The following is a 115,343-nucleotide window of genomic DNA, read 5'->3' as shown; positions in this document are numbered from 1 at the left end:
TCCTGACCGGTCTGCTTGATCTTGCTTTTGCGCTGCACCAGGTCCGACACGGAAAACGACATGCTCATTTTCTCGTTAAGCGCGAAGGCTACCCCTACGCCCAGTTGAAAGCTGTCGCCCAGGCTGATTTTACCGGGGACTTTCTGATTGACGTTGGGGCTGATATCGCCGAACGACTCCTCGAAGTTATGGGTATACGACAGCGAACCGAACAGCACCGCCGGATCGAAGGTTTTCACCAGGGAAATGCCTGGCGTCACCGACCACACACCGTTACCCGTCGGCAGGCTTTCCGGCACGGCAAGGTTATTGTTATTGGCTTGCTCTATCAGCTTGATGCCATAGGGCTCCTCGCCAGTGGGGGCCTTGACGCGCACCGATACCACGGCGTCCGGCAGGTTGGCAGTCTCATCAAGGAATTTGTAGGCGACACCAAAGTTGACGTCACCGATGGTTGGGTTTCGAGTGACGGAGGCTTCCGACATTGCGTTGGCGTCGCCGTTGACACCTCCCGACTGATACGTCGATTCGCGGTAAACCACCGGCACGTTCAGGTCGAACTGCCAGCGGTTGTCCAGGTTGTAGCGCCCGGTCAGGTCCAGCGTCCAACTGTCGGATTTGATTCGGTCCAGGTTGATATTCCCGAGGAAGATCGAGTCCAGCGCCAAAAAGCCGTTGAGGGATAACTGCCGGGCGTCGTAGCGGGCATAGGTGACGCCGGTTTCAAAGCTGAATTTGCCGTTGCCGAAAAAGCCGCTGGCCTCGTTATAGAGGTTGCTGACACTTTGTGCCGGGGCCGAATCGTCCTTGAGGCTTTGCCCGTAGGAACTGCCGCCGCCCGCGCCACCCGACGCCGCAGCTGCGCCCACTCCAGGCGTATGACCTGCGACGGTAGTGCCGCCTTTCTGAAAGTCGGCCGGAGATTTTGCCAAGCGTTTAGGGGCGGGCGTTGCAGGTTGGTCTTCTACTTGTCGTACACGTTGCTCCAGCACGGCCAGTGCTTTTTGCTGCACTTCATAGCGTTGCTTGAGCTCTAAAAGTTGCTGCTTCAAGGTTTCGATGTCGGCGTCCGGCGCGGCATACAGCATGGATGCCGGCAATAGCGTACTCAAACAAATCACGGTACGTAACGATATCGATCGATGCATGAAATAAGCCGTCCCTTTCTAATGCGTAAGTGCCGTGGCTCAGCGTAGTTCAATAACCGGAAGGGCGGAGGCCTTTGAGTTGATCGAGGTTAAGGTTCTGGTTGATGTTGTTTAAACCGTTGTTGCCCAGCACCACGTTGAGTTGGGTCATATTGTTTACAAAGTTGCTGTTGCCCTGAATAACCGTGCCTTGCAGGACGTTGCCACCGCCAATTTGCTGCACCACATTGCCCTGGTTGTTATTGGCCTGAAGTGCCATTTGCAGCCCGCCGTTATTCGCCGTTACCGTTACTTGCCCTGCAGCGGTGCCACCGCTGATGGGCTGGCCTGCCATCAGCGCTTGGCCTGACTGTACGTAGTTGGCGGGGGCCAAACCGTTTTGGGTGACGTTGATGTCCACGCCGTTGCTGGCGGTGTTGCCGTCGCCTGCTGCGCGTACGCTTTGCGTCACGCCCTGTCCCGTTCCGAGGCCGGAGCCTCCGATTACCGTGCCGGTGCCTTGAGGTTGCTTGACGATGCCGTTGCCATCATTGCCGGTGACTTGCACATAAAACTGAGGGGTGACGGTGGACGCGTTGACTTGCATATTGGCGCTGCCAGTAACGGTTGCACCGGCGGCGTTGGTCCAGGTGCTGCTCATGACGATACCAAAACTGATAATCCGTCCCGGCATCACATAGCGTCCGCGCAGCTCGGCCATTTCCGAGTCCTTGAGTTCGATCGGCTTGAACGCCGAGGAAGCATAAGCAGGTGCAGTGGCTGCCAGGCACATGACCGTCAGCCAACGGAGAGTGTTCATCGTTTGCTCCTGGAGCGTCCTGCTCCTTATTGCGCCTCTAAAAGAAGTCGCTCTGGATAAAACCGAAGTCCATCAGTTCACTGTCGCGTACCGGGCTGAACCCGTTCAGTTGGCTCCTGGCGGTCAGCGGGGTGGGCGGGGTCAGCAGGGCGTTGGTCTTGTCATAACCCTCGCCGATGACGGCGAATACGATGCCATTCCAACCCTTGACGAAATCGTCCTTGGCGTAGCGCTTGTTGCCCAGCACGGGGTCGCCGATATAGGCCCAGTCTTTGTCGGCTCGCTGCAACACCACGAAGTGCTTGTAGCCGCGAATGTCCAACAACACCACGACCGGTACTTTTACGGTGATGAGTACCTCAGGTGTAATCCGGTAGCCCTTGGCGCGCATATGGATGCTTTCCAGGTAGCGCTTCATGTCGAGCATGGAGAAACCCTGGGTGCGCACCAGATTCTGGTCGGCGTTGACCAGCATGCCCTTGATGACGTGGTCTTCATCCACATCCATCCAATAGGCTTGGCGCAGGATGGTCGCCAGTGCGGCGGCGCCACAGCTGAAATCGGTTTTCTGTTCCACCAGGTTGGCGAACTTGCGTTCACGGATGCTCTCGACTTTCTTGTAGACCACCGCGCCATTGGGCATGACCACTGCCATTTGCGCTGCCCAGGTCGGGCCGGTGAGTGCTAGCAGCAGAAGGAGGGCTCCGAGGCGCATGATCGTATGACCTGTTGGACGCTGGAATAAAAAGGGCCCTGTTGCCAGGGCCCGATCTGGATCAGAAGCGAGTGACTGCTACGTTGTTCTGACCTTGGTTGCCGCTGCCCGACAGAACGTTGGAGTTCGATATCCCAGAACTGAAGTTCATCGAGTTGTTCACGCTGGCATTGTTGACCACGGGTTTGGTGCTCCAGCCGTGGCCGCTGCTCAGGTTGAGGGTCAGGTTGCCCGACACGTCCTGCACGCCGGTGACGGTTGCGGCGCCGCTGCTGCCATTGCCGGAGGCCAGTGCAACACTGCTGCTGCCTTGGTTGGAGGTGCCTGCTTCGGAGTTCAGTTGAATGATGCCCGAAGCATGGTTGCCGCTGTCGTTCAGAGAGGCATTGTTTTTAGTGGCGCTGTTGAGCACCTTGTTGCCGGTGTTCGACTGTGCGGCGCCGGCACTGGCGAACACGAAGTCTGCATCGCCGGAAACGATGGCCACATCGTTTTTGCCTTGGTTGTTGTCGCCGCTCAGCACGTTGCCGTTGGCCACGCCACTGATGTTGTTGTAGGAATCATTGGCTGACGCGTTGTTTTTGGTTTTTTCATTGGTGACCACGTTGCCGTGGTTGGTTTGACCATCCAGCGTGGTCGCGGAAGCGGTGGTAGGCGCTGGCTGTGGATGATGGTTGGGTTGACCCGCTTGAGCAGCAACAGCCATGAGCGCAGCGAGAGCGAAAGCCAGTGGTTTGAGAGCCATTGTAGTTTTCATGGTGTATCTCCTTGCTTCTAATTAGTTGGTTAAGTGTTGGTGCGGTCCAGCGATCGACTCAGCTCCATCAGTTGAGTCGTAAGTTCAGGGTGTTAGCCACTCGGTTCCCCACCCCGGCGCTCTGGTTGACCTGAACCACTCCACGGCTGCCGGTGAAGGCCTGGTCGCTGGTAACGACCTGGCGGCTGCCAGTGGTAGGGGTCAACCCTGAGTCGGTTGCAAGCGCAACGGTCTGTTGCGACATGACGCTGTCGTCGATGCTCTGCGGGCCAGCATTCACGCTGATGCGCACGGCATTGATCATCTGGTTCTGGGCCCCGGCGGACTGGTTGACACTCAGTGCACCGTTGCCATTGCTGAAAGAGTTGCCCTGGATCGCAGCGTTGGCGTTCAGGGAGCGGTCGGCCGCAGCGCCGCTGATTTTTTGTGTGACGGAAATGTTTGCCAGGGCGTTGTGGCCCACTGCAATGGCGAGGTTGTTGCTCAACTGTTGCTGGTCGCCGGCTGCCTGGTTGGTCGAGACCACACCGTCGTATTGCTTGCCGGAGTTCGTGATGGTTGCGTTGTTGTTGCTGTCGGCCATCGCCGCTGTGCAACTGAGCGCCGCAAGGAGCATCCAGGAGCCGTTCATTTCATTGCCCCCCCGACCATGCCACTGATGTTGTTCAAGGGGGCGAGACCGCTGGATATCGCACCATTGACCGTGCCGGAGATGCCGCCGCCATTGGTGTGGCCGGCCGCGCTGCCGGCACCCAGGCCTGTACTGCTACCGAATGTGTTCAGGCCAGTAATGTCGCCATTGGGCATGATGCTGCGCGTCAGGCTTGAGCCAGTGCTGATACCCGCGATGTCGTTGTCGCTGAGTTCATTGCTGGCAGCGTGCAGGACTTGGGCTGATGGGTTGGCATTCACGGTGTTGGGGTAGGGGTCTTTACCGCGTGAGCGACCGATTGCATAAGGTTGAACCTGCCGCTGGATCACAATCACACCGTCACCGTCCGCCAAAGCCGGAAGGCTTGCGCTGGCACTCAGTACACAGCTGATCAGCAGGAGGCTCAGTGAGCTCGGATTATGTGTGTCCACGGCAGTGTTCCTTATTCTTCGCGCTGACCCTAAACAGCGCTGGAAGGGAAAGAGCAGAACGCGTGCCGCTTTTTATTTGTTGTTGATATTCAGCGAGTTGTAATTAAACCGAGACCCTGTGATGGCTGTGGTGTTTCACCGTTGAGACAGTGCCCGCGCGGCCCTCTATGCGCAGCCCCACGTCAAGGCTGTCTCAGCGGTGTAACAGTCGGCATGACAAAACGATGAATCCGCTCGGGGCGGGCGATTCAGGGGAGGGAGGTGTTTCAAAAATGGACACTGTCGCCGCGAGCAGGCCCGCAGGTGCAGGCACAAGGCTTAGCCCTTGGGTGCTTTACGCGGGATGGCATTGAGTACGGGGTTGCCATCCTGGTTCTGCGTCAGATAAACCGGCAAAACCTTGGGCAGGGAGGGGACGAGGTTGTTGACTTCATTGATGTTGTAGATGCCGCCGATGCGAATGGCTCCGGTACTGGCGTCTGCCAGCATCACCGGTTTGTTCAGGTAGCGGTTGATCAGCGGCAACGCGTCGGTCAACGCCAGGTTGTCGAGCACCAGCTTGCCCTGGCGCCATGCCAGGCCTGCGTCATTGGGGTTGATGGTGGCGACCTGCGGGGCGGCGTCACCGTGGTGATAGCTGGCTTGCATGCCTGGGCTCAGTGCGACGCTGGCGTGGGCCTGGTCGCTGGAAATCTGCACCGAGCCTTCAAGCAACATCACCCGCACCTGGTCCTCATACTTCCAGACGTTGAACTGGGTGCCTGTGACCCGCACCTGTCCCTCGCCAGCCCGCACGATAAACGGGTGCTTGCTGTCATGGGCAACGTTGAAAAATGCCTCGCCCTTTTTCAAGGTGACCCGGCGTTGGTCCTTGTAGTTGCTGAACACCAACTCGGTGCCCAGGTTCAACTCGACCTGGCTGCCATCGCCGAGCGTAACCTTGCGTTGGTCATTGGTGGCTTCGAAATGTTCATAGGCGCTGGGCAACCAACCCGCTTCCCAGCCGGTGAAGGCGGCAAGCGGCAAGGCGCCAAGGCAGACAGCGGCGGCCACCGCGTAAGTGCGCAAGCGGCGGCGCGGCGTGAGCGGCAGCACAACCGGCGCCGGTTCGTGACGCGGCAGGTGATCGGCGACCTCCCAGATTTCCAGCATGGCCGCGTATTCGAAGGCGTGCAGTGGATGCGCATCGTGCCATTGCGCAAAAGCCTGACGCTCGCCCGCCGTGCAATCACTGGCATGCAGTCGCATGCACCAATGCGCGGCGGCGTCGGTGATGGCGTCATATTCGGCTTCTGAAAGGGGCTTGTCGCTCATGGGCTCATCCTGATTTCGCCCATTCTAACCTCTGGAGGCAGACGGCGAGAACCGCCGTCATGGCGATTGCATATCAATTGGAACTTATTCTCGTTTGTAAATATCAGAAAATACAGGACACGAGTCCGTCATCCCCCCAATGGAGATCGAAAATGCTCAAGAAAACCGTAGTCGCCCTGTGTGCAACCACCGCGCTGCTGAGTGCCGGCGCAGCCCTTGCCGATAAGCCAGGTGCCGGCTGGATTACCATCGAAAAAGCCATTGAGACCGCCAAGACCAAGGCCGCGTATGTCGAGGTCTATAGCGCCGAAGCCGATGACAAGGGCTACTGGGAAGTCAAAGGGCGCAAATCCGATGGCACCGTCTATGAAGCACGCATCGACGGCATGTCGGGCAACATTCTGCGTGACCAGAAAGACTGACGTGACCTGCGGGGGCTGCTCAGGCCCCCGGATCCAGAAGACGGCCCAGATGAGTCATCAGATAGGTGACTGAGTCGGCGTTGGCCAGGATGGTGTCAATGCGTTTGTCGGGGTTGGTCATGAACACCTGCCGGGCGTCGTCGAGGTTCTTCGCACCCGTGGCGTTAAGGACTATGCGTTTGACGTGACGGGTATCCGTTTCATCCCCATAGTCTTCCCATGAAGCCGTGACATCATCCCAGGTCTTGAACAGCATGGTTGCCGGCGTCAACGTGGACAGTGCAGTCCGGCGTATATCCTCCAGGTCGGTCTTCAACTCTCGAGCACCGGGTCTGGCCGTATTCATCAGGTCAGGGAACGGTCGCATACTGTCAAGGTAGGCGATGTCGGCAGTCTTGGCCTTCAAGTGTGTCAACTCGTGTATCAGTACGCTGGCTCTGGCGTGGGCCGAGATATCGAAGGGTGAGTTCAGGCGATTCTGGTAAGCATCCAAATGCGGATCAAAGAACCGATCGAGCAGATACAGCTTACGGTCCTTGTCCCCGTCGAGCACAAAGGCGTAACTCACGGTCGGGTTCAAGCGGCTGGTCCCGCTGACAAAACGCTTGGAATCGGGGCCGGTCAAGCTCGGGTCGCTCAACTCCTCCAGCATCCCGTCGACTATCTTCTCGATCCTCTGCAACTGATCAGGGGTCAGGCTGATGACACCGAACATTTCACCCAAAAAGAGACCTACCCGGCTATTGGGGTCGAGCGATCTGGAAAACTGGGTGATGTTGCGCTTGCACGTGACGGCGTAGTAAGTCGCCACGTTCAACGCCTCATTGATGACTTGAGCTTTCCAGCTGGACAGCGCCGCAATGTCCCGGATGCCGGTCGCCTGGATATTGATGGCCTCCCGTTCGCCGCCGCGTGTTCTTATGCGCGACAGGACCTTGCCGAAGCGTGGGTTATGGTGGCTGAGGTCCAGCACCCACTGCCCCTTGGCATTGCGGCCAACATAGGGGCCGCGCTGATCAGTGTTTGCCAGGCGCCAGCGTTGGGTGGTTTTCTTGACTGAATACACTTTGCCGTCCAGCGGGACATAGTTTTTCAACGTCTTCTTGTCGCTATAAACATGGGTGACGCTGCTTTTTTCAAGGTCCTTCAAGGCGATATCGTGATCCTCGAAAGGCTGCAGCCGAGTGCGTGAGGGGGCGGTGATGTCCAGCGTCGCCAGGCGGGTGGCGGTCGGCAGGGTTTCGTCTGTCAGGTCGGCCTCGGGCACCTCCTTTCCCGTGGGGGGCAGTTGTGCGGTGCCCTCAAGCTCACTGCGCAGAGAGGCCATTTGCGCCACGCCTCTGACAAAGTCCTTTAATGCGGCCCTCCATTGGTGCAATTGCAGGGCTTCGGCTGAACGCTTGAACAGCGTATAGCTGCGCCAGACCACCAGTGGGTACGCGAGTTTGCCCGCCATGAATTGCACAGCCGGGGGGATTTCTTTGCCCAACAGGCCGGTCACTCTGTCCCATAGCCCCTTGGCGCCTTTCTCGAACTGGCAGGCAAGCATCTTGAGCAGGATCTGCGTGTTGTCAGCGAAAAGGGAGTGAAGGGCGTTCGAGCTTATCGCGGTCGAGGCGAGGCGAAGGTCGGAGGGGCGATGATGGTTGTTTTGCAGCAAGTTGCGGTAAGTGGCCTGATGTGGGTGCGCCAGATACATGATGACCCCGTCCTGAAGTTCCCCCGGCCTCTCCAGTTCATCCAGCAACGCTCGCTCGTTCGCATATTCCTTGAACACATGGTTTTCGCTGTAGGGCGCATAAAGTACCAGGGGGGCCGCGCCTGCCGTTTCATCACCTATCAGGTACATGCCCAGTACCTTGACGGGGGTAGCGCCTTCGGTCGCCATCAACTCCAGCGGCCGAATCATGGCCGATGCACCTGGGAGCGACGCACGCGCCAGGGCGTCTGGCATGTCGAAAATTTGTTGAACGCTGCTCAGGGCTTGCGTGGAAAGTCGCTCTTGCAGCTTTTGCTCGTGGGCGTATTGCAACGATTGCCAAGGTAATTGCCGGCAAAACAAACGTCGGCGTTTGCGGCCTTCCTCGGTTTGACTGTTCAACCGGCTTTGCAGCAGCGTCTGGTAGGCGGTTTTCAGATCCAGCTGCCGGACCATCTGAATCACCGCAGTTGCGTCCAACGTGTCCGGCAACGGGGCGGCGGTGCGTGAGCGTGGGCGAATGCTTTGGGCATCCAGGTCAGGCCAGTGCCGCAGGGCAAAGTCGGTCAGGCTGTAGGTATGGATGTCGAGGGCCTGGTGAAGGGGGATCAAAATGTTGTCGGGGTTGAGGGGCTGGCCGGGAAAGCGTGCCGTGAGCAGTTTCTGCAGTTCTGTGAGGGTGTACGCACGCAAGGGCGTGATCCCGTGCAAGTAGTCTTCTTCTTCGGGGGCGCTGTTGTGGTACTGCTCGAGAAGCTCCGCCTGATGGATTTGGTCTCGTGTCGGCGCCATTCCCAGCCAGACCGGCAGGGCCTGCTGGTTGATCATACCGTCGGCCACCGCGATTGCCCGTGCAAGGTTGGTGGGCGGCGCCTCCTCCAGGACCCTGTCCAGGCCGTCCTGGAACGCGCGGGCGGGCAATTTCAGGGTGAGCAGGTGGTCAACCCCGTCCATGACATAGTCGCTGTAGGTTTTCAGGCGATTATCCAGCACGTTATCGTCAACGCGTTGCAGGGGACCCAATCGATAAACCTGATGGGGCACTCGCTGGGAAATGGGCAGGTTTTCCAGCAGGCTCAAGCGCCTGATCGGGTGCTCAAGACGCTCTGTTGTCGCCTCGCGAAAGGCTTGAATCGAGGCAAAGGCCTCATGCCCGCGCCGTGGCGTCCAGAGCACCACCTGGCCGGAGAAATCCGGATCGATACCGCCGCGTTCAGTCAGTAAAAACGTATTGGCAAGCGGCACGGATTTAACCGGCGAGCCGACATCCAGCGTCAAGGCGTAGGCATCCGGCAAAAAACCGTTGAGGCCATGTCGCGTCAAGCGCACAAGGCTGTCGGCCCTGAGTACGGTGTCGAGTATTTTCTGGCTGCGAGAGGGCAGGGTTTTACCCAATAGCCTCAGTTCGGCCTCGCTGCGTAACCCTAGCAGCAGCGAGTGGGCGTGTTTGTTGCTGAGGCTGCTGAGAAACAGGCGTGGGAGTTCGCGCATCTCGTGGCTGGCAAACACCTTCAAGCCTTCATCAATCACCTTGTTGAACGTGCTTACGGTGATGCTGGGCAACCGCAAGGCGACACGCGGGTCTAGCTTCTCGTAAAGACCGATCCCTGCGACGTTGGGAACGGGCCCGGTTTTAATGCTCAGACGCTCGATAAAGTGTTCAACCATGCTCAGGGAGGCGACTGGCGGGCGCACTTCACGTTCTTTGGCCTGCGTGTCGTAGGTGTTGATAAAGACTTCATCTGCCTTGAGATCCAGACGCTGTGACTGCAGTTGCGCGTCCAGGGCGTGGGCGACCATGCTGCGTAATGTCGGATGACTTTTGCGCTCGATGGCCAATGTATTCTCGGCGGCCTTCAGGCGCTGAAGGTGCAGCTTGGCGCGCTCGGCCTTTACCGTAGAGGGGCGGCCATTACCGCTGGTGGCGGGGTGGACGGTCCAACGCCCACCGGTGTCCAGCGGCGCGAGGCGATCATCCAGCATGGTGCGTACATCCAGCGCGTAATCGAGCAGGGCGCTCACGTCTACCTGGCCATCGCTGCGCCGGTAGAGTTCCAGTGCGTGGTTCATATTGCTGATTTGCTTTTGCGCGATGTCTTCGATCATTCCGGGAAAAATGCTGCCCATCACCGGCCGGGTCGCGATGTTTATCTGGTCCAGGCCGATAAAAACGTTGCGCTCATCCAGTGACAGGAAATTGAGTAGCTCGTCTTCGTGCCCTGCGGCCTTGAGCATGCTCAATAACGTCTCTTTCAGGTCATCCAGGTCTTTGACCACCTGTAATCCACGAGACTGCGTGTAAAGGTAAGCGTTGTTCTCGTGGATCATCAGGGTGCTGGCCAGCTCCACGTAGTGCTGGTAAGGCGCGTACACACGTACTTTTTCAACACTCAGGCGAGTGGCGTAGGCGCTGCGAGCGGCCTGATCACTCAGGAACATTGCCTGGAGCATGTGACTTTCGTCGGCGCTGATGAGGTTGTTTTGGCGCTTGAGCAGGGTATCGACGCGAAACTTATCCGCCATGACCTGTGCGAAAAAATCCAGGCGTGAGGCGCCGTTGTCTGTGTCTTCGTTCCAGAAGGTCTGCAGCAGGCTGTCCAGCAGCTTTGACAGCATGCTGGAGGTCTGTTCGATCAAGGTCTCCCACTGTTGGCGATCTTGTTCCAACTGGCGCTGGTTGAAGGCGGTTGTGACATGTTTCGGGTTCAAGAACTCGCGGCTTTGCTCTTTTGGCCAGGCATGTCCTACATAAAACTGCAGGAGTGCTTCGCTTAATGGCAGGGAATCCACCCTGCGTCGATTGGCGTCCCCGAGGTTTTGTATAAAACAGTTCACCCGCGTATCACGTTGATCCAGGCCCGGGAAATAAGACCGCGCCATGATGCCGAGCAGTGTGTCGAGCATGCTGGGCAACGTGGGAATGTTTTGCAGTTGCCCAAGCATGGCTTGCACGTTCGCCTGTTGGCAAACCTGCAGGGTTTGCTCCTGGTCTTCCATGACAGCGCCTTCGACGATCAGGGTGGTCAACGTGATGGGCGTGCCAACGGGCAATGCGTTGCGCTGGGCGATCGACAGGAACCTGATCAAGTCCACGCGCTGCTGCGCATCCGCCAACTGCGCGCTGACCGCGGCGAGTAGCGAGGCATGATCGTCTGAGACCTGAATGCCCGCATAAGGTGTGTAAAGCAGGGCCTTGCCACCGTCCGGGCTGGGGCTCATCACCAAAGCCCCAGCCATTGGAATCGCAGGCTGGCCGCTAACGTGGATCATCAGCTTTTCGACGCGCATGGGATGGTCGCGCAGTTGCGCATCCTGCCGGGCGGCATCGGTGGCGTAGTACAGCGTATGCAGCCAATCCAGGTCTTTGACTGTCAGCCCCAGCGCACGCTCGCGCTCGCTGGGTGTTTTTCTGCTGACGGGCAGCAGGAACTCGTCGAAAAAATACGCAGGGGTCGCGCGGATCATGGTCTGCCTCCAATGTGCATAGGAGTTGGCAGCGTAAATAGGCGCAGGCGGCGAGCAGGGGTAAATAATCAGCCCCGGTGCAAGTTGACAGCAGGCCGCGTGCGTGGTGTTTAATCAACGGCCTGAATGTTCATTCGTTGCCCCTTCCAATCATAAAAACGGAGCTTCAAATGTCTGCGCAGTCTCCGACAGTTGCCACGGCATCAACCTCAATCGGCTTCTCTGAGCTGGTGGCATTGCTACAACAGATTTTTATCAGGCATGGCACATCCCCGCAGGTGGCTGCCATCCTGGCGCACAACTGCGCCAGCGCCGAACGCGATGGTGCCCACAGTCATGGCATCTTCCGGATTCCGGGGTATCTCAGCACGCTGGCCAGCGGCTGGGTTGACGGCAAAGCCGTGCCGGTGGTCACGGACGTCGCGTCCGGTTGCGTGCGGGTAGACGCCTGCAACGGCTTCGCCCAACCGGCGTTGGCGGCGGCCCGTTCACAGCTGGTAGCCAAGGCCCGCAGCGCCGGCATTGCGTTGCTGGCTATTCACAACTCCCATCATTTCGCCGCGTTGTGGCCGGATGTCGAACCCTTCGCCGAAGAAGGGCTGGTGGCGCTGAGCGTGGTCAACAGCATGACCTGCGTAGTGCCGCATGGCGCCGATCGGCCCCTGTTCGGCACCAATCCCATTGCGTTTGCCGCACCCCGGGCAGACGGCGCGCCCATTGTGTTTGACCTGGCCACCAGCGCCATCGCCCACGGTGACGTGCAGATTGCCGCACGCAAGGGCGAGCGCCTTGAGCCCGGTATGGGCGTCGACAGCCTGGGCCAGCCGACCCAGGACCCCAAGGCGATTCTTGAGGGCGGGGCGTTGTTGCCGTTTGGCGGCCACAAAGGCTCGGCGCTGTCGATGATGGTCGAGTTGTTGGCAGCGGCGCTCACCGGGGGCAACTTCTCATTTGAATTCAATTGGTCGGATCACCCGGGCGCGCGCACGCCGTGGACCGGACAGCTACTGATTCTGATCGACCCAAGCAAAACCGCCGGGCAACACTTTGCCGAGCGCAGCCAGGAGTTGGTGCGGCAGATGCATGCGGCGGGGTTGCGGCGGTTGCCGGGGGATCGGCGTCATCGCACACGGGCGAAGTCGCAGGAGGCAGGTATTGTGATTGAGGCGAAGGACCTTCGGCAATTGCAGGAATTGGCCGAGGGTTAAAAGGGGCCGCTGCCTCAGGCAGCAGCCCCCGTTGCTCAGTTGCGGCGACCGAGCAGCAGGCCGACCACCAGGCCAAAGCCTGCGGAAATCGCCACGGTCTGCCATGGATGACCACCGATGTAGGTTTCGGTGGCATCGACGACAGGCTTGCTGCGCTCGCGCACGTTGGACACCGAGTCCAGCGCTTGCTTGAGCTTGATGGCAACCTGCTCGCGCAAGGTTTCGCCTTCTTCGCCTATCAGGGACGCGCTGCTTTTAAGCAGTTTGTCCGATTCTTCGATCAGCGCCGTCAGTTCACTGAAAGCTTGATCCTTGATTTGGTCTTCGACAGCTTGGGCGGCAGTTTTGCGGGCCATTGTGTGACTCCTTGCAGGTAAATGTGACAGTGAACAATGGAGTATCGGGTTGCGGCAAAAGTTGCAGTTTTTTTGCCCATAGCGTGTGCTCGAGCAAAATCCGAATCTGGAAGTTTCGACCTACAGTGTAAGATGTCACCTATTTGTGCAGCAGGTAATTCAACATGAGCTTCAATCTGGCCAACAAAACCCTCGCCGAACGCGCCGAGCTGGAAGATGAAAAGTCCCGCCTCTACGACCTGTGGCAAACCAACCTGGGCAAGGCCAAAGGTGAAGCGGCACGCTTGTTCGGCGAGCGCGCCAAGCGCAAGGGCAAGTGGGCTGAGTGGGTACGTGCGGAACTGGACGGCATGTCGCCGCCGGAGTTTTCCAACATGGTACGCAGCGAAGTCAACAAGCTGATGGCTGCGGCTAAGTAAAGCACGCCACAATCGCCTCACGTACTTTAAGCAACACCGGATCAAGCTGGGCCTGGGTGCGCCAGCCCAGTTCCACCGGGTAGCGCGGTAACGCCAGCGGGCAGGGCAACACGCGCAAGCCGGTCATCTGCGCAATGGCCTCGGCGGCATGCCCGGGAATCGTCGCCAGCGCCTGGCTGCCCTTGAGCAAGTACGGCAGCGCGGCAAAATGGCTGGTGGATGCGCACACCTGGCGGCTCAGCCCTTGCGCCGCCAAACCTTCGTCGGTAATCCCGATAAACCCTCCCGACGACACCAGCACATGCTCGCGCGTGACGAATTCTTCCAGGCTGATGCCGTGCTGGCCTGGCGTCAGGCTTTGCGGGTCTATCAGGCAGCGGTAATCACCGTCTCCCAGCACGTGCCGGCTCAGCCGGCGCTCGGCAAAGCCACCGGCGGTAATCGCCAGGTCCAGGGTGCGGTCGAGCAGGGCGGCGGCGACGATTTGGCTATGGGTCTGGCGGAAAATCACCCGCAGTTTCGGCGCGCGTTGCGCTATTTCCTCCATTAGCCGGCGGCCGTGGGCGATTTCGAAGTCATCGGACAAACCCAGCACCACCGACCGTCCCTGGTAGTCGGGATGAGTCGGATGGGTCATCGCCAGGCTCTGCCGACAGCGGTCCAGTGCCTCGCTGATGACCGGCTTCAACTGATTGGCCCGCAGGGTCGGCGCCAAGCCACGGCCAGTGCGCACGAACAGCTGGTCGCCATACATTTCGCGTAAGCGCCGCAAACCGGCACTGATTGCCGACTGGGTGACGCCCAGGCGCAATGCCGCGCGGCTGGCGCTGGACTCGTCGTGCAGGGCTTCGAAGGTTTTCAGCAGGTTAAGGTCAACCTGCGCGATATTCATTTGGCTCATATCATTCAGCACTGAAGTGGGCTTTATTCATGATCCTGGCTGGCCGGAGAATGGGCAACCCCCCTTGTTCGGAGTGTTCGTCATGCCTATTTCTACCGTGGCCGCATTGCAAATCGGCGCCCTGCCGGGTGGCAAGGCGCAAACCCTGGCACAAATCCTGACCTATGAGGACGAAATACTGCGCAGTGGCGCGCAATTGGTGGTGATGCCGGAGGCCTTGCTCGGCGGCTATCCCAAGGGCGAAAGCTTCGGCACGCAGTTGGGTTATCGCCTGCCGGAAGGCCGCGAAGCGTTTGCGCGGTATTTTGCCAATGCCATCGACGTGCCGGGCATCGAGACCGAGGCCCTGGCCGGGTTGTCGGCACGTACCGGCGCGAGCCTGGTACTCGGTGTGATTGAGCGCAGTGGCAGCACGCTGTATTGCACCGTGCTGTATTTCGAGCCGTCGGGCGGCCTGGTCGCCAAGCACCGCAAGTTGATGCCCACCGGCACCGAACGGCTGATCTGGGGCAAGGGCGATGGCTCGACCTTGCCGGTGATCGACGCAGCGGTAGGCCGCATCGGCGGCGCAGTGTGCTGGGAAAACATGATGCCGTTACTGCGCACAGCGATGTACGCCAAGGGCGTGGAGGTGTGGTGCGCGCCGACCGTGGATGAGCGCGAGATGTGGCAGGTGAGCATGCGCCATATTGCCCATGAGGGTCGCTGCTTTGTGGTGAGCGCCTGTCAGGTGCAGGCTTCTCCCGAGGCGCTGGGGGTGAAGGTTGCCAACTGGCCATCAGACCGCGCGTTGATCGCCGGCGGCAGCGTGATTGTCGGGCCGATGGGCGACATCCTGGCCGGGCCGCTGGTGGGAGAGGCGGGGTTATTGATCGCGCAGATCGACACCGATGACCTGGTGCGGGCGCGGTATGACTATGACGTAGTGGGGCATTACGCGCGGCCGGATGTTTTTGAGCTGGTGGTGGATGAACGTGCCAAACCGGGTGTGCGCTACATCACTGACTAAAACCCGCTGGAACAATGTGGGCGCTGGCTTGCCTGCGATAGCGGTATGTCAGTCAACACCTCTGCTGCTGACCCGGCGCCATCGCAGGCAAGCCAGCGCCCACATTAATTTTCAGCGCTTGTGCAATTGTGATTCAAGCCATTCCTCGCGGGTCATTTCCCACAGCTCGCGTGGGAAAGTCCCTTCTACAAACTCCCCGTTATCCGTGCGGATCAACCGCATCCCCGTGCGCTCGGAAATCCGCCGTGACCCCAGGTTAGGCGCAGCCTTAGGCACGCGCAGCAGCGGGCGTTTGAGCGTGCCGAACCAGTATTCGGTCACCGCCGCACTGGCTTCGCTCATCAAGCCCTGGCCTTGCCACTGCGGGCCCAGCCAGAAACCTCGGTTGTTGTCCTGTTCGTCCATCAGGCTGATATTGCCGATCAGTTGCTCGGGCGCGCTGTTGAGGCGGATCGACCAGTGCCACTCCTCGCCACGGGCCATGGCGGGCAGGGCGTTCTGTTGCAGATAAGTGCGTGCGCCGTCAGCCGGGTAGGGCCAGGGCACCAGGGCATTGAGGTAGCGCACCACTTCCCAATGCGGGAATTGCTGCTGGATACCGTCCGCGTCGTCCAGGGTGAGCGGGCGCAGGATCAGTCGTTCAGTGAGCAATATCGGTTGCATGGCAGTTACCAGGTCGCCGTGTTCGGCAGGTCCAACGTACCGCGCTCCACGAAGCGCATGGTGCCGAATAGCCCACCGGCCAGTTTGCCACGCAGTACGTACGGCAAGTTGTTCAAGCTCTGGGTCTGGCTCAGCCCCAGCGTTTGACGCAACACCGAAAACGCCGAAACGCTGACCGGCACCATCAGCACGGTCTCGGAAAAGCGTGCAATGGTACCGGCTTGATCACTCACCCCCGACGCCAGCGGCCGACCATTCACGTCCAGGTCCAGGGCTACGCCGCTGTAGTCGATCGCCGTTTCATTGGGGTTTTGCACCCGCAGCTTCACGGCGAAGCGTACTTCCAGGTCCTGGCTTTGCAGCGGCTCGATGCCGACCACCGTAATGTTGACCGGGTCGCGGTTGGGGAACAGCGCGCAGGCGCTCAAGGTAAGCAGCAGCAGCGATAGAACCATGAGCTTGCGCATTAAAGATGCTCCTATTTCGTGACGTCCGGATCCTGCATGACCTTGAGGGTAGAGGACTCCGGATCAAATTCATCCTCTTCCAGCTCTAAGAACTCTTCCGGCAGGAAAATGTTCAGCACAATTGCACAGAACGCACCCACGGTGATGGGCGACTCGAAGATGTTGTGCAGCGCCTTGGGCAAGTCGCGCAAGACTTCCGGCACGGCCGCGACACCCAGGCCCATGCCCAGGGAAATCGCCACAATCAGCACATTGCGCCGATGCAGCCCGGCTTCGGCAAGAATCTTGATCCCGGCCACGGCCACGGTGCCGAACATGATCAGGGTGGCGCCGCCGAGTACCGGTTTGGGCATCAGTTGCAGCACGGCTCCGATCATCGGGAACAGCCCCAGCAGCACCAGCAGGCCGGCGATAAAGTACGCCACGTAGCGACTGGCCACGCCGGTCAGCTGAATCACGCCATTGTTTTGGGCGAAGGTCACCATCGGCAGGCTGTTGAACGTCGCGGCCATCGCTGAATTGAGGCCGTCGGCCAGCAGGCCCGACTTGATACGCTTGATGTACAGCGGGCCTTTGACCGGTTGCTGGGAAATCATCGAGTTGGCCGTCAAGTCACCGGCGGCTTCCAATGGCGAAATCAGGAAGATCACAGCCACCGGTATAAACGCCACCCAGTCGAACGAGAACCCGTACTTGAACGGCACCGGCACGCTGATCAACGGCACCTGCGGCAGCGCCGCCATGTCGACGCGGCCCATCCACCAGGCCACCACGAAGCCCAGGGTCAGGCCGATTACGATCGAACCCAGGCGCAGGAACGGATTACTGAAGCGGTTGAGCACCACAATGGTCAGCAGCACCAGCGCCGCCAGCCCCATGTTGCTCGCCGCGCCCAGATCACTGGAACCGAAGCCCCCCGCCATGTCGGTGACCGCCACCTTGATCAGTGACAAGCCCATCAAGGTGATAATGGTGCCTGTCACTACCGGGGTTATCAGCTTGCGCAGCTTGCCGATGAACTGGCTGAGCACCACTTCGATAAAGGCTGCGAAAAAGCAGATGCCGAAGATCGTCGAGAGGATCTCATCCGTGCCGCCGCCTCGGGCCTTGACCATGAACCCGGCACTTAAAATAACGCTGATAAACGAAAAACTGGTGCCCTGCAGGCACAGCAGGCCGGAACCGATCGGACCGAACGTGCGCGCTTGCACAAAGGTCCCGAGCCCGGACACGAACAGCGCCATGCTCACCAGGTACGGCACTTCGCTTTCCAGGCCAAGCACGCCGCCGACGATCAACGTGGGGGTGATGATGCCGACGAAACTCGCGAGCACATGTTGCAGTGCTGCAAAAATCGCTGCGGTGAAGTGCGGGCGGTCTTCCAGGCCGTAGATCAGGTCGGATTTATAGCGGGGGCGAGGGGTTTGAGCGTCAGACAAAATACAGGCCCGGTAGGGAAAGGGGCGCGCAGGATGCCAGAAAGTACGTGTTGTCAGAAGTGTGTAAAAAAATTTCGAAATATTCTGCATAAATTTCACACGTCTGCCGATAGCGTAGGTAAGCCCACCTATCCTAATTACAAGAGTGGTGCCCAAAGATCAGGTCGCCGCGTTGACGCTGACTGATCGTGTCGCGGCAGGGATGCGTGCAAACACTACTTCTCGAGAGCAGCCCTATGTCCCTTCGTAATCTGAATATTGCCCCTCGCGCTTTTCTCGGTTTTGCGTTCATTGCGTTGCTGGTAGTAATCCTTGGTGTGTTTGCCGTCACCCGCATGACGACGATCCGCCAGGCATCCTTGGACATGGGGGCCAACCAACTACCGAGTGTGAAATACCTCGGTAACCTGACAGAAAACGTCCTGCGCCTGCGCATTCTGTCCTTTCGGGTTCTGATCAACCGCGAACCTGCTGCGCTCGAAGAAGCCAAGACGCGCATTGGCGTACTCATGGATAAGGTCAAGCAGGCTCAGAGCGCTTATTCGGTGATGCCGGCGGGTACCGAGGAGGCGGCCCTGTATAAAACCTTCGCCGCGACCCTTGAGAATTACTTCGCGGCCCAGGCAGAGATGCTGTCGCTGTCCCAGCAAAACAAAGTCGAGGAGATGCGTACCCTCATCAATACGCGTATCAAGGACGGCACCGACTTGATGGGTGAGCAACTCAACAAGCTGATTGCGATCAATAGCGCCGATGCCGACCAGGCCGGGCGTAATGCTGAGGCCAGTTATCAGCAAGGCGTTACCGGGATCATCATCGTTTCCGTGGTGGCGGCATTGTTGACCGTGCTGCTGGCCTGGCTGCTGACGCGCAGCATTGTTACGCCGCTGCGCAAAGCGATGGAGGTGGCGCAAACTATTGCCGGTGGCAACTTGACCAAAGTTATAGAGGACGATGGCAAGGATGAGCCGGCACGCCTGCTTAGTACCCTGTCGGCCATGCAAACCAACCTGCGCCAAACCATCCAGCACATTGCCGGTTCCGCCACCCAGCTTGCGTCAGCAGCGGAAGAACTGAGCGCGGTCACCGAGGAAGCCTCCAAAGGCCTGCAACAGCAGAACAACGAAATCGACCAGGCCGCCACCGCCGTCAACGAAATGACCGCTGCCGTGGAAGAGGTGGCGCGCAACGCGGTGTCCACCTCCGAAGCCTCCAGCCAATCCAACCAGGCGGCGCGTGAAGGGCGTGACCGTGTGGTGGAAACCGTCGGCGCGATTCAAACCATGACTCAGGATGTACAAAACACGTCGGTCATGATCGAAGGCCTGGCGACTCAGGGCCGCGACATTGGCAAGGTCCTCGACGTGATACGCGCAATTGCCGAACAGACCAACCTGCTCGCGCTCAACGCAGCGATTGAAGCGGCCCGCGCCGGTGAAGCCGGCCGTGGGTTCGCGGTGGTGGCCGATGAAGTCCGCGCCTTGGCTCATCGCACCGCGCAGTCGACCCAGGAAATCGAAAAAATGGTCGCCGGTATCCAGAGCGGCACCGGTGAAGCGGTGCAGTCGATGCAGCAGAGCAACCAGCGCACCCAGGCCACCCTGGAAATGGCCCGCGCCGCCGGTGTGGCCCTGGAGCAGATCACCCAATCCATCAGCCTGATCAATGAGCGCAACCTGGTGATCGCCAGCGCGTCGGAAGAGCAGGCGCAGGTGTCCCGTGAAGTGGACCGCAACCTGGTGAACATCCGCGACCTGGCGACTCAGTCGGCGGCGGGCGCCAACCAGACCAGCGCGGCCAGCCATGAGCTGTCGCGCCTGGCGGTGGATTTGAACGGGATGGTCGCGCGTTTCGTCATCTGATCCGAAAGCGTGGGGGAGCGCGCCGCTCCCCGCATTTACACCTCGTTCACGTTGACCCAACGCGCTTCCCGCGCGGCCAGGCGAATCGCCGTTGCCAGCCGCTCGACCTCCCACGCGTGGTCAAAGTCGGTACCATCGACGCCCTGGCCTGCCAGCGCCATGATCAATTCGTGTACTTCCAGCGTCTTCAACTCGTTGTAGCCCAACTGATGCCCGGCCGCCGGGCTGAACGCGGCATAGCCGGGCAGGGCAGGACCGGCCAGCAAACGCTGGAACCCGTCCTGGCCGACACGGCATACACGCAGCTCATTCAAGCGTTCCTGATCGAACGCAAGGGTGCCTTTCGTACCGCTGATTTCGAAGCTCAGGTGGTTCTTGTAGCCATGCTTGAGCCAACTGCTGCTCACGGTGCCACGGGCGCCGCTGGCAAAGCGCAGCAGCGCATGCACCTGGTCATCCACGGCAATCGCGCGGTGCGTCTGGCTACCGGCGGTGGCGGGGCGCTGGGCATGGACGGTTTGGGTATCGGCGCACACGCTGAGCACATCGCCCACCAGGTAGCGCGCCATCGACAGCAGATGGCTACCGAGGTCCGCCAGCGCACCACCGGCATGTTCCACTTCACAACGCCACGACCAGGGCGAAGCCGGGTCGGCCATGAAGTCTTCGCTGAACTCGCCCTGGAAGCTGATGATCTCGCCCAGCTCGCCATTGGCGATCATCTGCCGTGCCAGGCTGATCATCGGGTTGTGCTGATAGTTGTAGCCGACACGCGTGACCACGCCGGCAGCACGCGCGGCGCGGCGCATGGCGTCGGCCTGCTCCAGGCTGACGGCCAGCGGCTTTTCGCAATACACCGCCTTGCCCGCCGCAATGGCGGCCATGGCCATGGGGTAGTGCAGATGATTGGGGGTGGTGATGGCCACCACTTCAACCGTGGGGTCGTCGATCAGCGCCTGCCAATCGCCGTGGGCCTGGGCAAACCCCCACGCCGTGGCGCAACGCCGAGCGCGCTCGGTGTCGGCATCGGCCAGGGCGGCCAGCTTGAGGCGTACCGGCAGTTCGAATACCGCCCGCGCATTGTTGAACGCTAACGCATGGGCGCGCCCCATGAAGCCCGTGCCGATCAGGCCGATTCCGAGTTCACGCATAGCCGTGGTCCTTTGAATTATTGTTTTCAAGAGCGCCATTAATGGAATAAAAATTCTCTAAATTCAATAGGTGGAATAAATATTCATTAATCAGCCTGGGTAATGCAGTCATATTCAGGCCGCGGCCAAACGCCGCCAGTTAACAAAAGATAACGTAGCGCCGATTGTCAGACGATTCGAAAGCCCGATAGGATGGCCCTGCTTCCTCCAGGCGCTCTAGAGTGCAGGTTTCAGAGCCCGGGAAGGCGAGACCACCTAACAATAATAAATGGGGAGAAAGGTCTATGAGTGAGCCTGTCATGGGTTGGGCTGTTTGCTGCCCGCGCGCCGCACGCAAGGTTGCGATGCTGGCCACAGCGCTCTCGCTGTTTGGGGTGTTATCGACACCCGTGTTCGCCGCCGGCGATACCAGTGCACAGCCGGTATTTGCGATTGAATCCCCCAAGGCCGCCAAAGGCCTGATGATCGATGTGGTCCACGCCGGCAAGCGTCTGGTGGCGGTCGGTGATCGCGGGCACATCCTCTATTCCGATGACCAGGGCAGCACCTGGACCCAAGCCAAAGTCCCTACCCGGCAACTGCTCACGGCGGTGTATTTCGTCGACGATAGACACGGTTGGGCGGTCGGCCATGATGCGCAGATTCTGGCAAGCGCCGACGGCGGCGCCACCTGGGCCCAGCAATACCAGGACCTCAAGCGCGAAGCCCCGTTGCTCGACGTGTGGTTCAAGGATGCCGAACACGGTATCGCCGTGGGCGCCTACGGTGCGTTGATTGAAACCACGGATGGCGGCAAACGCTGGGAAGACGTCAGCGACCGTCTCGACAACGAAGACCAGTTCCACCTCAACGCCATCGCCCACATCGAGGATGCCGGGCTGTTTATTGTCGGCGAGCAGGGCAGCATGTTCCGCTCCAGCGACGACGGCCAGACCTGGGAGAAGCTCGAAGGCCCCTACGCGGGGTCGCTGTTCGGTGTGATCAGCACCGCCCAACCGCAAACCCTGTTGGTCTATGGCCTGCGCGGCAACCTGTATCGCTCCACGGATTTCGGCACCACCTGGGAGCAGGTCCAATTGAATGCGGCGCGTGGCGCCCTGGAGTTCGGTTTGTCGGGGGCGAGTTTGCTCGATGATGGCTCGCTGGTCGTGGTCGGCAACGGCGGCAGTGTGGTGGTCAGTCACGACGACGGCCAGACCTTCAGCGTATTCAACCGCCCGGACCGCATTTCATTGTCGGCGGTCACTGCGGCAGGCAATGGCAACTTGATTCTGGTCGGGCAGGGCGGTGTACGCGTTGCGACGCCGGCCGGCGCTGAACTCGAAAAACAATAAGAAGGCGGGTAAAGAATGAGCAGTCATCACAACGATAAAGCGACCTTGCTTGAGCGCCTGATCTTCAACAATCGCCCGGCAGTCATCGTCATCTGCCTGCTGGTGAGTATTTTCCTGTTCTGGCAGGCGACGCTGATTCGTCCGTCCACCAGCTTTGAAAAGATGATCCCCCTCAAGCATCCCTTCATCGAAAAGATGATGGAACACCGCAATGACCTGGCCAACCTGGGCAACACCGTGCGCATCTCGGTGGAGGCCAAGGATGGCGACATTTTCACCAAGGAGTACATGGAGACCCTGCGCCAGATCAACGACGAGGTGTTCTACATCTCGGGCGTCGACCGCTCGGGCCTCAAGTCGCTGTGGAGCCCCAGCGTACGCTGGACCGAAGTCACCGAAGAAGGCTTTGCCGGCGGTGAAGTGATCCCGCAAAGCTACAACGGCTCGCCGCAAAGCCTCGACCAGTTGCGCAACAATGTGCTCAAGTCCGGCCAGGTCGGGCGCCTGGTGGCCAACGACTTCAAGTCGAGCATCGTCGACATTCCGTTGCTGGAGTCCTACCCGGACCCGCAGGATCAGGGCAAATTGCTGGCCCTGGACTACCGCAAGTTCTCCCATGAACTCGAAGACAAGATCCGCGACAAGTTTGAAGCGCAAAACCCCAACGTCAAAATCCACATCGTCGGCTTTGCCAAGAAGGTCGGCGACCTGATTGATGGCCTGGTCATGGTGGTGATGTTCTTTGGTATCGCGTTCGTCATCACCCTGATTCTGCTGCTGTGGTTCACCAACTGCCTGCGCAGCACCGTCGCGGTATTGAGCACGACATTGGTGGCGGTGGTCTGGCAACTCGGGCTGATGCACTTTTTCGGTTTCGGCCTCGATCCGTATTCGATGCTGGTGCCGTTCCTGATTTTCGCCATCGGTATTTCCCATGGCGTGCAGAAGATCAACGGTATTGCGCTGCAATCCAGTGAGGCTGACAACGCGCTGACCGCGGCGCGACGCACGTTCCGGCAACTGTTCCTGCCGGGGATGATCGCGATTCTCGCCGACGCCGTGGGCTTTATCACGCTGCTGATCATCGATATCGGCGTAATCCGCGAGCTGGCCATCGGCGCCTCCATCGGCGTGGCGGTGATCGTGTTCACCAACCTGATCCTGCTGCCGGTGGCGATCTCCTACGTCGGCATCAGCCAGCGCGCCATCGCCAAGAGTAAAAAGGACGCGCACCGCGAACACCCGTTCTGGCGCCTGCTGTCCAAATTCGCCAGCCCCAAGGTCGCGCCGGTGTCTGTTTTGCTCGCGCTGATCGCCTTCGGTGGCGGCCTCTGGTACAGCCAGAACCTCAAGATTGGCGATCTGGACCAGGGCGCACCGGAACTGCGCCCGGACTCGCGCTACAACAAGGACAACAATTTCATCATCAGCAACTACTCCACCAGTTCCGACGTGCTGGTGGTGATGGTCAAAACCCGTGCTGAAGGCTGTTCGCGCTATGAAGCCATGGCGCCCATCGACCAACTGATGTGGAAGATGCAGAACACCGAGGGCGTGCAGTCGGCGATCTCACTGGTGACCGTGTCCAAGCAAATGATCAAGGGGATGAACGAGGGCAACCTCAAATGGGAAACCTTGTCGCGCAACCCTGACGTACTGAACAACTCTATTGCCCGTGCCGATGGCCTGTACAACAACAATTGCTCGCTGGCGCCGGTGCTGGTGTTCCTCAACGACCACAAGGCCGAAACCCTCGACCGTGCGGTACATGCCGTGCAGGACTTCGCCAAGGAGAACAACAAGGACGGCCTGGAATTTATCCTCGCCGCCGGTAACGCCGGGATCGAAGCCGCCACCAACGAGGTCATCAAGGAGTCGGAGCTGACCATTCTGATCCTGGTCTACCTGTGCGTGGCCACCATGTGCATGATCACCTTCCGCTCGTGGGCCGCCACCCTGTGCATCGTGTTGCCGCTGGTACTGACCTCGGTGCTGGGCAACGCGCTGATGGCGTTCATGGGCATCGGCGTCAAGGTCGCGACCTTGCCGGTGGTGGCGCTGGGTGTGGGGATTGGCGTGGATTACGGCATCTACATCTACAGCCGTCTGGAAAGCTTCCTGCGTGCCGGCTTGCCGTTGCAAGAGGCTTACTACCAAACGCTCAAGTCCACCGGCAAAGCCGTGCTGTTCACCGGCCTGTGCCTGGCAATCGGCGTGTGCACCTGGATCTTCTCGGCCATCAAGTTCCAGGCCGACATGGGCTTGATGCTCACCTTCATGCTGCTGTGGAACATGTTCGGCGCGCTGTGGCTGTTGCCGGCGCTCGCGCGGTTCCTGATCAAGCCCGAGAAACTGGCGGGGCAGAAGGGCAATTCGTTGTTTGCCCACTGATCCATCGCTGCTGCCAAAACGCCGTGGCTTGTGCCACGGCGTTTTGCATTGCGCGGCCTTAGGCCGATGCAACAAATTGACCTATCATGACGTCTTTCCTTTTGATGATTGATGGTTATGACTGCCGACACCGCTACCTTGCTCGACGCTTTTAAAGACTGCCAGATGGTCGAAATCGACGGGCTGCACACGTTCGATTTCAGCCTGGACGACCAAAAATTGCTGATCATTTGCATGGACGGTCGTGCCGAGAAACGCTGGAGTTTCAGCCTGGAGCAAGTCAAGGCGGCGGTTTTTGATCAAACCCTGCAAAGCTGGACCCTTACCGGTGACTCGGGCGAGCATCGCCTGGTCTGCATGAGCGGCGTCACCGGCAACAATAACGACGAGGATGAAGCGGATGATGATGCGTAAATTCTGGCCCCTGCTGATGGCGGGCAGTGTGGGTGCGATGTCGGTGCAAGCCGCGCCGGTCGACACGTATGAACTGCTGGTGGGCAGCTACACGGCCGGCACCAGCGAAGGAATCTACCGCCTGCAGTTTGATAGCCGTACGGGGCAGTTCAGTGGCAAGCCGGTGCTGGCGGCCAAGGCTGCCAACCCCTCGTGGCTGACGGTTTCCAAAGACCAGAAGCACCTGTTTGTGGTCAACGAGAACGGCCCGGGCCAGAAAGACCCGGTCGGGCGCGTCAGCAGCTACAGCATTGACCCGCAGAGCCATCAGCTCACCCTGATCAACCAGGTGCAGAGCCTGGGCAACGAGCCGACCCATTCCAGCCTGGCTGCTGACGGGCGCTACCTGTTCGTCGCCAACTATTCAGTGCTGGAAGACCCGGGCGGTAGCCTGGCGGTGCTGCCGGTCGATGCCAATGGCAAGCTGTCGGCGCCGGTGCAGTTGAGCGCGCACCCGGCGAGCCGCGTCAACCCTGAGCGCCAGGCCTCCAACCATGTGCATTCGGTGGTGTCGTCGCCGGATGGCAAGTACGTGTATGTCCAGGACTTGGGGGCAGACAAGATTTTTGTTTACCACTATGACCCAAAGGCCAACCATGAACTGCCACTCACTGCGGCTAACCCGGCCTCCGTGCCATTGCCACCGGGCAGCGGCCCACGCCACTTGCTGTTCAGCGCCGATGGCAAGCATGCCTGGCTGACCACCGAGATGAGCGCTCAGGTGGCGGTGTTCGATTACAAGGACGGCACGCTCAGCCAAACCCAACTGGTGGATTTCGCTGCCGGGCAGCCGGTGTCCGACAAGGCGGGCGCAGCACTGCACGCCTCAAGTGACGGCAAATTCCTTTACGTCAGCAACCGCGGCACAGCCAACCAGATGCTGGTATTCAGCATCGACCCGGCTACCGCGCACCTCAAGGAACTGCAGCGCCGTCCCGTCGAAGGTGATCACCCTCGCGAGTTCAGCCTGGACCCGAGCGGCAAGTTCCTGCTGATCGCCAACCAGAAAAGCAATGAAATCGTGGTGGTCGAACGTGACCCCAAGACCGGCCTGCTGGGTAAAACCGTGCAGAAATTGCCGATCGATGCACCCAGCGACCTCAAGTTCCTGGTGCGTCAATAAGCCACAGGCCCCGCAGTGCGGGGCCTGACTCTGTGTATTAATTCTATTAATAGCGGCTACTGTTTCAAAGCATTTCTAAGGTTTAGCCCTCGGGCGTAAGTTTGGTTCCAAGGCCCTCCCCGGCCACTCAATCAAACGAACACAAGGGTTACCGACATGAACTTCAATCTCTTCTCGATTATCGCCGCTTCCGCTGTTTCCGCCACCGTGGCATTGCCTGCCGCTGCCAGCGTGGAAGTCTCCGGCAAAAAATCCAGCACCAGCGCCTACACCCAGAAATACCTGCAACAGAGCGCCAACTTCTATGCCGCACTGGATCACAAGATTCAACACTGAGCTTGAGCTGAGCGACGGTCAAATGTGGGAGCTGGCTTGCCTGCGATGAAATCAACTCGGTGTATCAGTTGGACCGAGTTGTCGGCATCGCAGGCAAGCCAGCTCCCACATTTGATTGTGTTGGGCTCAGGGTTTTGCCATCACCGCAATAAACAGCGGCGATTCCACAAAGCGTTGTAGCCAGGCTTGTAACTGGCGATATGGCGTCCCGGCAAACCACTCGCGATCCACATGGGCAAACTGGCGCACAAACGGCGCCAGTGCCACATCGGCCAGGCTCAAATGCTCGGCCAGCAAATAGTCATTTCCCGCCAACAAACCTTCCAGCGTCTGCAAAAACACCTCGCCCTCGGCCCGGTAATGTTCCATCGGCTGCTCCGGGTAGCGTTCGGCGTACTTGTATCGATTCAAGTGATGTTTGAAGACCTGATCGTTCTCGGTAATCAGGTCCAGCACCCTCGGGTCGCCTTGGAGCAACCAGTCATCCGGATCATGCTGCGCCAACGCCCATTGCATGATTTCCAGGCTTTCCTCGATCACCCGGCCACCCACGCTGAGCACCGGCACCGTGCCCTTGGGTGACAGCGCGAGCATCTCGGCCGGCTTGGCCTTGAGGCTTACCTCGATGATCTGCACAGGCACGCCCGAGTAGCGCAACGCGAGGCGCGCCCGCATCGCATACGGGCAGCGCCGAAACGAATACAGCAGCGCTTCGCTCACTTGACCTCCAGGGTGCTCAAGCCATTGCCCTGGCGCTTGACCTGGATCTGCACCGGGATGCGCTCGTGCATTTCCTGCACGTGAGAGATCACCGCCACCTTGCGGCCTTGTGCCTGCAGGCCGTCCAAGGCGTCCATCGCCAATTGCAGCGATTCCGGGTCGAGGCTGCCAAAGCCTTCGTCGATAAACAGCGACTCGATTTTCAACGTACTCGACGCCATCGAAGCCAGGCCCAACGCCAGCGCCAGTGACACCAGGAATGTTTCGCCACCGGACAACGAATGCACCGAGCGCAATTCGTCGCCCATCTCCGTATCCATCACCAGCAACCCGAGCATGCTGCCGCCACGCTTGAGACGGTAGCGGCGCACCAGCTGGCGCAGTTGCACGTTGGCGTGGTGCACCAACAGGTCGAGGTTGTAGGCCTGGGCGATCTTGCGGAAGGTGTCGCCGGTGGCCGAGCCGATCAGCGCATTCAGGCGTGCCCAGCGCTGCCACTCGTCATACGCCTTGGCGATATGCTCGGCCAACACGTGGTTGGCGTCCTGGCGGCGCTGGTCTTCGGACTGGCGCGCACGCAGTTCCGCGCAGGTTTTCTCACCTTCGGCCAATTGCTGATTGAGCGCAGCCAGGGCGGCGTCCAGTTGTTCGGCTGCCAGGTTGCCGTTGTGCAACGCTTGGTGTTCAGCCAGGCGTTGTTCGCGTTCCTGCAGCAGCACCTTGGCTTGTTCGACGGCTTTTTCGCTGTGCTGCAACTGCTGGCGCAATGCGCTGACGTGGCTGTCATCAAAGGCCAGCAAGCGCGTGAGCCCTTCGTCATGCAGGTCGGGGTGCAAGGCACGCCATTCGCTCAGGCGTTCGCCCAGGGTGTGCTGCTCGGCGGCCAAAGCCTGTTGGCGATCCTGCTGCGCCTTGAGGTCGGCGGCCAATTGAATCAGCGCGTTGCGGATCTCTTGCAGCTGTTGGTTGGCATCGGTCTCGCTTTGGCGTGACTGGGCCACCGCCTGGTCCAGTTGCTGTTGCCACTGTTCGGCACTGCTGTGCTCGCCGAGCAGTGCGCTGAGTGTTGCCTGCGCGGTCTGTTGCCGTGCAGACAGCTCGGTGACCTGCTGGAGCAAGGCGTCCAGTTGCTGCTGGCGATGCTGCTGATGGGTGTGTTCTTTCTCGATGGCCTGCTGGCGCTCATGCTGCTCGGCCAGTTCATCGCGCTGGTGGCCCAGTTGCTCAAGGCGTTGGCTGACGTGCTGGTCCAACTGCATAAACGTCGCCGCCGGTTCACGGCGCAGACCTTCGAGGGTTTCGGCGGGCAGCAGGCTGGCGAAGGCATGGAGTTCTTCGTCGAGGCGCTCGCGGTCGTTGGACAGTTCGCGCTGCTGGTCCACCAGCAACTGGCGGGCTTGCTGGCTTGCGTCCTGGGCGGCTTGCAGTTGTTGCTGCAAGCGCCCGGCATTTTGCTGAAGGTTGAGCAGGGCGCCCTGGCGTTGTTCGTCCTGGCTGATGCTTTGCGTCAGTTGCGCCAGTTGCTGGGCCAGCCAGGTGCTGCGTTTGGCGGCGTCCTGATTGAACAACGAGGCGGCCAATGGGTGCGCTTGCAGGCTGGGTGTCAGGCCTTGTTGCTGGGTCGCCAGTTGCTCCTGCTGCTGCAGGAACTCCTTTTGCTGGGCGATCAAACCGCCGACTTCGCCACGCAGCTCGGTGAGTTTTTCCTTGAGCGTGTCGACCGCTTTCTGCGCCGTCGCTTCTTCGTTTTCATCATGACGGCCAAGGCTTTGCAGCAACGCTTCGGGCTGGTGGTACGGATGCTCATGGCTGCCGCACACCGGGCACGGTTGGTCGTCCTGCAACTGCTCGCGCAATTCCTCGACGCTGGCACTGCGAGCCAGGCGCTGGCGTTCCAGCAGTTGCTTGGTCACCGTCAGGGTTTGTTCGGCCACCGTCAGTTCGGCCTTGGTTTGCAAGCCGGTTTGGTTCAGTTGCTCGCGTTGCTGCTGGGCGTCCGCGAGCTTTTGCGTTAATGCAGCAGCCTGTTGGTCCAGCTGTTGCTGGCTGTCCCACAGGCGCGTGAGGTCTTCGAAGGCGCGCTGTTGCTTGCGGTTGTCTTGCAGCAGGCTGGCGAGTAATTGAATCTGCTCGGCGACCGCGTGCGGCTCGGCACCGGCTTCCTGATACAGCAGGTCCAGCGCGTCGCGTTGTTGGGCGAACTTGTCGGCTGCGGCGGTGGCGCACTGTTCGAGTTGCGGCAGCTCGCTCTGGCCCTTGTTGAGGCGGTTGCCGATCAGCATCAGCTGTTGCAGACGGTCGCGGTAGGCGCTCCAGGCGTCGCTCAGCGGTGCCAGAGTGGCACTGCGTTCCAGCTCGGCCGCCAGGCGTTGCAGGCGTTCGGTGACTTGGGTTTGCTTCTCCAGCAACCCGGTGAGCAAGGCCTGGCCTTCTTGGCAGGCGCTTTCTTGTTGCTGTTTGTCGTCGCTGCGCTTGGTCAGGTCTTGGGTCAGGTGGGCGAGGGTGCTCTGTGCTTCGAACGCCTGACGCAACAAGGGCACGGCGTCGGCCTGCTGTTTCAGGGCGTCAGCCAAGGCTGCCTGGGCGGCGGACTGCTGCTGTTGCGCCTGCTCCTGACGCGCCTGCAGCGTGGTTTGCTGCGCGAGGTGCTGCTGAATCTGCGCGGCGAGCGGTGCAAGTAACGTAGCGAGTTCAGCCTGGCGCGCAAACTGATGGCGTTGCGGTGCCAATTGCTCCAGTCGGCTCAGGTCTTGGCGCTGCTGGCCCTGGCCTGCCCAATCCGCCTGCGCCCGTTGCAGTTGCTCTGTTGCATGGTGCTGGCGCTCCTGCCACTCACGCAGCTCCTTGAGCCAGGTGTGCTGCAGCTCTAACTGCTTGAGTTGGGCCTGTTGGGTCTTGAGCTGTTGCTGAGCCTCGGCCAACTGTTGATCGAGTTCGGCGCGGGCTTCGGCGGGCAACGGCACCACGCCGGTGGCCTGGTCTTGCAGCTGTTTATGCGCGTCCTTGGCGTCTTTGGCCTTGTCGAAGGCGCGACGGCCCAACTGGGTGTAGAGCGCGGTGTCGGTGAGCTTTTCCAGCAGCTCGCTGCGCTCGTTATCGTTGGCCTTGAGGAAGGCACTGAATTCGCTTTGCGCCAGCAACACCGCGCGGGTGAACTGTTCGAAATTCAGGCCCAGGGCCAGTTCCAGCTGGGTTTTATATTCAGTCTTCTGGCTGGCCAGCAGTTGGTCGCTGTCCAGGTCGATCAGGCTTTGTCGGCTGTTCTGCAACTTGCCGCTGGCCTTGTCACGGGCGCGGTTGGCTTCCCAGCGCGCACGGTAGCGACGGCCGCTGACGCCGACAAAATCCACCTCGGCATAGCCACCGCCGGTGCCGCGACGCAGCAGGGTGCGCGGGTCGCCGATGGAAATGTCGCTGTCGGCATCCGGCATTTTCGCCTGGCCGGTATCGCCCAGGCGCGGCACCGCGCCAAACAGCGCCAGGCACAAGGCATCCAGCAAGGTACTTTTGCCCGCTCCGGTCGGCCCGGTGATGGCGAACAACCCGGCGCTGGCCAAGGGCTCGGCGGTAAAGTCGATTTCAAACGGGCCTGCCAGGGAGGCGAGGTTTTTCAGGCGGATGGCGAGGATCTTCATGGCTGTTCGCCCTCCTGTTGCACTTCCTGGAGCAGCACGGCGAAGTCCTTCAAGGTCTGTTCATCCACTTCACTGCCATAGCTGTCCTGCCACGCGCGGCTGAACAGCTCCTGGGGCGTGAGCTGGTCGAGTTCGATCAGGCGCTCGTCGTCAGTCTCGTCACTGCCGCGTTTGCCGGCATATTCGGCGGCAATGCGCACCAGGCGCACGGCCTTGCCTTGCAGGGCGGTTTCGATTTGCTGGCGCAGGTCCGGTTGCGGCTCATCGAGGCGCACGCGCACTTCCAGCCATGGGTGGCGCTGGGTTTCGGCGAGCAGGTCGATGTCGGGCAGATCCGCCAACTGCTTGAGGATATCTGCCAGCGGCGCGGCTTCCAGGCGTTGCAGGTTGACCGAACGCGGAATCAGGCGCGGCTCGACACTCACCAGGCATTGGCCCTGAAAGGTCACATCGAGAATTTGGTGCTTGTAGCCGATTTCGGAAAACGACAAGGGGATCGGCGAGCCACTGTAGCGAATCCTGTCCTCGCCATTTACCCGCTGCGGCTTGTGCAAATGGCCGAGGGCCACATAACTCACGCTGGCATCGAACAGGCTGGCGGGTAGCGCCTCGGCATTGCCGATGATCAGGCTGCGCTCGGAGTCTTCCGACACCGAACCACCCGCCATGTGCGCGTGGCTGATGGCAATCAGCGCCTGGCCTTTTTTGCGTTTGGCATTGGCGGCGGTGATCAGCCATTCATGTACCTGGCCGATGCCGCGCAGGTAGTCGTCGCCCAAGTGCGCGCCGGTGACTTCCGCCGGGCGCAAAAATGGCAGCGCCAGGCACCAGGCGGCGATCTTGCCTTTGGCGTCAGGCAGCGGGATCAGCAACCGGTCGGCATCCAGTTGGCCATCATCCAGCCACAGCACCCGCCCCAGGGCATGGGTGCGCAAACGGCGCATCAACGGCGCCGGCAACTCGATACGCGAGCCGGAGTCGTGGTTGCCGGCGATCATCACAATCGTGAGTGTCGGGTTTTGTTCGTGGGCGCTGATGATGAAGTCATACAGACGCTCCTGGGCCTTGAGCGGCGGGTTGACCGTGTCGAAGATGTCCCCGGCGATCAGCAACACATCCGGCTGCTCGGCTTTTAATTGACCCAGCAGCCACTCGAGAAAACAGGCGTGTTCGAAGTCGCGTTCCTGGCCATGCAGGTTTTGGCCAAGGTGCCAGTCGGAGGTGTGGAACAGACGCAAGGCGAACTCCGTGGAGAAGATGAAAAGGAGGGGAGTTTACCTGTAAAAGCCCACACCGTGCCCGCGGCTGACCCAGATCAACTGTGGGAGCTGGCTTGCCTGCGATGGCATCACCTCGGTGTGACAGAAAGACCGAGGTGTCTGTATCGCAGGCAAGCCAGCTCCAACAGGGGTCATGCGGCGTGCAGGCAGTCCAGCGCGCGGTCGGCGAGGGTTTTGGCGCTGTCGATCAGGTGCTCGGTGGCACCGGCGATGTGGCGTTGATCGCCGCTCAACCCTTGGCTGGAAACGGCTGCGGTGGCGGCTGCACAGCGCAGCAAGTCGCAGATTTGGGCGAGGGCGTCTTCGAAGCTGAGGTCGTGGTGCACGGTGAAGGACGGCGGTGAGTCGGGTTGTAGGTAGTGGCTCAGGGCGCGTTCGAAGATTTCGCGGTCGGGGGTGAAGCGGGGTGGGTCTGGGACGATTTTATGCATGAATGAATCTCCTGAAAGATCTGGAGCCATTCTCTTGCCGATCTCACTCGTCAAAAGGTGGCAGCTATGTGCGGGGTGAGATTGCCGGTCAGGTACACCCGGTCAGACCGAAGTCTGCCCGCACACAGCCGCCATAGAGCATGTTGCTCGCGGTTGTGGCACTTGGTACCTAATCACATCACAGGATCTCACCCCTGATCGCTGATATGCAGCGACGGAGCGAAGGCTAGCCAGTGGAGTGAGCAGGCGCAAGGCCGAAGGATTGTCTAGGAAACTTCCCGCAAATTAAAGGGATATGGATTGCTGGCCTTTAACAATGCATGTCGATCAGGCGTTTAGGTAGATATGAGTACATATCCGTTGCTGCGGTAACGGCTGCTTAGGGTTCCGCCCTTACGGCGGGTCACTTTTTTACAAAGCGCCTAAAAAAGTAACCAAAAAACGCTTTGCCCCACCACTCGGTGCCTCGCTTAGGCTCGGCATGCCCGCACTCCGGCTTGAATCCGTGGGCCGCCGCAATGGGCCATCCCTGGCCCAGTGCGGCTAACCCGGCGTCCTGCCGGGTTACCCACGGATTCAAGCCTGCGTTCGGCCAGCGTGGTTAACGGGGCCTCTCAGATCAAGATCAACAGCAGAGCACGGCGGCCTGGTAGCCGACCTGAGTGGTTGAAGCAAAAGCAGAGCAGAAGCAGTGCAACACAGCATCCACCTGATGTAATGAGATCCAAATGTGGGAGCGGGCTTGCTCGCGAAAGCGGTGGGTCAGTCAGCACATTTGTAACTGAACCACCGCATTCGCGAGCAAGCCCGCTCCCACAATTTGACCGAGTTTATCTGCCAGGCCGTGGCGCTGCGCTTTTCTGTGGGGGCTGGCTTGCCTGCGATGCAGACACCTCGGTACATCAGGCATAAGCCGTTGATGCCATCGCGAGCAAGCTCGCTCCCACAATTTGACCGAGTTTAGCTGCCAGGCCGAGGCGCTGCGCTTTTCTGTGGGAGCTGGCTTGCCTGCGATGCAGACACCTCGGTACATCAGGCATAAGCCGTTGATGCCATCGCGAGCAAGCTCGCTCCCACAGTTTGACTGAGTTTAGCTGTCAGGCCGTGGCGCTGCGCTTTTCTGTGGGAGCTGGCTTGCCTGCGATGCAGACACCTCGGTACATCAGGCATAAGCCGTTGATGCCATCGCGAGCAAGCTCGCTCCCACAGTTTGACTGAGTTTAGCTGTCAGGCCCTGGCGCTGCGCTTTTCTGTGGGAGCTGGCTTGCCTGCGATGCAGACACCTCGGTACATCAGGCATAAGCAGTTGATGCCATCGCGGGCAAGCCCGGCTCCCACAGTTTGACCGAGTTTAGCTGCCAGGCGCGGCGCTGCGCTTTTCTGTGGGAGCTGGCTTGCCTGCGATGCAGGCACCTCGGTACATCAGGTATAAGCAGTTGATGCCATCGCGGGCAAGCCCGGCTCCCACAGTTTGACCGAGTTTATCTGCCAGGCCGTGGCGCTGCGCTTTTCTGTGGGAGCTGGCTTGCCTGCGATGGCATCACCTCGGAACATCTGAAACAGCGAGGTGCCTGCATCGCGGGCAAGCCCGGCTCCCACACAAGCCAGTTCCCACATAGGTTTTGTGGGGTGAGGCAGCCCGGGATTTACTTGGGATACAGCGGCGGCAGGCTGGTGGTATCCGTCGCCGGGTCTTGTTCGCGTTCAGCCGTAGGAATGGCTTTTATCGCGCGCCACAAGTCTTCGCCCAGCCAATATTGGCCGCTTTCGCTGTACAGCGCGCCGTTCAGCCCATCCAGCGCATCCGACAACGGCACAAACCGCGCGGCCATATCCGCCAGGGTTTCCGGCTGTTGCCGCGCCCAGGCGTCCAGTGCCTGGCGCGTGGCCTGCGGGTCGTTGGCCTGGGTGGCGCGCTTGAGGTCGTCGAGCAGGCTGCGCGGGCTTGGGCCGGTTTGCGCGGCACGTTGCACGGCCGGTTGCCGACGCGCACGCCACCACAGGCCGAAGCCCAGCAGCGTGGTGCACACAAAGATCAGTGTGCTCAGTTGCCACAGCCACAGGCGGTCATCGTCTGGCGCAGTAATTACCGTCGGCGTGGCGGGGGTGTCCACCACCAGGCTCGGGTTGGTCGCCACTTGCAAGGTGCGCGCGGGCAGGCTGGTGCGTTCGAGGTGGTCTTCGTGGGTGTTCCACCACACCACTTCCACGGCCGGCAGTTCGACAGCGCCGGCGCGGGTCAGCACCAGCGCTTCGCGGTCTTCGCGGCTGCCTGTCAGGCCGTGGTCGTTGCTCTGGTTGGCGAGCACCGGTTGGTCGGGGTAGCGGCGCAGGCCGTTGATGTCGGTGCTGGGCAGCGCCGGCAGTTGCGCGCTGGAAAGGCCCTCGGCCTTGACTGTGAGGCTGCGGGTCAAGGAGTCGCCGACCTGCACGTGATCAGGCGCGGGGTTCCAGGCTTCGCTCAGGTTCAGGCTGCGCGCAGGCAACCAGGGCGCATCGGCGGGGTAGAATTCCGGCTTGGGTTTGACCGTCAACGGCAACTCGGCCGAGCTGACGTGAATCAACTTGCCCGGTTTGGTGCCTTGCAGCGTGTTCTCTTGGGGCGGGCGCGATTCCACCAGGGTCGCACTGAAGGTCTGCGCCGGAATCATCAATGCGCCGCTGTGCTGCGGGTAGATCGCGTAGCGGGTTTCGATCACGCCATGGCGAATGCTGTTGATGACTTTCTCGTAGGTGCGCGACTCACCCAACTGCTCGATGCGTGCATCCGGAATCTGCAACGGCGTGAGGCTGCTGTCGTCATACAGCGACACCGAATGATAAACGCGCACGGTCAACAGGGCCTGGGCCTGGACGTACACGCTGGTTTGGTCGAGGCTGGTTTCGATGAACACCGGGGCCAGTTCGGCGCTGGTGTTCTGGCTGGCCGTTTCGACCACTTGCAGGCTGATCGGCTGGGTCTTGAGCTCACCGACTTGCAGCGGCGGAATCACCACGGTGCCGTTTTCCTTGGGCAGCAGGGTGATGATCCAGCGCGTGGTGGCGTGGTTATCGCCGCCCAGGGTGGTGAGCTGGTTGATCTGGCGGGTGCCGCTGACTTCGAACTGTGCGTCGAGGGGCGACAGGTCGGGTTTGCCGAATTGGGTGACGTCGCTGGACTCCACCGTCAGTTCCACCGTTTCCCCGGAATTGACGCGGCTGCGGTCGACGCTGGCGACGAGGTTTTCCGCCTGGGCGTGGCCTGCCGACAACGCAAGCAGGAGCAGAAGGGTGGTGCGGCGGCTCATCGAGTCTTGTCCTGATGTTGTTGCTGTTCGTACCAGAATTTGCGGCGCAGCAGTTCGCCGGGGTTGTCCGGGATCTCCTGCAGCCATTGCTCCAGGGCCTGGCGATGTTCGCCGTCAATGCTGGCATCGGCAGGGCGCAAGGGCGGGGTGGTGGTTTGCTCATCCCCTAACTCGCTGCCCGGTACGTCGTTGCCGCCGGCTTTTGGCGCAGTGCCTGATTGGCTCTCGCCGGTGCCGGTCTCACCCTGGCCCTGGGGTGATTGCTCGCCACCTGTGGCACTTTGCCCGGTATTGCCCGGTTGCGCAGTTTGGCCGGGCTGGGTGGTTTCGTCATCTTCGTTTTTTGCCGGCTTGGTCGGTTCGGGCTGTGCTTGTTGCTGCATCACGCTTTCCACCAAGGCTTTGTTTTTGAGCGCTGGTTGCAGGTCGGGCTGGGCCTCCAGCGCCTGTTCGTAGGCGTCGATGGCCGCTTCCAGTTCGCCGGATTTGGCCAGGGCGTTACCACGATTGTAGTGGGAGTAGGCGTCATTGCCTTGGGCAAAACGCTTGATAGCCTCGGCATAGTTACCGGCCTCGTACAGCGCCACGCCTTGCCATTGCGGGTCCTCGAAGCGCTCGGCCGCTTCGGCGGGGCGCTTGTGCTTGAGCAGGTACTGGCCCTGCTGGTCGGGGCGCAGCCACAGGTCCTGAAGTTCAAAGGCGTAACTTGGTTGCGGCGCCCCGAGTAACAGCAAAGGCAAACAAAACAGCCAGCCACGGCGCCCGGCGCAGGCAGCGAGGAGCAACAGCGGCAGGAGCAGCCAGTAACCCTGGTCGGCCCAGGCGTCGAGGTGCAACAGTTGGCCATCGTTGCGCAGGGTTTGCGGGCCGTCGAGCAGGTTGAGTTGACGCAGGTCTTTGTCGTCCAGGCGTGCGGCGCGGTAACGGCCGCCCATTTCACTGGCGAAGGCCTTGAGGGTCGGGCTGTCGAGGCGCGGCACCAGGATCGCGCCTTGGTCGTCCTTGAGGAACTCGCCGCTTTCCTGGGTCACCGGTGTGCCTTCACGGCTGCCGATGCCGAGGATCGACAGCGTTGGCGCCTGCCCACCTTGCAGCTGCAGCCGAATGCCTTGGCGTTCCTGTTTCGACAGCGACGAGCCCACCAGCAGCAGGCGCCCCTGACCGAGGCCGCCCTGTTTAAGCAAACCCAGCGCCTTGGCCACTGCCAGGTCGGCGCGATGGCCGGGCTCGGGCATGATCGAAGGGCGCAGGGCCTCGAGCAGGTTACGGCTGGTGGCCAGGTCATCCGACAGCGGCACCAGGGTGTGGGCGCTACCGGCATACACGACGATTGCGGTCGGCGCATTGTCGCGTGCTTGCAGCAAGTCATACAGCTTGCGCCGCGCTTGCTCCAGGCGATTGGGTGGGCTGTCGGTGGCGAGCATTTCCGGGGTCAATTCCAGCAGCACCACGACCGGGTCGGAGGGTTTCTGGCTGGACTGTTCAACCCTTTGCCAGCTGGGACCCAACAAGGCCAACACGGCCAGTAGCCAGCCGACACCCAGCAGCACCCACGGCGATTTGCTTTCGCGACCGTTGCCACCACTGAGCAACACCGCATGAAAGGCCGGTGGCAGGATCATCTGCCAGCGCCCGGCGCGTTTTTGCCGATGCCAAAGCTGCCACAGCAGCCAGCCGAGCAGCGGCAACAACAACTGCCACCAGGGACGGAACCAGTGCGGCCACAGGTCGATCATCGACGCCTCCGCAAACGCAGGCGTTTGAGGCGTTGGCGCCATTCGGGGTGCTGTTGCAGGAAAATGCCCTTGGTCGAGAGTTTATTGAGTAAGCGTTGCAGCGCGTTGTTGGGCCAGCGTTCCTGGACCACCAGCAACATGCTCAGGATCAACGCCAGGGCCAATGGCGCACTGTAAAGCGCCTGGGCCGGGCGGGCTTGTGTCGGTTGTTGCGCAACAGGCTCAAGCTGGTCGAGGGTGTCCTTGATCTTTTGCAGCTCGTTGCCGTCGCGGGCGCGGAAGTAGCGGCCACCGGTCGCGTCGGCAATCGCCTTCAACGCGGGTTCGTCGAGGTCGAGGCTCGGGTTGACGCCGAGGATGCCCAGGGAGCCGGTTTGCTCGGGGTCGGCGCCAATGCCGATGGGGTAGATTTTCACGCCTTCTTCAGCGGCCAGGCGTGCGGCGGTCAACGGGTCGATTTGCCCGGCGTTGTTGGCGCCATCGGTGACCAGGATCAGCACGCGGCTTTGCGCCGGGCGCTGGCGCAGGCGTTTCAGGGCCAGGCCAATCGCATCACCGATGGCGGTGTTCTTGCCGGCAATGCCGATGCGCGCTTCGTCCAGCCAAGTGCGCACGGTGCGCCGGTCGAAGGTCAGCGGCGCTTGCAGGTAGGCCTGGCTGCCAAACAGGATCAGGCCGACGCGGTCGCCTTCGCGGCTTTCCAGGAAGTCCCCGAGCAGGTGTTGGACCAGGCTCAGGCGGCTGACGTCATCGTCTTGCCAGTGCATATCCGGGAAGTCCATGGAGCCGGACACGTCCACCGCCACCAGCAAGTCGCGGCCGCTGGCGGCAATCGGCAGCGGTTCGCCGAGCCATTCCGGGCGGGCGGCAGCGCTCAGCAGCAGCAGCCACAGCACCACGAAGGGCGCCTGCTGGCGCCAGCCCGGCAGGTTGACGCGCGCGCGACGACGGGCCAGGCCTTCGAGGTCGGCGAGGTAGCTGACTTTCAGGGCGGGCTCGCCGCTGTCGGCCACGGGCAGGATCAGCCGCATCAGCCAGGGCAATGGCAACAGGGCGAAGATCCACGGCCAGGCGAACTCAAACATGTTTGCGAATCCAGGTGTCGACGGCTTGGGTCAGGCCGGCGATAGCCTTGTCGTCGAGTTTGCATTCGGGTTTGTAGGCGCCTTCCACCAGCACCATCCAGCGGGTCAGGCCGGCAGCAGGGCAGCGGTTGTCGAGGAACGCCAGCCATTTGCGGCCGTTGAGGGTGTGGCTCTGGCTGTAGGGGTAGTCGTTGCGGCACAGGCGCTTGAGCAAGCCGTTGAGCTGTTGCAGCCAGGCGCCGGCGGGGGCGCCGTCGTAAGGTTTTGGCATCAGCGCAAGCTCTGCCAGGGCGGTGATGCGCAGCGGGTCCAGCGGTTGTTCGGCACGCGCGACCGGGCGGCGCGCCGGCAGGAAACGGCGCAGCCACCACAACCCCCAGGCGCACAGCGGAATCACCAGCAGCAACAGCCACCAGCCCGGCGCAGGGGGCCAGAAGCCGATGGCCGGCGGGGCGATCAGGGGTTGCAGTTGGTCGAGGCTGCTCATTGCTTTTTAACCGGGCGTTGCGGGTTGAGGTATTCGCGCAGCTGCTCGACCATTTCGCTCTGGGTGCTCAAGGGCATCAATAGAATCCGCAGTTTCTGTGCGAGCAGTTCCCAGCGGGCGATGCGCGCTTCGGCCTGGGCCTTGTAGGCCTGGCGTAAGTCGAAGTTAAGCGTGTCCAGTTCCAACTGCGCGCCGCGTTCGGCAAAGCGCAACAACCCTGCGGCGGGCAAGGCGTGGTCCAGCGGGTCGGAGATGGGCAGCAGCAAGAGGTCGCAATGCCGAGACAGCAGGCTCAGCTGCTGTTCGGCACCTTCGGTGAGCGCGCGTTCATCGCAGATCACAATCACCAGGCTGCCCGGGCGCAACACTTCGCGGCCACGGCGCAAGGCCATGCCGAGGGCGTCCGCTTCGGGTCGGCTTTCGGTATTGAGGCTCTGGTTGACCCGCACCAGGCGGTTGAGCAGTTGCAGCAGGCTTTGCTTGCTGCGCCGGGGCTTGATTTCGTAGTGTTCGCTGTCGCCGAAGACCAGCCCGCCAACGCGGTCGTTATGCCCCAGGGCTGCCCAGCCTATCAGGCTGGCGGCTTGCGCGGCCAGTACCGACTTGAACATCTGGCCGGAACCGAAAAACAGCCGGCAGCTTTGCTCGACCATGATGAAAATCGGTCGCTCGCGTTCTTCGTGGAACAGTTTGGTATGCGGTTCCTGGGTACGCGCCGTCACACGCCAGTCGATGGTGCGCACATCGTCCCCGGCCTGGTACACACGCACCTGGTCAAAGTCCACGCCACGCCCACGCAACTTGGAATGGTGCAGGCCGATCAATGGGCTGCGCTGGCTCGGCGTGGAAAACAACTGCACTTCGCGCACACGGTGGCGCATCTCAATCAATTCGCTGAGCGTGACGCGGATTCCATCGCTGGCGTTCATGGGTTTCAAGCGACGGCAACGACGTCGAGAATGCGTTGCACCACGCGGTCCTGGTCAATGCCGGCCGCTTCGGCTTCGAACGACAAAATGATGCGGTGGCGCAGCACGTCGAACAGCACGGCCTGGATATCTTCCGGGCTCACAAAGTCGCGCCCGGCCAGCCACGCATGCGCGCGGGCGCAGCGGTCCAGGGCGATAGAGCCGCGCGGGCTGGCGCCGTAGGCGATCCACTCGGCCATTTCCGGGTCGAACTTGGCCGGGGTGCGCGTGGCCATCACCAGTTGCACCAGGTATTCCTCCACCGCATCGGCCATGTACAGGCCGAGGATTTCCTTGCGCGCAGCAAAAATCGCCTGCTGACTGACGCGGCGTTCGGGCTTGGTTTCACCGTTGAGGGCTTCGCCTCGGGCTTGTTGCAGGATGCGTCGCTCTACCGCTGCATCCGGGAACCCGATTTTGACGTGCATCAGGAAGCGGTCGAGCTGGGCTTCGGGCAATGGGTAGGTGCCTTCCTGCTCGATGGGGTTTTGCGTGGCCATCACCAGAAACAGTGGCGACAAGTCGTAGGTGCTGCGCCCGACGCTGACCTGGCGCTCGGCCATGGCTTCGAGCAGTGCCGACTGCACCTTGGCCGGTGCGCGGTTTATTTCGTCCGCCAGCACCAGGTTGTGGAAGATCGGGCCCTGTTGGAACACAAAGCTGCCGGTTTCCGGGCGATAGATCTCGGTGCCGGTGATGTCGGCAGGCAGCAGGTCGGGGGTGAACTGGATGCGATGGAACTGCGCTTCGATGCCTTCGGCCAACTCTTTGATGGCTTTGGTCTTGGCCAGGCCCGGTGCGCCTTCGACCAGCATATGGCCGTCGGCAAGCAGGGCGATCAGGAGGCGATCGATGAGTTTTTCCTGGCCGAGAATCTGCGTAGAAAGAAAGGTTCGCAGCGCGAGCAGCGCTTCACGATGTTCCATCGATGACGGTTCCTGGAGAGGTGAGCCTGGGCGTCGAGAAAAAACGCCGGGCCTGGGGCGCTTACTTTAATGCATCGAGGGGGGTGGCGACTAACGGCGTGACGGGTATTTTTGGCAAATCTTGTAGGAAATTTGTATGGGAACACGGTCAATGTGGGAGGGGCTTGCCCCCGATAGCGGTGGATCAGTTTATACGTCTGTGACTGATCGACTGCTATCGGGGGCGAGCCCCCTCCCACATTTGATCGTTGGTGCGGTTTAGATTCGGGTAAAGGTGCCTGTGCCCTTAAGAATGTTCTGCAAGGTTTCCTCAACTTCAGCCAAGTCCGACGCGGCGGTGCTGTGGAGAATTTCCAGATGATCCTTGCCACCCAGTGCATCGGCATCGCCCGCAGCTAACTCAACCCGCAACGTCGTGTCGCTTAGCGTGACCTTCAGCCCATCCAGGGTCGACGGCTCGTAATCCCAAGTCAGTTCGACTTCATCTTCGTCCGGGTAACGGGTGAGCATGAACATCTCGCCGTTTTTACCGTGGCAGCAGAGCATGGCCATGTTGTCTTCTTCGTCGTCGCACGGGGTGGCCATCAGCGCGTCGGTGTTCAGTTGCAGCATGGGAAATCCTGTTTGGGGGAGGGCACAGCGGGGCAATTGTGCCATTGCGGCGAATTTTGTGCTGCATTCTGTGTCAGACCCAGGGTATGACCTGACGGGCTCTATCAGTCATTTTCGGTACTCGTGAGCTGGAAAATAGCGGGTTTTTCTTCGGAAAAATACGGGTTGCTCAAGTCGCAACCCCAGGCCTGCGTACCGATGACCGAATATGTCGCAGCGTCGCAAGCAGCCGTCTTCCTACACTCGTTAAGCTGCGCAACGGATGTGCCCTGTGCCGGGAGTCTGACCTGCCCGTCGTACCGTCGCCCTGCATGCTGCACATCTTATGGGAGTTGTATGTGACCTCATTGTCTTGTCCAGCTTCACCCACCTGTCACCCTGATTCGTTTATGGTGCTTGTTATCAGTACCTGCGAACAGCGCTGACGGTCTCCCCGCAAGGGGAAAACGCGACGCTTCCATCAATAACAAGCCCAAGCGGAGTACCACAGATGGCGTTCTTCACCGCAGCCAGCAAGGCCGACTTCCAGCATCAACTGCAAGCGGCACTGGCGCAGCACATCAGTGAACAGGCACTGCCACAAGTGGCGCTGTTCGCTGAACAATTTTTCGGCATCATTTCCCTGGACGAACTGACCCAACGTCGCCTTTCCGACCTGGCCGGTTGCACTTTATCTGCCTGGCGCCTGCTTGAGCGCTTTGATCACACCCAACCGCAAGTGCGGGTCTACAACCCCGATTACGAACGTCATGGCTGGCAGTCGACCCATACCGCCGTCGAAGTGCTGCACCATGACCTGCCCTTTCTGGTGGACTCGGTCCGTACCGAGCTGAACCGTCGTGGCTACAGCATCCATACCCTGCAGACCACCGTCCTCAGCGTGCGCCGTGGCAAGAAGGCCGAGCTGCTGGAAATCCTGCCAAAAGGCACCCAGGGCGAAGGCATCCAGCAAGAATCGCTGATGTACCTGGAAATCGACCGCTGCGCCAATGCCGCCGAACTGAGCGTGCTGAGCAAAGAGCTTGAGCAGGTACTGGGCGAAGTGCGCGTGGCCGTGGCCGATTTCGAACCGATGAAAGCCAAGGTCCAGGACCTGCTGGCCGGTATTGATGCGAGCAAGTTCAGCATCGACGGCGAAGAAAAAGCCGAGATCAAAAGCTTCCTGGAATGGCTGGTGGGCAACCACTTCACCTTCCTCGGCTATGAAGAGTTTGTGGTACGTGACGGGGCGGATGGCGGACATATCGAATATGACGCCAATTCCTTCCTCGGCCTGACCAAGCTGCTGCGTGCCGGCCTCACCGCCGAAGACCTGCGTATCGAAGACTACGCCGTGGCCTACCTGAACGAGCCGGTTGTGCTGTCGTTCGCCAAGGCTGCGCACCCAAGCCGCGTGCATCGCCCGGCTTATCCGGACTATGTGTCGATCCGCGAGATCAGCGCCGACGGCAAAGTCATCAAGGAACACCGCTTCATGGGCCTCTACACCTCTTCGGTGTACGGCGAAAGCGTGCGGGTGATTCCTTATATCCGCCGCAAGGTGGCGGAAATCGAACGCCGTTCGGGCTTCCAGGCCAAGGCTCACCTGGGCAAGGAACTGGCGCAAGTCGTTGAAGTGTTGCCGCGCGATGACCTGTTCCAGACCCCGGTCGACGAGCTGTTCAGCACCGTGATGTCGATCGTGCAGATCCAGGAGCGCAACAAGATCCGCGTGTTCCTGCGCAAAGACCCGTACGGTCGTTTCTGCTACTGCCTGGCCTACGTGCCACGTGACATCTACTCCACCGAAGTGCGCCAGAAGATTCAGCAAGTGCTGATGGATCGTCTGAAAGCCTCGGACTGCGAATTCTGGACCTTCTTCTCCGAGTCCGTGCTGGCCCGTGTGCAATTGATTCTGCGGGTTGACCCGAAGAACCGCCTCGCCATCGACCCGCTGCAGCTGGAAAAAGAAGTGGTGCAGGCCTGCCGCAGCTGGCAGGACGACTACTCCAGCCTGGTCGTGGAAAGCTTCGGCGAAGCCCAAGGCACCAACGTGCTGGCGGATTTCCCGAAAGGCTTCCCAGCCGGTTACCGTGAACGTTTTGCTGCGCATTCGGCTGTGGTCGATATGCAGCACCTGAACAGCCTGACCGAAGCCAACCCGCTGGTGATGAGCTTCTACCAGCCGTTGGGCCAGGTCTCCGGCCAACGCGAGCTGCATTGCAAGCTCTACCACGCCGATACCCCGCTGGCGTTGTCCGACGTGCTGCCGATCCTGGAAAACCTCGGCCTGCGCGTGCTGGGTGAGTTCCCGTACCGCCTGCGTCATGCCAATGGCCGCGAGTTCTGGATCCATGACTTTGCGTTCATCGCCGCCGAAGGCGTGAACCTGGATATCCAGCAGCTCAACGACACCTTGCAGGACGCGTTCGTGCACATCGTTCACGGCGATGCCGAAAACGATGCGTTCAACCGCCTGGTACTGACCGCCGGCCTGCCTTGGCGCGACGTGGCGCTGCTGCGTGCGTACGCGCGCTACCTGAAGCAGATCCGCCTGGGCTTCGACCTCGGTTATATCGCCAGCACCCTGAACAACCACACCGACATCGCCCGCGAGTTGACCCGGTTGTTCAAGACCCGCTTCTACCTGGCGCGCAAGCTCACCGCCGATGACCTGGAAGACAAGCAGCAACGTCTGGAGCAAGCGATCCTCACCGCCCTGGACGACGTTCAGGTGCTCAACGAAGACCGTATCCTGCGTCGCTACCTGGACCTGATCAAGGCGACCCTGCGTACCAACTTCTACCAGACCGACGCCAACGGCCAGAACAAGTCGTACTTCAGCTTCAAGTTCGACCCGCGCGCCATCCCTGAACTGCCCAAGCCGGTACCGAAGTTTGAAATTTTCGTGTACTCGCCACGCGTTGAAGGCGTGCACCTGCGCTTTGGTAACGTCGCGCGCGGCGGCCTGCGTTGGTCCGACCGTGAAGAGGATTACCGTACCGAAGTGCTCGGCCTGGTAAAAGCCCAGCAAGTGAAGAACTCGGTGATCGTGCCAGTGGGCGCCAAGGGCGGCTTCCTGCCGCGTCGCCTGCCATTGGGCGGCAGCCGGGACGAGATCGCGGCCGAGGGCATCGCCTGCTACCGCATCTTCATTTCCGGCCTGTTGGACATCACCGACAACCTGAAAGACGGCGCCCTGGTGCCGCCGGTCAACGTCGTGCGTCATGACGACGATGACCCGTACCTGGTTGTGGCTGCGGACAAGGGCACTGCGACCTTCTCCGACATCGCCAACGGCATTGCCATCGACTACGGCTTCTGGCTGGGCGATGCGTTCGCTTCCGGTGGTTCCGCCGGTTACGACCACAAGAAAATGGGCATCACCGCCAAGGGCGCGTGGGTCGGTGTGCAGCGTCACTTCCGTGAGCGCGGCATCAACGTGCAGGAAGACAGCATCACGGTGGTGGGCGTCGGCGATATGGCCGGTGACGTGTTCGGTAACGGCCTGTTGATGTCCGACAAGCTGCAACTGGTCGCGGCCTTCAACCACTTGCACATCTTCATCGACCCGAACCCGAACCCGGCGACCAGCTTCGTCGAGCGTCAGCGCATGTTCGAGCTGCCGCGTTCGGCGTGGACCGACTACGACACCAGCATCATGTCCGAAGGCGGCGGCATCTTCTCGCGCAGCGCGAAGAGCATTGCCATCTCGCCACAGATGAAAGAGCGCTTCGACATCCGGGCCGACAAGCTGACCCCGACCGAACTGCTGAACGCCTTGCTCAAGGCGCCGGTGGACCTGTTGTGGAACGGTGGTATCGGTACTTACGTCAAGGCCAGCACTGAAAGCCACGCCGACGTGGGCGACAAGGCCAACGACGCGCTGCGCGTCAACGGCAACGAGCTGCGCTGCAAGGTCGTGGGCGAGGGCGGTAACCTCGGCATGACCCAGCTGGGTCGTGTGGAGTTCGGCCTCAATGGCGGCGGTTCCAACACCGACTTCATCGACAACGCCGGTGGTGTGGACTGCTCCGACCACGAAGTGAACATCAAGATCCTGCTCAACGAAGTGGTGCAGGCCGGTGACATGACCGACAAGCAGCGCAACCAGCTGCTGGCGAGCATGACCGACGAAGTCGGCAACCTGGTGTTGGGCAACAACTACAAGCAAACCCAGGCGTTGTCCCTGGCCGCACGCCGTGCCTACGAGCGTGCTGCCGAGTACAAGCGCCTGATGAGCGACCTGGAAGGCCGTGGCAAGCTGGACCGCGCCATCGAGTACCTGCCGACCGAGGAGCAGCTCTCCGAGCGCGCCGCAACCGGCAAGGGCCTGACCCGTCCGGAGCTGTCGGTGTTGATCTCCTACAGCAAGATCGACCTCAAGGAAGCACTGCTCAAGTCGCTGGTGCCGGATGACGACTACCTGACCCGTGACATGGAGACCGCGTTCCCACCGAGCCTGGTCGCCAAGTTCGGCGAAGCCATGCGTCGCCACCGCCTCAAGCGTGAGATCGTCAGCACCCAGATCGCCAACGACCTGGTTAACCACATGGGCATCACCTTCGTTCAACGACTCAAAGAGTCGACCGGCATGAGCCCGGCGAACGTAGCGGGCGCGTATGTGATTGTGCGTGACATCTTCCATCTCCCGCACTGGTTCCGTCAGATTGAAGCCCTGGACCACCTGGTCTCCGCCGACGTGCAACTGGAGCTGATGGACGAGCTGATGCGCCTGGGCCGCCGTGCTACGCGCTGGTTCCTGCGCAGCCGTCGCAACGAGCAGGACGCTGGCCGTGACACCGCGCATTTCGGTCCACACCTGGCGGCGTTGGGCCTCAAGCTCGACGAATTGCTGGAAGGCCCGACCCGCGAAGGCTGGCAGAACCGCTACCAGGCCTACACCGAAGCCGGCGTACCGGAATTGTTGGCGCGCATGGTTGCAGGTACTACCCACCTGTACACATTGCTGCCGATCATCGAAGCCGCCGACGTTACCGGGCATGACGCCGCTGAAGTGGCCAAAGCCTACTTCGCCGTCGGCAGTGCCCTGGACTTGCCGTGGTACCTGCAGCAGATCAGCGATCTGCCGGTGGCCAACAACTGGCAGGCCCAGGCACGCGAAGCCTTCCGCGACGACGTGGACTGGCAGCAACGGGCGATCACCATCGCGGTCCTGCAAATGGCCGATGCGCCACAAGACATGGAAGCCCGCGTGGCCCTGTGGCTTGAGCAGCACCAGGACATGGCCGATCGCTGGCGCGCAATGATGGTGGAAATTCGTGCAGCTGTCGGCACGGACTACGCCATGTACGCGGTGGCTAACCGTGAGTTGTTGGACCTGGCGTTGAGCGGTCAGTCGGTGCTTGCGCCGGCTTGATCCCGCCGTAAAACAAAAGCCCCCGTATCGTGAGATACGGGGGCTTTTTGTTGGAACCCTATTTATCAAACACCTGGGTCAATGGGGGGAGCTGGCTTGCCTGTGATAGCCATAGGTATCTACACAACTCTTTGTGTCGCTTTAAGTCTGTGAGGGGGTTGAGTAGATTGAGTACATATCCGTTGCTGCGGTAACGGCGGCTTAGGGTTCCGCCCTTACGGCGGGTCACTTTTTTACAAAACGCCTAAAAAAGTAACCAAAAAACGCTTTGCCCCACCACTCGGTGCCTCGCCTAGGCTCGGCATGCCCGCACTCCGGCTTGAATCCGTGGGCCGCCGCGATGGGCCATCCTTGGCCCAGCGCGGCTAACCCGGCGTCCTGCCGGGTTACCCACGGATTCAAGCCTGCGTTCGGCCAGCGTGGTTAACGGGGCCTCTCAGATCAAGATCAACAGCAGATCAAAAGCAGAGCACGGCGGCCTGGTAGCCGACCTGAGTGGTTGAAGCAAAAGCAGGGCAAAAACAGGGCTGCTTTTCTGTGGGAGCTGGCTTGCCTGCGATGCCGGCACCTCGGTCCATCAGGCATACCCAGCTGATGCCATCGCAGCGGTTCCGCGGTCCGACAAGCCAGCTCCCACATTGACTGAGTACAGCCTGAAGAGCCGCATACCCTCTGCCTGATGTGCTGAGTTCAAAATGTGATTAACAGGGCCTGTCAGATCAAAATCAAAAGCAGAGCACGGCGGCCTGGTAGCCGACCTGAGTGGTAGAAGCGGAAGCAGGGCAAAAACAGGGCTGCTTTTTTGTGGGAGCCCATTCTCCACTGAGAGACGGTTATCGCAGGCAAGTAGCTCTCACAGTGTGTTTGATCTCAAAAACTAGCGCGGGGTCGCGCTGGCAATACCCTGGCAAGACTGGATGATTTTTTTCAACCCGTTGTTGTTTTCCGGCAACGCGAACGTCGCGGTCAACCGCTCTGCGCCTTCTGTGGCCGGGGCTAACGAAAGTTTTAGCGTTTGGCCTCGCGAAGCATCGCTGATCCAGTAGGCTAATTCATCGGGCGCAACAGAGGTGCTGAGCGCAAAGACCGTACCGATCTGGAAAGCCCCGGCGTAAGTCCAAACGCCATTTACCGGGCGTTCGATGCTCGCGCGTGTTCCGGTGGTAATACGCAACGGACCGTTTGCGCTGGCATCTTTGCCTTCAAACGGATCGCTGTCGAAACCCAGTGATTGCGGGGTGATCTGCAGCGCAAGGCTGGCCGTCGGGTTCTGCGGGTGACAGCTGATTTCCAGGCTGGCCTTGACGTGAAAGCCGCCGTAGGCGCTGACACCAAAAGTACGCGCGGTGAGCATCGGGCTGTCTGCGTAGGGTTGCTCAAGCAACCACACAGGGTGCGCTGGGGTAATGATGGCAGTTCCGATACCTGACTCGTCGCCTGCCTGTGCTTGAGCAATGAGAGGTAGAGCGAAAATGGCAGCGAACAACGTAAAGGTGAAGGCTCGCATAGAGGTATTCATCCGCGTGTAAGACGTGAGCTAAGGAATGAATGCATTTTGCCTGTCAGCGATAACCGGTTCTGTCGGGTTTTTCGCAAATGCAGCGCGGCTCAGTAGCTTGGTTTCCAGGTGATCCAGATGCTCGGTCATCAGGCTGACTGCGCTGTTCACATCCCGTTGCTCGACGGCGTCGACAATGGCTGCATGCTCCTGCCACGCACAGTACGTGCAGGCGTGCGCCTCATATTGGGCGATGATCAGCGAGGTCAGCGGTACCAGGCTGTTGAGAAACTGAGCCAGCGGAGCATTCCGCGCCATCGCGGCCAATTGCAGGTGGAATTCCCCGGACAGGCGAATCGCCGGCCCGCGTTGATCGCGCTCGATGCACTCACGTTCGCGAGCGATCAGCTCATGCAAGTGCCGAACCTGGGTCGGTGTGGCGTGCACACAGGCCAACTGCACCACGGTGATTTCCGTCAGGCGTCGCGCTTCCAGAATCTGTCGCGTCTGCAGGGCATCCGGCGCGGCCACTTGGGCGCGCTGGTTGGGGCGCAGAATGATGACTTGCTGATGCGAAAGCTTTGCCAGTACCCGGCGAATCACGCTGCGGCTCACACCAAAGGTTTCGCCCAGGCTTTCTTCGGTAAAACGGCTGGCGGGTGCGATGCGTTGTTCCAGAATGGCGTCGAACAGGCGCGGGTAGATGTCTTCCACCGACGGCTTTTTACCTGCCACCAGGCGCATCGCGGGCAGGGCGGTGAGGACTGATTTGCGGTGCAGCGCGTGAGCGGTCATGGCCTGTCTCCAAAAAGTCAGCTGCCCAGATGGTCGTCCGGGATGTTCAAGCGAATGCCCATGCGCAGGCCTTCCTGAAGGATGTGCCGACGCATTTCGGCACTCGCCAGGGCGCTGTTCTTGTTGCGGATCGCGCGCACCACGGCCTCGTTTTCCTGCAGGCGTTCCGCCAGGTGTTCGGGTGAGTTACGCAACACCTGGGCGCTCTGCTTGAGGGCGTTGCTGGTCTGTTGCACCACGTTCTGGAAGATCGGGTTGGAGGTGAGGGCGAACAGTTCTTCGTGGAAGCCGATGTAGGCGTTCATGCCCGCTTCGGCATCGCCGGCATCCAGGGCTTCGCGCATGTCCATGAGTGTCAGGCGCAGTTGGCCGACTTCCTTGCTGCTGATGGACTGAGCGACCAGGCCGACGATGAAGGGCTCAAGGGTGTAGCGCAGTTGCAGGATGTCTTCGAGGCTTGCGTCCGCCACGGCGTCGCTCGATTGCGGTTCGCTGAGGCTGGTTTCCAGCACCACCACGCCCTTGCCCGGCATCGAACGCACCAGGCCGAGGGTTTCCAGCACGATCACGGCTTCACGCAGGCTCGGGCGACTGATGCCCATCTGCTCGGCCAGTTCGCGCTGGCCGGGCAGCATTTCGCCACGCCGCCACTGGCCCCGGGCCAGGGCCGCGCGCAGTTTTTCTACGACTGAGTTGACGACGGTTGAGGTGCTGATCACGTCTACGTCTCCTTGAGAGTGCAAATACAATGGCCAAACTGGCGACGGTCAAACTGTGGGAGCGGGCTTGCTCGCGAATACGGAGTGTCAGTCAGCTTATTATTTAGCTGACCCAACGCCTTCGCGAGCAAGCCCGCTCCCACAGTTGATCTGTCTCGCTCATAGAATGGGTCAGAACTCCTGATGCGCCGGCAACACCGGCTTCTTGGCCTGAAAGGCATAGCCTTGCTCGCCGTGCAGCACCTTGTTGGCGCGCTGGATATCGATGTCTTTTTCCCAGCGTGCAATGGCCACGGTGGCGACACAGTTGCCGATCAGGTTGGTCAGCGCGCGGCCGATGCCCATGAACCAGTCCACCGCCAGCACCAGCACCAGGCCCACCACCGGAATCGCCGGAATGGCCGTGAGGGTCGCCGCCAGAATCACCAGCGCCGAGCCTGGAATCCCGTGGGCACCTTTGGAGGTGATCAGCGACACCAGCAAAATGGTCAACAGGTCGGTCATCGACAACGGCGTGCCGGTGGCATTGGCGATAAACACGATGGCCAGGGTCAGGTAGATCGAGAAACCGTCGAGGTTGAACGAGTAGCCGGTTGGAATCACCAGGCCGACCGTCGAGCTGCCGATGCCCAGGTGTTCAAGTTTGCGCATGATCTGTGGCAGCACGGCGTCGGACGACGCGGTGCCCATCACGATCAGCAGCTCTTCGCGCAGGTACTTGAGCAGCGGCAGCATGCGCAGGCCGGACAGGCGCATTACCAGGCCAAGCACCAGCCCGACAAAGGCCAAGCAGGTCAGGTAGAACAAGCCCACCAGGCTGCCCAGGTGTTGCAGCGAATCCAGGCCATAAGTGCTGGTGGTGAAGGCGATGGCACCGAACACGCCGATGGGCGCCAGGCGTACGATCATGCCCATGATGCGGAAGATGACATGGCTCAGTTCATTGATCAGCCGCGAGATGCCGGAAGCGGCTTCACCCACCAGGTTCAGCGCGCTGCCGAACAGCACCGAGAACAGCAGCACTTGCAGCACATTGTTGTCGGCGAAGGCGCCGATCACCGAGTTGGGAATCAGCTCCATCAGGAACTGGCTGGTGCCGCGGATATGCTGGCCCTTGTCGGCCAGTTCATTCAGGCCGGCGGAGGACAACTGTTCCAGGTGGATATTGGCGCCGGTGCCGATACCGGTGCTGAAGGCCATGATCAGGCCGATCACCAGGGCGACGGTGGTGAGCACTTCAAAGTAGATCACCGACTTGAGTCCGATACGCCCGACTTTTTTCAAGTCGCCGGCGCCGGAAATACCGCTGACCACTACGCAAAACACGATCAGGCCAATCAGCATCTTGATCAGCTTGATAAAGCCGTCACCCAAGGGTTTGAGTTGCGAGGAGAATTCGGGAAGGGCCAGGCCGCAGACGATGCCGAGCATCAGGCCAATCACGACTTGCAGGAAAATCGAACGCGAGCACCATCTGAGCATGGGAGGGATCTCTATTCGGTGCCCTGGTGGTTCCAGGGCTTAATTGTTGTGGTCTTACCGGTAAGTCCAGTGCGCGGCCAGTCTACGCCGGGTTTTTTTGAAACCACAAGTAAATATTCGGTGCTTGACCGGTCCCGGTCTGACCAGTTTGTCGGTGATTGCGATGCTTGAGCGGTTGGCGGGTCGGAAAAATTTTCGCTTATCATCCGCCGCTTGTTCCGCGAGGTGATGATGGACAAACCAGGACTGACCACGAATGCAGCAGGGCTGACTCACTGCACCTGGCGCACGGCGGCGCCGGAGTACCCGCGTTACCACGATGATGAATGGGGCGTGCCGGTAGCCGACGATATCCAGTTGTACGAGAAGATCTGCCTGGAAGGTTTTCAGGCGGGCATGGCCTGGATCACCATTTTGCGCAAGCGCGAGCAGTTTCGGGCCGCGTTTGAGGGCTTTGACTTTCGCCGCGTGGCGCAATACACCGAGCCCGACATAGCGCGGCTGATGAATGACCCGGGCATCGTGCGCAACCGCGCGAAGATCGTCTCTACCATCAACAATGCGCGCAGAGCGTGTGAACTGGTGGATGAAACCGGCTCGCTGGCGCGCTGGCTGTGGGCATTTGAACCTGTGGATGATGAGCGTCCGCAGGTGGTGGACGTGGCTTACTGGACAGGCAACCCGACGTCACCGGCTTCGGTGCGTTTGTCGAAAGCCTTGAAGAAACGCGGCTGGACCTTTGTCGGCCCGACCACGATGTATGCGCTGATGCAGGCCATGGGCATGGTCAATGACCACTTGGAAGGGTGTGCCTGCCGACCGCGGATCGAAGCGCTACGCCAACAGTTCAAGCGCCCCTGAACCAATCGGCTTCAAGCTTGCGCATGATGGCGCTGTGCCGGTCAATCCAATGGCTGGCACGCCGCTGTCGCGGGCGTGCCAGCTCTCATAGGGATGTGGTTGTGCCTGGCGGGTCAGGACAGGAAACCACCGTCCACATTCAGCGATATACCGGTGGTGTAGCTGGAGGCATCGCTGGCCAGGAACAACACCGCGCCGGCCATTTCGCTCGGGTCCGCCACGCGCTTGAGTGGGATCTGCGCCAGGGCCATTTTCAGGATCGCGTCGTTCTTCACCAGCGCCGAAGCGAACTTGGTGTCGGTCAGGCCAGGCAGCAGGGCGTTGCAACGGATGCCGAACGCCGCGCACTCTTTGGCAAATACCTTGGTCATGTTGATCACGGCGGCCTTGGTCACCGAGTAAATACCCTGGAATACACCTGGGGAAATACCGTTGATCGACGCCACGTTGATGATGCTGCCGCCGCCGTTATCGCGCATCAGCTTGCCGGCTTCCACGGACATGAAGAAGTAGCCGCGAATGTTGACGTCAACCGTCTTCTGGAAGGCGCCGAGGTCGGTGTCGAGCACGTTGCAGAATTGCGGGTTGGTCGCGGCGTTGTTGACCAGGATATCCAGGCGCCCGAACTGTTCACGGATGCCGGCGAACACCTGGGTGATCTGTTCCATTTCGCCGATATGGCAGGCCACGGCGGTGGCCTTGCCGCCTGCGGCGATGATCGCATCGGCCACGTGCTGGCAGCCTTCAAGCTTGCGGCTGGAGACAATCACATGGGCGCCTTGCTGGGCCAGGAGCTTGGCAATGGCTTCACCGATACCGCGGCTGGCGCCGGAAACAAAAGCAATCTTGCCGTCGAGGTCGAACAGGTGAGTCTTGGACATAAGGTTTCCTTCAGAGGGCGGATTTGTCGATGACATTCAGGCTCATTTGCTCCAGCAGCTTGTTCATATGGATGAACTGCGCAAAGCGTTTGTCCTGGGTTTGGCCGTGGAAAAAGCGGTAGTAGATCTGCTGCACGATACCGGCCAGGCGGAACAGGCCGTAGGTGTAATAGAAATCGAAATTGTCGACCTGGATGCCGGCGCGCTCGGCGTAGTAATCGACGAACTGGCGGCGCGTGAGCATGCCGGGGGCGTTGCTCGGCTGGCGGCGCATCAGTTGCACGGGCGCGGGGTCAGCGGCTTCGATCCAGTAGGCGAGGGTGTTGCCCAAATCCATCAACGGGTCGCCCAAGGTGGTCAGCTCCCAGTCCAGCACGCCGATGATCTGCATCGGGTTGTTGGGGTCGAGGATCACATTGTCGAAGCGGTAGTCGTTGTGCACGATGCTGGAGGTAGGGTGGTCGGCCGGCATCTTGTCGTTGAGCCATGCGCGCACCGCTTCCCAGCGTGGGGCATCGGGGGTCAGGGCTTTTTCGTAGCGGTCGCTCCAGCCGCGAATCTGGCGCTCTACGTAGCCTTCAGGCTTGCCCAGGTCGGCCAGGCCGCAGGCGGTGTAATCGACTTGGTGCAGTTCGACGAACTTGTCGATAAAGCTTTTGCACAGGGCTTCGGTCCTGGCCGCATCCAGGCCCAGCTCGGGCGGCAGGTCGGAGCGCAGAATGATGCCGTTGACCCGTTCCATCACATAGAACTCGGCGCCGATCACCGACTCATCGGTGCAATGCACATAGGCTTTAGGGCAATAGGGGAAGCCGTCTTTCAGCTGGTTGAGAATGCGGTACTCGCGGCCCATGTCATGGGCGGACTTGGCCTTGTGGCCAAACGGCGGGCGCCGCAGCACGAATTCCTGGCCCGGGTATTCAAGCAGGTAAGTCAGGTTCGACGCACCGCCGGGGAACTGGCTGATTTTGACCGTGCCGCTCAAGCCCGGAATGTGGGCCTTGAGGTAGGGATCGATCAGGCTGGCATCAAGTTCTTCGCCTGGGCGAATCTGGGTCGATTGGTCGTTAAGCGCCATGCTTATCCCTTCTGCTTATTCTAAAGGCCTTGGACTATTGGCTAATCTAATGCGCACCACCGCCCAGCGACAAGGTCGGGGCGGCTTAATAGGTTAGCGTGTTGGATGATGATCAGCGGGCTTGATGTGTTCAAATCACCAGCATCGCCCGGCCACCGGGGTTGCAGGACAGGTTGGCACCTATTTCGACTTTTGCCAGGTCGATGCCCAGGCCGGCGAGCAGGCTGTTGACCAGTGGGTCGAGCAATGGGCTGAGCAGGCTTGAGATGATACCGCTGAGCAGGTTCAGGACCTCGGTCAGTATGCCGACCACCAAGCCGAGCACTAAGCCTAGAAGCCCGTCGAGCGTCGGTGTATGGCTAGTCAGCCGAATACCGTTGAGGGTGTTGCTCAAGCTGCCGATGACGTTATTGGAACTGAAGCTGAAATAGCTCGGTGGCTGCTTCACCTCCGGAGGCGCCACGTAGACATGGTTGCGCGTGGTCTCGGCCACGCTGCTGTCGACCCTCAGGCTGAGGCCGCCGACTGCGTAGGGCTGCCTAGGCTCGCACACGCCCTGACTGCATTTTTTGACGCCAAGGTCGAGCAGCGGAAAATCGTCGACTTTCAGGGTTTCGGTGGAGGAAAACAGGTTTTTCGGATCTATCTGGCCCACCATCAATCGCACCGCAGACGTGCTGCCTGACACGGACAGTGATTTGTCGGCGGGCCCGTTGCAGCGGTAGCCGGTGACGTAACTGCTACCGCTGGCGGCCTCGAGGGCTATGTCTATTTGCGTGCCCGGCACAGGGTCGAGTGAACTGCCCAGCAGCAAACCCACCACATCGGTGACCAGGCCGATCACTTTATTGAGCACGTCGATGACGGGCAACTTCAGGGAAATCCAGGTGCGGACTTGCGCGGTCCTGACAAAAATCGGCTGGGTGTCGATCAACTGCGGGTTGCCAATTGCAGAAATCTGCGCGGGTTCGATGACACGGGTCTTGACCGTGATATTCAGCAGCCCCAGTACGTCCACCGGCAACTCGACGGCCACCGCGCTGGCTTTGTTGGATAGCTGCACAAAGCCCTGAATCAGGTTGAACAGTTGCAGGTTGACGTCCAGGGCGCTCTTGTCCGTGCCGTTTTGTATATTGATCAGGTCGCCCAGGTGCAGGATCTGCGTGCCTGGCGCAATCAGCTTGATTGCTTCGAGGTTATTGATCACCACCTTGACCGCATCACCGCCCAGCTTGAGCACATCGATGGCGGCCTGGATCAACTGGCCGACGGTCGCGTCGGTCTTGAGCAACTGGTCGTAGTTGCCGGCGCTGACATTCAGGCGGATAGCCAACGCGTCCAGGTAGCTGAGCAAGCTGATGTCCGTGTTGATCAAGCCTTTCCAACCCACCGCATCGATTTGCAATTTGCCGCCCAGCAAACCGCCGATCAAGCCATTGAGTGCCGCCGATTTGGTGCTGTCCACCGTCAACAAGGTACTGCGAACGGTGAGGGTCGCCACGGGCGGCGAGGGTGCGGCAGCGACCGCCGTGGCGCTCAAGAGAGAGGTCTGGCTGAGGGTTCGTCCCGAGAATAATGAGTGGATGGCGTGGCCAACGCTGGTCGTGACGCGATGGGTGGCGATGACCCGGATGGCGTCGGCCTTGTTGGGATCGGCGCTGAAGGTGCGCATAAAGTCAGCACCGGTGGCCAGGGTGCCGCAGGCGATTGCCAGCGTGCGATCGGCGTCGACCTTGAAGTTGTTGCGTTCCGCGCTTTGCGTTGCGAATTGCGCGGCATTGTTATTGGGCGCCGCGCATGTGCCGCCGCGGCTCACCGCTTCCAGCGCCGCGGTATCGGCGACGCGCTGCAACTTGCGCTTCTCCAGGTACAAGCGACCGCTGTCGATCACCAGCAACAGAAACAACAACGCGATCCCGAGGGTTACAGCGCCCACCAGGCCGATGACCCCGCGTTGGCGGGCCGGGCCGAGTCCATGGCCAAACATTGTGCGTTCCTTCGCCGGTCCTGCACCGACGTCCTGAGCATCCCCGAAAACAGTGTAGTCAGGTTTTGCGCAGGCGCTGGCTAATCGCTACTAGTTGCGTGGCGGCAAGGTAACGGGCGTCAGAACGGGGCGGCCCGCGAAGTATTCCACCAGGTTGTCGGCCACGCGCTGCACGGTGTCATGGGCCGCTTCCGGCGACAGGCCGGCCACATGGGAGGTGAGCACGGTATTGCTCAGGTGTTTGAGGGCGTCGGGCACTTTGGGCTCATCGTCGAACACATCCAGTGCGGCACCGCCGATACGCCGCTGCTCAAGGGCGGTCACCAGGTCAGCGGTCACAACCACACTGCCGCGCCCGATGTTCACCAGGTAACCGTGCGGCCCCAGGGCGTCCAGGGCGTGGCGATCAATCAGGTGACGGGTGCTTGCGCCACCGGGTGTTGCCAGGATCAGGAAGTCCGATGTGCGCGCAAGCTCCACGGCCGTTGCGCAGTAGGTGTAATCCACGTCATCGCGGGGCTGGCGGTTGTGGTAACTCACCTCCATGCCGAACCCGAGGGCGGCGCGCTTGGCGATCTCCATGCCCACCGCGCCAAGGCCGAGAATGCCCAGGTGTTTGCCGCCCAGGGAAGGGCGCATCACCTTCGGCCATTCGCTGCGCCTTACGGCTGCGTCCGTTTGCGGAATGCCGCGCACCAGCGACAGCAGCAACGCCATGGCGTGGTCGGCCACTGACGGTGCGTTCACACCCGCGCCGTTGGTCACAACAATCCCGCGATTGCTCGCCGCCTGCAGGTCCACATGCTCGTAGCCGGCGCCGATCACGCAGATGATCTCCAGCAGCGGCAGTGCAGCGATTTCCTCGGCATACAAGCCCAACGGCCCACGGGTCAGCACCGCCTTGATCTGCCCACCATGGGCCTTGATCGCCTGGGCGCGCTCGGCCGGCGTCGGCGCCAGAATCACGTGAAAGTCGTTGCTCTCAATGATTTGCAGGTATTCGTTGATGGTTTCAACCAGGACCAGAACAGTGGTGGACATCGGAAGGCTCTTCCTGAAGGGTTTGAGAGAATGAGTATGCGGGATTTGTAAGACGGAACGTTTTGTTCAGTCACAAAAAAATCCCGCATAGGTATCACTGGAACTCAATAGTCTGCGCTGTCACCCGCTTCACAAATGCCCCGGCCAGGGTCGCGTTGTGATGCTCGATGATCGCCTCGGCCGACAACGTCGGAGTGTCCATGCAAGTATGGCCGTCCTGCGGCAATACCACCGAAAACCCAAGCTCCACCGCTACTCGGCAAGTGGTGTCGATGCAGAACTGGGTTTTCATCCCGACAATCACCAGTTCATTGACCTGCGCGGCGGCCAACTGATTCGCCAGATCAGTCCCCAGGAAGCAGCTGGGGCGGGTTTTATTGAACAGGTGGTCGCGCGCTTCTTCGACCTCCAGGCCGTGCCACAGCTGCCAGAGTGGGCTGCCGGCTTCAATCGGCGAGCCCGCGGGGCCAGTGTGCCGGGCAACGAAGATCGGTGCGTTGGCGCTGCGGGCGCGATGGATAAGCTGGTTGACGGTGTCGAGCACACGTTCGCGCTCGAAGGGTTTTTCCGGCCCGTCGTATAAACCGGTTTGCATATCGATGATCAGCAGGGCGTTTGCCATGGTCTTGCTCCTTGCAGTGGCCAGAGGGCGGAGCAATAAAAAAGCCCCGTCCATTGCTGGCGGGGCCTTGGGTTGTTTCTGGGTGTCTCTAGTTCACGCACCCACAGCAACCGCACGACCCGCCATAAGCGGTCGTGGTGATGGTGCGGGTGATGCGTCGCTGAGTAAAGTTCATGGCCCGATCATGCTGGCGCGTGCGCGAGTCTGTCAACGGGTGCGTCCAATCGCTTTGGTGTAGTGAACGGCCTCAAGGAACTCGTCTGACAAACCTGCTGCTGCGTATCGTGCGAGCGAGCGAGGGTGACGCCATAACCGTTCAGCCGCGAGGTATCCCTATTGAGCCGCGCCAGCCTGCCGCGCCTTGATTTGCTCGGCCTGTGCTATCGGCATGAAATCATAGGTGGGGAAGAATTCCGTCTTGTAAACGCCCCAGGCGGTGTTTTCGATCGCCAAATTGACCTCAGCCAGGCGCGATGCCGGAAGGCGCAGGACGATGACCTGTCCGATGCCCATGGTGATATTCCAACTCACGACTTCCACGCCGGCAGGCGGAAATACTTTGTGAAACTCCTGCTTGGCCAGTTGGGCTTTCAACGCACTTAACGGCCGTGACTGATCGTGTTTAAGAAATACGGTCAACATAACCGCGTTGTCGGCTGTGGCGGTAATATTTTTTGCGCTGGAACTTGCGCCGGTCTGCGCGGTGACCACGCTTGGCAGAAGGATAATCGCGAGCAGTGCAGGTATTAACAGTGACGTACGAGGAGTGAGTATGTTCATGTGTCGGTACCTTGCTTTTTTTATAGAAAGGCGTGCTCATATAGCCAAGTGAGGGCAGTGCGCGCCAATAACATTGCGGTGGGTATGCCGAGTCAACGTGGCATTTTAATGCAGTGTTTGAGTTCGCTTAGTTCGACATGGCTGTCTTTATGGGGCCGTTGTAAGGGGCGTGCACCACATAAATTCGAACCGTTGACTGATTGGCTACCATGTCGCGAGGTACTTCTCGAGAATAGGTGAACTCGCTGCTATCCAGCTTTTCCAGCCGTCTGACAACGGTTCTGGTAGGGCCAGCGTCAGGCACCAGAATGTGGGTTTTCCTGTCGCCCGTGACCAGGAAATACCCGCCACCGCCATCCGCGTATTTTGATCGCCCGGTATCGGTATAAAAGAACTCATAGCGGTTTCGCTGAGGGTCCCACATTGATATGCCCACTACGCCGGGGTAGTTTGCCTTGACGTCTTTTTCCGGGGCCCCTTCGATATAGACTTTGGTGGTCAACCATTGAGGGGAGGACGCCAGCGCACGGATATCCCGTTCAGGCTCCGCTTGTTGTGCGTAACTTTTGGATGGATTGAATATCCCAGCCAGAAGCAGGCCGGCCAATACAAAAGTGAGTCTTCGCATGTTTAACTCCTGGGAGTTTAGTCAGTGTTTACCTCCAGTGCGTGGGGATATTAGTGTGGGTGGCCGAGTTTGCTCAATAGCTATGAATGTTCCTGTTACAGTTATAGTGGTGTTTTAGTGAAAATATAATTTAGATGCAGGCAGTGTCTTGTCGTGCTGTAGGGTACTTCTTGAAAAGCTCGAACTCCTAAAGGGATGCGCGCTGTGGGTGTGCAGTGATTACGCGACTCCTCAGTGTTCGAAAACCGCAGCCAACGCTGTCTGTGAACGGCTGCCGTGCCTAACCATTCCTCTGCTAAGTCTTTGCTTATTCACAAGAATCCCGGACAATCGCGCCCCTGTTGTGGTCGGGGCGCTGCCTGTCAGGTTTTTCTGACTCGCCCCGGCCGTGAAAATGCGGAGATCCGACCGGATGAATGATCAGGCCAATAGCGTCGACGAACGCTATGCAACGACACCTGCAACCCTCACAAGCTGGAGCCGCCAGGACACCACCTGGATGCTTGGGCTGTTCGGCACCGCCATCGGCGCCGGTACTTTGTTTTTGCCGATCAACGCGGGCCTGGGGGGCTTTTGGCCACTGGTGATCCTGGCGCTGCTGGCATTCCCGATGACATTCTTTGCCCACCGTGGGCTAACCCGTTTCGTACTGTCCGGCCGCGAAGGTTCCGACATTACCGACGTGGTTGAAGAACATTTCGGTGTCAAAGCCGGTGCGTTGATCACCTTGTTGTACTTCTTCGCCATCTTCCCGATCCTGCTGATCTATAGCGTGGCGCTGACCAACACCGTCAGTAGCTTTATGGAACACCAACTGCACATCCTGCCGCCGCCGCGCGCGATCCTGGCATTTGTGCTGATTCTCGGGCTGTTGGCCGTGGTGCGTTGCGGCGAACAAGTGATCGTCAAGGCCATGAGCCTGATGGTCTATCCGTTTATCGTCGCCTTGCTGTTCCTGGCGGTGTACCTGATCCCGCATTGGACCGGCGGCATTCTCAGCACCGCCAGTGAGGTGCCGGCGCCGTCGGCGTTGCTCAGCACGCTGTGGCTGGCGATTCCGGTGATGGTGTTCTCGTTCAACCATTCGCCGATCATCTCGGCCTTCGCGGTTGACCAGAAGCGCCAGTACGGCGCCAACGCCGATGAGCGCAGTTCGCAGATCCTGTCCCGTGCGCACCTGTTGATGGTGGTGATGGTGCTGTTCTTCGTGTTCAGCTGCGTGCTGACCCTGTCGCCGGCGCAGTTGGCCGAAGCGAAAGCGCAGAACCTGTCGATCCTGTCGTACCTGGCCAACCACTTCGACAACCCGACAATCGCCTTCGCCGCACCGTTGATTGCGTTCGTGGCGATTGCCAAGTCGTTCCTGGGCCACTACATCGGTGCCAGCGAAGGCCTCAAGGGCCTGGTGCTTAAAACCGGTCGCCGTCCGGCAGCCAAGGCGCTGGACCGCATGACCGCTGCGTTCATGCTGGTGGTGTGCTGGATCGTCGCCACGCTTAACCCGAGTATCCTGGGCATGATCGAGACGCTGGGCGGCCCGATCATCGCGTCGATCCTGTTCCTGATGCCGATGTACGCGATCCGCAAAGTGCCGGCCATGGCCAAATACCGTGGGCAGGCGTCCAACGTGTTTGTCACGGCGGTAGGCTTGGTTGCGATTACTGCGTTGATCTACTCGCTGCTGTCCTGACGGGAGGCTGCACGCTCCAGGGCCGATTCGCGCACAGCGCGAATCGGCTTTTTTTTCGCGCTAAAAAAACTGGCCAATCAATGAGGGCTAAGCTGTCGGCTTATTGGTTCCCTTTTTGGAGACGCCCATGGCCCGGCCCCGTCCGCAACTGGTTACAGGCAAGCTGGAAAAACTGCACCCCACTCAATTGACAGTGGGCCTGGCTGAAGTCGCCACCAAGCGCGAAGCCTGGACCAAACTCAAGCGCAAGGAGCGCGCCGCCGCGCTCGACAAGCACTGGTTTCCTTGCGTGCTCGGCCCGGACGAGCGCTATTACATCACCGATCATCACCACTTCGGGTTGGCGCTGCTGCTGGAGGGCGTCAAGAGTGTGTCCTTGTTGATGCTCAAGGACCTGTCATTTGTGGACCGCAGCACGTTCTGGAACGTCATGGCGTTCAATCAATGGGTGCACCCTTACGACGCGCGTGGTTTACGGCGTACCTACGAAGCCATTCCGCGCAAGATTAGCGATTTGCAGGACGACCCTTACCGCAGCCTGGCGGGCATGTTGCGCACGGCCGGCGGTTACGCCAAGGACGCGACGCCATTCAGCGAGTTTCTGTGGGCGGATTTCCTGCGCAGCCGTATTGGCAGCGACGTGGCTAGCCAGCCAAACCCCAAGTTGTTGAGCAAGGTCATGGTCCTGGCGCGCAGCCAGGAAGCGCGTTATTTGCCAGGATGGGTTGGGCCGATTGAAAACTGAAACCGAAACGCCTGTTGTTGCACCGCCCAATCGTACCCAGGACATCCTCGCCGGGTTATCCATTGCCGGTTTGCTGCTGCCGGAGGCCGTGGCGTATTCGAGCATTGCCGCGCTGCCGCCCCAGGCCGGTGTGATTGCCTTGTTTGCCGGGCTGGTGTGTTACGGCCTGTTCGGCACCAGTCGCTTTGCGATTGTCTCGGCGACGTCATCTTCTGCGGCGGTGCTGGCGGCGGCTACGTCGAGTCTGGCGGGCGATGACCCGGCGCTGAGACTGTCCCTGGCGTTTGGGCTGGTGTTGATCACCGGGGTGCTTTTCCTGTTGGCCGGGTTGTTCAAGCTGGGCGGTGTAACGTCGTTTATCGCCAAGCCGGTGTTGCGTGGCTTTGCCTTCGGCCTGGCGCTGACCATCATCCTCAAGCAGTTGGCCAGCGTGGTGGGCGTGCACCTGGTCGACAACAACCTGATCCGCTTCCTGCCGCAGTTGCTGGAGCAACTGCCCCGTTGGAATTGGCCGGCTGCGTTGGTTGCGGCGGCTGCGTTGGTCGTGTTGTGGCTGTGCGCGCGAATACCGCGCCTGCCAGGCGGATTGTTGGTGGTGGTCCTCGGTATCGGCGCCGGGCAGTACCTGGATCTACAGGCCCACGGCGTAGCGTTGATCGGCCTGATCGACCTGCGGCTGGAATTGGGCCACTTCCCGGTCCTGCCGTTCGCGGACTGGTTGCGCCTGGGCGAATTGGCGTTTGCCCTGGTCATGATCCTGTATGCGGAGTCCTACGGCTCCATCAGTTCGTTCGCGCTTAAACACGGCGATCGGGTGTCATCCAATCGCGATTTGCTCGCGTTGGGTGCGGCTAACCTGATCTCGGGATTGTTCCACGGCATGCCGGCCGGCGCGGGCTATTCGGCGACGTCGGCCAATGAAGCCGCTGGCGCCGGCTCGCGGCTGGCAGGCATCGTTGCCGCGCTGGTGGTGTTGGTGATCGTGTTGACGGTGTTGCCGTACGTAGCGCTGACCCCGGAGCCTGTGCTCGCCGCCATTGTCATCTATGCGCTGGGTCGCGGCTTGAGCCTGCAACCTTTGGGGCGCTACTTCCTATGGCGGCGTGACCGTTTGCTGGTGATCTGTGCCGTGGCGGCCGTGCTGTTGTTGGGCGTACTGGACGGGCTGCTGGTGTCCGTGGCGATCAGTGTGGTGTTGATGTTGCGCCAGATGTCGTCGGCAGATATTCAGGTGCTTGGGCGTTTGGCTGACAGTCACGACTTTGTTGATCGCCAGCACCATGCCGATGCGCTGGACGTACCTGGCGTGTTGATCGTACGGCCCAACGAAGCGCTGTTTTTCGCCAATGCCGAACGCGTCCTCGGCGCGGCGTTGCGCCTGATGCGTCAATCGCAGGCCGAGGCCGTGGTGCTGAGCCTGGAAGAGTCCCCTGACCTCGACGGCACCAGTATCGAAGCGCTGGCAGCGTTTTTCGCGCAAGTGCGGGGGGAGGGCAAGCGCCTGGTTCTGGCGCGTGTGCGGCATGAGGCCCGCGAGGTGTTGCAGGCGTTGCCTGAAGCCTCGGCGCCACAGGTATTGCTCAGCGGCTTGAGCGTTGACGACGCAGTACAGCTTGCGCTGAGCGTCAATTCACAGGCATAAAAAAACGCCGCGCATCTTTCGATACGCGGCGTCCTTTACGTCAACACACCTTAGGCTTGAATCACCGGGATGTTGGCGCTTGCTGCGATTTTACGGAACTCGGCGATCTGGTCGAAGTTCAGGTAGCGGTAAACGTCACTGGCCATGGTGTCCAGTTTGGCCGCGTAGCCCATGTACTCTTCGACGGTCGGCAGGCGACCCAGCGTGGAAGCTACAGCCGCCAGCTCAGCCGAAGCCAGGTAGACGTTTGCGCCATCACCCAGACGGTTCGGGAAGTTACGGGTCGACGTCGACACAACCGTCGAGTTCGGCTCTACACGTGCCTGGTTACCCATGCACAGCGAGCAGCCCGGCATTTCCATGCGCGCGCCAGCCTTGCCGTAGATGCCGTAGTAGCCTTCTTCGGTCAGTTGGTGAGCGTCCATCTTGGTCGGCGGCGACAGCCACAGACGGGTTGGCAGCTGACCCTTGACCTGTTCCAGCAACTTACCGGCAGCGCGGAAGTGACCGATGTTGGTCATGCACGAACCGATGAACACTTCGTCGATCTTCTCGCCGGCAACGCTGGACAACAGACGAGCATCGTCCGGGTCGTTTGGCGCGCAGAGGATCGGCTCGTTGATTTCGGCCAGGTCGATTTCGATGATTTCGGCGTATTCCGCGTCGGCATCGGCTTCCATCAGCTCCGGGTTGGCAACCCAGGCTTCCATCGCTTGGGCGCGACGTTCCAGGGTCCGTGCATCGCCGTAGCCTTCGCCGATCATCCAGCGCAGCAGGGTGATGTTGGAGTTCAGGTACTCGGTGACGGAGTCTTTCGACAGCTTGATGGTGCAACCGGCAGCCGAACGTTCAGCCGAGGCGTCGGACAGCTCGAAAGCCTGTTCCAGCGTCAGGTCGTTCAGGCCTTCGATCTCCAGGATGCGGCCGGAGAATGCGTTCTTCTTGCCTTTCTTCTCTACGGTCAGCAGGCCAGCCTGGATCGCGTAGTAAGGAATGGCGTGAACCAGGTCACGCAGGGTGATGCCAGGTTGCATTTTGCCTTTGAAGCGCACCAGGATCGATTCCGGCATGTCCAGTGGCATAACGCCAGTGGCTGCAGCGAACGCCACCAGGCCCGAACCGGCCGGGAACGAAATGCCCATCGGGAAACGGGTGTGGGAGTCACCACCGGTGCCGACGGTGTCCGGCAGCAGCATGCGGTTCAGCCAGCTGTGGATGATACCGTCGCCTGGACGCAGCGATACACCGCCACGGGTCATGATGAAGTCAGGCAGGGTGTGGTGGGTGGTCACGTCGATCGGCTTTGGATAGGCCGCGGTATGGCAGAAAGACTGCATTACCAGATCGGTCGAGAAGCCCAGGCACGCCAGGTCTTTCAGTTCGTCACGGGTCATAGGACCGGTGGTGTCCTGAGAACCTACGGTGGTCATCTTCGGTTCGCAGTAGGTGCCAGGACGAACGCCTTTGCCTTCTGCCAGACCGCATGCACGGCCGACCATTTTCTGCGCCAGGGTGAAGCCCTTGTCGCTTTCAGCCGGCGCTTCCGGCAGCTTGAACAGGGTCGAAGGCGGCAGGCCGAGTTCGGTGCGAGCCTTCTCGGTCAGGCCACGGCCGATGATCAACGGGATACGGCCACCGGCACGCACTTCGTCCAACAGCACCGGGGTCTTCATTTCGAAGGTGGTCAGGACTTCGTCAGTGCCGTGTTTGCAGACTTTGCCAGCATGCGGGTACAGGTCGATCACGTCGCCCATGTTCATGTTGGTAACGTCGAATTCGATTGGCAGTGCGCCCGCATCTTCCATGGTGTTGTAGAAGATTGGAGCGATCTTGCTGCCGAAGCAGAAACCGCCGGCACGCTTGTTCGGCACGTAAGGAACGTCGTCACCGAAGAACCACAGTACGGAGTTGGTCGCCGACTTACGGGACGAACCGGTACCGACCACGTCACCGACGTAGGCGATCGGGAAACCCTGGCCGCGCATCTCTTCGATCTGCTTCATCGGGCCGGTCTTGCCTTGCTCGTCCGGCACGATGCCTTCACGGGCCATTTTCAGCATGGCCAGAGCGTGCAACGGGATGTCTGGACGGGACCAGGCATCAGGCGCAGGGGACAGGTCGTCGGTGTTGGTTTCGCCAGTCACCTTGAACACGCGCAGGCTGATCTTGTCGGCCAGGGTCGGGCGGTTCTTGAACCACTCGCCGTCGGCCCAGGACTGGATCACGGCTTTGGCGTGTTCGTTGCCGTTCTTGGCTTTTTCAGCCACGTCGTGGAACGCATCGAACATCAGCAGGGTGTGCTTGAGTTGGGCGGCAGCTACCGGTGCAAGCGTGGCGTCGTCCAGCAACTCGACCAACGTCACGATGTTGTAGCCGCCTTGCATGGTGCCAAGCAGTTCAACAGCGCGTTTCTTGTCGATCAGGGGGGAAGTGGCTTCGCCCTTGGCCAGGGCAGACAGGAAACCGGCCTTGACGTAGGCAGCTTCGTCAACGCCTGGTGGAATGCGGTTGGTGATCAGGTCAACGAGGAATTCTTCTTCGCCAGCCGGAGGATTTTTCAGCAGCTCGACCAGGCCTGCGGTTTGTTCGGCGTTAAGCGGCTGGGGAACGATACCCAGTGCTGCGCGCTCTTCGATATGTTTGCGGTAGGCTTCAAGCACAGTTATTACCCTCATCAGTGGTCCCACGGGACGCTCATCCAGAAATGAACGGCACGCATGCGCTCGGGGGCTTTTTGGGCCGCAAAGCCAGCGCTGCCGGCATTCCTCACAGAAGCTGCTTTCAAAGTTTTACGCCTGCAGAACGGAGCTGATGAGGGTTGGCGCGGGCTCTGACCTACCGGGTCAAATCCACGCCAACACCGTTCTGAAGGAACGACTGTGCTCGTGACGCTTTGAAAACAGCTTCCAGCGGATTATTGGCGCCTTACAAGGCCGGATGATTCTACGGCAAAAAAAATCTAAAGGTAAGTTGCCTAACCAAGTTTGCTGGGTGATGAATCTTAGACAAAGGGCTAACATGGCGCATTGTTTCGCTGATTTGCGTGTCGTTACCCATGCCCAACCAAACCATCAAGACCCCTTGCGTCGGCCTGTGCTCCACGGTGTACGGCGATCTCGTGTGCCGTGGCTGCAAGCGCTTCCACCATGAAGTCATCCAGTGGAATGGCTATAACGAAGAAGAAAAACGCGCAGTCTGGCTCAGGCTCGAGCAACTGCTGGTGCTGGTAATGGCCGGTAAACTGGAAGTCTTCGACCCCAAGATGCTGCGCGGGCAACTGGAGCAGCGCAAGATTCGCTTCGTGCCGCATCAGTCCGAGTACTGCTGGGCCTATCAGTTGATCGCCCGTGGCGCACGGGTGATTTCCAACCTGGAAGCCTATGGCATGGTGCTGTTGCCGGAGTTTCGTGACTGGGCGTTGCCGGAGTTGCGTGATGCCATCGACCGGGAGTTTTTTATCCTGTCCGAGGCGCATTATCAGCGTTATATCGCGCCGGGGTTTTTGAAAGACGCGCTGGGACACTGACGGCAGAGGTCAATGTGGGAGCTGGCTTGCCTGCGATGGCTGTCTGCCAGGCGACACATCTTTGACTGATCTATCGCTATCGCAGCATAGGTATCTACGCAATTCTTTATGTTGCTCTGAGCCTGTGAGGAGTTTAGGTAGATTGAGTACATATCCGTTGCTGCGGTAACGGCGGCTTAGGGTTCCGCCCTTACGGCGGGTCACTTTTGGCAAACGCCCCAAAAGTAACCAAAAGGTCTTTGCCCCACCACTCGGTGCCTCGCCCAGGCTCGGCATGCCCTCACTCCGGCTTGAATCCGTGGGCCGCCGCAATGGGCCATCCTTGGCCCAGTGCGGCTAACCCGGCGTCCTGCCGGGTTACCCACGGATTCAAGCCTGCGTTCGGCCAGCGTGGTTAACGGGGCCTGTCAGATCAAAAGCAGATCAAGATCAAAAGCAGAGCACGGCGGCCTGGTAGCCGACCTGAGTGGTAGAAGCGGAAGCAGGGCAAAAACAGAGCGAAAGCAGAACTGCTTTTCTGTGGGAGCTGGCTTGCCTGCGATGCCGGCACCTCGGTACATCAGGCACGCCCAGCTGATGCCATCGCAGGCAAGCCAGCTCCCACATTTGATTAGGTTCAGCTTCCAAGATCAGGTCGGCTGTCAGGCCGCCTCGGTTTTGCTTTTGATCTAACCACTCAGGTCGGCTACTAGGCCGCCGTGCTCTGCTTTTGATCTTGATCTGTTTTTGATTTTGATCTTAGGCGCCCCGTCAACCACGCTGGCCGAACGCAGGCTTTGGAGCGTGGGTAAACCGGCAGGACGCCGGTTTAGCCGCGATGGGCCAAGGATGGCCCATGGCGGCGGCCCACGGTCCAAAGCCGGAGTGAGGGCACACCGAGCCTAGGCGAGGTGCCGAGTGGTGGGGCAAGAGCCCTTTGGTTACTTTGGGGCTTTTCCAAAGTGACTCGCCGTAAGGGCGGAACCCATGTCAGCCGTGACCCAAACAACGGATATGTAATCAGCGCCCCCAACAACCACAGCACTCAACCCGTAAAAAAATGTGTAGATACCTATGGCTGTCGCAGGCAAGCCAGCTCCCACAAGGGCGCCTCATTGTCTGAAGGATTTGTTTCAGGCTTTGTTCGCCAGCTCCTCCAGGTGATCCATCAGCTCCTGCGGCTTGAGCACCAGCACATCGCCTTCCACCGCATCCAGCACCACTTCCGCCGTATTGCCGATCAACGCCCCTGAAATACCCGTGCGCGCCACGGTGCCGATGATGGTCACCGCGGCCTGCAAGGTATGTGCAGCATGTGGGATCAATACATCGGCCGGACCTTCTTCGATATGCAGGTGCGCGTCATCCACGTCGAACTCGGCCTGGAACGCCTTGCACTGCTCGCGATAGCGCGCCTCAATGGTTTCCTTGAGCTGGAATGTGGGATCTGCCGCCGACAACATCGGCGACGGATGGGCGCTGATCACGTGCAATTGCGCCTTGGCCAGGCGTGCAATGTCGAAGCCATGGTCGATGATGGTGTTGTGCAACGCCTGGTGTTCGCTGTCACGGTTGCCCACATCAATTGCCGCCAGCACGACCTTGTCGGCCCAGGGCGTTGACGTTTTCACCAGCAGCACCGGGCTGGGGCAGTAGCGCAGCAATTTCCAGTCCGCCGGCGTCAGCAGGGCCTTTTTCAGCGGGCTGTCCGCGAAATGTTGCTTGACCACCAGGCCACAGCCCTCGGCCTGCTGCACATCGATGATGGTTTCGTGCAGGCTGTCATTCCACGCTTGCTCGGTGGTCACGCTGTAGCCGTCTTCGTGCAAGCCGGACTTGAGCAGGCTCAGCATCGCCGAATGCTCGTGTTTTTTGTCGCAGACCAGCAAATGCAGGTGCGCGCCGGTTACCCCGGCGATCAACTTGGCGCGCTTGAGGGCCAGGCTTTCCGAATGCTCGGGCTCGATGACCACGAGGATGCTGCGGATGGCTTGCATGGACGGATCTCCAGAGACGGAAGAAGAGGGGCCTGGGACAACTATAGTTGCTGCCCGCCAGACGTCATGTTGATGCACATCAAAGCCTGCGGCTGGTGGTCTGCAGCGGGGTCGGTATAATCGGCGCCCTTTTGTGATCCTTTTGCCCGTGAGCCCGATGAACCTGCCCGAAATCCACGAATTCCTCGGCTGCCGCACCCCCGACGCCTGGGTCCAGGCCGCGTTGGCCGATCAGGAAACCCTGCTGATCGACCACAAGAACTGCGAATTCAAAGCTGCCAGTACCGCCTTGAGCCTGATCGCCAAGTACCACGCCCATGTTGACCTGATCACTATGATGTCGCGCCTGGCCCGCGAAGAACTGGTGCACCACGAACAAGTGATGCGCCTGATCAAAAAGCGCAAGATCGAGCTGCGCCAACTGCACGCCGGCCGTTATGCCTCGGGTTTGCGCAAAGTGGTGCGCAGCCACGAGCCGGTCAAGCTGGTGGATACGCTGGTGGTCGGCGCCTTTATCGAAGCGCGCAGTTGCGAGCGTTTCGAAGCGTTGGTGCCGCATTTGGACGACGAACTCGGCAAGTTCTATTTCGGTTTGCTCAAAAGCGAAGCGCGGCACTTTCAGGGTTACTTGAAGCTGGCGTACCAGTACGGTGACGCCAAGGACATCGCTCAGGTGATCGAGCGGGTAAGGGCTGCCGAGCAGGCGCTCATCGAATCACCCGACGTCGAGTTCCGCTTTCACAGTGGCGTGCCAGCCTGAGGCCACGGCCACGCCAATCAGTGCGGTGATGCCGGCTAACAGCAGGATCACCGTCTGCGTGCCCAAAGGTGCGGCCAGCACGCCAATCGCCAGGCCCGCCAGCGGCTGGGCCAGGTTGTTCAATAATGTGATAACGCCCACCGTCTTGCCAAAGTCCTGTACCGGAATCACCCGCTGACGGGTGCTGCGCAGGTACACGTTGAACATCTTGTCGAAGCCGGTGACCAGCAGGAAACCGGCCGTGTAGGCCCCAACCGCGGGGCTGATGGCCGTGATCAACGCGCCCACGGCAATCATCGAATACGACAGCCCGCCCACTACCTTCAACGGCAGTGTGGCGCGTGCCAGGTAAAACAGAATGCCGATCGTCACCACAGCGCCCGCCGCCTGCAGCAAGGCATAGGCATCCTTGCCCGCTGCAAACTGGCCGGTGACCATCGCCGCCGAAGTCGCCAGCGTCACACCGATGATCAGGTTCACACCCACTGCCAACGTGATGATGCGCTTCAATTCCACCAGGTTGCAGATATGCCCGAATGCGACGCGCAGGGGGTGCAGCCAGATATCGCGATGCTGTTCATGACGCTCTAAATTCACCGTGGTGTTGCGCTGCCACACCCGCATCGCCAGGTCCGCCAGCACAAACAGCCCGGCAATCCCGATGACGACCCAATGCCAGCGCCAGACTTCCAGCATCAGTGCCGCTACCAGCGGCCCCAATACCAGGCCGCTCTGGTCGGCGATTTGCGAGTAGGACAACGTTTTGGCGTAGGTGTAGTGCTTGAAGATATGCGGCATGACCACTTCCCGCGCCATGATGCCCTGGGTGGTCAACACGCCGCACAGCGCAGACAGGATCACCAGCCAGTAAATACCGTCGAACACCCCGTACAGCGCCACCGCCACCACGCACGCCAGCGCCCGGTAAACCTGGCTGATATGCAGAATGCGCACGGGTGAAAACTTGTCGCACAAGGCGCCGCACACCGGGAACACCAGGTAACGCGGCAGTGATTCGACAAAGAATGCCAGCCCCGCCCATGAAACACTCTGGGTGGTCTGGAACACGATCAATGGCACGATAAACAATAGAATCTGGTCGGCCAGCCGCGACAGGAACAGCGAAACAAAAAACGCCAGGTAATCCTTGCGCATACAACTCCCTGTGAATGGCGTTAAAGATTGCGGGGTATTTGTTAAAAACTCTTAAAAGCATGAAGCTTCGTCGGCCCGTAATGGCCGGTTGCTTCTGTTGTTCAGCTTGCCACCTATAATGCCCGCACTTCAATCCGCGCATCCACACTGAGAATTTATGGAAAACCTGGGTCTGGGCAAGGTCCTGCTCGTTGAGGACGATGAAAAGCTGGCAGGGCTGATCGCGCATTTCCTGTCACAACACGGTTTCGAGGTGCGCGTTGTGCACCGAGGCGATCAGGCCCTGGCGGCATTCCTCGACTTCAAGCCGAAGATCGTCGTGCTCGACCTGATGTTGCCCGGCCAGAGCGGCCTGCACGTGTGCCGCGAGATTCGTAATGTATCCGACACGCCCATCGTGATCCTGACCGCCAAGGAAGATGACCTGGACCATATTCTGGGCCTGGAGTCCGGGGCCGACGACTATGTGATCAAACCGATCAAACCGCCGGTATTGCTGGCACGCTTGCGCGCCCTGCAACGCCGCCAGGTGCCCGAGCCCACCGTGCGTGGTTCACTGGAGTTTGGCCGGTTGTCGATTGATCGCAGTTGCCGGGTGGTCAGCCTGGGCGATGAGAAGATCGACCTCACCACCATGGAATTCGAGTTGCTGTGGTTGTTGGCCAGCAGCTCGGGGAAAATCCTCTCCCGCGACGACATTCTCAACCGCATGCGTGGTATTGCCTTTGACGGCCTTAACCGCAGCGTCGACGTTTACATCAGCAAATTGCGCGGCAAGCTCAACGACAATCCTCGTGAGCCGGTGTGCATCAAGACTATTTGGGGCAAGGGTTACCTGTTCAATCCGTTTGCGTGGGAGGTTTAGATGCTGCGCCTGTTTCTGCGCCTGTATGTGATTCTGGCGCTCGGTTTGGCGGGGGCGATCTGGTTGGTCAACTACACCTTCGACGAGTTATTGCCCGAGGCCAACGAAGTGTATAACCGCGAAGCCCTGCGCGGCCCGGCTTACGGGCTGGTTGAGCAACTGCGGCCTCTGCAAGGGCCGGCCCGGGACGCTCGCCTGGCAGAGCTTCAACCCCATTACGGGTTGCGCCTTAAGTTGGTGTTGCGCGATAGCCTGGCGCTGGATGAGCGCGAGCAAAAACTCCTGGCGGACGGCCAACTGGTGGTGCGTGGGGACTTTATGGAGTTCATCACCAATATTGACGACGGCCCGCAGTTGCTGGACATCAAGTTGCCCGAAGAGCCCAAATGGTTATACCTGTGGGCCTATGGTTTCCTGGGGGTGAGCCTGGCCATCGTGTTGTATTTCTGGGTACGCCCGCACTGGCGCGACCTGGAGCATATTCGCCTGGCTGCGCAACGCTTTGGCGACAACGACCTGGCGTCGCGCATCCTGCTGCCGCGCCGCTCCACGGTGCGCGAGCTGGCCGGGCACTTCAACCAGATGGCCGAGCGCATCGAAAGCCTGATCGCCAACCAGCGTGAACTGACCAACGCCGTCTCCCACGAGTTGCGCACGCCGATTGCGCGCTTGTCGTTTGAACTCGATCAACTCAAACAACAGGCCGACCCGCGCCAGAGCCGCGCGCTGATCGCCGACATGTATGCCGACCTGGGCGAACTGGAAGAAATGGTCTCCGAACTGCTCACCTACGCCAGCCTGGAGCGCGGCGCCACCCAGGTCACCCGGGAAAATATCGAGGCCCACAGTTGGCTCGACAGTGTCATCGGCAGCGTGGCCCTGGAGGCGGAAGCGGCGGGGGTGCAGCTGACGTTGCGCACGTGCGAGGTCGACTTTATCCAGATCGAACCGCGCTTTATGGCCCGCGCGGTGATCAACCTGCTGCGCAACGCCATTCGTTATGCCGAGCGTCGTGTAGAAGTGTCGCTGGTCAAGTTCGGCAGCGGTTACGCGGTGCAGGTCAATGACGATGGCCCGGGTGTGCCGTTGGACGGCCGCGCCAAGATCTTCGAGCCTTTCCTGCGTCTGGACACCAGCCGCGACCGCCGCACGGGTGGGTTCGGCTTGGGCCTGGCGCTGGTAAAACGGGTCAGCCAGTGGCACGGCGGGCAGGTGGAAGTGCTGGATTCGGAGTGGGGCGGGGCGTCGTTCCGGATGACGTGGGCGTATGCCGAGTAAGGCTTGAGGCAAGCAGGCTGTTGTTCTGTTAACCGATTCAGTGTGGGCGCTGGCTTGCCGGCGATAACGGACTGTCAGCTAACATTTGTATAGCTGACACACTGTCATCGCAGGCAAGCCAGCGCCCACATTTTTATCGGGCTACCCGATCAGAACGTATATTCCACAACCCCCATCACCGACGTCTGCAACCGTCGCTCCACAATCGGGCTTTTGCCCGCCTCATCTGCCAGGTACTGCACATCCAGCAAGGTCGAGAACTGGGTGTGCTCACTGATCGGCAGGCTCCACACCAGGTTCATGCCATTGCTGATATTGCCCGCACCGGCCTTGTATGCCTTGAACCGGCTTTGCGCGGCCTGGCCGGTGGTCACGCCGTACCAGGTTTGCAGGTAATTACGGTCGCCGAAGTGGCTGCTGAGGCCGGCATCGACGGAGCCGAAGCGGCCCTCATAAAGCGTGGTTCCCAGGTTCAGTTCCAGGTGGGTGTAAGCCTTGCCGGTGTCCTTGTGGTCATCTTCCTTGAGCGCGTGTTCCAGGGTTGCGCCGACTATCACACCGCCCAGGTTGTAGGCCGCACTCACGCCCAATTGCGCGCGTGACTTGATCTCGCCCAGGCCTTTGAGGCGGTTGGAACCGGCATGCAAACTTTGGTTTTTATCCTTGCGTGAGGCGCTGGCACCAACATAGGCGCTAAAACTCAGGGCATTGCCTTCGTAACCCCAGCCCAAGCCCTTGCTCGTATCGAGGAAGATCCCCCAAGGGCTGACGATTTGGCCGCCCAGCACTGGCGCGGTCATGCGTTCGTCGCTGCCGCTGTAGCGTGGCGCGTTGGCCACGCCGGCCTTGAGGCTGTATTGCCAGTCTTCGGCAATCGCGGTGTCGGCGGCGGCGAGCAGGCACAGTGAGGTGAATGACAGGCACAGGTTTTTTGAGCGCATCAGGCGGTTCTTCCGTGTTAGAAATTCAATAGGTTGTGGGGCGATTGCGTACGTTTGAAGGAGTAGCCCGAAGCGCTGAGGCCGTTGACCTGGCGGCTCACGGTGTCGCCCAGGCCGTAGCCATTGCCGGCCAGCACGGCGTGGGCGTTGTCGACCGGGAGCAGGATGTAGTCGGTCAGCGGCTCGTTGTGCAATTGGCCGCGAATCACCAGGAAGCCTTCTTCGAGGCGTACGCTGATACCGCTCAGCGGTGCGTCGGGCTCATGGGTGTTAAGCACCTGGTAGGTGCCGATGGTGTCGGCCCAGGCCACTGGCAAAGGCGGCGGTTCGATGCGCTCGCCGATGGCGAGGCGCTGGCCGTGGCTACGGGCAGTGAGCATCTGGCGACCTTGCACCGTGACCACGTCCAGCTGCACGCGGCCCAGTTCGCCGAGGTCCTTGAGCCAGACACCGAGGACTTTTTTCTGCGCGCGCAGCCAGCCGTGCTCATCGCGCAACAATTCGAAGTCGAACCCGGCCAGCTCGCCGGACAGCCGATTATTGTCATCCTTGATCCGGAACACTCCCCAGGCCGTGGCATAAAAGCCGGCCAGACGCTTGCGGTCGATGGCGGCCGGCACGTGACGCAACTTGAGCCCATGGTTGGGTGCCTGGCAGTCGTCGGCGCAGGTGGATTCGCCGGTTTGCGCCTGGAGCATCAGGCGCAGCGTCTCGGTGGCCATTCGGGCGACCAGTTCTTCGGCGTTGCCGTCATTGGCCATGATGATCACCGCCAATTGCTGGTCCGGCAGCACGCTCAACTGCGCCGCAAAATCGTCGCCGCCGCCACTGTGCTGATAGGTGCGCACACCGGGCCCGATCGGTTCATCGCCGCACGGCGCCAAAAACCAGCCCAGGCCCATCTGGCAATCGAAATCCAGGGCATTGCCGGTGTTTTGCTGGGTGAACATCTCATCAATCGATGCGCTGCCCAACACGCGATGACCTTTATAGAGGCCTTGGGCGAACAGCATCCGCACGTAGTGGCTGAGGTCTTTGGGGCTTGCCCATAAGCCCCCGGCGGCGAGGTCCCGGACGTGTGCATCGGTACTCGCCACACCGTCTTCGTAGCCCAACGCGCGGAAGCTCAACTGCGTACCGGTGCCGACAAAACTCGACTGGTTCATCTCCAGTGGCTTGAGCAGGCTGCTTTGCAATTGCGCTTCGAAACTTTTGCCGCTGCTGCGTTCAATGGCGGCGCCGACCAACGAATAACCCAGGTTGGAATAGGCGACTTGCGAGCCCGGCGGGCTGCTCAGCCAAACGCCGGATACGCGCATCGGCATCTGGCCCATGGCGAAAGTGCTGCGCACGTCACGCAGGTGTTCGCTGGGCAAACCGGACTGGTGGCTGAGCAAGCGGCGCAGGGTGATATCGCGGTCGGCGGCCGCCTGGTCGCTGTGAAAGCGCGAGCGCACGTGGAACTCGCGCAGCGTCTGCTGGATCGGCGCATCCAGCGCCAGGCGCTGTTGCTCGACCAATTGCAGCGCCGCCGTGGCCGTGAGCAGTTTGGCGATGCCGCCGGCGCGAAACGCCGTGTTGGGTGTCACCGGCACACCTTGGGCCTTGTCGGCCACGCCGAACCCGCGCGCCCAGATCAGCTCCTGGCCATTGACCAGCGCAATCGACAGGCCGGGTACGTTCTCACGTGCCATTTCCTGGGGAATGCGGGTTTGCAGGTAACGAATGATCGCGCCGTAATCGCCTTTGGGAATCGGCGGCGGGGCAGGCGGTTGCACATGGCAACCGATACTGCCGAGCAGGCAACCCAATAGCGGAATACCGCGCAATGTGCGAAACATGAAGAGCACCCGGATGGTGGTTTGGATGCTCGAATGCTAGGGCGCCGCTGGCCAACAATCTTTGAGAGCTTTGTCGGGAAACTGTCAAAGACTGTTAACGCGTTAGCCCTAATCGCTCATGCCACTGGGCAATGGACTCTTCGGGGTATTCATCGAACTGTACGTCGCCTTTTCGCACGCTGACTTCGACCCATGGGGCCTTGGAACCGAGCATCAAATGCGTGTGTTGCGGCGGTACCGGCAACGGCGTGTCGATGGCCGACGCGAAGGGGTGGATCAGTTCCGGCCACTCTGGGCTGAACAGCCACAGGGCGCTGCCGCATTGCGAGCAGAAATGCCGTTCGGCAGTGCTTGCATGGGCGCGGCTGGCGCCGTCCGGCTTGAGGCGGGCGTGGTAGATCGAAATGTGTTTGCGGCCTTGAACCTTCAGGCTTTGCGTATCACCGGCCAGGTTGATCGCATAACCGCCGCCGCCCTGGGTCTTGCGGCAGATCGAGCAGTAGCAGCGTTGGTAGGGGTAGGGGTGCTGGCTGGTCAGGCTGAACGTGACGGCGCCGCAATGGCAGGACCCTTCAAGTTGCATGGGAGTCTCCTCTGGCAAGGTGACTGTTGAGCTTAGGCGCTTTGCGGCATCAATGTGGCAATCAACGCCCGAAGGGTGCTCGGCAGTGTTTCCAGTTCACGCACCAGGATACTGCGTTCGCGAATGGTCCAGGGCTCGTCCAGCCTCACCGAGGGCTGATTGGCCAGCGGGTGGTCTACCGGGACCATTAACACCCGCTCATCCGTGCTGAAATGCAGCACCTGCAAGCCCGCGGCTTCTAACGGCTCGGCAATGATGCCTATGTCACTGGTGCCATCCAGGACGCCGCGCACGATATCGCGGGACAGGCGTTTCTTGCAGGTCGACGGTCACGCCCGGGCGCTGGGACAAAAAGCCCGTCAGCACCCCCGGCAGAAACACGGTCACCGCCGTGGTGTTGGCAAAGATGCGGATATGCCCCGCGGAGTCCACGCCGTACTGGGTGAATTCGCTTTTCAGGTAATCCACCTGGCGCATGATCAGCCGCGCAGGGTGCAGCAACCGATCGCCCGCCGGGGTGATTTCCACGCCACGGCTGTCGCGGTACAACAGGCGCGTATCCAACTGGCCTTCCAGCGCCTTGATCCGCGCACTGGCAGCGGCCGGCGAGTGAAACGCACGCTTGGCGCCCTGGCTCAGGCTGGGGGATTCGGCGATATGGATAAACAGGCGCAGGTCGGCGAGATCGAAGTGCTTGGCGGCTTCGGTGTGTACACGAATCTCATCACAATAAAGATCCAAGTGTGGGAGCGGGCTTGCTCGCGAAGGCGGCGTGTCAGTCAACACATCGGTGGCTGATACACCGTATTCGCGAGCAAGCCCACTCCCACATTTGGTTTTTGCCAGGCGTTAGTGGTCCATCGCGCTCAAGATCGTATAGGCCAACTTGACCCGCTCAGCATTCGGGTAGTTCTTGTTTGCCAGAATCACCACACCCATGTCCTTGCTCGGCACGTACACCACGTACGCCCCAAAACCACCGGTTGAGCCGGTTTTGTTGTAGAGCACATTGGCCGGCTGCGGTTGTGCGGGTGTCAGCCAAGTGACCTTGTGCGGCTCCATTGCCATTGGCGTGGAGTTGCCGTCCAGCAATGCGTTCAGCGTGATCGGGTAGGGGTAGCGTTCCCAACCCAGGCCCTGGGTCATGCCGTTCACGGTGTAGTAACCGGCGTGAGTCGCTGCGATGGCTTGTTGCAGCGGCTTTTCCAGGGTTTGCGGGTGCATGTTCACCATCACGTAGTGAGCCAGGTCCTGGGTGCTGGTCTTGATGCCGTAGGCTTCGCTGTCGAGTGCGCCAGGGCTCACGCGCACGGGTTTCTGGAGCTTGTCATAGCCTTGGGCGTACTGGCCGGATTTGTCGGCGGGCACGCTGACGTGGGTGTTGGTCAAGCCCAGTTTGGGCAGCAGGGTTTTCTGCATGGCCACGTTGAACGGCTGGCCAAGGCTTTGCGCCGAGAGGTAGCCGAACAGCCCGATGCTCGGGTTGGAATACAGGCGTTGCGCGCCCGGTGCGTAAGTCGGTTTCCAATGCTGGAAGTAGCCCAGCATGTTCTCGGCGCTGTCGGCGGCGTCGGGAAACTGCAGGGGCAAGCCGCCTGGCGTGTAGGTCGCCAGTTGCAGCAGGCTAATCTGGTCGAAGGCGCTGCCGGCCAGTGCGGACAGGTGCTCGCTGGCCTTGTCCGAGAGCTTGAGCTTGCCGGTCGCCTGGGTATAGCCGCCGAGGGTGGCGGTGAAGGTTTTGCTCACTGAACCGATTTCAAACAGGGTGTCCTCGGTCACCGGCTGTTGTGTGTCTTTGTTCGCTACGCCGTAGTTAAAGTATTGCGCCTTGCCTTTGTTGACCACGGCGATGGACAGGCCGGGGATGCCTTGTTGTTGCATCAAAGGTACGACGCTGGTGTCGACGACCTGGCGAATATCGGCGTCTGCCATGCAGGTGCCGGAGCCGAGCAATAAGGCCGATATCAGTATTTTTTGTAGTGTGTGGTTCATGGTGGTTCGCTTCCCTATAAATGATGCTCTGACAATCGAGGCCTGCGCAGGCGCCGCAAATCTAAGTGGATTTTGCCCCTTCGACAAACGATGATATCTCGCACCAGCCATTAGAAAAATTTGGGGTAAGCCATGCTGCGTTCCCACTTGCCGCTCAATGCCCTGCGTGCATTCGAAGCGTCGGCCCGTCACTTGAGCTTTACCCGGGCAGCCATTGAGCTGTGTGTGACCCAGGCGGCGGTGAGCCATCAGGTCAAAAGCCTGGAAGCCCAACTGAATGTCACCTTGTTCAAGCGCCTGCCACGCGGCTTGATGCTGACCAGTGAGGGCGAAACCCTGCTGCCGGTGTTGCGCGAGTCCTTCGACCGTATTGCACATACCTTAGGCCAGTTCGAGGGCGGGCATTACCGCGAAGTGCTCACCGTGGGCGCGGTCGGCACTTTTGCCGTCGGCTGGTTGTTGCCGCGCCTGCCGGAGTTCCAGAGCCGCTATCCGTTTATCGACCTGCGACTGTCGACCCATAACAACCGCGTCGACGTCGCCGCCGAAGGTCTGGATTACGCTATTCGTTTTGGCGCAGGCGCTTGGCATGGCACCGAGGCCTGCCAACTGCTGGAAGCATCGTTGACGGTATTGTGCGTGCCTGCACTCGCCGAGCAATTACACACACCTGCCGATGTGCTCAAACATACCTTGCTGCGCTCCTACCGCGCCGATGAGTGGAACCTGTGGTTCCAGGCCGCCGGGCTGCCGGCCGACACCCTGGTACCGCGCAATATCGTGTTCGACTCCTCACTGGCAATGATGGAGGCAGCCTTGCAAGGCATCGGCGTGGCGCTGGCGCCAGCGATGATGTTCTCGCGGCAACTGGCGACGGATGTGATTCGCCAGCCGTTCGATGTGGGCATCACCACTGGCAGTTATTGGCTGACGCGCTTGCAGTCGCGGGCTGAAACCTCGGCAATGCAAGCGTTTAAAAGTTGGCTGACCGAGTGTGCACAACAGCAGTGAGATTTTTCCTTGAAACAAAATGAAACATTCTCGACGGGCTACCCTCTACTGTCTCCCTCGTCACGAGTTCACCCATGAAAACCCCGCGTCCCTCCGACCGCATGCCCCACCTCACGCAATTGCGCAACTTGAAGATGGCGCGTTCCGCCCACGCCTACGTGCGTGGCAGCACGGTGCAGTTCTATGAATGGCTGCACAGTCTCCCTGGCCGCCGTTTGCCCCACGGCCCGGCGATCTGGATTTGTGGTGATTGTCACGCGGGTAACTTGGGGCCTACCGGCGACAACAAGGGCCGCATTGACATGCATATACGTGACCTTGACCAGACCGTGATCGGCAACCCGGCCCACGACCTGGTGCGTCTGGCTTTATCCCTGGCCACCGCCGCGCGCGGCTCGGACCTGCCGGGGGTGACCACCGCGCGCATGCTCGAAGAAATGATGGTGGGCTACGAGCAAGCCTTCAAAGACGAACCCGACGAAGTGCCGCCACGCCCCTCCCAGGTCAAGGCCGGCATGCGCAGCGCGGTGGAGCGCACCTGGAAAAACCTGGCGCGTGAACGCATCGAAAATGCACGGCCGACGATTCCACTGGGCAAGCATTTCTGGTCGTTGTCGCGGGCAGAGAAGAGCGCCTTGCAAACGTTGTGCGCCTCCGATGAGCTTCATCAGTTGGTCACCTCACTCAAAGGCCGGCCCAAAGACGCCAAGGTTGAGCTGCTGGACTCGGCTTATTGGGTCAAGGGTTGCAGCTCCTTGGGCTTGTTGCGCTATGCGGCGCTGCTGGGCGTAGGCGACAAGGACGATCAGGAGTATTGCCTGATCGACATCAAGGAAGCCGTCGGCGCTGCCGCACCCCGCGCAGCACGGGCCAAGATGCCCCGCGACAATGGCCGGCGTGTGGTGGAAGGCGCCCGCCAGCTGTCACCGGGCCTGGGTGGGCGCATGATCGCGACGCGTTTTCTCGACCATGGTTTTTTCATCCGTGAATTGCTGCCCCAGGACATGAAGCTGGAGCTGGACGAACTCAGCGAGACCGACGCCATGCACGCCGCCGGATACCTGGCCCGCGTAGTCGGCATTGCCCACGCACGGCAGATGGACCGCGAGACGCGCAAGGACTGGATGGCAACATTGCAGGAAAACCGCTCTAAACAACTGGATGCACCGTCGTGGTTATGGACCAGTGTGGTGCAGTTGGTCGGTAGCCATGAGCAGGGTTATCTCAACCATTGTCGGCGGTATGCGTTGGAGCACTAACGACGCTAAGGCGTCGCACTGGAACACATTAGGGTGTTCCAGTGGATGCCCTTCATCACTTGAAGTTGAGGTGCCGCAACGGCGGAATGTGAGAGTAACTTTGTTACTGTTTGTGTTTTTTAAGACGTTTCGCGCAAATCCTAGGCGATCTCCTATTTAAATTTTTATTATTTTGTGAGTGTCAAGTGCTTGTCATTTGCCGTTCATCTGAAATAGTAATGGTTGTTTAAAGTGATAAATTAAAAAAGTGATTATAAATCAATAGCTTAATAAATATTCTAACGTAAATATCACGGTTGCCAGAATCTTGGCATGCTCCAGGTTCGATGATAGCTTGCCGCCATTGTTTTTCGACGGAACGAAATATGTACCTGCTCACGCCATGGACTCGGCCATTACTGTGCCTGACGTTATTGTGCCTTAGTGCCCCTGACAGCGCCTTTGCCGCGACCAATCCTGGCGACCAGGACCTGATTCGCGACCGGCAAAACCGCCTGTTGGAAGAACAACAACGGCGTCTTGAAGAACTCAAGGACCTGCCTGGCAAAGAGGTAAACCCGGTGGCTCCCGCCGGCCCGGTGGACACCCGCTGTTTCCCCATCCAGCACATCGAACTCAAAGGTGCCGACAGCCTTTCTGGCGTTGAGCGCGAGCGCCTGCTCAAGTCCTATGTTGATCAGTGCCTGGGCGTTTCCCAGCTCAATCAACTACTCAAGCGCGTTACCGACTATTACATCGTCAAAGGCCTGGTCACCAGCCGCGCCTACTTGCCGCAGCAAGACCTGTCCAGTGGTCGTCTGCAAGTCTTGGTAGTGGAGGGCAAACTTGAAGGCGTAAAAGGCGCCGACAACAGCAAGCTGTCCGATCGCGAACTGGCCATGGCCTTTCCCGGCAACAACGGTGACTTGCTCAACCTGCGAGAAGTCGAGCAAGCCATCGATCAGCTTAATCGCTTGCCTTCCAACCAGGCACAAATGGAACTGACGCCGGGCAGTGCTGTTGGCGGCAGTACCGTGTTGGTCAAGAACAACCCGCAAAAACCTTGGCGTGCCAGCCTGTCGCGCAATAACGATGGGCAGCGCAGCACCGGCGAGCAGCAGTGGGGCACCGGCTTTGAGTGGGATAGCCCGCTGGGCCTGGCTGATCAACTGGTGCTGCGCGGCGGCCACGACGCCATCAGCGACCACCAGAAAACCTCAAAAAACGCGATGCTCTACTACAACGTGCCGTGGGGTTGGTGGAACTTCAGTTACAGCTACAACCAGAGCGATTACCGCTCAGTGGCCAAAGGCGACGGCTTTGACTTCAAGCAAACCGGCGACAGCCAAAACCACCAGTTGCGCGCCGAGCGCGTGATCCACCGCGACGCCCTGAGCAAAACCTCGGTGAACGTTGGCCTGGCCCACCTGCGCACCAACAACTACATCAACGACAACCACCTCAAAGAGAGCAGCAATCGCCTCAGTGAGTTGCAGTTGGGCATCAACCATGGGCGTCGCATTGGCAGCGCCTTCGTCAACCTCGACGTCGGTATGCAGAACGGCACCGGCGCCTTCGACGCCCAGGGCAATCACAACCCGGGGCCTGGCGTGCCGGACGCGCGCTACCGCAAATACACCGCCACCGTCAGCTACCTGCAACCGTTCAAGCTGTGGGGCGAGTCTTTCAGTTTTATCAGCCTGGCCACCGGCCAACGCAGTGAAGACGTGTTGTTCAGCCCCCAGCGCATGAGCCTCGGTGGCGCCTCATCGGTACGCGGTTTCAAAGACCAGCAGCTCAATGGCGACAGCGGCGGCTATTGGCGCAATGACCTGCGCTGGAGCCGCCCGGTGACGCTCGACTGGCTGCGCCCGGTGTTCGGCGAATACGGCGCCAGTGTCGGCTATGACCAAGGTGTTATCCGTAACGCTCGCTACAACCGGGAAGTGCATGGCCGGGTGTCGAGCAATTCGTTTGAGCTGTTCGCCCGTGGCCAGCACGTTAGCACCAGCGTGACCTTTGCCCACTCGCTGGAACGACCGGCCGCGCTGCTTGACCGCGAAGCGCCGATCTACTTTCGCATGGATTTTTTCCTCTAATTCAACGCCCAGTTGCATCGAGAATTTGAAATGGATGTTCGCCAGTTTGCCTTCCTCGCTCGCCAGCCTTCTGCTGCCCTGAAACGCCGTGACTCGTTCATCGGCCTGCCCAAACGCGGGCTGGCGCTGATCCTGGCCAATGCATTGTTCTGGCAGCCGTTGTTGGCCAATGCCGAAGGCATCGTGGTCAGCGCCCCGGGCACCAGCCTGGGCGCGGCGGGCAATGGCGTGCCGATCGTAAACATCGCAGCACCCAATGGCAGTGGCTTGTCCCACAACCAGTTCAAGGACTACAACGTCGGCACCAATGGCGTAATCCTTAACAACGCCACCGACCGCACCCAATCGACCCAACTGGGCGGGATTATCCTCGGCAACCCGAACCTGCAAGGCCGCGCCGCCAACATCATCCTCAACGAAGTCAACGGCGGCAGCCCCAGCCAATTGCGCGGCTACACCGAAGTGGCGGGGCAGTCGGCCAAGGTTATCGTGGCCAACCCGTACGGCATCACCTGCAGCGGCTGCGGTTTCATCAACACCCCGAATGTGACCCTGACCACCGGCAAACCGGTGCTCGACAACGGCCGTCTGGACCGTTACCAGGTCGATGGCGGCGCCGTGACCATCGACGGCCAGGGCTTGAACGCCAGTAATGTCGACCGTTTCGAAATCATCACCCGTTCGGCCAAGATCAATGCCCAGATCAACGCGCGCAACTTGACCGTGGTCGCCGGGCGCAACGACGTTAACGCGCAGACCTTGAATGCGACGGCGCGTGCCGATGACGGCAGCGCCAAGCCGGAACTGGCGATCGACTCGTCGGCATTGGGCGGCATGTACGCCGGTGCGATCAAACTGGTGGGCACCGAAGCCGGCGTGGGCGTGAAACTCGACGGCACACTGGCGGCCAGCGGCGGCGATATCCAACTGGATGCCAATGGGCATTTGAGCCTGGCGCAGACCGCCGCCACCGGCAACATCAAGGTCACCGCACAGAGCGTCAACCTGACCGACAAGGTCTACGCCGGCAGCAGCGTGCAGGTCACCAGCGCCCAAGGCCTGGTCAACCAGAAAAGCCTCGCCGCCCGCGACAGCGTCACCCTGGCCAGCACTGGCCAGGTCACCAACACCGGGATTATCGAGGCTGGCGTCAACGCCGATGAAACGCGCAATGCCAACGGCGATGTCAGCGTGTCCGCGGGCAGCCTTAAAAATACCCAAAGTGTGGTTGCCAGCCGCACCCTGACGGTGACGGCTGCACACAACCTCGACAACCAGAACGCGACGTTGAGCGGCGCGAGCGCGGTGGTCAGCGCAGGCCAAGTGGATAACCGTGGCGGTCGCGTGCTGGGCACGGCATCCCTCAAGGTCAATGCCACGGGCCTGGATAACCGCGCCGGTGGTGTGTTGCACAGCGACAACAGCACCGACGTCACGGCGGCGACCCTGCAAAACCAGAACGGCCGCGTGATCGGCCTCAATTCCCTGACGCTCATTGCCGGGCAAGTGGGCAATGAAAACGGCTTGCTGGCCAGTCAACAACAGGCCCACGTAACCGCCGGCCTACTGAGCAACCAGGCAGGCGAAATCTCCGCCAACCAAACCACCGTTACCGCCACGACCCTGGATAACCGCGCCGGCAAACTGCTGGGCGCCAACCTCACTGTGCTCGCCAGCGGCGCCATCGACAACCGCCTGGGGATCTTCTCGGCCACCAGCCTGCTGACCGTGCAGGCGGCCAGCCTGGACAACAGCGGCCAAGGCACTGTCGCCAGTCAGGGCAACCTGACCGCGAACATTGCCGGGCTGTTTGATAACCACAATCAAGGCAACCTGATCAGCCAGGGCGCGCAACAGGTTAGCGTCGGCCAACTCAACAACGCTCAGGCCGGGCTGGTATCGAGTAAAAACACCCTGGTACTGCACGGCGATACGCTCGCCAACCAGGGCGGCCTGGTGATTGCCGACGGGGCGATGACCCTTACCGGCGGTAGCGTCGACAACAGCCAGCAGGGCGTGATCAGCAGCAAGGCCAATACCCGCATCGAACTGGCCAGCCTGAACAACAGCACTGGCGGCCGACTGAGCAGCGACGGCGGCCTGACCCTCAGCGCCAGTCAAATCGAAAACGGCGCCGGGCGGATCAGCGCCAAGGGCGACCTGCTGGCAACCGTCGGCGTGCTCAACCAACAAGCTGGCGAATTGGTCAGCGAAGGCGTGCTGAGTTTTACCGGCACCGCCCTGGATAACCGCAACGGCGGCCTCATCGCCGCCACCCGTGGCGTAGACCTGTACAGCCCGAGCATTCTCAACCAGCAGGGTGAAATCTCCAGCCAGGCCCGCGTGCGGCTGGGTGCCGATCAACTCACCAACAGTGGCGGCAAGGTCATTGGTGACGGCGGCCTGGTACTGACCGTGCAACGCCTGCTCAACCAGAACAAAGGCCTGTTGGCGGCGCGCCAAAGCCTGCAATTGAACGGCGGGCAACTGGACAACAGCCTGGGCGGGCGGGTCATCAGCCAAACGGGCGTGAACGTCAACCTGAGCGGCGATCTGCTTAACCAAGGGCAGGGCGTGTTACTCAGTGACGGCGCGTTAACGCTCAATGCCCGCACGCTGAACAACAGCCAGGCCGGTGTGATCAGTGCCAAACAACAGCTTGACCTGCGCAGCGCGGGCCTTAACAACAGCCAGCGCGGCAGTATCAGCAGTGACGCCGGGATCCTGCTTAAAACCGGGCAACTGGACAACAGCCAGCAAGGCTCGATCTTCGCCAAGTCCACGCTGCAGGCAAACCTCGCCGGGCTGGACCAGCATGACCGCGGCGAACTGGTCAGCAATACCAGCATCGACCTGGACCTGAACCACGGGCAACTGATCAACCGTGACCACGGCCTGATTGCCACCCCTGGCCAATTACTGCTGCGCAACCTCGGCAGCGTCGACAACAGCCAGGGCGGCGAGCTTTCCAGCACGCAATCATTCCTGTTGGCGGCCGACACGCTGAATAACCGTGGCGGCAAAGTCATCAGTGGCGACAGCTTGCAGGTGCGCATCGCCCAGGCGCTGGATAACAGCGTCGAAGGCGTGGTGTCGGCCGAGAACCTCTTGCAGGTGGAGGCGGGCAGCCTTAACAACCAGGCCGGTGGCGCGATTGCCAGCCGTGGCGCTTTGGACCTCAAGGTCGCTGGCGCCCTGGACAACCGTAATCAGGGCCTGATCAGCGCTGCGACCACGTTGGATGCAACGGCGGGCGCATTGAACAACAGCGACAAAGGCCGGCTCTCGGCCGGTACCCGCCAAACCCTCAGCACCGGCGCGCTGGATAACAGCCAGGGCGGGCAACTGGTCAGTGATGGCAACCTCACGCTGACGGCGGCCGATGTGAGCAACCGCAACGGCGTGATTGGCAGCCAACAGGCCTTGAGCCTGAACGTCGCCAACCTCGACAACACCGCAGGCCTGATCAACAGCCAGGGCGACCTCAGCCTGGCAGGGCAGCATGTGGACTCAAGCCTTGGCGGTGAAGTCTCGGCCAAGGGCAACCTGCAACTTGTCGTGCAACAGCTGATCCAGCGCCAGGGCCGCCTGATCGGCGAACGCGCGGTGGCCATCGACCTGCAAGGCGGCGACCTCGACAACAGCGCCGGCCTGATCAGCGCCAAAGGGCCGCTGAGCTTTGCGCGCCTGGCTAACCTCACCAACCGCGAACAAGGCGAAATCTCCAGCAATATCGGGTTCAGCGTGGCGGCCCAGCGTATCGACAACAGTGATCGCGGGGTCATCCTTAGCACCGATCAACTGCGTGTCGAGGCGAACACCCTGATCAACGCCAACAAGGGCCTGATCTCCGGCTGGAACGGTTTGACCGTGGCCGGCGGCAGCCTCGACAACAGCGCCGAAGGCACGCTGTCGAGCAAAAACGGCAGCTTGCAAGCCAACCTCAGCGGCGCTCTCGATAACCACGCGGCGGGCGCTCTGGTGAGCCAGGGCCTGCAAACCCTCAGCGCGGCGAGCCTCAACAACGCCCAAGGCATCATCTCCAGTCAGGGCGATGTGGGCCTCAGCATTGCCGGGCGCCTGGATAACAGCAACAACGGCTTGATTTCCTCCAGCCAATTGCTGGGCTTCAACCACGCCCAAAGCCAGATCCTCAACCGTGGTGGCCAGATCAGCGCGGCCAACATCAACCTGATCGGCCAGAGCCTGGACAACAGCGCCGGCCAACTGATCAGCCAGGGCAGCCTGCAAGGCACCCTCAGCGGTGCACTGATCAACGCCAACACCGCGCGCCTGGCCAGTGGCGGCGCGTTGCTGCTGAACGCCGCCAGCCTCGACAACCGTGGCGGCCAACTGGTCAGCCAAAACCGGCTCGACCTGACCCTCGCCAGCGGCGATTTGGACAACAGTGGTAAAGGCACACTCGCCAGCCAGCAAGACCTGCTGATCAAACTGCTGACCGGTGACGTCAACAACCAGCAAGACGGCCTGATCTACAGCCAGAAGGGCAAGCTGGAACTTGCCGCACGCACCCTCGATAACCAGCAGGGCACCTTACAAAGCCAGACCGACAACCTGCTGCGCCTCAGCGGCGCCCTCAACAACCAGGGCGGTCGAGTCGACAGCCTCAGCGGCAACCTGGACCTGAACGCGGCCAATGTGGCCAACACCAGCGGCGGCATCCTCAACAGCGGCAAAGGCTGGATCAAACTGGTCAGCGGCCTGTTCGACAACGGCGGCGGCATCACCCAGGCGCAATCGCTGGATATCGACGCCAAGGGCGGTGTGCTCAACCAACTGGGGCACCTGTCCGCCCTGGGCGGTGAAAACCGCATTGTCACCAGCAGCCTGAACAACCAGGGCGGCGGCGTGTATGCCAACACCTTGCTCAAGGTCACCGCCGCAGACTTCGATAACCAGGGCACGGCGGCCAACAATGGCGGCAAGGTCGGCGCCCGCAGCATCGACTTCGGCCTCACCGGCACCTTGAGCAACCGCTTCGGCCTGATCGAAAGCGACGACACCCTGCGCCTTGCCGCGCAAACCCTCAACAACGCTGGTGGCAACCTGCGCGCCATGGGCCGCGCGGGCAACACCGATATCAACGTGTCAGGGCTGTTGGATAACCGCTCCGGCGCGCTGGAAAGTGCCAACGAAAATCTCAACCTGCAAGCCGGCAACCTCGACAACAACGGTGGCCGTATCGTGCACACCGGCAGCGGCAAATTCGACCTGACGTCTGATCAAGTCACCCGTGCCGGCGGCAGCTTTGTCACCAACGGCCAGTTGGACATCAAGGCAGCGAGCTGGACCAACAGCAGCGTGATCCAGGCCGGGCGCTTGAACCTCGACATCGGCCAATTCACCCAGACCGCCAGCGGCCAATTGTTGGGCGCACAAAGCCTGACCGGCACGGGCGACACCTGGACCAACGACGGCCTGCTGGCGAGTGACGGCAGCCTCAACCTCACGCTCAGCGGCGGCTACAGCGGCAACGGCCGGGTCAGCAGCCTCGGCGCCATGACCCTCACCAGCGCCAGCATGGACCTGGGCGAAAACGCCCGCATTGCCGGCGGCGCGGTCACCCAGGTCAACAGCAGCACCCTGACCAACCGCGGGCGCCTGACCGCCCTCGGCGACCTCACGGTAAACGCCACTACCCTGAACAACTACGGCACCTTGGGCGGCGCGGAAAAAGTCCGCCTCAACGCCACCCACCTGCTCAGCGACAGGGGCCTGCTGTTCAGCGGCAACGACATGACCTTGCGCGCTAACGATGTGCGCAACAGCTACGGCGACTTCTACAGCCTCGGCGGCCTGGACATAGCCCGCGACGATGCGGGCGCGCGCAGCAGCCTGATCGAAAACCTCTCCGGCAGCCTGGAAAGTGCCGGCAACATGCGCCTGCTGGCCGACACCCTGAGCAACCGCCGCGACCAGTTCAGCACGGAAAAAAAACTGGTCTCGGGCAACCTCAATATCTATTCCAACGACTTCTGCAAAGGCAAAGGCTGCGAGCTGTACTTCACCTCCGTAGAGAAATACGAAGACGTGCTGGTCGGCAGCTCGGCCTCGGCGTTCATCAACGCCGGTGGCGACCTGACCGTCGGCAGCCAGACCTTCGATAACCTCTACAGCTCGGTGTCTGCCGCCAAGAACATCCTGATCAACACCGACGTGCTGACCAACCGTGGCGCGGCCGGCGGCGAAGAAGTGCACCTGAACTCGGGCTTTTATACCCGTGACCGCAGCTTCTACAACACCTTCATGGAGCGCCAGAACCAGTTCAACGTCTATAACAACCCCAACTCCGGCGACTACCGCCCAGGTGAGATGACCCTGGCCAAGATCATGGCCGGCATCGGTAACTTCTACGAAACCAGCACCTACGTGGTGCCGACCGCCGGCAGCGTTATTGCCCAAGCGGTGATTCAGGCGGCTGGATCGGTGACGGTCAACGCCACGCAAAAAATCGACAACAGCGTGATTCGCCCCAACGCCACCGACATCAAGGCCCCGGCGCAAAACCACAACACCAACTCCGACGTGTTCGCCTCCACGGTGAAACCGGCGATTACCGCGCAACTGCCGCCAGACCTGGCCCAGCGCCAAGTCAACCCGGCCACCTTGCCCGGCTTCAGCCTGCCCACCGGCCAGAACGGCCTGTTCCGTTTGAGCGGCCAACAGGCCAAGGCAGACAGCGCCGCCAGCGCCTCCACGGGCAATGGCGACTTCAGCGTCGGCGGCCGCCAGATTGCCGACAAAGACCGCGAAAAACCGCTGGACTACAGCGCCGTGCAAGAGCGTGGTTTCAGCGTCGATGGCCAGCCACTCAGCGGCGCAGTCAATGGCCAGGGCCCGCTGAATCTGGACAGCCGCGCGCCGTCGGTAACCCGCGTGCAAGGGTTGCCGCAAATCGCCGCGGTCGACAACAGCCACAAATACCTGATCGAAACCAACCCGGCGCTCACCGACCTCAAGCAGTTCATGAGCTCCGATTACCTGCTGGGCAAACTGGGCTACAACCCTGATACCGCCTGGAAACGCCTGGGCGATGGTCTCTATGAGCAACGCCTGATCCGCGAAGCCGTGGTGGCGCGCACCGGCCAGCGCTACATCGACGGCATCGCCAGTGACGACGCGTTGTTCCGTTACCTGATGGACAACGCCATCAGCTACAAGGACTCGCTCAAGCTGCAACTCGGCGTGTCGTTGAGCGCCGAACAAGTCGCGGCGCTGACCCACGACATCGTGTGGATGGAAGAAGCCGAGGTCAACGGCCAAAAAGTCCTGACCCCAGTGCTCTACCTAGCCCAGGCCAACAACCGCCTGGCACCCAACGGCGCACTGATCCAGGGCCAGGACGTGAGCCTGATCACCGGCGGCGACCTGCACAACAGCGGCACCCTGCGCGCCACCAACAACCTGAGCATGGTCGCCGGCAACATCGACAACAGCGGCCTGATGCAAGCCGGCAACCGCCTGGAAATGCTCGCCACCGACTCGATCCGCAACACCCGTGGCGGCATCATCAACGCCCGCGACATCAGCGCCACCGCCGTGACCGGCGACATCCTCAACGAGCGCACCGTCACCACCTTTAAACAGCAAGGCGACGGCTACCAACTGCGCAACGACGTGGCCAGCGACGCCTCGCGCTTCGAAGCCACCGACACCCTCAAGCTCAACGCCGGGCGCGATGTGCTCAACATCGGCAGCGACCTCAAGGCCGGTGGCAACGCCAGCGTGACCGCCGGGCGCGACGTGGTGATCGCCAGCCAGACTGAACAGGACGACTACGCCTACCAACGCCGTCGCGTCAAAGGCACCGAGCAAACCACCCTGCAATACGGCTCGAACGTGGACGTGGGCGGCAACCTCGCCATCGACGCCCGCCGCGACATCGCCGTGGTCGCCAGCACCGTCAGCGCCGCCAAAGACCTCAGCGTCAAAGCCGGCGAAAACCTGACCCTGGCCGCCGCCGCCAACGAGCAACACGACTACTCCAAAGGCAAAAAAGGCGGCACCAAAACCACCACCCAACTCGACACCGTCACCCAACAAAGCGCCGAACTCAAAGCCGGCGGCGACCTCATCGCCATCGCCGGCACCGACCTGACCCTGGTCGCCAGCAAAATCAGCGCCGGCAACGAAGCCTACGTACACGCCGACAACGAACTGCAACTGCTGGCCGCGCAGGACAGCAGCTATTCGTTGTACGACATGAGCAAAAAGGGCGGTTGGGGCAGCAAGAAAACCCAGCGTGATGAAGTCACCCAGGTGACGAATGTGGGGAGTGAGATCAAGACCGGTGGCGACCTGACGTTGCAGAGCGGTGGGGACCAGAAGTATCAAGCGGCGAAGCTCGACAGTGGCGGGGATATTGCGATTGTCAGTGGTGGGGCGGTGACGTTTGAGGCGGTGAAGGATTTGCGGCAGGAGAGTCATGAGAAGAGCAATAACAATGCCTTCTGGGTGTCTTCCAAAGGCAAGGGCAACACCGACGAGACGTTGCGCCAGACCCAAATGGTTGCTGAAGGCAACATCGCGATCAAGGCGGTCGAAGGCCTGAAGATTGACGTCAATCAGGTCAATCAACAGACCGTTAGCCAATCCATTGATGCGATGGTCAAGGCCGATCCCCAGTTGGCGTGGATCAAGGACGCCGAGGCACGAGGCGATGTGGACTGGAGGCAGGTCAAGGAGATTCATGACAGCTTCAAGTACAGCAACTCGGGGTTGGGGCCGGCTTCGCAGATCATTATTGCGATTGTGATGGCGGCGGTGGTTGGGCCTATGGCGGCAGCTGCAGCGGGTGGCGGTACGGCAGGGGCGGTAGCTGGGGCTGTGGCGTCGGGAGCCTCCACCAACGCAAGCGTCAGCGTCGTCAATAATCGCGGCAACCTGGGCGCAGTGCTTAAGGATGTGACTTCTTCGGATGCGATGAAGGGGTATGTGATTGCGGGTGCTACAGCAGGCCTGACCGCTGCTTATTTTGGTGATTGGACGGGGACTCAAACAAACACAATCACTGGGAAAGTTACGACGCCAGGTCTGCTGAATACTTGGAGTGGTGTCGGTAAATTTGCTGCCAACCAGACATTGCAAAGCGGCACATCCATGCTGCTGGGCAAGGCGCTGGGGCAGGGCGGTAGCGCTAGCGATGCGTTGAAAGGCGCGCTGTTCAATACATTGGCGGCAGCGAGTTTCAACCTGGTGGGTAATTACACCCAAGATGTAGTTGCCGATGGATCGGCACCCAAAATTGCGATTCACGCGATGGTCGGTGGTTTGCTGGCTGAGGCTACGGGCGGCGACTTCAAAACCGGTGCGCTGGCTGCGGGGGCGAATGAGGCGCTGGTTACTCATCTGAATACTCTGGTCAAAGGCAATGAAGAATTGCTGACGATGAGTTCGCAGATTGTCGGTGTGCTGGCGGCGGCGGGGCAGACGGACGCAGATGCGGCCGCCATGGAGAAGGGGGCTTGGGTCGCGAAGAATGCTACGCAGTACAACTACCTGGGCGAGCATCAAAAGTCTCAGAGAGCGAAAGAGCTGGCAGAAAGCGAAGATGCACTAGAAAGACTCAGGATCAATACGAAGTGGGAATTGATCGACGCCGGGCAGGACGCCAGCTTTGCGGGTGGGGCAGTGGTTGGCGTGCCGGAAGGGCTACTTGATACGGTCAAGGGCATCTTGGAAGTTGCCGGCAGCCCGATACAGACGTATCGGGCGTTGAGATCCGTGCTTGAAAGTGGGGATGTGCTGGGTAATGTCTCGGACGCCATGAAGCAGTCCTACATCGAACGAATTGACAATCTGGAATCGGAGTATGAAAGAGCCGGGGCGAGTGGATCGTTTAACGCAGGGCGTGAAGCCGGGACGCTGATAAGCGACGTGGTGGCGCTAGGGACAGGGGTTGGGGGAGCGCTCAAAAGCGGGGCCTTGCTCGTCGAAAAGGTCACTGCTAAGGTTGTTAAGGCTGAGTTGACGGTAGCAAAAGCGACTGCTACAACGGGAGAAGTTGTAGCTACTGAAGCCACAAGTGCAAATGCCCAAGCTGCATTGAGAGCGAAACTATCAGGACTACAAAAAGCTCAAGAGACAGCAGCGGTCACTAGAACACTGCCTGATGGCCGTATTCGTTACTACACACAAGAGGTTCCTGCAAGGACAGAAGGACCTACTCGGGGCGCTTCTTTCGCCACGGAGTTTGATCCTAAAACGGGCAGTACGAGGCAATGGATGGAAAGCTATGACCATGCAGGAGAAGTAATCCGTGTCCACCCGAAAAGTATTAATGGGCAGACGGTTGATGCTCAGCACTACCCTCCGACCGGAGCAGAGCTAAAGAGTTGGGGGCAACAATGAGCATGGAAGACATAGTGGCTGACAGACTTGGAAGAGTAGTTGCTGATGGATTTGATATTTTTAAAATATCAAAAGAGGCACTTGATATTTACCAAGATCCAAACCTTTCTCTCGCAAAAGATTTAGACATTGCGTTGTTGTCACTAATGGCAATGGTCGAAGGGCCAGAGTTTGAGATGACAGAAAAAGAATTTTATGATTTTTTATCTAATATTCGACAGATGTAGTTTTCAATATTCCCAACTTGATCAAGCACTATCGACACCGGCCTTGCGCCGGTGTTTTGCACCCTATTTGAGTTGAAGGAAAAATGGGGTCAGACCACTATTCTTCCGGCGAGGGCCCAACGGGGCGGTAATCGCTAATGAGTTTAGTGGGTACTACTGGAAGAGCTGGGCGCCTGAGGTCAGAGCTAAATTTGAGCAGACTCTTAAGCAGTACGATCTCAATGTCAAACATCATCATGGAATGTAATTTATGAAAAAATGGGGTCAGACCACTATTCTTCTAACGGAGCACTAAACGTGGTCTAACCGCTGTTTTTTTCTGTTTTTTTGAAGTTTCACCTTTGGACTGGGATGACAGATGATTACAGTAAGGTTTGAGGCAGGTGACTGCCTAGAGCTTTCTATTGAAACCTTTGTTGGTGCGCATCTTAAAGGTATTAGTTTTCATCGTGCGATATTTGAGGGCTTAGATTTTAGTAAGGCCGACTTTACAGGTTGTGATTTGAGGAATTCTGTATTTTATTTTTCTGTATTGAATGATGCGAGAATGATAAATGTTTCATTGGTTAATGCGATATTGATCGGATCCAAAATGAGAGGGGTTAACCTTTCTGGATCTTTACTTATGTGTTCTGATTTCTCTAAGGTTGACTTTAGCCTGGCAAGCTTAAAAGGTGCCACCGTAGTTGGGGGGACTTTCGAGACGTTGAGTTTTCAGGTGCGGACGTCACTGTTGTCGGGCTGGATCAGTGTAATCTGGAGGGGGCTTCGTACGATGATCAAACTATATGGCCGGAGAGTTTCAATCCCGAAGAACATGGTTTAATAAATAGAAGGCGAAATGGGGACAGATTTATTTAAGCAACAAAGGACCTCGGAAAATTAAATAAAGAAGCGGGTTGCTTTTGTACTCTCTTGTCAGGTCGCCAAACCTGATCGCCATATGGGCGACGGGCCGGAATACAAGCCCCGCGCCCAAACCCCCGCAAGGCATCAAAGTGCTGGCCCACGCACAACGCTTCACGTATTCGTCCCCGAGGCCGATACCCTGGCGATGATTAAACGCATCAAAGAACCCGCGCCGGCCAATCGCCGGCGCTCTCAACCCGCTCTACCGTCACACCACAAGGAAGAAGTACATGATCAAGCTGTTCTGCAAAGCTGCTGTTGTATTGTCCCTGGCCACGCTGTTTGGCTGCTCCTCGACGCCGTCGGTGGAGAAGATGCAGGCTGACGTGGCGAACTACTCGTTGCCCAAGGCCGCGGTCGCCGATAAAGGCCTGGTGTATGTCGTACGCCCAAGCAACGTGGGGATGATGGTGCGGTTCAACGTGTTCCTGGATGACAAGGAAGCCGACTCGGAGATGGGTTACAACCGTGGTAACCAGTACATTTATTTCTTCGTGACGCCGGGTCAGCACGTGATCAGTTCTAAAGCTGAAAACTGGGCTGACATGCCGATCAACGTCAAGGCCGGTGAGGTGGTTTACCTCAAGCAGGAAGTCGAAATGGGCTTCGCCGTGGCGCGCAACAGCCTCAAAGTGCTGAGCGATGTGGAAGGCCGCTATCTGGTCAAGGACGCGTCGTTGGGTACCGTGGCAAAAGAAAGCAAGTAAGTTAAAAAGCGCTTGAGGCGGCCGGGCGCTGAGCTCGGCCGTTGTTGCTGTTTACATAAGCCGGAGTGACACTGTATGGACGCAATTGCCCCCGCTAAACGGCCGACCATTCTAGCCAGCATTGGCCGTCGCCTGCTGGCCCGAATCATCGACTCTGGCGTCGCGGTGCTGATCTTTTTCATCGTCAAGTTCAGCGCCGAGGTGCTTTCGGCGTTCGTCCCCGCCGTGACGGCCAAGGGTGGGTTCCTTGCGGCGTTTTTGAGAAATAAATCTCTCCCCTTTTTTTGCCTCGTACTTTGAAGTGTGACAAAGAGAGCTGGAAAAGGGCGGTAGAGTTGTTTGATTTTCTCAGAACTTTTTTAAAGTAATTAATATAAAGGTGTCTGGGTGGTAAGTGTGATGTTCAATTGCGTAAATGATGCGAAGAAAAAATGGCCTTCAAATAAGTAATCTACGTGAGGTTGTGAAATTGAAAAAATTAATATTGGTCGGCCTCGTTGCTTTGCATTTGACAGGTTGCACGTGGACGGATGCCAGTAAAATTGCACCGGGTGAGTATATGATTACCAGCAGTGGTAGTATTTTCAATTCAAGGGCGGGGCTATTGGAAAATATTAATCAAGAGGCTAAAAAGGCCTGTGGTGGTGCGGATTACCATTTAGAAGGAGACAAAGACGCCAATATGCTCGTTAGCACCGTATCTCATTTGGGGCCTACTCCAACTACAATGCTTGGGCTCAAAGCAGTGTGTGAGGGACGTAGTGAGTAGTTGGAGTGCAAAAGGATAAGCAGATGTTTTTCTGACGCCTGCCTGTCAGAAAATCGGGGTTAGACCCTGAGGGATCCCCACAAAATTACTCCAAGCTCTGCGCTTGATGATGCAAAAAATGCGGTCAGACCCTGAGGGATCCCCGATTTTTCTTACCGAAAATCAAGAAGTTGGAATATTGAAGAGACCTGCATGAGTCGGCAACTTGGTTTGCACCACACAAAAACAAGAACCCGAACCCATGCAGGCCATCCGATTTTTACACAGAGCGCTCGCTCAAGCACTGCCTTCAATCCATTCTCGCCGCCTGACAACGCTGATGAGTTGTGTCAGTTCGTTACTGCAAGGCCGTCGCCTGACGCTGACAGCGCTGGGACGTTTTATGCCAGGTCAGGCGTATCCAAAACATGCGATCAAGCGAGTGGACCGATTGTTGGGTAATCAACACCTCAGAGCAGAGCGGCCACTGTTCTACTGGGTGATGCTGCGGGCGTTGTTGGGCTCTTTGAAACATCCTTTAATCTTGGTCGACTTGTCTCGAATTGATGCCTCTGGCGACGCCTTTTTGTTGAGAGCTGCGGTCCCGTTTGCGGGACGCTCGTTTCCTATTTATGAAAGCGTTCATGAGCGCGAGAGTTGCCCCAAATATCAAAGTCGCCTGCTCAAAACGTTGGCTGCATTACTACCTGAAGGATGCGTTCCAGTCCTGGTCACTGATGCAGGTTTCCGGCGCCCCTGGATGAAGGCCGTATCGGCGCAGGGCTGGTATTACGTGGCCCGCATACGAAATCGTGAGCTTTATCGTCGCGAAAAAAATGACTGGCAGCCTGTGAAGAATTTGTACGCTCTGGCCACCTCATCACCTAAGTCGTTAGGCCGTGTCGAGATGACGCGTAGCGCCCCTCACGTCATCGATTTGTACTGCGTCCGCCATTCAGCCAAGGGTCGCAAGCATCAACGCGTCACCGGCTCAATTGCCAGAAGCAAGCTCAGCCGGCAGTCTGCCAGACGTGAGCGTGAACCGTGGTTGCTTGCCAGCAACTTGAAGCAAGAGGAGTGGAATCCAGCAAGAGTCGTGGCGATTTATAAGCGCCGTATGCAGATCGAAGAAGGCTTCCGAGACGTAAAAAGTGAGCACCTGGGATTGGGCCTGAATCTGCATCGAAGCCATTGTCCAAAGCGCATCGAAGTGTTGTTGTTGATTGCCGCTTTGGCTAACTACCTCATCTTCTTAACGGGGTTGCAGGCACGGGAAAATCAATTGGAGCGGCGCTATCAAAGCAACACCCTCAAAGAGAGGCGAGTACTTTCATTGTGGCGTTTAGGTTTGGAATACTGGCGCAGTTGCACCGATTTTGGTGGCCGAGAACACTTGGAAATATTGGAGCATGCTCTGCGTGATGAGGTGCATCATCAGGCGCAGAGCTTGGAGTAAATTTGTGGGGATCCCTCAGGGTCAGACCACTATTCTACTGGCGGAGCACTAAACGTGGTCTGACCCTGAGGGATCCCCGATTTTTCTTACCGAAAATCAAGAAGTTGGAATATTGAAGAGGCCTGCATGAGTCGGCAACTTGGTTTGCACCACACAAAAACAAGAACCCGAACCCATGCAGGCCATCCGATTTTTACACAGAGCGCTCGCTCAAGCACTGCCTTCAATCCATTCTCGCCGCCTGACAACGCTGATGAGTTGTGTCAGTTCGTTACTGCAAGGCCGTCGCCTGACGCTGACAGCGCTGGGACGTTTTATGCCAGGGCAGGCGTATCCAAAACATGCGATCAAGCGAGTGGACCGATTGTTGGGTAATCAACACTTGAGAGCAGAGCGGCCATTGTTCTACTGGGCGATGCTGCGGGCGTTGTTGGGCTCCTTGAAGCACCCTTTAATCTTGGTCGACTGGTCGAGAATTGATGCCTCTGGCGACGCCTTTTTGTTGAGAGCCGCAGTCCCGCTTGCGGGACGCTCGTTTCCTATTTATGAAAGCGTTCATGAGCGCGAGAGTTGCCCCAAATATCAAAGTCGACTGCTCAAAACGTTGGCTGCATTACTACCTGAGGGATGCGTTCCAGTCCTGGTCACTGATGCAGGTTTCCGGCGGCCCTGGATGAAGGCCGTAGCGGCGCAGGGCTGGTATTACGTGGCCCGCATACGAAATCGTGAGCTTTATCGTCGCGAAGAAAATGACTGGCAGCCTGTGAAGAATTTGTACGCTCTGGCCACCTCATCACCTAAGTCGTTAGGCCGTGTCGAGATGACGCGTAGCGCCCCTCACTTCATCGATTTGTACTGCGTCCGCCATTCAGCCAAGGGTCGCAAGCATCAACGCGTCACCGGCTCAATTGCCAGAAGCAAGCTCAGCCGGCAGTCTGCCAGACGTGAGCGTGAACCGTGGTTGCTTGCCAGCAACCTGAAGCAAGAGGAGTGGAATCCAGCAAAAGTCGTGGCGATTTATAAGCGCCGTATGCAGATCGAAGAAGGCTTCCGAGACGTAAAAAGTGAGCACCTGGGATTGGGCCTGAATCTGCATCGAAGCCATTGTCCAAAGCGCATCGAAGTGTTGTTGTTGATTGCCGCTTTGGCCAACTACCTCATCTTCTTAACGGGGTTGCAGGCGCGGGAGAACCAATTGGAGCGGCGCTATCAAAGCAACAGCCTCAAAGAGAGGCGAGTACTTTCATTGTGGCGATTAGGTTTGGAATACTGGCGCAGTTGCACCGATTTTGGTGGCCGAGAACACTTGGAAATATTGGAGCATGCTCTGCGTGATGAGGTGCATCATCAGGCGCAGAGCTTGGAGTAAATTTGTGGGGATCCCTCAGGGTCTGACCCTTATTTTTCACACGATACGAGCCCCCCATGGAAGGCAGTATTTTAGTCCGGTAACTACTTTTGAAAAGAATTCTTCCGGTTGTGTTGTTTTTCCAAAGGATGCGTTGAAATGAAATTAAATATTGTTTTTCCTCGGACGATGGTTACCGAAAGCCTGCTCGCTCAGAGACTAATTCCGTGTGTGTGTAAAATATCAAAACAATTTGAAATATGTTTTTTAGATCCGCTTCCTGAAGTGGCAGGAGTTGTTTCGGAATGGGATCGTTCAGAGCTCGAGTTAAGAGCAATCTCCGGCGTGGGAGGGCAGTATTCGCACTATGCACACGGTCGAGTAACATTAAAGAAAATACAAGCCGACGTTTATCAGATTCTAGATCTTGAAATGTTTTATAGGCTTTTTGGATGGTGCAGTGTCTTAAATGATGGCATCTATGCTCAGCCGGGAAAATTTTGGGATGATGAGTAATAGGCGGAAATGGGGTGAGTTTTTTTGGCGAAGTGGAAAAGTGGGGTCAGGCCCTGAGAGATCTCCACAAACTTACTCCAAGCTCTGCGCTTGATGATGCACCTCATCCGCAGAGCATGCTCCAACAAAAAATGGGGTCAGACCACTATTCTTCTCTATTTTTAGTTCAACTGGTGGTCAGCCATGAGCAGGGCTATCTGAACCATTGTCGGCGGTATGCGTTGGAGCATTGATTCCGACAACAGTGAGTGTCCAATGTGGGAGCTGGTTTGCTTGCGATGCAAACACCTCGGTTTTTCTGACAGACCCAAGTGATGCCATCGCAGGCAAGCCAGCTCCCACCTTTGTTTTGTGCCGTGTCAGGGGCGCTGGCTTATGCCCTGGGCTGCAGGCAATCCAGTGCGCGGTCGGCAAGTGTGCGGGCCATGTCGATCAGGTGCTCGGTTGCACCCGCCATGTGGCGTTGATCGCCGCTCAGGCCTTGGGTGGTGTCGGCAGCGGTGGCCGCAGCACAGCGCAGCAGGTTGCAGATTTGGGCGAGGGCGTCTTCGAAGCTTAGGTCTTGATGCACGGTAAACGATTGCGGTGAAGCGGGTTGCAGATAGTGACTCAGGGCGCGATCAAAGATCTTGCGGTCGGGGGTGAAGCGAGTTGAATCCGAATGGCTTTTGCTCATACATAAGCTCCTGATAAGGGGGCCTACTTGTTCTCAGGTTTCCACTCCTGTTCGCTGATAGGCAGCGACAGAGCGAAGGCTAGCCAGTGGCGTGAGCAGGCGCAAGGCCAAAGGATTGTCTAGGAAACTTCCTGCAAATTAAAGCGATATGGATTGCTGGCCTTTGACCATGCATGGCGAGCGGGCAACACCGATCAAATGTGGGAGCTGGCTTGCCTGCGATAACGCCGGGCCGGCCAGCACATTTGTCACTGGAAGACCGCCATCGCAGGCAAGCCAGCTCCCACCATTCAGATCATGATCAGGCCAGGTATTTGTGGAACCAGCCGAGGGTTCTTTCCCACGCCAGGTTCGCCGCCGCCTCGTCATACCTCGGCGTTGAATCATTATGAAAGCCATGATTGGCGCCTTTGTAGATATACGCCTCATAGGTCGTGCCTGCGGCCTTCAACGCTTTCTCATACGCCGGCCAACCCTCGTTGATCCGCGTATCCAGCTCGCCGTAATGCAGCATGATCGGTACTTTTATGCGTGGCACGTCCTTGGCCTCTGGTTGGCGCCCATAGAACGACACCGCCGCACCCAGTTCCGGATAGGCCACCGCCGCCGCATTGGTCACGCCGCCGCCATAACAGAAGCCGGTGATCCCGACTTTGCCGGTGCTGCTGTCGTGGTGCATCAGCCATTCGATGGCGGCGAAGAAGTCGTTCATGAGTTTTTCGGGGTCGACTTTCTGTTGCAGCTCTACGCCTTTTTCATCGTTGCCGGGGTAGCCGCCCACTGAGGTGAGGCCGTCGGGTGCCAGGGCGATGAAGCCGGCTTTGGCCAGGCGGCGGGCGACGTCTTCGATGTAGGGGTTCAAGCCTCGGTTTTCGTGGACAACCACCACGGCGGGCAGTTTGCCGCTGGCTTTGGCCGGGCGCACGAGGTAGCCGCGCACGGTGCCGTTGCCTTTGGGCGAGGGGTAGGTGATGTAGTCGGCGATGATGTCCGGGTCGGTGAATTTGACTTGTTCGGCCAGCGCATAGTTGGGGCTCAGTGCCGCCAGCAGCGCGGAGGCGGTGAGGCCACCGAAGGTGAACAACGCGGCGCGGTCGAGAAATTCGCGGCGGTTGAGCTTGCCGTGGGCGTAGCCGTCATAGAGTTCCAGCAGTTCGGGGGCAAAGTCTTTCGCGGTGAGACGAGTCATCGGAGCAGTCCTCGATTAGCAGTGGCATTCAATGTAGACCAGGATCAGCCTTCGCGGCCATGGGCGGCGGCAGCCAATTGGCCGGTGTCGACGCGCACAAAGACCGAGTCGCCGATGGCCGTGAGCACGTCACCGGCGTACACCTCACAGACCACGCGGCTTTTGCGCCCCACGTCACCCTCGACCCGTGCGCGCAGGCTCAGCGTTACGCCCATCGGCGTCGGCTTGATAAATTTGATCCCCAGGTTGCCGGTCACGCAGTCGATGCGCGGCAGGCTGCCGGGCGTGCGTTGCTCCGCGCGATAGTGGTAGGCCATGGCGGTCCAGTTGGAATGGCAGTCCACCAGCATGGCGATCAGGCCGCCGTAGACCAGGTCGGGCCAGCCGCTGTATTTGGCGTCCGGCTGATGCTTGGCAATCACATGGACGCCATCGATGTCCCAACGGCTTTTGATGTGCAGGCCGTGCGGGTTGCTGCCGCCGCAGCCGTAGCAGATGCCTTCCGGCGCGGTGGTGTCCTGCAGAGACGGGGTGTGCATGCAAAGTCCTTATTGTTCTGGGGCGACTACTCTGTTTAACAGGACAAACGCCTGATGGGAATAAATCCATGGCGTGGCGTGTAAGCTCAGCACGCGTGTTCTTTTCTCCTGCGGAGTTTTCCATGAAGCGTCGAACGCACCCGGTCGTCATGCTGGCTCTGGTTGTGGGTTGGTTTTCCAATGCCCAGGCCGTGGAGTACAAAGACGTCAACCGCACGGCCAGCCAGATCAGCTTTACCTTCCAGCAATTCGGGCAGCGGGTGTACGGCACCTTCAGCGACTTTGAGGGCAGCCTGACCTTCGATACGCAAAAGCCCGAGGCGGCGCACGCATTGCTGAAGATCCAGCTCGCCAGTATCGATGCCGGCAGCCAGGACGCCAACACCCAGTTGCAGCAACCGGCGTGGTTCGACACCGCAGCCTATCCGGTGGGCGTGTATGAATCCAACGGTGCCCGCGCGCTGGGGGGCAACCGCTACAGGATCACCGGCAACCTGACGATCAAGGGCATTACGCGGCCGGTCAATATTGAGGTCGTGCTCAAGGAGCAAAGCGGTATCGGCGTGTTCGACGGTGAGTTCATCCTCAACCGCGACGACTTCAAAATTGGTGAGGGCGAGTGGGCCGGCAACAGCGTGGTGTCCAACGGCATCAACATCAAATTCAAGATGGTCGCGCCACAACGCTAGGGCCGTTAACGGGCGAACCGCTTCGCGCCGGCCACGCAGCCGATCACTGCGACCGTCACCAGCACCATGCCCAGGCTGACCGGCTCATGCAGCAGGCCCGCCGCCAATGCCAGCCCGAAGAACGGTTGCAGCAACTGCAACTGGCCGACGGCGGCAATGCCGCCTTGGGCCAGGCCGCGATACCAGAACACAAAGCCGATCAGCATGCTGAACAGTGCCACATAACCCAGGCTCAGCCAGGCCGGCAGGCTGATGCCGGTCAGGGTCGAAGGCGCCAGGATCAGGCTCAAGGGCGCCACCACCGGCAGCGACACCACCAACGCCCAGCAGATCACCTGCCAGCCACCCAAGCTGCGCGACAGCTTGGCGCCTTCGGCATAACCCAGGCCACAGGCCAACACCGCCAACAGCATAAGCACGTCACCGGCGGGGGCGGCGCTCAAGCCTTGGGCCACGGCGTAGCCCATCACCAGCAGGCTGCCCAGGCTCGAAAATAACCAGAACACCGGGCGCGGACGCTCGCCGCCGCGCAGCACGCCAAACACTGCGGTGGCGAGGGGCAGTAAGCCGATAAACACAATGGAATGTGCGGAAGTGACGTACTGCAAGGCCAGGGCGGTGAGCAAAGGAAAGCCGATCACGACGCCGAGGGCCACAATCACCAGGGGCAGCCATTGATTGCGCGCGGGGCGCTTCGCCTGGAACAGCCGCAGCAGGCATAACCCCAGCACGGCGGCGAGGGTGGCGCGGATCATGGTCAGGAACACCGGGTCGAATTCCATCACCGCCAAGCGTGTGGCCGGCAATGAACCGCTGAAAATCACGACGCCGATAAAACCGTTGATCCACCCTTGGGCGCTGCTGTCGAGGGGGTTGAGCGCTGAGGTACGTTCCATGGGCTGTGCTCGAAAGGAGGGGTTGCGTGACGGGCATCCTAGGGTCGAATATCAGCACAATCAAAAAATTGTCATGGATACATCGTCTATGCCGCGCGCCCGCTATAAGTCGCTGGTCGACACCTTTGCCGAGGACATCCGCAGCGGGGTTTTGCCGCCCGGCACGCGCCTGCCCACCCACCGGCAATTGGCCGTTGACCACCGCCTGGCACTGGTGACCGCGAGCCGGGTGTACGCCGAACTTGAGGCCATGGGCCTGGTCAGCGGTGAAACCGGCCGTGGCACGTTTGTGCGCGAGATCGCGTTGCCGCCTGGGCAGGGCAGTGGGCAGATGAACGTCGCGACGGGGATGCTCGACCTTAACTTCAACTACCCGTCGCTGCCGGGGCAGGCGGAGCTGTTGCGCACGGCTTTGCGCCAACTGGCGTTATCGGGCGACCTGGAAGCGTTGCTGCGTTACCAGCCCCATGCCGGCCGTTTGCATGAGCGCGCGGCCATGGCTCGCCACCTGTTGATCCGAGGGCTGGCGGTGGAGGCCGAGCAGGTGCTGGTGGTCAGCGGGGCCCAGCACGGTTTGGCGGTGGCGATGATGGCGTTGCTCAAGCCAGGGGATGTGATCGCCGTCGACGCGTTGACGTATTCGGGGTTCAAGGTGCTGGCGGAAACCTTGCACTTGGAAATCGTCGCAATCGCGGTCACTGCCCACGGCCCGGACCTGGCGGCTTTGCAACGCCTGTGTCGCCAGCGGCCGGTGCGCGCCGTGTACAGCATGCCGACCCTGCATAACCCGTTGGGCTGGGTGATGAGCCTGGAGCAACGAACACAACTGGTGGCCATCGCCCGCCAGCACCACCTGATGGTGATCGAGGATGCGGCCTACGCGTACCTGGCCGAGGACGCACCGCCGCCACTGGCGGCCCTGGCGCCTGAACGCACGGTGTACGTCGGCGGGCTGTCCAAGAGTGTCGCCACCGGCTTGCGCGTCGGTTTTGTTGCGGCGCCTGTGGCATGGGTAAAGGCGATTGAACGCACCATCATGGCCACCACCTGGAACGTGCCCGGGGTGATGAGCGCAATTGCTGTCGCCTGGATCGAGGACGGCACCGTCGCACGCCTGGAAGCGCAAAAGCGCCAGGATGCCCAGGCGCGACAAGCCTTGGCCGCGCAGGTGTTGGCCGGGGTGCATTACATCAGCCACCCCTCGTCGTATTTTTTGTGGTTGCCGCTGCAAGAAGAGGCGCGGGCCGATCAGGTCGCCATGACCCTGCAACGCGAGGGCATTTCGGTGTCCACCGCCGAGCCGTTTGCCGTCTCGGCGAGCGTGCCGCATGCGCTGCGCCTGGCGCTGGGCTCGGTGGACATGACGGCGCTGCGCACGGCGCTGGTGCGCGTGCGCAGAGTGGTGCAGTGGTGAGCCGAGCTTGGGCGGCTCACCGCCGTCATCAGTATTTGTACGCTTGACGCCCGATCAGCAGCCACTTGCCTTTTTGCTTCTGCCAGACCTGAAAGTTGTCGATGTCGGTCGGCACGTCGACGCCGCTGTTCACGGCCAGCGCGTGAAAGTGGTTGCGCACCAGGGCGGTGTCGCCTTGCAGGGTGATGGTCTGGTTCTGCATTTCGAGGGTCTTGAAGGCGCTGGTGTGGGTTTCCAGATCGGCGATGAATTGCGCCTTGTCCTGCACTTTGCCACTGGAGTGACCGTAGGTGAGTTTGTCGGACGTCAGCGCGTGAAGCTGTTTGAGGTCCAGGTGCAGCATGGCTTGGGTCAGTTGGTCGACCGCTTGAGCCACATCCTTTTCAGCGGCGGCAGGCGCCGCTGCGACATAACCGGAAAACAGGCACAGAAAACCGATCAGCACTTTGACGTTTGGCATGGGTGTTTCCTTATTGTTGTTGGGGGCGCAACGACCACTTTAGTCGTCGTACAACCATGCAATATTTTCGTCTGGGAAGGAAAGTGAAATTTTTAAAAGTCTTAAAAAGTTAAGGCCTAAAGGCTTCATGGAAATAAGACTGTCTTATACGACGTCCCAACACATCAAATAAGCGCCAAGGCATGCGCTTGCCACTTCCTGCACCAGTAGCACATCGCTATGCTACTGCCGAAACAACAACTCGCCCGAGGTGCAAAATGGATTTTGACTGGCACAGCGGCGTCATGACCCGCGCCACCCCGGTGACGCCACACTATAAAAATACCCAGAAAGTTCGCCGATTCATGCTTGAACACTGCGGCTCGGCGTTCAAGTTCGACCGGCCGTTGATGGCCTGGATTCGCAACGACATCCCCAAGACGCTGGGCGATGTGGTGGATGAATGGCAACGTCGCCAGGAGGATTCACGCGTATGACACCGGATCAGAAATACCAGGCCGCGCAAGAGCGCATCGGCTATCTATTGGAAACATTCAAAATCGGCGGCAACTACACGCCGCTGGTGCGCGACGGTAACCACCTATACATCAGTGGCCAGATTCCCCGTGTCGGCGACACCATCGTGCTGCCGGGCAAAGTCGGTGAAAGCCTGACCCTGGCCCAGGCGCAAATCGCTGCGAGTATCAGCGCATTGCGTTGCCTGGGGTTGCTCAAGCAGGCCTTGGGTTCGCTGGATCAGGTCAAGGCAATCCCGCGCATTGCGGTGTACGTGCGCAGCGCTGAAGATTTCGACCAGCAGAGCGAAGTGGCCAATGCGGCCTCCGACCTGCTGCATGAAATCCTCGGTGCCGCCGGGGCGCATACACGGACATCGGTTGGTGTGATGCAGTTGCCAAAATCAGCGGCGGTTGAAATCGAAATGCTGGCCATTGCTCACGCTTAACCTGCGGGAATAACCGTTGATGATTACCTCAGGCATGGTGGTGCTGGTCAACTACGCACGCTACCTGGCACCCGGCGTGCTGCTGTTTGGCTTGTGGTTTGCGCTTACGCCCAAAGCGTTGTCCGCGGTACGCATCCTTATCTTGCTGATGGCATTTGTATTGCTGCGTGATGCGATGACGCCGTTGGGCATCTGGTCGTTGAGCGGCGATGTGCAGATTGCATTCAGCGGCAATGCCTTTGTGTTGGCGGCGCTGGGTGGTTTTTCGCTGCTGTTGATAGCGCTGCTTGCACGGATAGCACCGGAGCTGTGGCAGTGGGTGCGCTGGTCCATCGGCAACCCGACGGTTGGCCTGGCTGTCGCGCTGGCCGTGGGCTGCTTGATCGGCGTGCCGTTGCGGGTTTACCAAGGCATCGAGGCGTCCGCGATCCACGGCTACTGGGTGTGGCTGCCGGGCATGGTGGTATTGGCGTATGGCGCCAATGCGTTGGAGGAGGTGCTGTTTCGCGGCTTTTTACAGGGCTATCTGGAGCAGCAGGTCACCCCGTTGCGGGCGGCGTTGATCAGCGGCGTGGCCTTTGCAGCCTGTCATGCTTTCCTGGCCTTAAGCGTCACCCAATTGGGCTGGCCGGTGTTGCTGTTTACCCTGATCGAAAGCCTGGCGTGCGCGCTGGTGCGCATGCGTTATGGCGTGTTGCCGGCGACGATCGCCCATGGCACCGCGATCCTGCTGATTGCCGTGCCCTACATGGCCTGATCCGAAACACAGCTCCCACCTGGCTCGACTTGAAATACAGTCAACCTGTGGCAGCGGGCTTGCTCGCGAAGACGGTGTGTCAGTCACCAGATGCATCACCTGACACTCCGCTTTCGCGAGCAAGCCCGCTCCCACAGGTTGATCGCGTTCAGGCCGTTGTGGCGCTGCATGCCCTGATCTAAAACACAGCTCCCACCGAGCTCGACTTGAAATACAGTCAAAATGTGGGAGCGGGCTTGCTCGCGAAGACGGTGTGTCAGTCACCTGATGCATCGCCTGACACTTCGCTTTCGCGAGCACGCCCGCTCCCACAGGTTGATCGCGTTCAGGCCGTTGTGGCGCTGCATGCCCTGATCTAAAACACAGCTCCCACCGAGCTCGACTTGAAATACAGTCAAAATGTGGGAGCGGGCTTGCTCGCGAAGACGGTGTGTCAGTCACCAGATGCATCACCTGACACTCCGCTTTCGCGAGCAAGCCCGCTCCCCCAGGTTGATCGCGTTTAGGCCGTTGTGGCTCTACATGGCTTGATGTGAAATACAGCCAGCTCCCACAACTTCTATAGCGGCGGTGTGCGCGGCGGAATCAGGCGTTTGCTGCCGGTGGCTTCATACGCGCTGGCCAAGCTCAGCAGCGCCGAGTCATCGTATGCCCTGCCGGCAAAGGTCAGCCCGACCGGCATGCCGATGTCCGCCATCACGCCCATCGGCACGGTCACGGTGGGCACACCCAGGTGACGGATCGCGAGGTTGCCGTTAGCGACCCAGACACCGTTGCTCCAGGCAATATCGGCAGAGGCTTCGTTGACATCGGCATCCGCCGGGCCGACATCGGCCACGGTGGGGAACAGCACGGCGTCGAGCCCCAGGTTGTCCATCCAGTCTTCCAGGTCCAGGCGCCGGGTCTGCTCCAGGCCACGCAGGCCATCCGGTACGGTGCTGATCTCGTTCCACGGCGTAATGCCGCGTTCGGCCATGTGCACGTATTCATCCATGCCGGCGGCCAGGTCATCTTCACGGTTGGGCAGGGTGCCAGGGTCGTGGGGGAAGATCTTCGGCCCATCGACGTCCGCCAGGCGGTTCAGTGCTGGATCGCCATTGGCGCGCAGGAAGTCATCGAAGGCCCAGGCCGACAGTTCCCACAATTCATCGTGCAGGAACTCCTTGGACACCAGGCCGCGAGTAAACACCGTCGGCGCGCCGGGGCGGTCGCCTTCGCAATTGGACACCAGCGGGAAGTCCACCTCGATGACTTCGGCACCGGCGGCTTCGAGTGCCTGGCGTGCGGCGTGCCACAGGTCGATGACGCTGGCCCGGGTGTTGATCTTTTGCCCGGTCGGCCCGCCGATCCCGGGCTTTTCGCTGGTGCCGGCCTCGGGGTCAGCGTTGATGTACATGCGCGGCACGCCCAAACGTTTACCGGCGAGGGCTTGGCTATTGACGGCCAGCTCGGCGTACGACGCCGGGCGCACCGAGGCCACGCTCGGGATCGGCACCCAGGGTTGCAGGCGCCACAGGTCGCCACGGGTGTCGGGGTCTTCGGCGACGACCACGTCGAGCACTTCCAGCAGGTCAGCCATGGTGCGCGCATACGGCACCACGACGTCCATGGTTGGCGTCAGCGGCCAGTTGCCGCGCACCGAAATCACCCCACGGGAAGGGGTGTAGGCGCACAGGCCATTGTTGGAGGCCGGGCCACGCCCGCTTGACCAGGTTTCTTCCGCCACGCCGAATGCCGCGAAGCTGGCCGCCGTGGCGGTGCCGGCGCCGTTGGACGAGCCGGAAGCGAATGGCGCGGTGAGGTAGTCGGCGTTATACGGGCTTTCGGCACGGCCATAAACCCCGCGTTGCATCCCGCCATTGGCCATCGGCGGCATGTTGGTCTTGCCCAGGCAGATGGCGCCGCCGGCCCGCAGGCGTTCGATCGTGAACGCATCGCGCTGCGCGACCAGCTTGGCGAAGGCCGGGCTGCCCGAAGCTGCCGTCAGGCCCTTGACCAGGTAGCTGTCCTTGGCGGTATAGGGAATGCCGTCCAATGGCCCCAGGGTTTTGCCCTGTGCCCGGCGCGCATCGGACGCCTCTGCTTCTTTGAGGGCCTCGGGGTTGCGCACGACGACGGCGTTCAACGCGGTTACGGTCTGTGGGCCGTCATAGGCATCGATCCGCGCCAGGTACGCCTTGACCAGTTCAACGGCAGTGGTCTGGCCGGCTTCAAGCGCCGCGCGCAATTGGGCAATGGAGACTTCGGTAACTTGCATCACGTTTTTTTCGCCGCCTTCAAGTGGGAGGTATGGCGGCAGTCTACGGACAGATATTTCACAAAACCAGCGCCGCATAATCCGCGTAGGCAGCGCGCATGACTTGCCACGTGGGCTCATCGGCGGGAATCAGATGTTCGATACGCAGCGAGGTCAGGGTGATGTCCTGGGGCATGCCGAAGGTGGTGAAGGTCGACAGGAAGTTCAGCTCGCCGTGGGGCGAACGGATGCGCGTCAGCACCAGCGGCGGCATTTCCCTGGGCAGTTCGGTGCTGGCGGGTGTCGGTAAACTCGCCAGCAACGTCGCCAGGGCCGGGTTGCTCAGTGCCTCACGGCTTGCGCGTTGCCAGGCCAGGGTGCGGATCTCTTCGGCATTGAGCAGGTGGTCACCCAACCCGCCGCGTTGCAGCAAAGTTGTCAGCAGGTTCAGCCCGTCAGCGGCATCTTGCTTGAGCCCCACCTGTTCAAACAACAGCCCGGCGCTGGCATTCGCCGCCAGCACTTGCCACTCGCTGCCCAGCAGAATCGCCGGGGCGGGGTTGTTGGCGTGCAGCACATGGCTGACCGCTTCGCGAATGGCGGCCATGGCTGGCGAGGCGAGTGGGGTGGCGGTGTAGCGTGGGGCGTAGCCGGCGGCGAGGAATACGCGGTTGCACTGCTCAAGCGGTGCGTCCAGCGCCGTGAGTAACGTGTGCAGCGTGCCTGGGCTCGGCTTGGCGCGGCCGGTTTCGAGGCAACTGAGGTGGCGTTGCGAAACGCCGGTGATCAGCGCCAGGTCCAGCTGGCTCAGCCTGGCGTGGCGACGCAATTGGCGCAGGTGTTCGCCGGCGGTAGAGGGGGCGTCCATGGCGTAATGATGACCTCCGAGGTCATTGCGAGAGGCACGACCATATCACTATCGTGAGCCTCGATCACGTCAAGGAACAGACCATGCAAACACCCTATATCGCCTGGGCCGGCTTGCTCGGATTTTCGCTGTATACCCTGGCCACACTGCTCACGGCTGAACAATCGCTGCTGGCCTTCGGTTGGGAATTGATGTCCCGGCCGGACACCGCGCAGGTGGTGATCGACCTGTACCTGATGGCAGTGCTGGCGTGTGTGTGGATGTACCGGGATGCGCGCAAGCGAGGGCGCGAGGCGGTGTCACTGTGGCCCTATTTCTTACTGACGGCGGTGTTCGTTTCGGTGGGGCCGTTGCTCTATATCGTGGTGAATGGGGACCGAAATGAATGACCTGTTGAGTGTCTACGCAATCTGCGTGCTGGTGCTGTGCCTGAAGATGTTTGCGATCTCCTGCTATCAGGGGTTCTTCCGAATTCGTGGGCTGGCGTTCACCAATGTTGAAGATGCAGCGCTCTTCAGCCGCGCCGCGCGATCAGAGGAGCTGGCGCCCGTCAGTCGAGCGAAACAGGCCTGGGCCAATGACTTGGAGAACATTCCGCTGTTTTTTGCAGTGGGTGGGTTATGCGTGGCGCTGGGCAGTGCCGAGGTTGTCACTGGCTGGCTATTTGGGTGTTTTACCCTGGCCCGGGTGGCGCACACGGTAACCTATCTGACGGGGCTTCAGCCCTGGCGCACGCTGACGTACGCAGTGGGCGTGGTTTGTCTGTTCGGGCTGGGCAGCCAGGTGGTTGCCAGGCTGATATGAACCACGGTTTTCGTGGCAAGAGAGCGTGCTTGAGATGGCGGCATGGCAGCCCTGTCAAGGAACACCCTTCAGCATCCCCATGCCTGGCGCTGGGGCGCATGTGCGCCAAGCGCCAGGCATGATTGACCGGTCAGACGCCTTTGGTCGAGGGCAGCAATACCGTGAGGATGCCCGTCAGCGGCAGAAACGAGCAGATCTTGTAGACGTACTCGATGCCATGGTTATCGGCGAGCAAGCCCAACAGCGCGGCGCCGATCCCGCTGAAACCGAACATCAGGCCGAAGAAAATACCGGCAATCATCCCCACATTGCCCGGCACCAGTTCCTGGGCGAAGACCACGATAGCGGAGAAGGCCGAGGCGATGATAAAGCCGATCACCACGCTGAGCACCGCGGTCCAGAACAGGTCGACATAGGGCAGCGCCAGGGTGAAGGGCGCGGCGCCGAGGATCGAGAACCAGATGACTTTCTTGCGGCCGATCTTGTCGCCGATAGGGCCGCCGGCAAAGGTGCCGACCGCTACCGCGCCAAGGAACAGGAACAGGTACATCTGCGAACTGGCCACCGACAGCTGGAACTTTTCGATCAGGTAGAAGGTGAAGTAGCTGGTCAGGCTGGTCATGTAGAAGTATTTGGAAAACACCAGCAGCGCCAGTACCACCAGGGCAAACGTCACGCGTCCTTTGGACAAACCATGGGTGGCTTTACCGCCTTGCTTGAGCTTGAACAGGTTGAGGTGGTGACGGTACCAGCGGCTCAATCCATACAGCACCAGAATCGCAAAAACCGCGAACAGCCCGAACCAGGCAATGTGGGTTTGGCCGTAGGGAATGATGATCGCCGCCGCGAGCAACGGGCCGAAAGCGCTGCCGGTGTTGCCGCCGACCTGGAAGGTCGATTGCGCCAGGCCGTAGCGGCCGCCGGAAGCCAGACGGGCCACGCGGGAGGTTTCCGGGTGGAAGGTCGACGAGCCGACACCGACCAGCGCCGCCGCCAGCAGTATCGCCGGGAACGTGCCGACAAACGCCAGCATCAGAATGCCGATCAAGGTGCACACCATGCCCGCCGGCAGCAGCCAGGGTTTGGGATGGCGGTCGGTGTGGTAGCCGATCCAGGGTTGCAGCAGGGAGGCGGTCAGTTGGAAGGTGAGGGTGATCAGGCCCACCTGGGTGAAGCTCAGCCCGTAATTGGCCTTGAGCATCGGGTAAATCGACGGCAGCACGGCCTGGATCAGGTCATTGATCATGTGCGCCAGGGCGCAGGCGCCGAGAACGCGCATGACCAGCGGGCTTATTTGGGGCGCAGTGGCAGCGGCGGGTGACGCGGTCAGGGTCGACATGCAGGCATTCCATACAAGGCAGCGAACAGGGGCAGCCAGTACGATGCCGGCTGCCCATTTCTAATTGTTTCGGCGTTCATGCTAGATTCGACAAAAATGCCTGTCTCACGAAATTCGGGAGGCAACTGTCGCAAAAAGGGCGAAATGATAAAACCACTGGATTTATTTCTGCAGGAGATCGACGCGGGCGATTGGGCGGTCATCAGTTCCGCCACCGATTATCCCGAGAATTGGGTGATACCCGAACATCGCCACGAGAAGCATCAACTGCTGTACGCCATCGAAGGCGTTATGGTGGTGCACTCGGCGCAGAACCAGTGGACAGTGCCGTCCAGTCGCGGCTTCTGGATGCCCAGCGGGCAAGTCCACTCTTTGCGCTGCGTGGGCACACTGAAGATGCGCAGTGTGTTTGTGCGGCCCGATGCCTTCCCGAACCTGCCGACCGAGACCAAGGCGGTGAGTATCTCGCCGTTGCTGAGCGAGCTGATCAAGGCGTCGGTGAGTTTGAAGCCGCCGTATGCCGAGGATTCGCGTGATGCCAGGATCATGCACTTGATCCTCGACGAACTTGCGATTCTTCCGGCGTTGCCCTTGTCGCTGCCACAGCCCGTCGACCCACGGATCAACCGGGTTTGCCAGGCGCTGCAACACGACCCTGGCGATGCGTCGACGGTCGCTGATTGGAGTGATCGACTGGACCTGGACCAGAAGACCATCCAGCGCCTGTTCCGCAAGGAAACCGGCCTGACCTTCGGCCAATGGCGCCAACAGGCAAGGTTGCTGCTGGCGCTGGAGCGCATTGCGGTGGGGGAGAAGATTATTGATGTCGCCATCGAGTTGGGCTACGAAAGCCCGAGTGCCTTTACCAGCATGTTCAAGAAACAGTTTGGCAAGACACCGAGTCAGTTTTTCAGGTAGTGCGCGTTGCCACACGTGTCACCGAAACACGCCGTGAGGTCAGGTAAGCCAGCAGGCCAGCGACACCCAGCAAACCCGCGCTCAGTTCAAAGGTCGCCCGGTAGCCACTCAGGTCGAACACCACACCCCCAAGCGTGGCGCCGCAGGCAATCGCCAACTGGATAATCGCCACCATCAGTCCGCCTCCCGCCTCGGCATCGTCAGGCAGGACCCGCGACAGCCAGGTCCACCAGCCCACCGGCGCGGCGGTGGCAACCAGGCCCCACAGGCCCAGCAAAACAGTGGTCGCCACCGGCGAACTGCCCCATGCAACCAGCGCCAGGGCAATTGTTGCCATCAATAACGGGATGGCCGTCAGCGCGTGGTACAGGTGGTTTTTCAGAAAACGCTCAATCAGGAACGTCCCGGCAAGCCCGGCCAGGCCGAGTACCAGCAACATCAGTGACAGCATGGAAAGACTGACCTGGGTTACCGTTTCCAGGAACGGGCGCAGGTAAGTGAACAGCATGAACTGGCCCATAAAAAACCCACTGGCGGCCAGCATGCCCAGGGCTACGCGGGGATCCTTCATCAGGCGAAACACATTGCGCGTCTTGACCCTGTCGTCGTGCTTGAGCGAAGGCAGGCTCACCAGCAGCCAGGCGCCGGCCACAACGGCGACCGGGATGACGCAAAAGAACGCGCCACGCCAACCGATCAGCCCGCCGAGAAAGCTGCCCAACGGTGCCGCAATCACGGTCGCCAGCGCGTTGCCGCCGTTGACGATCGCCAAGGCGCGCGGCACCTGCGCCAAAGGCACCAGGCGCATCGCGGTAGCGGCTGACAGTGACCAGAAACCACCAATGGCCACGCCGATCAGCGCGCGACCGAGCATGAATGTCAGATAGTTCGGCGCTAACGCCACCACGGTGCCGGACAGAATCATCAGCGAGGTCAATGCCAGCAGCAGGCGTTTGCGTTCAACCCGCGCTGCGACAGCAGCGATGATCAGACTGGTGAGCAAGGCAAACAACCCGGATACCGAAATGCCCTGGCCAGCCTGGCCTTCAGAGATGTGCAAGTCGCTCGCCAGGGGCGTGAGCAAGCTTACGGGCATGAATTCGGAGGCCACCAGGGCGAATGCCGCCAATGACATCGCGAACACGGCACCCCAGCTGTGCGTATGAGTGTTATCGGACATTACTTCAAGTGGCCTTTGAAAAAGGTGCTGAGCTTGGCAAACGGGATGAGGTCGACCCGGTCGTACAGGTCCACATGGCCGGCACCCGGGATAATCACCAATTCCTTGGGCTCGGCAGCACGCCGATAGGCGTCTTCACTGAACTCGCGGGAGTGGGCGTCGGCGCCGGTAATCAACAACAGCGGGCGCGGGGAGATGGTCTCGATGTCGTTGAACGGGTAGAAATTCATGAACTTCACGTTGCTGGTCAGCGTCGGCCGCGTGGTCGTTTGGGGCGACGCACCGGCCGGGGTAAATTCGCCGCGCGGGGTCCGGTAGAAGTCGTAGAACTCATCGCCCACCGCATCGCCGGTGAGGGTCAGCGGGGTTCCGCCGGTGTAGGCGGTGTTGCCACCCTGGAATTCCACATAGCGCTGGTTGGCGGCCTGGCGAAGCAGCTGTTGGCGCTGCTCCAGTGTCACCCCATGCTTTAGGCCGTTGCGATTGGCCGCCCCCATGTCGTACATGCTGACCGTGGCGATGGCCTTGAGGCGTGGGTCGATCTTGGCGGCAGCGATGGCGAAGCTGCCACTGCCACAGATACCGATAATGCCGATGCGTTCTCGATCAACCAGTGGGCGGGTGCCGAGGTAATCCACGGCGGCGCTGAAGGCTTCGGTGTAGAGATCGGGCAACACCGCGTTGCGCGGCACGCCTGCGCTTTCACCCCAGAACGACAGGTCCAGTGAAAGGGTGACGAAGCCTTGTTCTGCCATTTTGGTCGCGTAAAGGTTTGCGCTCTGTTCTTTGACGGCGCCCATCGGGTGGCCGACTATGATTGCGGCGTTCTTCGAGCCCGAGGCAAAGCCCTTGGGGATGAAGAGATTGCCCGCAACGGGCATGCCGTACTGGTTGTTGAAGGTGACCTTTTCCACCGTCACCTTGTCGCTTGTGTAGAAGTTGTCAGCACCGTTGGACATATCGGCTCCCAGTGAAGAAAAAGACGTGACCAGCACACACAGGGCGAGCAAGAAGCGTTTCATGCGTTGATCCTTGAGGAGGTTGGTGCGCACATTTTCCCGATGGGGGCGGGGCTTCTGTAGTGCGTTCCACTGGATTACTTGCCTGATCCTCTGAGTCTTGCCACATGTCGGGGACGCTCAGGTGCCGACCGGGGTAAAGTTCACTGAAGAGAGGACAGAGCCCGCTATGAAGATCAATCCATCGCCCCTGGACGCGCTGATCCAGTCCATTGGTTCGCGGGTTTCAGCACCTGGCGATTACCCCATGCCCATTCCCGGCCTGGGCTTTTATCGGCGCGAGCAGCCGGCGACGCCGGTGGTATGCATGGTCGAACCCAGCATCGTGTTGGTCGCCCAGGGCGAGAAGCAGCTTTGGGTCGGCGGCGAGGGCTACCCGT

General features: G+C 60.1%; 93 protein-coding genes and 1 pseudogene (2 of these 94 only partly in view). 40 read left to right on the top strand and 54 right to left on the bottom strand.

All coding sequences use genetic code 11. The features are described from left to right. The 7 genes from A7J50_RS16160 to A7J50_RS16130 all read right to left on the bottom strand — a co-directional run. On the bottom strand, window positions 1-1,148 hold the 5' portion of the coding sequence (locus tag A7J50_RS16160) for a transporter (protein ID WP_064452721.1). It extends 163 nt beyond the left edge of the window; 1,148 of the gene's 1,311 nt are visible here — the first part of the coding sequence; the start codon lies at window positions 1,146-1,148; the stop codon falls past the left edge of the window. Between the two features lie 49 nt (window positions 1,149-1,197). Continuing rightward, on the bottom strand, window positions 1,198-1,947 hold the full coding sequence (locus tag A7J50_RS16155) for a hypothetical protein (protein ID WP_064452720.1): 750 nt from the start codon (window positions 1,945-1,947) through the stop codon (window positions 1,198-1,200). A gap of 37 nt (window positions 1,948-1,984) precedes the next feature. Beyond that, a complete protein-coding gene (locus A7J50_RS16150) occupies window positions 1,985-2,662 on the bottom strand; it encodes a C39 family peptidase (protein WP_064452719.1) in 678 nt (225 codons plus the stop codon). A 61-nt stretch (window positions 2,663-2,723) separates the two neighbouring features. Continuing rightward, complete coding sequence (locus A7J50_RS16145) at window positions 2,724-3,419, bottom strand: hypothetical protein (protein WP_064452718.1); 696 nt, start codon at window positions 3,417-3,419, stop codon at window positions 2,724-2,726. A 67-nt stretch (window positions 3,420-3,486) separates the two neighbouring features. Continuing rightward, window positions 3,487-4,050 carry a hypothetical protein gene (locus A7J50_RS16140; protein ID WP_064452717.1) on the bottom strand — a complete coding sequence of 188 codons (564 nt, stop codon included), beginning with the start codon at window positions 4,048-4,050 and terminating at the stop codon, window positions 3,487-3,489. After that, window positions 4,047-4,502, bottom strand: coding sequence for a hypothetical protein (locus tag A7J50_RS16135; protein WP_064452716.1), 456 nt, complete (start codon window positions 4,500-4,502; stop codon window positions 4,047-4,049). The genes A7J50_RS16140 and A7J50_RS16135 overlap by 4 nt, the downstream gene beginning before the upstream one ends. Before the next feature lie 318 nt (window positions 4,503-4,820). Beyond that, complete coding sequence (locus A7J50_RS16130) at window positions 4,821-5,816, bottom strand: FecR family protein (protein ID WP_064452715.1); 996 nt, start codon at window positions 5,814-5,816, stop codon at window positions 4,821-4,823. Window positions 5,817-5,968: 152 nt separating this feature from the next. Here A7J50_RS16130 and A7J50_RS16125 point away from each other — a divergent pair, with 152 nt between their 5' ends. Next, window positions 5,969-6,238, top strand: a complete 270-nt coding sequence (locus A7J50_RS16125) for a PepSY domain-containing protein (RefSeq protein WP_064452714.1) — start codon at window positions 5,969-5,971, stop codon at window positions 6,236-6,238. A gap of 19 nt (window positions 6,239-6,257) precedes the next feature. Here A7J50_RS16125 and A7J50_RS16120 read toward each other — a convergent pair whose 3' ends face one another. Continuing rightward, window positions 6,258-11,402, bottom strand: coding sequence for a dermonecrotic toxin domain-containing protein (locus A7J50_RS16120; protein ID WP_064452713.1), 5,145 nt, complete (start codon window positions 11,400-11,402; stop codon window positions 6,258-6,260). Window positions 11,403-11,572: 170 nt separating this feature from the next. On the opposite strand from A7J50_RS16120, the gene A7J50_RS16115 reads away from it, so the two are divergent. Further along, window positions 11,573-12,610 carry an Ldh family oxidoreductase gene (locus A7J50_RS16115; protein ID WP_064452712.1) on the top strand — a complete coding sequence of 346 codons (1,038 nt, stop codon included), beginning with the start codon at window positions 11,573-11,575 and terminating at the stop codon, window positions 12,608-12,610. Between the two features lie 35 nt (window positions 12,611-12,645). On the opposite strand, the gene A7J50_RS16110 is transcribed toward A7J50_RS16115, so the two are convergent. Next, window positions 12,646-12,966: a DUF883 family protein gene (locus A7J50_RS16110; protein WP_064452711.1), complete on the bottom strand. Its 321-nt coding sequence runs from the start codon at window positions 12,964-12,966 to the stop codon at window positions 12,646-12,648. A gap of 164 nt (window positions 12,967-13,130) precedes the next feature. On the opposite strand from A7J50_RS16110, the gene A7J50_RS16105 reads away from it, so the two are divergent. Further along, window positions 13,131-13,385 carry a hypothetical protein gene (locus tag A7J50_RS16105; RefSeq protein WP_003190904.1) on the top strand — a complete coding sequence of 85 codons (255 nt, stop codon included), beginning with the start codon at window positions 13,131-13,133 and terminating at the stop codon, window positions 13,383-13,385. Here A7J50_RS16105 and A7J50_RS16100 read toward each other — a convergent pair. Next, entirely contained in the window at window positions 13,378-14,277 is a 900-nt protein-coding gene (locus A7J50_RS16100) for a LysR family transcriptional regulator (protein WP_064452710.1), read from the bottom strand. The two genes, A7J50_RS16105 and A7J50_RS16100, sit on opposite strands and share 8 nt — an antisense overlap. Window positions 14,278-14,368: 91 nt before the next feature. Between A7J50_RS16100 and A7J50_RS16095 the strand changes: the two genes are divergently transcribed. Then, on the top strand, window positions 14,369-15,295 hold the full coding sequence (locus tag A7J50_RS16095; RefSeq protein ID WP_064452709.1) for a carbon-nitrogen hydrolase family protein: 927 nt from the start codon (window positions 14,369-14,371) through the stop codon (window positions 15,293-15,295). Between the two features lie 111 nt (window positions 15,296-15,406). Here the strand turns inward: A7J50_RS16095 and A7J50_RS16090 are convergent, their stop codons facing one another. From A7J50_RS16090 to A7J50_RS16080, 3 genes are read right to left on the bottom strand one after another with little or no spacing between them, the layout of a single operon-like run. After that, window positions 15,407-15,958: a GNAT family N-acetyltransferase gene (locus A7J50_RS16090; protein ID WP_064452708.1), complete on the bottom strand. Its 552-nt coding sequence runs from the start codon at window positions 15,956-15,958 to the stop codon at window positions 15,407-15,409. Window positions 15,959-15,963: 5 nt separating this feature from the next. After that, window positions 15,964-16,425: an LEA type 2 family protein gene (locus A7J50_RS16085; protein WP_064452707.1), complete on the bottom strand. Its 462-nt coding sequence runs from the start codon at window positions 16,423-16,425 to the stop codon at window positions 15,964-15,966. An 11-nt stretch (window positions 16,426-16,436) separates the two neighbouring features. After that, on the bottom strand, window positions 16,437-17,864 hold the full coding sequence (locus A7J50_RS16080; protein ID WP_064452706.1) for a nucleobase:cation symporter-2 family protein: 1,428 nt from the start codon (window positions 17,862-17,864) through the stop codon (window positions 16,437-16,439). 236 nt (window positions 17,865-18,100) lie between these two features. Here A7J50_RS16080 and A7J50_RS16075 point away from each other — a divergent pair, with 236 nt between their 5' ends. Beyond that, window positions 18,101-19,726, top strand: a complete 1,626-nt coding sequence (locus tag A7J50_RS16075) for a methyl-accepting chemotaxis protein (RefSeq protein ID WP_064452705.1) — start codon at window positions 18,101-18,103, stop codon at window positions 19,724-19,726. 35 nt (window positions 19,727-19,761) lie between these two features. Here the strand turns inward: A7J50_RS16075 and A7J50_RS16070 are convergent, their stop codons facing one another. Then, entirely contained in the window at window positions 19,762-20,877 is a 1,116-nt protein-coding gene (locus A7J50_RS16070; protein WP_064452704.1) for a Gfo/Idh/MocA family protein, read from the bottom strand. Between the two features lie 299 nt (window positions 20,878-21,176). Between A7J50_RS16070 and A7J50_RS16065 the strand changes: the two genes are divergently transcribed. From A7J50_RS16065 to A7J50_RS16045, 5 genes are all read left to right on the top strand, one after another. Beyond that, window positions 21,177-22,211, top strand: coding sequence for a WD40/YVTN/BNR-like repeat-containing protein (locus A7J50_RS16065; RefSeq protein WP_208604470.1), 1,035 nt, complete (start codon window positions 21,177-21,179; stop codon window positions 22,209-22,211). A 15-nt stretch (window positions 22,212-22,226) separates the two neighbouring features. Beyond that, the gene (locus A7J50_RS16060) at window positions 22,227-24,602 is read left to right on the top strand and encodes an efflux RND transporter permease subunit (RefSeq protein WP_064452702.1); all 2,376 of its coding nucleotides are present in this window, start codon (window positions 22,227-22,229) and stop codon (window positions 24,600-24,602) included. Between the two features lie 117 nt (window positions 24,603-24,719). Beyond that, the gene (locus A7J50_RS16055) at window positions 24,720-25,016 is read left to right on the top strand and encodes a DUF5629 family protein (RefSeq protein ID WP_064452701.1); all 297 of its coding nucleotides are present in this window, start codon (window positions 24,720-24,722) and stop codon (window positions 25,014-25,016) included. Next, entirely contained in the window at window positions 25,003-26,178 is a 1,176-nt protein-coding gene (locus A7J50_RS16050; protein WP_064452700.1) for a lactonase family protein, read from the top strand. The genes A7J50_RS16055 and A7J50_RS16050 overlap by 14 nt, the downstream gene beginning before the upstream one ends. Window positions 26,179-26,334: 156 nt before the next feature. Further along, a complete protein-coding gene (locus A7J50_RS16045; protein ID WP_064452699.1) occupies window positions 26,335-26,514 on the top strand; it encodes a hypothetical protein in 180 nt (59 codons plus the stop codon). Between the two features lie 126 nt (window positions 26,515-26,640). On the opposite strand, the gene A7J50_RS16040 is transcribed toward A7J50_RS16045, so the two are convergent. The 11 genes from A7J50_RS16040 to A7J50_RS15990 all read right to left on the bottom strand — a co-directional run bounded on the left by A7J50_RS16040 (window position 26,641) and on the right by A7J50_RS15990 (window position 41,681). Beyond that, window positions 26,641-27,234, bottom strand: a complete 594-nt coding sequence (locus A7J50_RS16040) for a glutathione S-transferase (protein WP_064452698.1) — start codon at window positions 27,232-27,234, stop codon at window positions 26,641-26,643. Continuing rightward, on the bottom strand, window positions 27,231-30,869 hold the full coding sequence (locus A7J50_RS16035; RefSeq protein ID WP_064452697.1) for an AAA family ATPase: 3,639 nt from the start codon (window positions 30,867-30,869) through the stop codon (window positions 27,231-27,233). The genes A7J50_RS16040 and A7J50_RS16035 overlap by 4 nt, the downstream gene beginning before the upstream one ends. Continuing rightward, window positions 30,866-32,107, bottom strand: a complete 1,242-nt coding sequence (locus A7J50_RS16030; protein ID WP_064452696.1) for an exonuclease SbcCD subunit D C-terminal domain-containing protein — start codon at window positions 32,105-32,107, stop codon at window positions 30,866-30,868. The genes A7J50_RS16035 and A7J50_RS16030 overlap by 4 nt, the downstream gene beginning before the upstream one ends. Window positions 32,108-32,280: 173 nt before the next feature. Beyond that, entirely contained in the window at window positions 32,281-32,580 is a 300-nt protein-coding gene (locus A7J50_RS16025) for a DUF6124 family protein (RefSeq protein ID WP_208604438.1), read from the bottom strand. A 1,646-nt stretch (window positions 32,581-34,226) separates the two neighbouring features. Next, entirely contained in the window at window positions 34,227-35,867 is a 1,641-nt protein-coding gene (locus tag A7J50_RS16020; RefSeq protein WP_064452695.1) for a BatD family protein, read from the bottom strand. Next, window positions 35,864-37,603, bottom strand: coding sequence for a tetratricopeptide repeat protein (locus A7J50_RS16015; RefSeq protein ID WP_064452694.1), 1,740 nt, complete (start codon window positions 37,601-37,603; stop codon window positions 35,864-35,866). Before A7J50_RS16015 ends, A7J50_RS16020 begins: the two co-directional genes overlap by 4 nt. After that, entirely contained in the window at window positions 37,600-38,688 is a 1,089-nt protein-coding gene (locus A7J50_RS16010; protein ID WP_064452693.1) for a vWA domain-containing protein, read from the bottom strand. Before A7J50_RS16010 ends, A7J50_RS16015 begins: the two co-directional genes overlap by 4 nt. Beyond that, window positions 38,681-39,175 (bottom strand): DUF4381 domain-containing protein, encoded by a 495-nt coding sequence (locus A7J50_RS16005; RefSeq protein ID WP_064452692.1) that lies wholly within the window; start codon window positions 39,173-39,175, stop codon window positions 38,681-38,683. The genes A7J50_RS16010 and A7J50_RS16005 overlap by 8 nt, the downstream gene beginning before the upstream one ends. After that, entirely contained in the window at window positions 39,172-40,104 is a 933-nt protein-coding gene (locus tag A7J50_RS16000) for a DUF58 domain-containing protein (RefSeq protein ID WP_049712996.1), read from the bottom strand. Before A7J50_RS16000 ends, A7J50_RS16005 begins: the two co-directional genes overlap by 4 nt. A gap of 5 nt (window positions 40,105-40,109) precedes the next feature. Continuing rightward, a complete protein-coding gene (locus tag A7J50_RS15995) occupies window positions 40,110-41,069 on the bottom strand; it encodes an AAA family ATPase (protein WP_003174327.1) in 960 nt (319 codons plus the stop codon). 258 nt (window positions 41,070-41,327) lie between these two features. Next, on the bottom strand, window positions 41,328-41,681 hold the full coding sequence (locus A7J50_RS15990) for a hypothetical protein (protein ID WP_064452691.1): 354 nt from the start codon (window positions 41,679-41,681) through the stop codon (window positions 41,328-41,330). 490 nt (window positions 41,682-42,171) lie between these two features. Here A7J50_RS15990 and A7J50_RS15985 point away from each other — a divergent pair, with 490 nt between their 5' ends. Continuing rightward, entirely contained in the window at window positions 42,172-47,040 is a 4,869-nt protein-coding gene (locus A7J50_RS15985; RefSeq protein ID WP_064452690.1) for an NAD-glutamate dehydrogenase, read from the top strand. A gap of 877 nt (window positions 47,041-47,917) precedes the next feature. On the opposite strand, the gene A7J50_RS15980 is transcribed toward A7J50_RS15985, so the two are convergent. The 4 genes from A7J50_RS15980 to A7J50_RS15965 all read right to left on the bottom strand — a co-directional run bounded on the left by A7J50_RS15980 (window position 47,918) and on the right by A7J50_RS15965 (window position 51,549). Further along, a complete protein-coding gene (locus A7J50_RS15980; protein ID WP_064452689.1) occupies window positions 47,918-48,547 on the bottom strand; it encodes a hypothetical protein in 630 nt (209 codons plus the stop codon). Window positions 48,548-48,577: 30 nt separating this feature from the next. Beyond that, window positions 48,578-49,333, bottom strand: a complete 756-nt coding sequence (locus tag A7J50_RS15975; RefSeq protein WP_237140850.1) for a GntR family transcriptional regulator — start codon at window positions 49,331-49,333, stop codon at window positions 48,578-48,580. A 17-nt stretch (window positions 49,334-49,350) separates the two neighbouring features. Continuing rightward, entirely contained in the window at window positions 49,351-50,052 is a 702-nt protein-coding gene (locus tag A7J50_RS15970) for a FadR/GntR family transcriptional regulator (RefSeq protein WP_053255777.1), read from the bottom strand. 171 nt (window positions 50,053-50,223) lie between these two features. Further along, a complete protein-coding gene (locus A7J50_RS15965; RefSeq protein ID WP_237140923.1) occupies window positions 50,224-51,549 on the bottom strand; it encodes a C4-dicarboxylate transporter DctA in 1,326 nt (441 codons plus the stop codon). 216 nt (window positions 51,550-51,765) lie between these two features. Here A7J50_RS15965 and A7J50_RS15960 point away from each other — a divergent pair, with 216 nt between their 5' ends. Then, entirely contained in the window at window positions 51,766-52,395 is a 630-nt protein-coding gene (locus tag A7J50_RS15960; RefSeq protein ID WP_064454953.1) for a DNA-3-methyladenine glycosylase I, read from the top strand. A 113-nt stretch (window positions 52,396-52,508) separates the two neighbouring features. On the opposite strand, the gene A7J50_RS15955 is transcribed toward A7J50_RS15960, so the two are convergent. From A7J50_RS15955 to A7J50_RS15925, 7 genes are all read right to left on the bottom strand, one after another. Next, a complete protein-coding gene (locus tag A7J50_RS15955; RefSeq protein WP_064452687.1) occupies window positions 52,509-53,276 on the bottom strand; it encodes an SDR family oxidoreductase in 768 nt (255 codons plus the stop codon). 10 nt (window positions 53,277-53,286) lie between these two features. Further along, entirely contained in the window at window positions 53,287-54,354 is a 1,068-nt protein-coding gene (locus A7J50_RS15950; RefSeq protein WP_064452686.1) for a phosphotransferase family protein, read from the bottom strand. Window positions 54,355-54,484: 130 nt separating this feature from the next. Continuing rightward, window positions 54,485-56,341 (bottom strand): pilus assembly protein TadG-related protein, encoded by a 1,857-nt coding sequence (locus A7J50_RS15945; RefSeq protein WP_064452685.1) that lies wholly within the window; start codon window positions 56,339-56,341, stop codon window positions 54,485-54,487. Between the two features lie 90 nt (window positions 56,342-56,431). Next, window positions 56,432-57,382: a 2-hydroxyacid dehydrogenase gene (locus tag A7J50_RS15940; protein ID WP_064452684.1), complete on the bottom strand. Its 951-nt coding sequence runs from the start codon at window positions 57,380-57,382 to the stop codon at window positions 56,432-56,434. A 94-nt stretch (window positions 57,383-57,476) separates the two neighbouring features. Beyond that, window positions 57,477-58,004 carry a cysteine hydrolase family protein gene (locus A7J50_RS15935; protein WP_064452683.1) on the bottom strand — a complete coding sequence of 176 codons (528 nt, stop codon included), beginning with the start codon at window positions 58,002-58,004 and terminating at the stop codon, window positions 57,477-57,479. Between the two features lie 333 nt (window positions 58,005-58,337). Then, window positions 58,338-58,784 (bottom strand): hypothetical protein, encoded by a 447-nt coding sequence (locus A7J50_RS15930; protein WP_064452682.1) that lies wholly within the window; start codon window positions 58,782-58,784, stop codon window positions 58,338-58,340. A 127-nt stretch (window positions 58,785-58,911) separates the two neighbouring features. Further along, entirely contained in the window at window positions 58,912-59,412 is a 501-nt protein-coding gene (locus tag A7J50_RS15925; protein WP_064452681.1) for a DUF4822 domain-containing protein, read from the bottom strand. A gap of 412 nt (window positions 59,413-59,824) precedes the next feature. On the opposite strand from A7J50_RS15925, the gene A7J50_RS15920 reads away from it, so the two are divergent. The 3 genes from A7J50_RS15920 to A7J50_RS15910 all read left to right on the top strand — a co-directional run bounded on the left by A7J50_RS15920 (window position 59,825) and on the right by A7J50_RS15910 (window position 63,489). Further along, entirely contained in the window at window positions 59,825-61,102 is a 1,278-nt protein-coding gene (locus tag A7J50_RS15920) for a serine/threonine transporter (protein ID WP_064452680.1), read from the top strand. 127 nt (window positions 61,103-61,229) lie between these two features. Beyond that, window positions 61,230-61,847: a ParB-like protein gene (locus tag A7J50_RS15915; protein WP_064452679.1), complete on the top strand. Its 618-nt coding sequence runs from the start codon at window positions 61,230-61,232 to the stop codon at window positions 61,845-61,847. After that, a complete protein-coding gene (locus A7J50_RS15910; protein WP_064452678.1) occupies window positions 61,837-63,489 on the top strand; it encodes a SulP family inorganic anion transporter in 1,653 nt (550 codons plus the stop codon). Before A7J50_RS15915 ends, A7J50_RS15910 begins: the two co-directional genes overlap by 11 nt. Before the next feature lie 50 nt (window positions 63,490-63,539). On the opposite strand, the gene acnB is transcribed toward A7J50_RS15910, so the two are convergent. After that, window positions 63,540-66,149, bottom strand: a complete 2,610-nt coding sequence (gene acnB / locus A7J50_RS15905) for a bifunctional aconitate hydratase 2/2-methylisocitrate dehydratase (RefSeq protein ID WP_064452677.1) — start codon at window positions 66,147-66,149, stop codon at window positions 63,540-63,542. A gap of 395 nt (window positions 66,150-66,544) precedes the next feature. On the opposite strand from acnB, the gene A7J50_RS15900 reads away from it, so the two are divergent. Then, window positions 66,545-67,015 carry a DUF1289 domain-containing protein gene (locus tag A7J50_RS15900; protein ID WP_064452676.1) on the top strand — a complete coding sequence of 157 codons (471 nt, stop codon included), beginning with the start codon at window positions 66,545-66,547 and terminating at the stop codon, window positions 67,013-67,015. A 1,112-nt stretch (window positions 67,016-68,127) separates the two neighbouring features. Here A7J50_RS15900 and A7J50_RS15895 read toward each other — a convergent pair. Further along, the gene (locus A7J50_RS15895; RefSeq protein ID WP_064452675.1) at window positions 68,128-68,991 is read right to left on the bottom strand and encodes a universal stress protein; all 864 of its coding nucleotides are present in this window, start codon (window positions 68,989-68,991) and stop codon (window positions 68,128-68,130) included. A gap of 157 nt (window positions 68,992-69,148) precedes the next feature. On the opposite strand from A7J50_RS15895, the gene A7J50_RS15890 reads away from it, so the two are divergent. Beyond that, entirely contained in the window at window positions 69,149-69,751 is a 603-nt protein-coding gene (locus tag A7J50_RS15890) for a tRNA-(ms[2]io[6]A)-hydroxylase (protein WP_064452674.1), read from the top strand. Here the strand turns inward: A7J50_RS15890 and A7J50_RS15885 are convergent. After that, entirely contained in the window at window positions 69,707-70,906 is a 1,200-nt protein-coding gene (locus A7J50_RS15885) for an MFS transporter (protein ID WP_064452673.1), read from the bottom strand. The two genes, A7J50_RS15890 and A7J50_RS15885, sit on opposite strands and share 45 nt — an antisense overlap. Before the next feature lie 157 nt (window positions 70,907-71,063). On the opposite strand from A7J50_RS15885, the gene A7J50_RS15880 reads away from it, so the two are divergent. Both A7J50_RS15880 and A7J50_RS15875 read left to right on the top strand, forming a co-directional pair. Next, entirely contained in the window at window positions 71,064-71,771 is a 708-nt protein-coding gene (locus tag A7J50_RS15880) for a response regulator (RefSeq protein ID WP_064452672.1), read from the top strand. Then, window positions 71,772-73,049 carry an ATP-binding protein gene (locus A7J50_RS15875; RefSeq protein ID WP_064452671.1) on the top strand — a complete coding sequence of 426 codons (1,278 nt, stop codon included), beginning with the start codon at window positions 71,772-71,774 and terminating at the stop codon, window positions 73,047-73,049. It begins immediately after the preceding gene. Window positions 73,050-73,198: 149 nt separating this feature from the next. Here A7J50_RS15875 and A7J50_RS15870 read toward each other — a convergent pair whose 3' ends face one another. The 5 genes and pseudogenes from A7J50_RS15870 to ampC all read right to left on the bottom strand — a co-directional run bounded on the left by A7J50_RS15870 (window position 73,199) and on the right by ampC (window position 78,406). After that, complete coding sequence (locus tag A7J50_RS15870; RefSeq protein ID WP_064452670.1) at window positions 73,199-73,990, bottom strand: MipA/OmpV family protein; 792 nt, start codon at window positions 73,988-73,990, stop codon at window positions 73,199-73,201. Window positions 73,991-74,007: 17 nt separating this feature from the next. Next, on the bottom strand, window positions 74,008-75,831 hold the full coding sequence (locus A7J50_RS15865) for a serine hydrolase domain-containing protein (protein WP_064452669.1): 1,824 nt from the start codon (window positions 75,829-75,831) through the stop codon (window positions 74,008-74,010). A 94-nt stretch (window positions 75,832-75,925) separates the two neighbouring features. Next, window positions 75,926-76,414 carry a GFA family protein gene (locus A7J50_RS15860; RefSeq protein WP_064452668.1) on the bottom strand — a complete coding sequence of 163 codons (489 nt, stop codon included), beginning with the start codon at window positions 76,412-76,414 and terminating at the stop codon, window positions 75,926-75,928. A 32-nt stretch (window positions 76,415-76,446) separates the two neighbouring features. Beyond that, window positions 76,447-77,134, bottom strand: a pseudogene (locus A7J50_RS15855) (LysR family transcriptional regulator). Window positions 77,135-77,263: 129 nt separating this feature from the next. Next, window positions 77,264-78,406, bottom strand: coding sequence for a class C beta-lactamase (gene ampC / locus A7J50_RS15850; protein WP_064452667.1), 1,143 nt, complete (start codon window positions 78,404-78,406; stop codon window positions 77,264-77,266). Between the two features lie 132 nt (window positions 78,407-78,538). On the opposite strand from ampC, the gene A7J50_RS15845 reads away from it, so the two are divergent. The 12 genes from A7J50_RS15845 (at window position 78,539) to A7J50_RS30745 (ending at window position 99,036) form a co-directional block, all read left to right on the top strand. Next, a complete protein-coding gene (locus A7J50_RS15845) occupies window positions 78,539-79,417 on the top strand; it encodes a LysR family transcriptional regulator (RefSeq protein WP_064452666.1) in 879 nt (292 codons plus the stop codon). 74 nt (window positions 79,418-79,491) lie between these two features. Next, on the top strand, window positions 79,492-80,676 hold the full coding sequence (locus A7J50_RS15840; RefSeq protein WP_064452665.1) for a DUF2252 domain-containing protein: 1,185 nt from the start codon (window positions 79,492-79,494) through the stop codon (window positions 80,674-80,676). Between the two features lie 365 nt (window positions 80,677-81,041). After that, a complete protein-coding gene (locus tag A7J50_RS15835; protein ID WP_064452664.1) occupies window positions 81,042-82,754 on the top strand; it encodes a ShlB/FhaC/HecB family hemolysin secretion/activation protein in 1,713 nt (570 codons plus the stop codon). A 30-nt stretch (window positions 82,755-82,784) separates the two neighbouring features. Next, complete coding sequence (locus A7J50_RS15830) at window positions 82,785-93,125, top strand: filamentous hemagglutinin N-terminal domain-containing protein (protein WP_082895905.1); 10,341 nt, start codon at window positions 82,785-82,787, stop codon at window positions 93,123-93,125. Next, a complete protein-coding gene (locus A7J50_RS15825) occupies window positions 93,122-93,352 on the top strand; it encodes a hypothetical protein (protein WP_064452663.1) in 231 nt (76 codons plus the stop codon). Before A7J50_RS15830 ends, A7J50_RS15825 begins: the two co-directional genes overlap by 4 nt. 358 nt (window positions 93,353-93,710) lie before the next feature. Next, entirely contained in the window at window positions 93,711-94,178 is a 468-nt protein-coding gene (locus tag A7J50_RS30755) for a pentapeptide repeat-containing protein (protein ID WP_082895904.1), read from the top strand. A 397-nt stretch (window positions 94,179-94,575) separates the two neighbouring features. Continuing rightward, window positions 94,576-94,968: a DUF2846 domain-containing protein gene (locus A7J50_RS15815; RefSeq protein ID WP_169876735.1), complete on the top strand. Its 393-nt coding sequence runs from the start codon at window positions 94,576-94,578 to the stop codon at window positions 94,966-94,968. Between the two features lie 75 nt (window positions 94,969-95,043). Next, window positions 95,044-95,268 (top strand): hypothetical protein, encoded by a 225-nt coding sequence (locus A7J50_RS15810; protein ID WP_064452660.1) that lies wholly within the window; start codon window positions 95,044-95,046, stop codon window positions 95,266-95,268. Between the two features lie 163 nt (window positions 95,269-95,431). Beyond that, a complete protein-coding gene (locus tag A7J50_RS30750; RefSeq protein WP_208604437.1) occupies window positions 95,432-95,737 on the top strand; it encodes a hypothetical protein in 306 nt (101 codons plus the stop codon). A gap of 241 nt (window positions 95,738-95,978) precedes the next feature. Further along, entirely contained in the window at window positions 95,979-97,172 is a 1,194-nt protein-coding gene (locus tag A7J50_RS15805) for an IS4 family transposase (RefSeq protein ID WP_064452659.1), read from the top strand. A 175-nt stretch (window positions 97,173-97,347) separates the two neighbouring features. Continuing rightward, complete coding sequence (locus tag A7J50_RS15800) at window positions 97,348-98,541, top strand: IS4 family transposase (protein ID WP_064450124.1); 1,194 nt, start codon at window positions 97,348-97,350, stop codon at window positions 98,539-98,541. A 138-nt stretch (window positions 98,542-98,679) separates the two neighbouring features. Next, a complete protein-coding gene (locus A7J50_RS30745; RefSeq protein ID WP_082895903.1) occupies window positions 98,680-99,036 on the top strand; it encodes a hypothetical protein in 357 nt (118 codons plus the stop codon). Window positions 99,037-99,409: 373 nt separating this feature from the next. On the opposite strand, the gene A7J50_RS15795 is transcribed toward A7J50_RS30745, so the two are convergent. The 3 genes from A7J50_RS15795 to A7J50_RS15785 all read right to left on the bottom strand — a co-directional run bounded on the left by A7J50_RS15795 (window position 99,410) and on the right by A7J50_RS15785 (window position 101,440). Then, entirely contained in the window at window positions 99,410-99,712 is a 303-nt protein-coding gene (locus A7J50_RS15795; RefSeq protein ID WP_128592265.1) for a DUF6124 family protein, read from the bottom strand. A gap of 301 nt (window positions 99,713-100,013) precedes the next feature. After that, complete coding sequence (yghX, locus tag A7J50_RS15790; protein WP_064452658.1) at window positions 100,014-100,901, bottom strand: YghX family hydrolase; 888 nt, start codon at window positions 100,899-100,901, stop codon at window positions 100,014-100,016. A 44-nt stretch (window positions 100,902-100,945) separates the two neighbouring features. Beyond that, a complete protein-coding gene (locus A7J50_RS15785) occupies window positions 100,946-101,440 on the bottom strand; it encodes a PaaI family thioesterase (RefSeq protein WP_064452657.1) in 495 nt (164 codons plus the stop codon). Window positions 101,441-101,562: 122 nt separating this feature from the next. Between A7J50_RS15785 and A7J50_RS15780 the strand changes: the two genes are divergently transcribed. Further along, on the top strand, window positions 101,563-102,129 hold the full coding sequence (locus A7J50_RS15780) for a YceI family protein (protein ID WP_064452656.1): 567 nt from the start codon (window positions 101,563-101,565) through the stop codon (window positions 102,127-102,129). A gap of 5 nt (window positions 102,130-102,134) precedes the next feature. Here the strand turns inward: A7J50_RS15780 and A7J50_RS15775 are convergent, their stop codons facing one another. Continuing rightward, window positions 102,135-103,025 carry a DMT family transporter gene (locus A7J50_RS15775; protein WP_064452655.1) on the bottom strand — a complete coding sequence of 297 codons (891 nt, stop codon included), beginning with the start codon at window positions 103,023-103,025 and terminating at the stop codon, window positions 102,135-102,137. Between the two features lie 88 nt (window positions 103,026-103,113). Here A7J50_RS15775 and A7J50_RS15770 point away from each other — a divergent pair, with 88 nt between their 5' ends. Next, window positions 103,114-104,439, top strand: coding sequence for a PLP-dependent aminotransferase family protein (locus A7J50_RS15770; RefSeq protein ID WP_064452654.1), 1,326 nt, complete (start codon window positions 103,114-103,116; stop codon window positions 104,437-104,439). A gap of 28 nt (window positions 104,440-104,467) precedes the next feature. Here the strand turns inward: A7J50_RS15770 and A7J50_RS15765 are convergent, their stop codons facing one another. Further along, window positions 104,468-104,899, bottom strand: coding sequence for a nuclear transport factor 2 family protein (locus A7J50_RS15765; protein WP_064452653.1), 432 nt, complete (start codon window positions 104,897-104,899; stop codon window positions 104,468-104,470). A gap of 257 nt (window positions 104,900-105,156) precedes the next feature. Here A7J50_RS15765 and A7J50_RS15760 point away from each other — a divergent pair, with 257 nt between their 5' ends. Genes A7J50_RS15760 through A7J50_RS15750 form a run of 3 tightly spaced genes read left to right on the top strand, consistent with a single transcriptional unit; the run spans window position 105,157 to window position 106,599 of the window. Further along, entirely contained in the window at window positions 105,157-105,375 is a 219-nt protein-coding gene (locus A7J50_RS15760) for a DUF6434 domain-containing protein (protein ID WP_064452652.1), read from the top strand. Further along, window positions 105,372-105,842: a RidA family protein gene (locus A7J50_RS15755; RefSeq protein ID WP_064452651.1), complete on the top strand. Its 471-nt coding sequence runs from the start codon at window positions 105,372-105,374 to the stop codon at window positions 105,840-105,842. The genes A7J50_RS15760 and A7J50_RS15755 overlap by 4 nt, the downstream gene beginning before the upstream one ends. Window positions 105,843-105,861: 19 nt before the next feature. Continuing rightward, complete coding sequence (locus tag A7J50_RS15750) at window positions 105,862-106,599, top strand: CPBP family intramembrane glutamic endopeptidase (RefSeq protein WP_064452650.1); 738 nt, start codon at window positions 105,862-105,864, stop codon at window positions 106,597-106,599. Between the two features lie 559 nt (window positions 106,600-107,158). On the opposite strand, the gene A7J50_RS15745 is transcribed toward A7J50_RS15750, so the two are convergent. Next, the gene (locus A7J50_RS15745; protein WP_082895902.1) at window positions 107,159-108,859 is read right to left on the bottom strand and encodes an amidase; all 1,701 of its coding nucleotides are present in this window, start codon (window positions 108,857-108,859) and stop codon (window positions 107,159-107,161) included. Between the two features lie 55 nt (window positions 108,860-108,914). Beyond that, window positions 108,915-109,703: a helix-turn-helix domain-containing protein gene (locus A7J50_RS15740; RefSeq protein ID WP_064452648.1), complete on the bottom strand. Its 789-nt coding sequence runs from the start codon at window positions 109,701-109,703 to the stop codon at window positions 108,915-108,917. An 83-nt stretch (window positions 109,704-109,786) separates the two neighbouring features. On the opposite strand from A7J50_RS15740, the gene A7J50_RS15735 reads away from it, so the two are divergent. Together A7J50_RS15735 and A7J50_RS15730 are read left to right on the top strand one after the other, a co-directional pair. Then, window positions 109,787-110,092 (top strand): DUF2834 domain-containing protein, encoded by a 306-nt coding sequence (locus tag A7J50_RS15735; RefSeq protein ID WP_064452647.1) that lies wholly within the window; start codon window positions 109,787-109,789, stop codon window positions 110,090-110,092. Further along, complete coding sequence (locus tag A7J50_RS15730) at window positions 110,085-110,507, top strand: MAPEG family protein (protein WP_064452646.1); 423 nt, start codon at window positions 110,085-110,087, stop codon at window positions 110,505-110,507. Before A7J50_RS15735 ends, A7J50_RS15730 begins: the two co-directional genes overlap by 8 nt. Window positions 110,508-110,637: 130 nt before the next feature. Here A7J50_RS15730 and A7J50_RS15725 read toward each other — a convergent pair whose 3' ends face one another. Further along, window positions 110,638-111,846 (bottom strand): MFS transporter, encoded by a 1,209-nt coding sequence (locus tag A7J50_RS15725; RefSeq protein ID WP_064452645.1) that lies wholly within the window; start codon window positions 111,844-111,846, stop codon window positions 110,638-110,640. Window positions 111,847-111,942: 96 nt separating this feature from the next. On the opposite strand from A7J50_RS15725, the gene A7J50_RS15720 reads away from it, so the two are divergent. Next, complete coding sequence (locus tag A7J50_RS15720) at window positions 111,943-112,764, top strand: AraC family transcriptional regulator (RefSeq protein ID WP_064452644.1); 822 nt, start codon at window positions 111,943-111,945, stop codon at window positions 112,762-112,764. Here the strand turns inward: A7J50_RS15720 and A7J50_RS15715 are convergent. Next, entirely contained in the window at window positions 112,757-113,944 is a 1,188-nt protein-coding gene (locus A7J50_RS15715) for an MFS transporter (RefSeq protein WP_064452643.1), read from the bottom strand. The genes A7J50_RS15720 and A7J50_RS15715 overlap by 8 nt on opposite strands. After that, a complete protein-coding gene (locus A7J50_RS15710) occupies window positions 113,944-114,966 on the bottom strand; it encodes an alpha/beta hydrolase (RefSeq protein WP_064452642.1) in 1,023 nt (340 codons plus the stop codon). Before A7J50_RS15710 ends, A7J50_RS15715 begins: the two co-directional genes overlap by 1 nt. A gap of 166 nt (window positions 114,967-115,132) precedes the next feature. On the opposite strand from A7J50_RS15710, the gene A7J50_RS15705 reads away from it, so the two are divergent. Further along, window positions 115,133-115,343: the start of an AraC family transcriptional regulator gene (locus A7J50_RS15705; protein WP_064452641.1), read on the top strand. It continues 707 nt past the right edge of the window; the window shows 211 of its 918 coding nt (coding positions 1-211); it begins with the start codon at window positions 115,133-115,135; its stop codon lies off the right edge, out of view.

The organism is Pseudomonas antarctica (genome assembly GCF_001647715.1).
In the GTDB taxonomy this organism is placed as follows: domain Bacteria; phylum Pseudomonadota; class Gammaproteobacteria; order Pseudomonadales; family Pseudomonadaceae; genus Aquipseudomonas; species Aquipseudomonas antarctica_A.
The sequence above is the reverse complement of the archived record's forward strand: the minus strand, read 5'-3'. Positions and strand labels throughout refer to the sequence as shown.

What these genes read in the sequence shown, in the direction of transcription:
- A7J50_RS16155 (WP_064452720.1), bottom strand. Translation starts at nt 1,947, where the DNA reads ATGAACACTCTCCGTTGGCTGACGGTCATGTGCCTGGCAGCCACTGCA.
- A7J50_RS16150 (WP_064452719.1), bottom strand. Translation starts at nt 2,662, where the DNA reads ATGCGCCTCGGAGCCCTCCTTCTGCTGCTAGCACTCACCGGCCCGACC.
- A7J50_RS16145 (WP_064452718.1), bottom strand. Translation starts at nt 3,419, where the DNA reads ATGAAAACTACAATGGCTCTCAAACCACTGGCTTTCGCTCTCGCTGCG.
- A7J50_RS16140 (WP_064452717.1), bottom strand. Translation starts at nt 4,050, where the DNA reads ATGAACGGCTCCTGGATGCTCCTTGCGGCGCTCAGTTGCACAGCGGCG.
- A7J50_RS16130 (WP_064452715.1), bottom strand. Translation starts at nt 5,816, where the DNA reads ATGAGCGACAAGCCCCTTTCAGAAGCCGAATATGACGCCATCACCGAC.
- A7J50_RS16125 (WP_064452714.1), top strand. Translation starts at nt 5,969, where the DNA reads ATGCTCAAGAAAACCGTAGTCGCCCTGTGTGCAACCACCGCGCTGCTG.
- A7J50_RS16120 (WP_064452713.1), bottom strand. Translation starts at nt 11,402, where the DNA reads ATGATCCGCGCGACCCCTGCGTATTTTTTCGACGAGTTCCTGCTGCCC.
- A7J50_RS16115 (WP_064452712.1), top strand. Translation starts at nt 11,573, where the DNA reads ATGTCTGCGCAGTCTCCGACAGTTGCCACGGCATCAACCTCAATCGGC.
- A7J50_RS16110 (WP_064452711.1), bottom strand. Translation starts at nt 12,966, where the DNA reads ATGGCCCGCAAAACTGCCGCCCAAGCTGTCGAAGACCAAATCAAGGAT.
- A7J50_RS16105 (WP_003190904.1), top strand. Translation starts at nt 13,131, where the DNA reads ATGAGCTTCAATCTGGCCAACAAAACCCTCGCCGAACGCGCCGAGCTG.
- A7J50_RS16100 (WP_064452710.1), bottom strand. Translation starts at nt 14,277, where the DNA reads ATGAATATCGCGCAGGTTGACCTTAACCTGCTGAAAACCTTCGAAGCC.
- A7J50_RS16095 (WP_064452709.1), top strand. Translation starts at nt 14,369, where the DNA reads ATGCCTATTTCTACCGTGGCCGCATTGCAAATCGGCGCCCTGCCGGGT.
- A7J50_RS16090 (WP_064452708.1), bottom strand. Translation starts at nt 15,958, where the DNA reads ATGCAACCGATATTGCTCACTGAACGACTGATCCTGCGCCCGCTCACC.
- A7J50_RS16085 (WP_064452707.1), bottom strand. Translation starts at nt 16,425, where the DNA reads ATGCGCAAGCTCATGGTTCTATCGCTGCTGCTGCTTACCTTGAGCGCC.
- A7J50_RS16075 (WP_064452705.1), top strand. Translation starts at nt 18,101, where the DNA reads ATGTCCCTTCGTAATCTGAATATTGCCCCTCGCGCTTTTCTCGGTTTT.
- A7J50_RS16070 (WP_064452704.1), bottom strand. Translation starts at nt 20,877, where the DNA reads ATGCGTGAACTCGGAATCGGCCTGATCGGCACGGGCTTCATGGGGCGC.
- A7J50_RS16065 (WP_208604470.1), top strand. Translation starts at nt 21,177, where the DNA reads ATGGGTTGGGCTGTTTGCTGCCCGCGCGCCGCACGCAAGGTTGCGATG.
- A7J50_RS16060 (WP_064452702.1), top strand. Translation starts at nt 22,227, where the DNA reads ATGAGCAGTCATCACAACGATAAAGCGACCTTGCTTGAGCGCCTGATC.
- A7J50_RS16055 (WP_064452701.1), top strand. Translation starts at nt 24,720, where the DNA reads ATGACTGCCGACACCGCTACCTTGCTCGACGCTTTTAAAGACTGCCAG.
- A7J50_RS16050 (WP_064452700.1), top strand. Translation starts at nt 25,003, where the DNA reads ATGATGATGCGTAAATTCTGGCCCCTGCTGATGGCGGGCAGTGTGGGT.
- A7J50_RS16045 (WP_064452699.1), top strand. Translation starts at nt 26,335, where the DNA reads ATGAACTTCAATCTCTTCTCGATTATCGCCGCTTCCGCTGTTTCCGCC.
- A7J50_RS16035 (WP_064452697.1), bottom strand. Translation starts at nt 30,869, where the DNA reads ATGAAGATCCTCGCCATCCGCCTGAAAAACCTCGCCTCCCTGGCAGGC.
- A7J50_RS16025 (WP_208604438.1), bottom strand. Translation starts at nt 32,580, where the DNA reads ATGCATAAAATCGTCCCAGACCCACCCCGCTTCACCCCCGACCGCGAA.
- A7J50_RS16020 (WP_064452695.1), bottom strand. Translation starts at nt 35,867, where the DNA reads ATGAGCCGCCGCACCACCCTTCTGCTCCTGCTTGCGTTGTCGGCAGGC.
- A7J50_RS16015 (WP_064452694.1), bottom strand. Translation starts at nt 37,603, where the DNA reads ATGATCGACCTGTGGCCGCACTGGTTCCGTCCCTGGTGGCAGTTGTTG.
- A7J50_RS16010 (WP_064452693.1), bottom strand. Translation starts at nt 38,688, where the DNA reads ATGTTTGAGTTCGCCTGGCCGTGGATCTTCGCCCTGTTGCCATTGCCC.
- A7J50_RS16005 (WP_064452692.1), bottom strand. Translation starts at nt 39,175, where the DNA reads ATGAGCAGCCTCGACCAACTGCAACCCCTGATCGCCCCGCCGGCCATC.
- A7J50_RS16000 (WP_049712996.1), bottom strand. Translation starts at nt 40,104, where the DNA reads ATGAACGCCAGCGATGGAATCCGCGTCACGCTCAGCGAATTGATTGAG.
- A7J50_RS15995 (WP_003174327.1), bottom strand. Translation starts at nt 41,069, where the DNA reads ATGGAACATCGTGAAGCGCTGCTCGCGCTGCGAACCTTTCTTTCTACG.
- A7J50_RS15990 (WP_064452691.1), bottom strand. Translation starts at nt 41,681, where the DNA reads ATGCTGCAACTGAACACCGACGCGCTGATGGCCACCCCGTGCGACGAC.
- A7J50_RS15985 (WP_064452690.1), top strand. Translation starts at nt 42,172, where the DNA reads ATGGCGTTCTTCACCGCAGCCAGCAAGGCCGACTTCCAGCATCAACTG.
- A7J50_RS15980 (WP_064452689.1), bottom strand. Translation starts at nt 48,547, where the DNA reads ATGCGAGCCTTCACCTTTACGTTGTTCGCTGCCATTTTCGCTCTACCT.
- A7J50_RS15975 (WP_237140850.1), bottom strand. Translation starts at nt 49,333, where the DNA reads ATGACCGCTCACGCGCTGCACCGCAAATCAGTCCTCACCGCCCTGCCC.
- A7J50_RS15960 (WP_064454953.1), top strand. Translation starts at nt 51,766, where the DNA reads ATGGACAAACCAGGACTGACCACGAATGCAGCAGGGCTGACTCACTGC.
- A7J50_RS15955 (WP_064452687.1), bottom strand. Translation starts at nt 53,276, where the DNA reads ATGTCCAAGACTCACCTGTTCGACCTCGACGGCAAGATTGCTTTTGTT.
- A7J50_RS15950 (WP_064452686.1), bottom strand. Translation starts at nt 54,354, where the DNA reads ATGGCGCTTAACGACCAATCGACCCAGATTCGCCCAGGCGAAGAACTT.
- A7J50_RS15945 (WP_064452685.1), bottom strand. Translation starts at nt 56,341, where the DNA reads ATGTTTGGCCATGGACTCGGCCCGGCCCGCCAACGCGGGGTCATCGGC.
- A7J50_RS15940 (WP_064452684.1), bottom strand. Translation starts at nt 57,382, where the DNA reads ATGTCCACCACTGTTCTGGTCCTGGTTGAAACCATCAACGAATACCTG.
- A7J50_RS15935 (WP_064452683.1), bottom strand. Translation starts at nt 58,004, where the DNA reads ATGGCAAACGCCCTGCTGATCATCGATATGCAAACCGGTTTATACGAC.
- A7J50_RS15930 (WP_064452682.1), bottom strand. Translation starts at nt 58,784, where the DNA reads ATGAACATACTCACTCCTCGTACGTCACTGTTAATACCTGCACTGCTC.
- A7J50_RS15925 (WP_064452681.1), bottom strand. Translation starts at nt 59,412, where the DNA reads ATGCGAAGACTCACTTTTGTATTGGCCGGCCTGCTTCTGGCTGGGATA.
- A7J50_RS15920 (WP_064452680.1), top strand. Translation starts at nt 59,825, where the DNA reads ATGAATGATCAGGCCAATAGCGTCGACGAACGCTATGCAACGACACCT.
- A7J50_RS15915 (WP_064452679.1), top strand. Translation starts at nt 61,230, where the DNA reads ATGGCCCGGCCCCGTCCGCAACTGGTTACAGGCAAGCTGGAAAAACTG.
- A7J50_RS15900 (WP_064452676.1), top strand. Translation starts at nt 66,545, where the DNA reads ATGCCCAACCAAACCATCAAGACCCCTTGCGTCGGCCTGTGCTCCACG.
- A7J50_RS15895 (WP_064452675.1), bottom strand. Translation starts at nt 68,991, where the DNA reads ATGCAAGCCATCCGCAGCATCCTCGTGGTCATCGAGCCCGAGCATTCG.
- A7J50_RS15890 (WP_064452674.1), top strand. Translation starts at nt 69,149, where the DNA reads ATGAACCTGCCCGAAATCCACGAATTCCTCGGCTGCCGCACCCCCGAC.
- A7J50_RS15885 (WP_064452673.1), bottom strand. Translation starts at nt 70,906, where the DNA reads ATGCGCAAGGATTACCTGGCGTTTTTTGTTTCGCTGTTCCTGTCGCGG.
- A7J50_RS15880 (WP_064452672.1), top strand. Translation starts at nt 71,064, where the DNA reads ATGGAAAACCTGGGTCTGGGCAAGGTCCTGCTCGTTGAGGACGATGAA.
- A7J50_RS15875 (WP_064452671.1), top strand. Translation starts at nt 71,772, where the DNA reads ATGCTGCGCCTGTTTCTGCGCCTGTATGTGATTCTGGCGCTCGGTTTG.
- A7J50_RS15870 (WP_064452670.1), bottom strand. Translation starts at nt 73,990, where the DNA reads ATGCGCTCAAAAAACCTGTGCCTGTCATTCACCTCACTGTGCCTGCTC.
- A7J50_RS15865 (WP_064452669.1), bottom strand. Translation starts at nt 75,831, where the DNA reads ATGTTTCGCACATTGCGCGGTATTCCGCTATTGGGTTGCCTGCTCGGC.
- A7J50_RS15860 (WP_064452668.1), bottom strand. Translation starts at nt 76,414, where the DNA reads ATGCAACTTGAAGGGTCCTGCCATTGCGGCGCCGTCACGTTCAGCCTG.
- ampC (WP_064452667.1), bottom strand. Translation starts at nt 78,406, where the DNA reads ATGAACCACACACTACAAAAAATACTGATATCGGCCTTATTGCTCGGC.
- A7J50_RS15845 (WP_064452666.1), top strand. Translation starts at nt 78,539, where the DNA reads ATGCTGCGTTCCCACTTGCCGCTCAATGCCCTGCGTGCATTCGAAGCG.
- A7J50_RS15840 (WP_064452665.1), top strand. Translation starts at nt 79,492, where the DNA reads ATGAAAACCCCGCGTCCCTCCGACCGCATGCCCCACCTCACGCAATTG.
- A7J50_RS15835 (WP_064452664.1), top strand. Translation starts at nt 81,042, where the DNA reads ATGTACCTGCTCACGCCATGGACTCGGCCATTACTGTGCCTGACGTTA.
- A7J50_RS15830 (WP_082895905.1), top strand. Translation starts at nt 82,785, where the DNA reads ATGGATGTTCGCCAGTTTGCCTTCCTCGCTCGCCAGCCTTCTGCTGCC.
- A7J50_RS15825 (WP_064452663.1), top strand. Translation starts at nt 93,122, where the DNA reads ATGAGCATGGAAGACATAGTGGCTGACAGACTTGGAAGAGTAGTTGCT.
- A7J50_RS30755 (WP_082895904.1), top strand. Translation starts at nt 93,711, where the DNA reads ATGATTACAGTAAGGTTTGAGGCAGGTGACTGCCTAGAGCTTTCTATT.
- A7J50_RS15815 (WP_169876735.1), top strand. Translation starts at nt 94,576, where the DNA reads ATGCAGGCTGACGTGGCGAACTACTCGTTGCCCAAGGCCGCGGTCGCC.
- A7J50_RS15810 (WP_064452660.1), top strand. Translation starts at nt 95,044, where the DNA reads ATGGACGCAATTGCCCCCGCTAAACGGCCGACCATTCTAGCCAGCATT.
- A7J50_RS15805 (WP_064452659.1), top strand. Translation starts at nt 95,979, where the DNA reads ATGCAGGCCATCCGATTTTTACACAGAGCGCTCGCTCAAGCACTGCCT.
- A7J50_RS15800 (WP_064450124.1), top strand. Translation starts at nt 97,348, where the DNA reads ATGCAGGCCATCCGATTTTTACACAGAGCGCTCGCTCAAGCACTGCCT.
- A7J50_RS30745 (WP_082895903.1), top strand. Translation starts at nt 98,680, where the DNA reads ATGAAATTAAATATTGTTTTTCCTCGGACGATGGTTACCGAAAGCCTG.
- A7J50_RS15795 (WP_128592265.1), bottom strand. Translation starts at nt 99,712, where the DNA reads ATGAGCAAAAGCCATTCGGATTCAACTCGCTTCACCCCCGACCGCAAG.
- yghX (WP_064452658.1), bottom strand. Translation starts at nt 100,901, where the DNA reads ATGACTCGTCTCACCGCGAAAGACTTTGCCCCCGAACTGCTGGAACTC.
- A7J50_RS15785 (WP_064452657.1), bottom strand. Translation starts at nt 101,440, where the DNA reads ATGCACACCCCGTCTCTGCAGGACACCACCGCGCCGGAAGGCATCTGC.
- A7J50_RS15780 (WP_064452656.1), top strand. Translation starts at nt 101,563, where the DNA reads ATGAAGCGTCGAACGCACCCGGTCGTCATGCTGGCTCTGGTTGTGGGT.
- A7J50_RS15775 (WP_064452655.1), bottom strand. Translation starts at nt 103,025, where the DNA reads ATGGAACGTACCTCAGCGCTCAACCCCCTCGACAGCAGCGCCCAAGGG.
- A7J50_RS15770 (WP_064452654.1), top strand. Translation starts at nt 103,114, where the DNA reads ATGCCGCGCGCCCGCTATAAGTCGCTGGTCGACACCTTTGCCGAGGAC.
- A7J50_RS15765 (WP_064452653.1), bottom strand. Translation starts at nt 104,899, where the DNA reads ATGCCAAACGTCAAAGTGCTGATCGGTTTTCTGTGCCTGTTTTCCGGT.
- A7J50_RS15760 (WP_064452652.1), top strand. Translation starts at nt 105,157, where the DNA reads ATGGATTTTGACTGGCACAGCGGCGTCATGACCCGCGCCACCCCGGTG.
- A7J50_RS15755 (WP_064452651.1), top strand. Translation starts at nt 105,372, where the DNA reads ATGACACCGGATCAGAAATACCAGGCCGCGCAAGAGCGCATCGGCTAT.
- A7J50_RS15750 (WP_064452650.1), top strand. Translation starts at nt 105,862, where the DNA reads ATGATTACCTCAGGCATGGTGGTGCTGGTCAACTACGCACGCTACCTG.
- A7J50_RS15740 (WP_064452648.1), bottom strand. Translation starts at nt 109,703, where the DNA reads ATGGACGCCCCCTCTACCGCCGGCGAACACCTGCGCCAATTGCGTCGC.
- A7J50_RS15735 (WP_064452647.1), top strand. Translation starts at nt 109,787, where the DNA reads ATGCAAACACCCTATATCGCCTGGGCCGGCTTGCTCGGATTTTCGCTG.
- A7J50_RS15730 (WP_064452646.1), top strand. Translation starts at nt 110,085, where the DNA reads ATGAATGACCTGTTGAGTGTCTACGCAATCTGCGTGCTGGTGCTGTGC.
- A7J50_RS15725 (WP_064452645.1), bottom strand. Translation starts at nt 111,846, where the DNA reads ATGTCGACCCTGACCGCGTCACCCGCCGCTGCCACTGCGCCCCAAATA.
- A7J50_RS15720 (WP_064452644.1), top strand. Translation starts at nt 111,943, where the DNA reads ATGCCTGTCTCACGAAATTCGGGAGGCAACTGTCGCAAAAAGGGCGAA.
- A7J50_RS15715 (WP_064452643.1), bottom strand. Translation starts at nt 113,944, where the DNA reads ATGTCCGATAACACTCATACGCACAGCTGGGGTGCCGTGTTCGCGATG.
- A7J50_RS15710 (WP_064452642.1), bottom strand. Translation starts at nt 114,966, where the DNA reads ATGAAACGCTTCTTGCTCGCCCTGTGTGTGCTGGTCACGTCTTTTTCT.